Source organism: Aquirufa echingensis, assembly GCF_042714525.1.
In the GTDB taxonomy this organism is placed as follows: domain Bacteria; phylum Bacteroidota; class Bacteroidia; order Cytophagales; family Spirosomataceae; genus Aquirufa; species Aquirufa echingensis.
In genome coordinates this window covers 173014-288356 of sequence record NZ_JBBKYA010000003.1, presented here as the reverse complement: position 1 = coordinate 288356, position 115343 = coordinate 173014, and the positions used below count along the sequence as shown (strand labels likewise).

At 37.9% G+C, this 115343-nt stretch carries 103 protein-coding genes, 4 tRNA genes and 1 other RNA gene (2 of these 108 only partly in view); 62 read left to right on the top strand and 46 right to left on the bottom strand.

The window, feature by feature from the left end:
* From rhaT to SKC38_RS06540, 7 genes are all read left to right on the top strand, one after another.
* Window positions 1–841: the 3' portion of an L-rhamnose/proton symporter RhaT gene (gene rhaT / locus SKC38_RS06570; protein WP_377976202.1), read on the top strand. The gene continues 215 nt to the left of window position 1, outside the view; only the last 841 of its 1056 coding nucleotides appear in the window; its start codon lies off the left edge, out of view; it ends in the stop codon at window positions 839–841.
* 1 nt (window position 842) lies between these two features.
* Window positions 843–1850 (top strand): GntR family transcriptional regulator, encoded by a 1008-nt coding sequence (locus SKC38_RS06565; protein WP_377976200.1) that lies wholly within the window; start codon window positions 843–845, stop codon window positions 1848–1850.
* A 132-nt stretch (window positions 1851–1982) separates the two neighbouring features.
* A complete protein-coding gene (leuC, locus tag SKC38_RS06560; RefSeq protein ID WP_377976198.1) occupies window positions 1983–3386 on the top strand; it encodes a 3-isopropylmalate dehydratase large subunit in 1404 nt (467 codons plus the stop codon).
* 18 nt (window positions 3387–3404) lie between these two features.
* Window positions 3405–3995: a 3-isopropylmalate dehydratase small subunit gene (gene leuD, locus SKC38_RS06555; protein ID WP_377976196.1), complete on the top strand. Its 591-nt coding sequence runs from the start codon at window positions 3405–3407 to the stop codon at window positions 3993–3995.
* Between the two features lie 5 nt (window positions 3996–4000).
* Window positions 4001–5512 (top strand): alpha-isopropylmalate synthase regulatory domain-containing protein, encoded by a 1512-nt coding sequence (locus tag SKC38_RS06550; protein ID WP_377976194.1) that lies wholly within the window; start codon window positions 4001–4003, stop codon window positions 5510–5512.
* Between the two features lie 10 nt (window positions 5513–5522).
* On the top strand, window positions 5523–6596 hold the full coding sequence (leuB, locus tag SKC38_RS06545; RefSeq protein ID WP_377976192.1) for a 3-isopropylmalate dehydrogenase: 1074 nt from the start codon (window positions 5523–5525) through the stop codon (window positions 6594–6596).
* A 68-nt stretch (window positions 6597–6664) separates the two neighbouring features.
* Window positions 6665–8782: a S9 family peptidase gene (locus SKC38_RS06540; protein ID WP_377976190.1), complete on the top strand. Its 2118-nt coding sequence runs from the start codon at window positions 6665–6667 to the stop codon at window positions 8780–8782.
* A 196-nt stretch (window positions 8783–8978) separates the two neighbouring features.
* On the opposite strand, the gene SKC38_RS06535 is transcribed toward SKC38_RS06540, so the two are convergent.
* Window positions 8979–10049 (bottom strand): M42 family metallopeptidase, encoded by a 1071-nt coding sequence (locus tag SKC38_RS06535; RefSeq protein ID WP_377976188.1) that lies wholly within the window; start codon window positions 10047–10049, stop codon window positions 8979–8981.
* A gap of 152 nt (window positions 10050–10201) precedes the next feature.
* On the opposite strand from SKC38_RS06535, the gene pfkA reads away from it, so the two are divergent.
* Window positions 10202–11176: a 6-phosphofructokinase gene (pfkA, locus tag SKC38_RS06530; protein WP_377976186.1), complete on the top strand. Its 975-nt coding sequence runs from the start codon at window positions 10202–10204 to the stop codon at window positions 11174–11176.
* Here the strand turns inward: pfkA and SKC38_RS06525 are convergent.
* Window positions 11173–11943, bottom strand: coding sequence for a YdcF family protein (locus SKC38_RS06525; RefSeq protein WP_377976184.1), 771 nt, complete (start codon window positions 11941–11943; stop codon window positions 11173–11175). The two genes, pfkA and SKC38_RS06525, sit on opposite strands and share 4 nt — an antisense overlap.
* Window positions 11944–11985: 42 nt before the next feature.
* Between SKC38_RS06525 and SKC38_RS06520 the strand changes: the two genes are divergently transcribed.
* Window positions 11986–13371, top strand: coding sequence for a DUF4369 domain-containing protein (locus SKC38_RS06520; RefSeq protein ID WP_377976182.1), 1386 nt, complete (start codon window positions 11986–11988; stop codon window positions 13369–13371).
* Here the strand turns inward: SKC38_RS06520 and SKC38_RS06515 are convergent, their stop codons facing one another.
* Window positions 13372–13926: a septal ring lytic transglycosylase RlpA family protein gene (locus tag SKC38_RS06515; protein WP_377976180.1), complete on the bottom strand. Its 555-nt coding sequence runs from the start codon at window positions 13924–13926 to the stop codon at window positions 13372–13374.
* 171 nt (window positions 13927–14097) lie between these two features.
* Here SKC38_RS06515 and SKC38_RS06510 point away from each other — a divergent pair, with 171 nt between their 5' ends.
* Both SKC38_RS06510 and ychF read left to right on the top strand, forming a co-directional pair.
* The gene (locus tag SKC38_RS06510; protein WP_377976178.1) at window positions 14098–14415 is read left to right on the top strand and encodes a DUF3276 family protein; all 318 of its coding nucleotides are present in this window, start codon (window positions 14098–14100) and stop codon (window positions 14413–14415) included.
* Window positions 14416–14502: 87 nt separating this feature from the next.
* Window positions 14503–15606: a redox-regulated ATPase YchF gene (ychF, locus tag SKC38_RS06505; protein WP_377976176.1), complete on the top strand. Its 1104-nt coding sequence runs from the start codon at window positions 14503–14505 to the stop codon at window positions 15604–15606.
* Here ychF and SKC38_RS06500 read toward each other — a convergent pair.
* From SKC38_RS06500 to SKC38_RS06490, 3 genes are read right to left on the bottom strand one after another with little or no spacing between them, the layout of a single operon-like run.
* Window positions 15603–16835, bottom strand: coding sequence for a type IX secretion system plug protein (locus SKC38_RS06500; RefSeq protein ID WP_377976174.1), 1233 nt, complete (start codon window positions 16833–16835; stop codon window positions 15603–15605). The two genes, ychF and SKC38_RS06500, sit on opposite strands and share 4 nt — an antisense overlap.
* A gap of 1 nt (window position 16836) precedes the next feature.
* Window positions 16837–18711 (bottom strand): ribosomal protection-like ABC-F family protein, encoded by a 1875-nt coding sequence (abc-f, locus tag SKC38_RS06495; protein WP_377976172.1) that lies wholly within the window; start codon window positions 18709–18711, stop codon window positions 16837–16839.
* Between the two features lie 40 nt (window positions 18712–18751).
* Window positions 18752–20317, bottom strand: a complete 1566-nt coding sequence (locus tag SKC38_RS06490) for an FMN-binding glutamate synthase family protein (protein WP_377976170.1) — start codon at window positions 20315–20317, stop codon at window positions 18752–18754.
* 74 nt (window positions 20318–20391) lie between these two features.
* On the opposite strand from SKC38_RS06490, the gene SKC38_RS06485 reads away from it, so the two are divergent.
* From SKC38_RS06485 to SKC38_RS06465, 5 genes are read left to right on the top strand one after another with little or no spacing between them, the layout of a single operon-like run.
* Window positions 20392–21471, top strand: a complete 1080-nt coding sequence (locus SKC38_RS06485) for an Ldh family oxidoreductase (protein WP_377976168.1) — start codon at window positions 20392–20394, stop codon at window positions 21469–21471.
* Between the two features lies 1 nt (window position 21472).
* Window positions 21473–22504 (top strand): endolytic transglycosylase MltG, encoded by a 1032-nt coding sequence (gene mltG / locus SKC38_RS06480; protein ID WP_377976166.1) that lies wholly within the window; start codon window positions 21473–21475, stop codon window positions 22502–22504.
* Between the two features lies 1 nt (window position 22505).
* The gene (locus tag SKC38_RS06475; protein ID WP_377976164.1) at window positions 22506–22916 is read left to right on the top strand and encodes an acyl-CoA thioesterase; all 411 of its coding nucleotides are present in this window, start codon (window positions 22506–22508) and stop codon (window positions 22914–22916) included.
* Complete coding sequence (locus tag SKC38_RS06470; RefSeq protein ID WP_377976162.1) at window positions 22913–23839, top strand: YihY/virulence factor BrkB family protein; 927 nt, start codon at window positions 22913–22915, stop codon at window positions 23837–23839. The genes SKC38_RS06475 and SKC38_RS06470 overlap by 4 nt, the downstream gene beginning before the upstream one ends.
* Window position 23840: 1 nt before the next feature.
* The gene (locus SKC38_RS06465) at window positions 23841–24467 is read left to right on the top strand and encodes an L-threonylcarbamoyladenylate synthase (protein ID WP_377976160.1); all 627 of its coding nucleotides are present in this window, start codon (window positions 23841–23843) and stop codon (window positions 24465–24467) included.
* Here the strand turns inward: SKC38_RS06465 and SKC38_RS06460 are convergent, their stop codons facing one another.
* Window positions 24468–25337 (bottom strand): lysophospholipid acyltransferase family protein, encoded by an 870-nt coding sequence (locus SKC38_RS06460; protein WP_377976158.1) that lies wholly within the window; start codon window positions 25335–25337, stop codon window positions 24468–24470.
* Window positions 25338–25400: 63 nt separating this feature from the next.
* Between SKC38_RS06460 and SKC38_RS06455 the strand changes: the two genes are divergently transcribed.
* The 10 genes from SKC38_RS06455 to SKC38_RS06410 all read left to right on the top strand — a co-directional run bounded on the left by SKC38_RS06455 (window position 25401) and on the right by SKC38_RS06410 (window position 34857).
* On the top strand, window positions 25401–26012 hold the full coding sequence (locus SKC38_RS06455; RefSeq protein WP_377976156.1) for a WbqC family protein: 612 nt from the start codon (window positions 25401–25403) through the stop codon (window positions 26010–26012).
* Between the two features lie 39 nt (window positions 26013–26051).
* Entirely contained in the window at window positions 26052–28598 is a 2547-nt protein-coding gene (locus SKC38_RS06450; protein WP_377976154.1) for an ATP-dependent Clp protease ATP-binding subunit, read from the top strand.
* Between the two features lie 21 nt (window positions 28599–28619).
* Window positions 28620–29366, top strand: a complete 747-nt coding sequence (gene fabG / locus SKC38_RS06445; RefSeq protein WP_377976152.1) for a 3-oxoacyl-[acyl-carrier-protein] reductase — start codon at window positions 28620–28622, stop codon at window positions 29364–29366.
* A gap of 60 nt (window positions 29367–29426) precedes the next feature.
* Window positions 29427–30659 carry a DUF4403 family protein gene (locus tag SKC38_RS06440; RefSeq protein ID WP_377976150.1) on the top strand — a complete coding sequence of 411 codons (1233 nt, stop codon included), beginning with the start codon at window positions 29427–29429 and terminating at the stop codon, window positions 30657–30659.
* 18 nt (window positions 30660–30677) lie between these two features.
* Window positions 30678–31034, top strand: an RNA gene (rnpB, locus tag SKC38_RS06435) — RNase P RNA component class A.
* A gap of 90 nt (window positions 31035–31124) precedes the next feature.
* Window positions 31125–31775, top strand: coding sequence for a 30S ribosomal protein S16 (locus SKC38_RS06430; RefSeq protein ID WP_377976148.1), 651 nt, complete (start codon window positions 31125–31127; stop codon window positions 31773–31775).
* A gap of 66 nt (window positions 31776–31841) precedes the next feature.
* On the top strand, window positions 31842–32384 hold the full coding sequence (rimM, locus tag SKC38_RS06425; RefSeq protein ID WP_377976146.1) for a ribosome maturation factor RimM: 543 nt from the start codon (window positions 31842–31844) through the stop codon (window positions 32382–32384).
* On the top strand, window positions 32374–33051 hold the full coding sequence (gene trmD, locus SKC38_RS06420; RefSeq protein WP_377976601.1) for a tRNA (guanosine(37)-N1)-methyltransferase TrmD: 678 nt from the start codon (window positions 32374–32376) through the stop codon (window positions 33049–33051). Before rimM ends, trmD begins: the two co-directional genes overlap by 11 nt.
* Window positions 33044–33958 (top strand): EamA family transporter, encoded by a 915-nt coding sequence (locus SKC38_RS06415; RefSeq protein ID WP_377976144.1) that lies wholly within the window; start codon window positions 33044–33046, stop codon window positions 33956–33958. Before trmD ends, SKC38_RS06415 begins: the two co-directional genes overlap by 8 nt.
* Before the next feature lie 2 nt (window positions 33959–33960).
* A complete protein-coding gene (locus tag SKC38_RS06410; RefSeq protein WP_377976143.1) occupies window positions 33961–34857 on the top strand; it encodes an alpha/beta hydrolase in 897 nt (298 codons plus the stop codon).
* Here the strand turns inward: SKC38_RS06410 and SKC38_RS06405 are convergent.
* Window positions 34854–36251 (bottom strand): APC family permease, encoded by a 1398-nt coding sequence (locus tag SKC38_RS06405; RefSeq protein ID WP_377976141.1) that lies wholly within the window; start codon window positions 36249–36251, stop codon window positions 34854–34856. The genes SKC38_RS06410 and SKC38_RS06405 overlap by 4 nt on opposite strands.
* A 241-nt stretch (window positions 36252–36492) precedes the next feature.
* Here SKC38_RS06405 and SKC38_RS06400 point away from each other — a divergent pair, with 241 nt between their 5' ends.
* From SKC38_RS06400 to SKC38_RS06365, 8 genes are all read left to right on the top strand, one after another.
* Window positions 36493–37074 (top strand): RNA polymerase sigma factor, encoded by a 582-nt coding sequence (locus tag SKC38_RS06400; RefSeq protein WP_377976139.1) that lies wholly within the window; start codon window positions 36493–36495, stop codon window positions 37072–37074.
* Between the two features lie 326 nt (window positions 37075–37400).
* Window positions 37401–40394: a SusC/RagA family TonB-linked outer membrane protein gene (locus SKC38_RS06395; RefSeq protein WP_377976600.1), complete on the top strand. Its 2994-nt coding sequence runs from the start codon at window positions 37401–37403 to the stop codon at window positions 40392–40394.
* Window positions 40395–40405: 11 nt separating this feature from the next.
* Entirely contained in the window at window positions 40406–42073 is a 1668-nt protein-coding gene (locus tag SKC38_RS06390) for a RagB/SusD family nutrient uptake outer membrane protein (RefSeq protein WP_377976137.1), read from the top strand.
* Window positions 42074–42147: 74 nt separating this feature from the next.
* Window positions 42148–43185 carry a DUF6807 domain-containing protein gene (locus tag SKC38_RS06385; protein WP_377976135.1) on the top strand — a complete coding sequence of 346 codons (1038 nt, stop codon included), beginning with the start codon at window positions 42148–42150 and terminating at the stop codon, window positions 43183–43185.
* Window positions 43186–43258: 73 nt separating this feature from the next.
* Window positions 43259–44683 (top strand): MBL fold metallo-hydrolase RNA specificity domain-containing protein, encoded by a 1425-nt coding sequence (locus SKC38_RS06380; RefSeq protein ID WP_377976133.1) that lies wholly within the window; start codon window positions 43259–43261, stop codon window positions 44681–44683.
* A 35-nt stretch (window positions 44684–44718) separates the two neighbouring features.
* Window positions 44719–45675 carry an acetyl-CoA carboxylase carboxyltransferase subunit alpha gene (locus SKC38_RS06375; RefSeq protein ID WP_377976131.1) on the top strand — a complete coding sequence of 319 codons (957 nt, stop codon included), beginning with the start codon at window positions 44719–44721 and terminating at the stop codon, window positions 45673–45675.
* 3 nt (window positions 45676–45678) lie between these two features.
* A complete protein-coding gene (locus SKC38_RS06370; protein WP_377976129.1) occupies window positions 45679–46305 on the top strand; it encodes an HAD family hydrolase in 627 nt (208 codons plus the stop codon).
* Entirely contained in the window at window positions 46299–46862 is a 564-nt protein-coding gene (locus SKC38_RS06365; RefSeq protein WP_377976128.1) for a 1-acyl-sn-glycerol-3-phosphate acyltransferase, read from the top strand. The genes SKC38_RS06370 and SKC38_RS06365 overlap by 7 nt, the downstream gene beginning before the upstream one ends.
* On the opposite strand, the gene lpxB is transcribed toward SKC38_RS06365, so the two are convergent.
* Both lpxB and SKC38_RS06355 read right to left on the bottom strand, forming a co-directional pair.
* The gene (gene lpxB / locus SKC38_RS06360) at window positions 46847–47947 is read right to left on the bottom strand and encodes a lipid-A-disaccharide synthase (RefSeq protein ID WP_377976126.1); all 1101 of its coding nucleotides are present in this window, start codon (window positions 47945–47947) and stop codon (window positions 46847–46849) included. The two genes, SKC38_RS06365 and lpxB, sit on opposite strands and share 16 nt — an antisense overlap.
* A gap of 3 nt (window positions 47948–47950) precedes the next feature.
* On the bottom strand, window positions 47951–48373 hold the full coding sequence (locus tag SKC38_RS06355; RefSeq protein WP_377976124.1) for a 6-pyruvoyl trahydropterin synthase family protein: 423 nt from the start codon (window positions 48371–48373) through the stop codon (window positions 47951–47953).
* 117 nt (window positions 48374–48490) lie between these two features.
* Here SKC38_RS06355 and rfaD point away from each other — a divergent pair, with 117 nt between their 5' ends.
* Window positions 48491–49456, top strand: coding sequence for an ADP-glyceromanno-heptose 6-epimerase (rfaD, locus tag SKC38_RS06350; RefSeq protein ID WP_377976122.1), 966 nt, complete (start codon window positions 48491–48493; stop codon window positions 49454–49456).
* Here the strand turns inward: rfaD and SKC38_RS06345 are convergent.
* The 4 genes from SKC38_RS06345 to SKC38_RS06330 are packed head-to-tail and all read right to left on the bottom strand — an operon-like array spanning window position 49434 to window position 55169.
* A complete protein-coding gene (locus SKC38_RS06345) occupies window positions 49434–50408 on the bottom strand; it encodes a glycosyltransferase family 2 protein (RefSeq protein ID WP_377976121.1) in 975 nt (324 codons plus the stop codon). The genes rfaD and SKC38_RS06345 overlap by 23 nt on opposite strands.
* A gap of 2 nt (window positions 50409–50410) precedes the next feature.
* Window positions 50411–51700 (bottom strand): glutamate-1-semialdehyde 2,1-aminomutase, encoded by a 1290-nt coding sequence (hemL, locus tag SKC38_RS06340; protein WP_377976119.1) that lies wholly within the window; start codon window positions 51698–51700, stop codon window positions 50411–50413.
* A complete protein-coding gene (gene yidC / locus SKC38_RS06335; RefSeq protein WP_377976117.1) occupies window positions 51700–53508 on the bottom strand; it encodes a membrane protein insertase YidC in 1809 nt (602 codons plus the stop codon). The genes hemL and yidC overlap by 1 nt, the downstream gene beginning before the upstream one ends.
* Before the next feature lie 14 nt (window positions 53509–53522).
* Window positions 53523–55169: a CTP synthase gene (locus SKC38_RS06330; protein ID WP_377976599.1), complete on the bottom strand. Its 1647-nt coding sequence runs from the start codon at window positions 55167–55169 to the stop codon at window positions 53523–53525.
* A gap of 110 nt (window positions 55170–55279) precedes the next feature.
* Here SKC38_RS06330 and SKC38_RS06325 point away from each other — a divergent pair, with 110 nt between their 5' ends.
* The 4 genes from SKC38_RS06325 to nspC are packed head-to-tail and all read left to right on the top strand — an operon-like array spanning window position 55280 to window position 61511.
* On the top strand, window positions 55280–58591 hold the full coding sequence (locus SKC38_RS06325) for a UvrD-helicase domain-containing protein (RefSeq protein WP_377976115.1): 3312 nt from the start codon (window positions 55280–55282) through the stop codon (window positions 58589–58591).
* 34 nt (window positions 58592–58625) lie between these two features.
* Window positions 58626–59102, top strand: a complete 477-nt coding sequence (locus SKC38_RS06320; RefSeq protein WP_377976113.1) for a C40 family peptidase — start codon at window positions 58626–58628, stop codon at window positions 59100–59102.
* A 54-nt stretch (window positions 59103–59156) separates the two neighbouring features.
* Window positions 59157–60371, top strand: a complete 1215-nt coding sequence (locus SKC38_RS06315) for a saccharopine dehydrogenase C-terminal domain-containing protein (protein ID WP_377976111.1) — start codon at window positions 59157–59159, stop codon at window positions 60369–60371.
* A 6-nt stretch (window positions 60372–60377) separates the two neighbouring features.
* Window positions 60378–61511, top strand: a complete 1134-nt coding sequence (gene nspC, locus SKC38_RS06310; protein ID WP_377976109.1) for a carboxynorspermidine decarboxylase — start codon at window positions 60378–60380, stop codon at window positions 61509–61511.
* Window positions 61512–61543: 32 nt separating this feature from the next.
* Here nspC and SKC38_RS06305 read toward each other — a convergent pair.
* The 12 genes from SKC38_RS06305 to SKC38_RS06250 form a co-directional block, all read right to left on the bottom strand.
* Window positions 61544–61617, bottom strand: a tRNA-Ala gene (locus tag SKC38_RS06305).
* A gap of 3 nt (window positions 61618–61620) precedes the next feature.
* Window positions 61621–62166 (bottom strand): hypothetical protein, encoded by a 546-nt coding sequence (locus SKC38_RS06300; protein WP_377976107.1) that lies wholly within the window; start codon window positions 62164–62166, stop codon window positions 61621–61623.
* A complete protein-coding gene (gene hisC, locus SKC38_RS06295) occupies window positions 62163–63215 on the bottom strand; it encodes a histidinol-phosphate transaminase (RefSeq protein ID WP_377976105.1) in 1053 nt (350 codons plus the stop codon). The genes SKC38_RS06300 and hisC overlap by 4 nt, the downstream gene beginning before the upstream one ends.
* Window positions 63215–64477, bottom strand: coding sequence for a histidinol dehydrogenase (gene hisD, locus SKC38_RS06290; RefSeq protein WP_377976103.1), 1263 nt, complete (start codon window positions 64475–64477; stop codon window positions 63215–63217). Before hisD ends, hisC begins: the two co-directional genes overlap by 1 nt.
* Window position 64478: 1 nt before the next feature.
* Window positions 64479–65342 (bottom strand): ATP phosphoribosyltransferase, encoded by an 864-nt coding sequence (hisG, locus tag SKC38_RS06285; RefSeq protein WP_377976101.1) that lies wholly within the window; start codon window positions 65340–65342, stop codon window positions 64479–64481.
* A 61-nt stretch (window positions 65343–65403) separates the two neighbouring features.
* On the bottom strand, window positions 65404–67026 hold the full coding sequence (locus SKC38_RS06280; RefSeq protein WP_377976100.1) for a 2-oxo acid dehydrogenase subunit E2: 1623 nt from the start codon (window positions 67024–67026) through the stop codon (window positions 65404–65406).
* Window positions 67027–67098: 72 nt separating this feature from the next.
* Window positions 67099–68886: a translation elongation factor 4 gene (lepA, locus tag SKC38_RS06275; RefSeq protein ID WP_377976098.1), complete on the bottom strand. Its 1788-nt coding sequence runs from the start codon at window positions 68884–68886 to the stop codon at window positions 67099–67101.
* A 15-nt stretch (window positions 68887–68901) separates the two neighbouring features.
* Complete coding sequence (locus tag SKC38_RS06270) at window positions 68902–70095, bottom strand: DUF819 family protein (protein ID WP_377976096.1); 1194 nt, start codon at window positions 70093–70095, stop codon at window positions 68902–68904.
* Window positions 70092–71384 carry an aminopeptidase P family protein gene (locus SKC38_RS06265; protein ID WP_377976094.1) on the bottom strand — a complete coding sequence of 431 codons (1293 nt, stop codon included), beginning with the start codon at window positions 71382–71384 and terminating at the stop codon, window positions 70092–70094. The genes SKC38_RS06270 and SKC38_RS06265 overlap by 4 nt, the downstream gene beginning before the upstream one ends.
* Before the next feature lies 1 nt (window position 71385).
* Complete coding sequence (locus SKC38_RS06260) at window positions 71386–71928, bottom strand: class I SAM-dependent methyltransferase (protein WP_377976092.1); 543 nt, start codon at window positions 71926–71928, stop codon at window positions 71386–71388.
* A 283-nt stretch (window positions 71929–72211) separates the two neighbouring features.
* Entirely contained in the window at window positions 72212–72967 is a 756-nt protein-coding gene (locus SKC38_RS06255) for a 3-keto-disaccharide hydrolase (RefSeq protein WP_377976090.1), read from the bottom strand.
* Between the two features lie 72 nt (window positions 72968–73039).
* On the bottom strand, window positions 73040–73183 hold the full coding sequence (locus SKC38_RS06250) for a hypothetical protein (RefSeq protein WP_377976088.1): 144 nt from the start codon (window positions 73181–73183) through the stop codon (window positions 73040–73042).
* An 82-nt stretch (window positions 73184–73265) separates the two neighbouring features.
* Here SKC38_RS06250 and hisS point away from each other — a divergent pair, with 82 nt between their 5' ends.
* Window positions 73266–74639: a histidine--tRNA ligase gene (gene hisS, locus SKC38_RS06245; RefSeq protein ID WP_377976086.1), complete on the top strand. Its 1374-nt coding sequence runs from the start codon at window positions 73266–73268 to the stop codon at window positions 74637–74639.
* On the opposite strand, the gene pgi is transcribed toward hisS, so the two are convergent.
* Both pgi and SKC38_RS06235 read right to left on the bottom strand, forming a co-directional pair.
* The gene (pgi, locus tag SKC38_RS06240) at window positions 74640–76289 is read right to left on the bottom strand and encodes a glucose-6-phosphate isomerase (protein WP_377976084.1); all 1650 of its coding nucleotides are present in this window, start codon (window positions 76287–76289) and stop codon (window positions 74640–74642) included. It abuts the gene before it with no gap.
* A 102-nt stretch (window positions 76290–76391) separates the two neighbouring features.
* Window positions 76392–77027, bottom strand: coding sequence for a peroxiredoxin (locus tag SKC38_RS06235; protein ID WP_377976082.1), 636 nt, complete (start codon window positions 77025–77027; stop codon window positions 76392–76394).
* A gap of 413 nt (window positions 77028–77440) precedes the next feature.
* Between SKC38_RS06235 and SKC38_RS06230 the strand changes: the two genes are divergently transcribed.
* Together SKC38_RS06230 and sufB are read left to right on the top strand one after the other, a co-directional pair.
* Window positions 77441–77905, top strand: coding sequence for an Lrp/AsnC ligand binding domain-containing protein (locus SKC38_RS06230; RefSeq protein WP_377976080.1), 465 nt, complete (start codon window positions 77441–77443; stop codon window positions 77903–77905).
* A gap of 78 nt (window positions 77906–77983) precedes the next feature.
* The gene (gene sufB / locus SKC38_RS06225) at window positions 77984–79438 is read left to right on the top strand and encodes a Fe-S cluster assembly protein SufB (RefSeq protein ID WP_377976078.1); all 1455 of its coding nucleotides are present in this window, start codon (window positions 77984–77986) and stop codon (window positions 79436–79438) included.
* Here the strand turns inward: sufB and SKC38_RS06220 are convergent.
* Window positions 79435–80301 (bottom strand): 1-aminocyclopropane-1-carboxylate deaminase/D-cysteine desulfhydrase, encoded by an 867-nt coding sequence (locus SKC38_RS06220; RefSeq protein WP_377976076.1) that lies wholly within the window; start codon window positions 80299–80301, stop codon window positions 79435–79437. The genes sufB and SKC38_RS06220 overlap by 4 nt on opposite strands.
* Here SKC38_RS06220 and SKC38_RS06215 point away from each other — a divergent pair.
* Entirely contained in the window at window positions 80294–81322 is a 1029-nt protein-coding gene (locus tag SKC38_RS06215; RefSeq protein WP_377976074.1) for an RluA family pseudouridine synthase, read from the top strand. The genes SKC38_RS06220 and SKC38_RS06215 overlap by 8 nt on opposite strands.
* A gap of 1 nt (window position 81323) precedes the next feature.
* On the top strand, window positions 81324–81770 hold the full coding sequence (locus SKC38_RS06210) for a GNAT family N-acetyltransferase (RefSeq protein WP_377976072.1): 447 nt from the start codon (window positions 81324–81326) through the stop codon (window positions 81768–81770).
* On the opposite strand, the gene SKC38_RS06205 is transcribed toward SKC38_RS06210, so the two are convergent.
* The 13 genes from SKC38_RS06205 to SKC38_RS06145 all read right to left on the bottom strand — a co-directional run bounded on the left by SKC38_RS06205 (window position 81765) and on the right by SKC38_RS06145 (window position 93575).
* Window positions 81765–82772, bottom strand: coding sequence for a GntR family transcriptional regulator (locus tag SKC38_RS06205; protein WP_377976070.1), 1008 nt, complete (start codon window positions 82770–82772; stop codon window positions 81765–81767). The genes SKC38_RS06210 and SKC38_RS06205 overlap by 6 nt on opposite strands.
* Before the next feature lie 14 nt (window positions 82773–82786).
* Window positions 82787–84097 (bottom strand): sugar porter family MFS transporter, encoded by a 1311-nt coding sequence (locus SKC38_RS06200; RefSeq protein ID WP_377976068.1) that lies wholly within the window; start codon window positions 84095–84097, stop codon window positions 82787–82789.
* Between the two features lie 72 nt (window positions 84098–84169).
* Entirely contained in the window at window positions 84170–85027 is an 858-nt protein-coding gene (locus SKC38_RS06195) for a helix-turn-helix domain-containing protein (RefSeq protein ID WP_377976067.1), read from the bottom strand.
* Between the two features lie 7 nt (window positions 85028–85034).
* Window positions 85035–86174: an MFS transporter gene (locus SKC38_RS06190; RefSeq protein WP_377976065.1), complete on the bottom strand. Its 1140-nt coding sequence runs from the start codon at window positions 86172–86174 to the stop codon at window positions 85035–85037.
* Complete coding sequence (locus tag SKC38_RS06185; RefSeq protein WP_377976063.1) at window positions 86171–86701, bottom strand: 5' nucleotidase, NT5C type; 531 nt, start codon at window positions 86699–86701, stop codon at window positions 86171–86173. Before SKC38_RS06185 ends, SKC38_RS06190 begins: the two co-directional genes overlap by 4 nt.
* 66 nt (window positions 86702–86767) lie before the next feature.
* Complete coding sequence (gene groL, locus SKC38_RS06180; protein WP_377976061.1) at window positions 86768–88396, bottom strand: chaperonin GroEL; 1629 nt, start codon at window positions 88394–88396, stop codon at window positions 86768–86770.
* 31 nt (window positions 88397–88427) lie between these two features.
* Window positions 88428–88706 (bottom strand): co-chaperone GroES, encoded by a 279-nt coding sequence (locus SKC38_RS06175; protein ID WP_315575528.1) that lies wholly within the window; start codon window positions 88704–88706, stop codon window positions 88428–88430.
* A 112-nt stretch (window positions 88707–88818) separates the two neighbouring features.
* Window positions 88819–89148 (bottom strand): preprotein translocase subunit SecG, encoded by a 330-nt coding sequence (gene secG, locus SKC38_RS06170; protein WP_377976059.1) that lies wholly within the window; start codon window positions 89146–89148, stop codon window positions 88819–88821.
* A gap of 2 nt (window positions 89149–89150) precedes the next feature.
* Window positions 89151–89675 carry a hypothetical protein gene (locus tag SKC38_RS06165; RefSeq protein ID WP_377976057.1) on the bottom strand — a complete coding sequence of 175 codons (525 nt, stop codon included), beginning with the start codon at window positions 89673–89675 and terminating at the stop codon, window positions 89151–89153.
* Window positions 89675–90178, bottom strand: a complete 504-nt coding sequence (locus tag SKC38_RS06160; RefSeq protein ID WP_377976056.1) for an LptE family protein — start codon at window positions 90176–90178, stop codon at window positions 89675–89677. The genes SKC38_RS06165 and SKC38_RS06160 overlap by 1 nt, the downstream gene beginning before the upstream one ends.
* Entirely contained in the window at window positions 90156–91445 is a 1290-nt protein-coding gene (locus tag SKC38_RS06155) for a sigma-54 interaction domain-containing protein (protein WP_377976054.1), read from the bottom strand. The genes SKC38_RS06160 and SKC38_RS06155 overlap by 23 nt, the downstream gene beginning before the upstream one ends.
* Before the next feature lie 4 nt (window positions 91446–91449).
* Window positions 91450–92871 carry a tRNA (N6-isopentenyl adenosine(37)-C2)-methylthiotransferase MiaB gene (gene miaB, locus SKC38_RS06150; RefSeq protein WP_377976052.1) on the bottom strand — a complete coding sequence of 474 codons (1422 nt, stop codon included), beginning with the start codon at window positions 92869–92871 and terminating at the stop codon, window positions 91450–91452.
* A gap of 50 nt (window positions 92872–92921) precedes the next feature.
* A complete protein-coding gene (locus SKC38_RS06145; RefSeq protein ID WP_377976050.1) occupies window positions 92922–93575 on the bottom strand; it encodes an ABC transporter ATP-binding protein in 654 nt (217 codons plus the stop codon).
* Between the two features lie 96 nt (window positions 93576–93671).
* Between SKC38_RS06145 and sucC the strand changes: the two genes are divergently transcribed.
* The 5 genes from sucC to SKC38_RS06120 are packed head-to-tail and all read left to right on the top strand — an operon-like array spanning window position 93672 to window position 97756.
* The gene (sucC, locus tag SKC38_RS06140) at window positions 93672–94862 is read left to right on the top strand and encodes an ADP-forming succinate--CoA ligase subunit beta (protein ID WP_377976048.1); all 1191 of its coding nucleotides are present in this window, start codon (window positions 93672–93674) and stop codon (window positions 94860–94862) included.
* Window positions 94863–94868: 6 nt separating this feature from the next.
* On the top strand, window positions 94869–95480 hold the full coding sequence (locus SKC38_RS06135; RefSeq protein ID WP_377976046.1) for a fumarylacetoacetate hydrolase family protein: 612 nt from the start codon (window positions 94869–94871) through the stop codon (window positions 95478–95480).
* A gap of 1 nt (window position 95481) precedes the next feature.
* On the top strand, window positions 95482–95919 hold the full coding sequence (locus SKC38_RS06130; protein ID WP_377976042.1) for a peroxiredoxin: 438 nt from the start codon (window positions 95482–95484) through the stop codon (window positions 95917–95919).
* 10 nt (window positions 95920–95929) lie between these two features.
* A complete protein-coding gene (locus SKC38_RS06125) occupies window positions 95930–96787 on the top strand; it encodes a transketolase (protein WP_377976041.1) in 858 nt (285 codons plus the stop codon).
* Between the two features lie 9 nt (window positions 96788–96796).
* Window positions 96797–97756, top strand: coding sequence for a transketolase family protein (locus SKC38_RS06120; protein WP_377976039.1), 960 nt, complete (start codon window positions 96797–96799; stop codon window positions 97754–97756).
* Here the strand turns inward: SKC38_RS06120 and tamL are convergent, their stop codons facing one another.
* Entirely contained in the window at window positions 97757–100045 is a 2289-nt protein-coding gene (gene tamL / locus SKC38_RS06115; protein ID WP_377976037.1) for a translocation and assembly module lipoprotein TamL, read from the bottom strand. It lies immediately after the preceding gene.
* A 9-nt stretch (window positions 100046–100054) separates the two neighbouring features.
* On the opposite strand from tamL, the gene SKC38_RS06110 reads away from it, so the two are divergent.
* A complete protein-coding gene (locus tag SKC38_RS06110) occupies window positions 100055–100792 on the top strand; it encodes a TrmH family RNA methyltransferase (protein WP_377976035.1) in 738 nt (245 codons plus the stop codon).
* On the opposite strand, the gene SKC38_RS06105 is transcribed toward SKC38_RS06110, so the two are convergent.
* A complete protein-coding gene (locus SKC38_RS06105; RefSeq protein WP_377976034.1) occupies window positions 100789–101526 on the bottom strand; it encodes a queuosine precursor transporter in 738 nt (245 codons plus the stop codon). The genes SKC38_RS06110 and SKC38_RS06105 overlap by 4 nt on opposite strands.
* Window positions 101523–102734, bottom strand: a complete 1212-nt coding sequence (locus SKC38_RS06100) for a pyridoxal phosphate-dependent aminotransferase (protein WP_377976032.1) — start codon at window positions 102732–102734, stop codon at window positions 101523–101525. The genes SKC38_RS06105 and SKC38_RS06100 overlap by 4 nt, the downstream gene beginning before the upstream one ends.
* 189 nt (window positions 102735–102923) lie before the next feature.
* Here SKC38_RS06100 and SKC38_RS06095 point away from each other — a divergent pair, with 189 nt between their 5' ends.
* The 12 genes from SKC38_RS06095 to SKC38_RS06040 all read left to right on the top strand — a co-directional run bounded on the left by SKC38_RS06095 (window position 102924) and on the right by SKC38_RS06040 (window position 115035).
* Complete coding sequence (locus tag SKC38_RS06095) at window positions 102924–103472, top strand: hypothetical protein (protein WP_377976030.1); 549 nt, start codon at window positions 102924–102926, stop codon at window positions 103470–103472.
* 2 nt (window positions 103473–103474) lie between these two features.
* Window positions 103475–103996, top strand: coding sequence for a hypothetical protein (locus SKC38_RS06090; RefSeq protein ID WP_377976028.1), 522 nt, complete (start codon window positions 103475–103477; stop codon window positions 103994–103996).
* 10 nt (window positions 103997–104006) lie between these two features.
* A complete protein-coding gene (locus SKC38_RS06085) occupies window positions 104007–104933 on the top strand; it encodes a phosphoribosylaminoimidazolesuccinocarboxamide synthase (protein ID WP_377976027.1) in 927 nt (308 codons plus the stop codon).
* A gap of 1 nt (window position 104934) precedes the next feature.
* Window positions 104935–105369: an STAS domain-containing protein gene (locus SKC38_RS06080; protein ID WP_377976025.1), complete on the top strand. Its 435-nt coding sequence runs from the start codon at window positions 104935–104937 to the stop codon at window positions 105367–105369.
* A 205-nt stretch (window positions 105370–105574) separates the two neighbouring features.
* Window positions 105575–110146 (top strand): glutamate synthase large subunit, encoded by a 4572-nt coding sequence (gene gltB / locus SKC38_RS06075; protein ID WP_377976023.1) that lies wholly within the window; start codon window positions 105575–105577, stop codon window positions 110144–110146.
* 4 nt (window positions 110147–110150) lie between these two features.
* Window positions 110151–111641: a glutamate synthase subunit beta gene (locus SKC38_RS06070; protein ID WP_377976021.1), complete on the top strand. Its 1491-nt coding sequence runs from the start codon at window positions 110151–110153 to the stop codon at window positions 111639–111641.
* A 73-nt stretch (window positions 111642–111714) separates the two neighbouring features.
* Window positions 111715–111801, top strand: a tRNA-Ser gene (locus SKC38_RS06065).
* Between the two features lie 10 nt (window positions 111802–111811).
* Window positions 111812–111885: transfer RNA gene (locus tag SKC38_RS06060), tRNA-Pro, on the top strand.
* A 58-nt stretch (window positions 111886–111943) separates the two neighbouring features.
* Window positions 111944–112017, top strand: a tRNA-Arg gene (locus SKC38_RS06055).
* Between the two features lie 28 nt (window positions 112018–112045).
* Window positions 112046–113335, top strand: a complete 1290-nt coding sequence (locus tag SKC38_RS06050; protein WP_377976019.1) for a hypothetical protein — start codon at window positions 112046–112048, stop codon at window positions 113333–113335.
* A gap of 1 nt (window position 113336) precedes the next feature.
* Window positions 113337–113888: an LbetaH domain-containing protein gene (locus tag SKC38_RS06045; protein WP_377976018.1), complete on the top strand. Its 552-nt coding sequence runs from the start codon at window positions 113337–113339 to the stop codon at window positions 113886–113888.
* 1 nt (window position 113889) lies between these two features.
* Complete coding sequence (locus tag SKC38_RS06040; protein ID WP_377976016.1) at window positions 113890–115035, top strand: glycosyltransferase family 4 protein; 1146 nt, start codon at window positions 113890–113892, stop codon at window positions 115033–115035.
* Here SKC38_RS06040 and SKC38_RS06035 read toward each other — a convergent pair.
* Window positions 115032–115343, bottom strand: partial view of a glycosyltransferase gene (locus tag SKC38_RS06035; RefSeq protein WP_377976014.1) — the final stretch only. The gene runs 780 nt beyond the window's last position; the window shows 312 of its 1092 coding nt (coding positions 781–1092); its start codon lies off the right edge, out of view; it ends in the stop codon at window positions 115032–115034. The two genes, SKC38_RS06040 and SKC38_RS06035, sit on opposite strands and share 4 nt — an antisense overlap.

Here is a 115343-nt window from a genome sequence, read left to right as displayed (position 1 = left end):
CTGGACTTTCACCTTTGGCGTTTTGTGGGGCATCGGAGGCTTGACATTCGGATTAGCCATGCGCTTTTTGGGGATGTCATTAGGGATGTCGATTGCACTAAGCTTGTGCAGTATTTTTGGCGCCTTAGTTCCGCCGATTTACCGTGAATTTGCAGGAGTTTCAGGAGATACGATTTCACACATTGCGGGTAGCACGGGAGGTCAAGTGGTCTTGCTAGGGATCTTGGTCTGTGTTTTTGGTATATATCTGTGTGGCAAGGCGGGGATGATGAAGGAAAATGAATTGTCACAGGAGCAAAAACAAGAAACGATTAAGGAATTTAGTTTAACTAAAGGTTTAATCGTGGCGACCATTTCAGGCCTTTGCAGTGCTTGTTTTAATTTTGGTATTGAGGCAGGGAAAGATATGGCTGGAGCGGCGGTTGCCAAAGGCTGTGATCCTTTGTTTCAGAACAATGTTATTTTTATTGTGGTATTATGGGGTGGTTTTCTGACCAACTTCGTTTATTGCATGTATTTGAACTTCAAGAATAAGTCTTTTGGCGATTATGCGGATTCGGCGGCACCTTTGCGCATGAATTATACTTTTGCCGCTGTGGCGGGTACAACCTGGTTCTTGCAATTCTTTTTCTACGGCATGGGGGAGAGTAAATTAGGAAATGGGGCGAGTTCTTGGATCTTGCACATGGCAACCATTATTTTAACTTCCAATTTCTGGGGAATCTACTTCAAGGAATGGAAAGGTGTTTCGAAACAAACGATGCGTACTGTCATTACGGGTATAGTCGTGATTTTGGTTTCTGTATTAATCGTAGGTTTAGGTAATTCAATTAGCGAATAAGTTGATTTCATTGATTCATATTGACGAGTTTTCTTCCACGCCCAAATACCGGCAGTTGGCCAATTCCATCATTGAAGGCATCCAAGCGGGTAAAATCAAGCAGGGGGATGTCTTGCCGTCGATCAATGAATTGAGTTTCGAGCATTATATCTCGCGGATAACGGTAGAGAAAGGATATAATTATTTGAAGTCCCTGGGAATCGTGGAATCTGTGCGCGGGAAGGGATTTTTCATTAGCGTCGGCAGCGTCCCGGCTAATTTTCGCATATTCCTCTTATTCAATAAGTTATCGGTTCATAAAAAAATGATTTACGATTCATTTGTGGCCTCTATGGGGCCTATGGCGGGTATCGACTTCTATATTTACAACAACGATTTTAATCTTTTCAAGCGAATCATCACGAAACGCGAATTGGATTATTCGCATATCGTTATCATTCCGCATTTTATGGAGGGGGATTCCATCGCAGTAGATTTCATCAATTCCCTCCCGAAAGAAAAGCTCATCCTTTTAGATAAGTTATTGCCGGGTATTCAAGGGTCCTACGGAGCCGTTTATGAGAATTTCGAAAAGGATATTTATCAAACCCTGCTGCAAGCAAAAGATGCCTTAGCGAAATATCATACTATCCAGTTGGTTTTTCCAGCATCTAGCTATTACCCCAAAGCCATCGTCAAAGGTTTCGAACATTTTTGTCGGGACTATGCCTTCGATTTCAAAGTTTCCGAAGAGGCCCAACCGGAAAAAGGGACAGCCTTTATTACGGTCATGGAGGACGATCTGATTGAATTATTAGATCAAATCAAACAGCAAGGATTAAGCCTAGGAAAAGATATTGGCTTGATTTCATACAATGAGACCCCGATCAAGCGTTTGTTATTCGATGGGATTTCCACGATTTCAACGGATTTTGTCAAAATGGGGGAGTTAGCAGCAGATTTGGTCAAAACCAATGCACGCAATAAGATTGAAAACCCCTTTTCATTTATTCAACGATCTTCCTTGTAATCTGTGGTATTTACCAAATTTTATTTGGTGTATTTCCAATTTGATGCCCTGAATCCTTTGCATTATTGTAAAAAAATCGGCATTTTTGTAGCTTAATTTTATTGAAAGCGCTTAAAAATTTAAATAATACGAATGAGCAATTCTCCAACAACCTTATTTGATAAAGTATGGGATTCCCACGTGGTTCGGAAAATCGAAGATGGTCCGGATGTTTTCTTTATCGATCGCCATTTTATCCATGAAGTAACAAGTCCAGTAGCCTTTTTAGGTTTGGAGCAACGTGGAATTGGGGTGATGTATCCAGAACGTACGTTTGCTACGGCGGATCATAATACGCCTACGATCAACCAACATTTACCGGTGGAAGATCCTTTGTCGGCCAATCAATTACAACAATTAGCCACAAACTCTGCCAAATACGGTATTTCACACTGGGGATTAGGAGATCCTAAAAACGGTATCGTTCACGTGGTTGGACCTGAAAATGGAATTACGTTGCCAGGTTTTACGATTGTTTGTGGAGATTCACATACGTCGACACACGGTGCATTCGGTGCGATTGCTTTTGGTATAGGTACTTCTGAGGTGGAGATGGTTTTATCATCTCAATGCATCATGCAGCCGAAGCCTAAGAAAATGCGTATCAACGTAAATGGTCAATTAGGAAAAGGAGTTACGCCAAAAGACGTAGCTTTATATATCATTTCAAAGTTAACGACTTCAGGTGCAACGGGTTATTTCGTTGAGTATGCGGGTGACGTGTTTGAAAATATGAGCATGGAAGGCCGTATGACAGTTTGTAACTTGAGTATTGAGATGGGTGCTCGTGGAGGTATGATTGCTCCGGATCAAACGACCTTTGATTATATCCAAGGCCGACCATTGGCTCCGAAAGGCGCTGATTGGGATACGCAATTAGCGTATTGGAAAACATTGAAAACTGATGCTGGTGCTTCATTTGATGAAGAAATCAATTTCAAAGCTTCCGATATCGAGCCAATGATTACCTATGGTACGAATCCAGGTATGGGAATGGGTATCTCAAAACATATTCCAAAAGCTTCTGAAGTTGAAGGTGGTGTTGCTACCTACGAGAAGTCTTTGGAATACATGGGATTTGCAGAAAATGATTCGATGATAGGTAAGAAGGTGGACTATGTGTTTATCGGTTCTTGTACAAATGGTCGGATTGAAGATTTTAGAGCTTTTGCATCGATTGTGAAAGGACATAAAAAAGCTGATCATGTGACAGCATGGGTTGTTCCAGGTTCTCATATCGTGGAAGCACAAATTAAAGAAGAGGGCATTTTGGATATTTTGACGGAGGCGGGATTTGTGTTGCGCCAACCGGGATGTTCAGCATGTTTAGCGATGAATGATGACAAGATTCCTGCAGGTAAATATGCAGTGAGTACGTCGAATCGCAACTTTGAAGGACGTCAAGGTCCTGGATCTCGCACATTATTAGCGAGTCCTTTAGTAGCTGCAGCAGCAGCAATTACTGGGGTTGTAACAGATCCAAGAGAGTTTTTATAAGATTTAAATTAGAGCAAGATGGCTTACGATAGTTTTAGTGTATTGAAAAGTTCAGCCGTTCCGATGCCTATCGAGAACGTAGATACAGACCAAATCATCCCTGCACGTTTCTTAAAAGCGACGGAGCGTAAGGGTTTTGGTGATAATTTATTTAGAGATTGGCGTTACGATAAGAACGACCAACCCAAACAAGATTTCGTATTAAATAACCCAACTTATTCAGGTAAGATTCTCGTAGGAGGCAAGAACTTTGGTTCAGGTTCATCTCGTGAGCACGCTGCTTGGGCGATTTATGATTACGGTTTCCGTTGTGTGGTTTCATCTTTCTTCGCGGATATTTTCCGTGGGAATGCGATCAATGTAGGGATTTTACCGGTTCAGGTTTCTCCTGAATTCTTGCATGAGATTTTCACTGCGATTGAAAAAGATCCGAAAACGGAATTAGTTGTTGATTTGCCAGCGCAAACCATCACGATTTCAGCTACGGGTGCATCGGAATCTTTTGCGATCAATGGCTACAAGAAACACAATTTGTTAAACGGTTTTGATGACATCGATTACTTACAAGCGATGAAGTCGGAAATCGCTGATTTTGCCTCTAAGCGATAAGATTCATGCGCCACATTGAAATCATGGATACAACCCTCCGGGATGGTGAACAAACCAGCGGGGTATCTTTCTCGGCTTCTGAAAAGTTGACCATTGCTCAATTGCTATTGACTGAATTAAAGGTTGATCGTATTGAGATTGCGTCCGCACGTGTATCAGAGGGCGAATTTCAGGCGGTGAAAAAAATTACTTCCTGGGCTGCTCAGGCGGGCTTTTTAGACCGGGTGGAAGTCTTAACGTTTGTGGACGGTGGTACATCGGTGCAATGGATGATGGATGCAGGTGCCAAAGTCATGAATTTGTTGACCAAAGGTTCCTTGAATCATTTGCAGCACCAACTCAAGAAAACGCCGGAACAACATTTTGCTGAAATTCAAGCAACGATTGAATTGGCGAATTCCAAAGGTTTATTGGTGAATGTCTACCTAGAAGATTGGAGTAATGGAATGCGTAATTCGAAAGAATATGTCTTACGTTATTTGGATTTCATTACGCAATTACCTGTTAAACGTGTGTTATTGCCGGATACTTTGGGCGTTTTGACCTATTGGGAAACAGGTGAATATATCAAGGAATTGGTTGCGCGTTATCCTAATACACATTTCGATTTTCATGCACATAATGACTATGATTTAGGAACTGCGAATGCGCTGGAAGCGGTTCGTAACGGTATTCATGGTTTACACTTGACGGTGAATGGCATGGGCGAACGAGCTGGAAATGCTCCTTTGGCATCCGTTATTGCTGTTTTGAATGACTACCAAAAAGATGTGAAGACATCCGTTTGTGAAAAGTCACTCTATTCAGTTAGTAAATTAGTGGAAACCTTCTCGGGTTTCCGTATTCCGGCAAATAAACCGGTTGTAGGGGAGAATGTATTTACCCAAACAGCAGGAATTCATGCGGATGGGGACAAGAAAAATAATCTGTATTTCAATGAGTTGATGCCGGAGCGTTTTGGCCGTGAGCGTAAATACGCCTTGGGTAAAACATCGGGTAAAGCGAATATTGAGAATAATTTAGCTGCCCTAGGCATTCAATTGTCTGATTCAGATTTGAAGAAAGTAACGCAGCGTATCATTGAGTTAGGCGACCGCAAGGAGGTTGTTACTCAAAATGATTTGCCATACATCATTTCAGATGTCTTGGATTCAGATGCGATTGAGGAGCGTGTGCAGGTATTGAATTATGTATTAACGCATTCCAAAGACTTACGTCCTTCAGTAACCCTGAAAATTTCGGTTGATGGGGAGATCTTCGAGGAACATGCGCAAGGGGATGGTCAATACGATGCGTTCATGCATGCCTTGGCTATCATTTTTGAGAAAAACGGGCAGAAATTAGCTCAGTTGACGGATTATGCGGTGCGCATTCCGCCAGGAGGTGAGTCTGATGCATTATGTGAGACCATTATTACGTGGAATCATGGTGGCAAAGAATTGATAACAAGAGGTCTGGATTGTGACCAAACGGTGTCTGCCATCAAGGCGACCCAAAAAATGTTGAATTTGATTTAATAAACATATCATGGCAAAAAAACATATCTTAATCGTTCCAGGTGATGGAATTGGACAAGAAGTAACCGAAGTAGGTAAAAAAGTATTGGAGAAAATTGCGGCGAAATTTGGCCATGATTTCACCTATGATGAGGCTTTAATTGGCCACGTTGCGATTGAAGCTACGGGTGATGCGCTTCCAGCAGAAACTTTAGTAAAAATGAAAGCGTCTGATGCGGTACTTTTCGGTGCTGTAGGACATCCAAAATATGACAATGATCCTTCTGCAAAGGTTCGTCCTGAGCAAGGTTTGTTGAAAATGCGTAAGGAATTAGGCCTTTATGCGAATTTACGTCCGATCAAATTGTTCGATGAATTATTGTCGGCATCTAGCATCAAGCCTGAAATCTTGAAAGGAGCAGATATTTTATTCTTCCGTGAATTAACGGGGGATATTTATTTCGGCGAAAAAGGCCGCAAAAACAATGGAGATACAGCTTATGACGTTGCTGAATACAGCCGTTATGAAGTTGAGCGCATTGGTCGCAAAGCATTTGAAGCAGCTCGTACGCGTAAGAAGCATTTAGTTTCGGTAGATAAGGCCAACGTATTGGAATCATCACGTTTGTGGCGTGAAGAAATTCAAAAATTGGCATTAGAATACCCAGATGTAACTGTTGAATACCAATTCGTAGATGCAACAGCGATGTTGTTAATCAAAGATCCAAAGCGTTTTGATGTGGTGGTTACGGCCAACTTATTTGGAGATATCTTAACGGATGAGGCTTCTCAAATTGCAGGTTCGATGGGGATGTTGGCATCTGCTTCTATCGGTGATGGAACGGGTGTTTATGAGCCGATTCACGGTTCTGCGCATGACATTACGGGTAAAGGATTAGCGAATCCAATGGCATCGGTATTATCTGCAGCTTTATTGTTGGATATTTCCTTCGGTATGAAAGCTGAGTCGGAAGCTGTGATTAATGCCGTAGATCAGGTGTTGAAGAAAGGTTACCGTACAGGTGATATCGCTGATGCGTCTACCGACAAATCGTTGATTTTAGGAACAGATGCGATTGGTGAAGAAATTCTTAAATTGATTTAATCAATTCATCTTTTATTTTCTAATTTTAAGGCTTGCGACATATTTCGCAAGCCTTATTTTTTTGTCAGATGCGTTTACTCATTTTATTTCTTTTTGTTTCTTTTGGGGCATGGGCCCAACAAGCTATTCAAGTAACTGATATGCTCAAAATCAAAACGGTGGGGAAGCCGACGTTTTCACCAGATGGTCGGAGTTATTTATTTACTATGACTTCCGTTGTAGATGATCCCGATGTGAAAGGGGATTTTGTTTACCAGACACATTTATATGTGGGTGAAATGGAAACTAAAAAGAGTCGGCAATTGACATTTGGTAAATATTCTATTTCAGGAGCTACTTGGAGCCCTGATGGTAAATCCATTTTATTTACGCGTGATTTGGGAAATAAGTCGCAGGTATATCGCTTGAGTTTGTCGGGCGGAGAACCATTGGCATTGACAAATTCGCCTGTGGCGGTTCAAAATCCATCGATATCTAAACATGATGGTCGCTTATATTATCAATCCGGAATATCCTTAAAGGACTTTTATTCGGATACCTTGGTCAACCCACATCGCTTGGTTCCATCCTGGAATTTAGAGAAACCTAATGTGGCTAACGCTGCATTTGTATCCAAGGCTAATCCAAATCCGAACGGTACTTTAGAAGAAGTTCGTGCATATTTAGCACAGAATGAAAAGGATAAAAAGGCCAAAGTGATTAACCGATTGCAGTTTCAAGAAGAGATGACAACATCAGGAGAGATCCAGTTATCAGCTATTTATTCTATGCCTTTGCATGAAGGGGCAAAACCCGTAATGTTGAATAATCCTTTACATCGTTGGTTGGACTGGGAGCAAATCAATGAGTCAGAGTTCTTAGTTATTCTCCCCGCTGATTCGTTGACACATCCGGACAAGGTCTTAGAGAGTCAAATGGTTCGTTATGACTCTAAAACAAAAACCTATAAGTCGGTCTTGATCAAACCCGGCTATCGCTTTTCAAATATATCCTTAAGTACTTCAGGCGAAAAATTAGCCTATTTTGAATCCAAGGCAACGGGAGTTTCGAATCCCGTTTTAAAAATTTTAACGTTGGCAACGGGTCAGATACAGGAAGTAAAAATGGATCGTGTGATTACGCAGGTCAAATTTGCTGCGCCAGATGCATGGCTATACTTAACGGTGCAGGATCATGGTGCGGTTACGTTAATGGCTTATTCCATTCCCAGAGGTGAATTTGAAACATTGACTTCCACGTCAGATGGGGTTTTGGGTTTTGATCAAGAAGGCGAGGAGTTGATTTATGCGAAGACCTCGATTGATAATCCGTCAGAACTTTATCGCATGTTTGATAAGAAAGAGGCAGTACTTACAGATTTTAATACAAATTGGTTAAAGGATAAATTAATTACCAAAGCGGATAAGCATACATTCGTGAATAAAATTGGTCAAACGATTGATTATTGGGTAATGAAACCGGCTGGGTATGTAGCGGGTAAGAAATATCCCCTAGTTGTTGAAATACATGGAGGACCTACTGCGATGTGGGGAACAGGTGAAGCTAGTATGTGGCATGAGTTTCAGTATTACACATCCAAAGGTTGGGGTGTTGTGTATTGCAATCCCCGGGGTAGTGGAGGATATGGTACACCATTTATGGCAAGTAATGTGAAGGATTGGGGAGCAGGACCGATGTCGGATGTGATGCAGGCGACTGATTTAGCTATTAAGGAAGGTTGGGCGGATACCACACGTTTAGCAGTCACAGGAGGTTCTTATGCGGGATATTTAGTTGCTTGGATCGTGGGACATACCAACCGCTTTAAAGTTGCTGCATCACAGCGAGGTGTGTATGAATTGTCTACATTCTTTGGAGAAGGTAATGCTTGGCGATTGGTACCGAATTATTTTGGGGGTTATCCTTGGGAGAAGGCAACACGTGCTATTTTGGATCGTGAGTCGCCGATGACCTATGTTTCGCAAATTAAAACGCCATTAATCATCTTCCACGGCGAGAATGATTTACGGACGGGTGTCATTCAAAGTGAGATGTTATATAAGAGTTTAAAGCAAATGGGCAGAACCGTGGAATATGTGCGTCATCCAGGTGCCTCACATGAGATTACCCGTGCGGGTAATAACCGGCAGCGGATTGATCAGATGTTGAGGACGTGGGAGTTTTTTGCGAGATATTTAAATCAGTAGTCAGTAGTCAGTGGTCAGTAGTCAGTGGTCAGTGGTCAGTAGTCAGTGGTCAGTAGTCAGTAGTCAGTAGTCAGTGGTCAGTAGTCAGTAGTCAGTAGTCAGTAGTCAGTGGTCAGTGGTCAGTGGTCAGTAACCAGCGATTAGTTGACAGTATTCTAATTAACTTTTCTGACCACTGACTACTGACCACTGACCACTAACTAAAATACCTCCAATCCTCATTCCCCTTCACCTTCAACAACGATTGATAGATTAACTCTATAACCGCCTCCATATCGCTTTTGGCAATGGTTTCCACGGTTGTGTGCATGTATTTTAAAGGTAGTGATATCAAAGCTGACGCAACGCCTTCTGTTGCATAAGCGAAGGAATCTGTATCCGTTCCTGTAGAACGTGAAACGGCTTGGCGCTGGAAATCGATGTTGTTTTCTTTGGCCACATCGATAATGAAATCACGCACATTATTTTGTACGGCAGGGCCATAGCAAATCACTGGACCTTTGCCACATGACATATCACCTTGGGTTTTCTTGTTGTACATGGGCGATTGTGTATCATGCGTCACATCGGTAATGAATGCCAAATCCGGTTTTAATCGGCGAACAATCATTTCCGCACCGCGTAATCCAATCTCTTCTTGTACCGAGTTTACCACATAAAGCGTAAAAGGTAATTGAATGTTATTCTCTTTCAATTTACGCGCTACTTGCGCGATCATATAGCCTCCAATGCGGTTGTCTAAGGCACGGCCCACTAAATATTTGTTATTTAATTCCGTAAGACCATCTTCAAATGTTACAACCGTTCCCACGTGAATGCCCATTTCTTCTACTTCCTTCTTGTTCGCAGCACCGCAGTCGATGAATATATCGTCAATCGAAGGAGCCTTGTCTTTGGCTAGATCGCGCACATGGATGGCAGGCCAACCGAAAATTCCCTTTACGACTTTTTCTTTGGTATGAATATTCGCACGCATGGAAGGAGCGATTAAGGCGTCAGAGCCTCCGTTCCGACGAAGAAATAAATATCCGTTGTCATCAATGTAATTGACGAACCAAGAAATTTCATCGGCATGCGCTTCAATGACTACTTTATAAGGCTGTCCGGGATTGATAACACCCACGGCTGTACCATACGTATCGATAATTTTTTCGTCGATGTAAGGTTTAAGGTAGTCCAACCAAATTTGTTGGCCTGAAGATTCAAAGCCTGTAGGCGAAGCATTGTTTAAATAACTATATAAGAAATCGTTAGCTGTTTTAGACATAATCATCATTTTTTAATTCCTGCAAATTACAAAACTTTATAGATGAATTTTATAAAAAATCGATTCAAAATCTAGGTTATTTTTGTGTATTAAACGATTAAAATCGTATTTTTGGTAGATTTTCATGGTAACATGTATTTAAAAATAGATTGATGAAGAAAATAGCTGTATTTACCTCAGGTGGTGACGCTCCCGGAATGAATGCGTGTATTCGTGCAATTGTGCGTGGTGCTGCCTATCATGGAGTAGAAGTTTATGGAATTATTCGCGGATACAATGGTATGATCAAAGGGGATATTATCCCGTTAAATTCACAGTCCGTTAGCAATATTATTCAACGTGGTGGAACGATTTTAAAATCTGCTCGTTCAAAAGAATTTATGACAACAGAAGGCCGTCAAAAAGCCTATGATAAGTTACAAGAGTTAGGGATTGAAGGCCTCGTAGCGATTGGTGGAAACGGAACTTTTACGGGAGCTGAGATATTCTTTAATGAATTCAAAATTCCAACGGTAGGTGCACCTGGTACCATCGATAATGATTTATACGGAACTGATTATACAATTGGTTATGATACGGCTGTGAACACGGCTTTAGATGCCATTGATAAAATTCGTGATACGGCAGATTCGCATGATCGTGTGTTTTTTATTGAAGTAATGGGCCGTGATTCAGGTTATATTGCTGTTCAATGTGGTATTGCGGGTGGGGCGGAAGCTTTAATGATTCCGGAAAATTTAACACCGGTTGATGAAATCGTTACGATATTAAACAATGGTTTTGCTAAGCAAAAATCATCTTCCATTGTAGTAGTTGCTGAAGGTGACGAAGAAGGAAATGCTCAAATTGTTGCGAAAAAGATTCGCGAGAAAATGGGTAACAAAATCGATATTCGTGTAACGACTTTGGGACACATTCAACGTGGTGGTATCCCTACAGCACAAGATCGTATTTTGGCATCTCGTTTAGGCTTAGGTGCTTTGGAAGGCTTGTTACGTGGCGAGAAAAATGTGATGGCTGGTGTGATTAATAATCAATTGGTTTACACGCCATTTCATGATACAATTACCAAAAAGAAGCCCGTTTCAGAAGATTTAATTCGCATGGTGGAAATTTTGTCTACTTAGGCATAACCCATGATTCGATAGATAACGAATCCAAACATCTCTCTAACGAGTACAGATAATTTATAAAGTTCTCGCTCAGAAGGAATAATACATTCAAGGACACCTAATTGGGTGTCCTTTTTCTTGCTATCAACCGAATAAGGAATTACCTGAATTCCTTGTTTGCTAAAGCACGCCATCGAACGACGCATGTGGTAAGCTGAAGTAATCAATACTGCTGGTTGTTTCAATGCCAAAGAATCGATGATTGCTCTACAATTTCTTGCATTTTCGTAAGTATTTTTTGCCTGCTTTTCCATGATTATTTTATCGGCAGGTATTGCCATCGCGACTAATATCCGTTTGACTTGTTCCGTTTCATTACTTTGGTCGATCTTGAGGTTTCCAATCGATGTATTTCCACCCGTGATCAGAATTTGGTCGACCATTCCTTGTTTATACAATAGGGCAGCTTGCATAAAGCGATCCGCACTTTCTCCTACATTGATTCTACTAGGATCCTCTTGTGGCTCGCGAATCATTCCTCCGCCTAAAACAATAGCTAGGGGATAATGATTTTTTGCTTGTGTTTGAGGGATTTCGTAAGCGGAATATAGTGAATTGACAATGAGTGTATTGGAACCTAAAATCAACAGACTAATCAAGAAAATTCCAGCTATCGTTTTTATTTTCTGCCTTTTTGTAAATGCAATGAGGCATGCGGATAGAATAATCCAAGTAATTGGTAAAAGTAAAAAATCAATTATTTTAGATAGCGTGAAAAACATTGTATTTTTGAAATTAAGATTATTAAAATTAGCCTAAATTTTATGAAAGTCCTCTTATTCGTATTGCTTCTTTTTGTTGGTCTATTTAGTGCTAAGGCACAGAATATTGCTTTTGAAATCAAAGGTAAAATCAAGGGTCTGCAAAATACCGAGGTGTATTTGGCGCATTATTTTGGGGCGAGCCAACAAGTTATCAAGGATACGGCACAAGTTGATAGTAGCGGTCGATTTGTTTTTAGCGGTTCAGAAACTTTGGATGAAGGTTTATACCTTGTTTCCTTTAATAAGAATAAGTATTTTGATTTGGTGATTGGCAATGCGAATTTTTCCTTTGAAACAGATACATCGGATGTTGTAGGCCAAATGAAAATTCAGCAAAGTCCTGAAAATGAAGCTTTCTATGCATTTCAAAAAGATATGACGGCAGCATATTTAGGCTTGCAAGGGAAGCAAAAGCCTGAACAATTACGTACCGAGATGGCTAAAATTCAAAAGAAATGGATATTTGATCACTCGAAATTATTTGTGTCAAAATTGATTCAGGCTAGTTTAGAACCAGAAATTCCTGCTTATTCAAAACCAGTGAAAACTTCAAAAGATAGTAGTGATTTATACAAGTTTCAGTTCACGTATTATAAAAAGCATTATTTCGATAATGTTGATTTGAATGATGAACGATTTATCAGAACGCCTTTTTTACAGAAGAAAATTGACAAATATTTTGAAGACCTCGTGGTTCAAGAATCCGATTCGATATCGAAAGACGCCGATCGATTATTGGCTGGAATTAAGAACCAAGCCATGCGGAAGTATGTCGTTTATAAAATTGCTAGTACCTATGAAAATCACAATGTCGTTGGGACGGATGGTGCATTCGTTCATTTAGCTGAGAAATATTACATTGGGGAACCGCAAATGTGGGATACAACGACCGTTCGAAAGATGAAAGAACGAATTGCAATTATCAAACCCTTGTTAATCGGGAAGCGTATTCCTGAAATGTTTTTAACAGATCCTTCGGGGAAATTGTTAACTACGTCATCAATACAGGCGAATTATACGATTCTATTTATCTACGATCCCGATTGTAGCCATTGCAAAGAAGAAACGCCTAAATTATTGAAGCAAGATGCTTATTTTAAATCGAAAAATATTGCCGTATTAGCAGCTTGTTTGGTGCGTGATAAAGTGATGTGGAAAAAGTTTATCGAGGAGTTTAAGATTCAAAACTGGAAGAATGGTATCGATATACATATCAACGCGAAAACAGGAAAGGAAGAATACTATACCGATTTCCAAAAGACCTTTGATGCTTACGCCACGCCGGTGGTTTATATATTAGATAAATCGAAAAACATCATTGGGAAAAGAATTCCTGTCGATAAGATACAAGACTTCTTAAAGTTTTATGAAGGCAAGCGGAAATAATTAACGCTGAATGCGCATTTTGCTTTTCGGCTTTTTACCTTTTTTTAGGTAGCGCTTATGCTTGATTCGAGGCTTAATGCGATATTTCTTTTTGTATTTAAGACGCGTTTTTTGATAGAATTTTTTGCTGAACTTCGGCGTAGTTTCTAATTCCAATTGGTGGTAGGGGATAAGCATCAGCTCATTTTCAAACCCAATGATTTTAATCTTCACTTTGGCTAAACCCACTTTTCGAAGATTAATTTTCTTAGCTGCCGCTTCTGTTAAATCAATGATACGTCCTCGTTTATAGGGCCCCCGATCATTAATACGAACAACCACACTTTTTTTATTGTAGATGTTGGTTACCTCGACTAAGGTATTAAACGGAAACAAGCGGTGAGCAGCCGTGTATTCTGTTTTGCGCAATAATTCTTGATTGGCCGTTCGCTTATTATAAAAGGATTTTGAATAGAAAGATGCGATGCCATAGCTTTCATCACCAAGTTCCTGAGTAAACCCACGAAAAGGGCTCAAGGAGGCAAATAAAAGGATTATTACTAGGATTGTACGCATGCGTGTTCAACTAAATTCAATTCAAAGTTTGACTTTTATTGTGGGAATTAAAAATATTGTTAAAATAATGCAATAAATTCTTGCTGTAAGGACTGAAAAAGCATTCAATATCTTTGAGTGAATAAGAAATAATAGTAGATTTACACATTGTCAAACCAAATTACATTTACAGTGGAAGAAAGAGATAGAGAAGAATTGTTTTCAAAACGAATCCGTGCAGGTAAAAGAACTTATTTTTTCGATGTAAAATCTACCCGTTCACAAGATTATTACATAACAATCACAGAAAGCCGTCGGCACCAAAAAGAAGATGGTTTTGTTTATGAAAAACATAAAATGTTCCTATATAAAGAAGACTTTGACAAATTTGTAGAAGGCCTTAATGAAGCTGTTAATCATGTGAAAACCGAATTGATGCCCGATGTGGATTTTACTCAGTTTAATCGCGACGAAGACGAATTTGGAGGGACTGACCTGAAGTGGGAATAAGATATTCGATTATTTTTGAAAAGCCTCTGAGAAATCGGAGGCTTTTTTCATTTTTAGCCGTATTTTTGCAGCTTATTAAATTTATATATGGGATTAACTTGTGGAATTGTTGGCTTACCTAACGTAGGAAAATCAACTTTATTTAGTGCAATATCTTCGAACAAAGCTGAAGCGGCCAACTACCCGTTCTGTACGATCGAGCCTAATGTGGGTATCGTTACGGTTCCAGATGACCGATTAAATGTATTAGCTGAATTCGTTAAGCCAAATCGTATTTTACCAACCGTGATTGAATTTACAGATATCGCTGGTTTGGTGAAAGGTGCTTCTCAAGGTGCAGGACTTGGCAATAAGTTCCTTGCGAATATTCGTGAAGTGGATGCAATCATTCACGTAGTTCGTTGTTTCGAGGATGAAAACATCATTCACGTAGAAGGCCGCGTGAATCCAATTTCAGATAAGGAAATTATCGACATGGAATTGCAATTGAAAGATTTGGAATCAATCGATAAGAAAATTCAAAAAACTGAACGTGCTGCAAAAAATGGTGACGCCAAAGCAAAACAAGAGTTTGCCGCTTTGCAACAGTTTAAAGCAACACTGGAAGAAGGAAAATCGGCACGTACCGTTGTGATGGATGCAGATTTACGTGAGGTTGCAGTTGGCGATTTATGTTTGTTGACAGACAAGCCCGTAATCTACGTTGCCAATGTGGATGAGGCTTCTTTGACGAAAGGAGGTAATGAATTTGTAGATGCATTACGTGCAAATGTAGCAGCGGAGCAAGCAGAAGTTATCGTTGTATGTGCAGCATTAGAAGCCCAAATTTCTGAAATTGAAGATGTAGAGGAGCGTCAAATGTTTCTAGATGAATACGGTTTAACGGAATCAGGTTTAAGCAAATTGATTCGTAGTTCTTATGCTTTGCTTAATTTGATTACCTACTTTACGGCAGGTGTTCAAGAAGTTCGTGCTTGGACAATTCAAAAGGGTTGGAAAGCTCCGCAAGCGGCTGGTGTGATTCATACCGACTTTGAGCGTGGATTTATCCGGGCGGAGGTGATTAAATTTGCCGACTACCAAACCTATAAAAGTGAAGCGGCTTGCAAAGAAGCAGGTAAGCTAAGTGTTGAAGGAAAAGATTACATCGTTCATGATGGTGACATCATGCACTTTAGATTCAACGTTTAATTGATCGAGTTGACTCTTTGATACCCGATTAATTCATCGTATCGCTTACCTGGTTTACGTAGGTATACAAAGATTTCATAACTATTTTCGGTTTGAGCATAATTCCCTTCTAAGTAATTGGAAGGGTTTTTTGTTTCAAATCGGTAATTGTAAATTCCTTGTTTCAATTGAATGCTAGCCTCATATATCCCTGTGCTTTCATTGTAATGCATTTCATTTTCAGTTGTTTTCTGAAACTGATTAAATGCCCCGCAGACATAGATTGGTTCCAATTGTTTAGTGGCTTTTAAGCGAAAAGTACATGTGACATAATCAGCATAAAGCGGATTATTGGCATTTTCGTAGTTCTCGATAACATACGCACCATTGCTGTCATTTCGCTGTACATACGCATAGTTCCCTTGTGGGTTTTCTAATTGGGTATATAAACGCGTTTCGTTTTCCTTAACATCCCAATAATCGATGAAACTTAATTTTTGTTGCGTACTTCGAAGGTCAACTAATCGATATTCGTTTCCGCCAGCGATGGCTTGCTCGTTTTCATAGGTTGGGAAACTAATGCTCTGTTCCATCGGATTAATGATTCCTGTTGGCATTTTCGGCAGTTGATTTTGAATGATTTCATTTTGCTTTACATAGATTTTTAGATCCTCCGCCGCATTTAGCATGAGTCCGTTTGGGTATTTTAGTTTTATGTCTAGGTTTTGATGTGTACTGCGTAATGCATTGCTCCGACCAAATCGAACTTGGGTAGCAACGGTCAATTCCTGTGAATATACACAAAAGCGCTGCGTGAGGATCGTATCCCTTTTGGCTCGATTATATAACATGACTACATAATTTCCTGCCAGCTTTACACGTGGTAAGGCTATTTGATAATGCCGATAAGGTACTTTGGTACCCATGGAAGCTTGTGAATCACGGACTGGGATATCATTGAAATCCTGAAGAAACTCGATGTCTGAAAGGGGTGAAGCCGTCCAGTCCGACTGGCAATGAATCACACGCAAATAGAGCGAATTACGATTCTGCAGGGATAAGTCATCCAGCAATAAATAATTCCCTTGAGCGCTAATGTCAAAACTCGGCTGTGCCTGAATGAGCTCATGCGGAACTAACTGACTTAGATAAACACTCTTAATTTTCGGATCAACAATTCGATTTTGTAATTGCCCTATTGCAGTTAATTGGAATGAAATCAATAAAACGATGAATAGGGCGCTTCGCATATTAGCCAATTAATAACTCCCATTCGGCAGTTGTTTCTTCAAGTTTCACTTGCACCGCATGGCGTTTGCTTTCCAAAGCCTTAAGCTCATCAAATTTTGAGTCCGCAGCTACGCTGGCCATCTCGTTTTCAATCTGCTCAATTTCCTGTTCCAATTCCATGATTTGATTCTCCAACTTCTCAATAGCCTTTGCTGTATTTTGATTGACAGGTTTATGTTCAACGGGAGCTAATTCTGGCTTTGGCTTAGCAACAACCGCTTTGGCAGTCGATTGATTCGTAGGTCTGCTTGCCATCCAAGTCTCATATTCATCGAACGAACCTGGATATTCTTTAATCTCATGATCTTCGATGTACCAAATCTTATTCGCAATATTCGAGATGAAATAACGATCGTGGGAAACGACTACGTAAGTTCCTTCGTATTGTTGCAAGGCTTGGATTAAGATATTCACCGACTGCATGTCCAAGTGATTGGTCGGCTCATCGAGTAAAAGGAAGTTGGCCTCCGAAATCAATACCTTCGCCAATGCCACGCGGGATTTTTCACCCCCAGACAATACCTTGATCTTTTTGAATACTTCTTCTCCAGAGAACAAGAAACAGCCCAAGACACTACGCAATTCCATTTCGGTTTTCGTAGTACCTGTTGCCTTTAATTCATCGATTAAGGTATTTTCTACGTTCAAACTCTCTAATTGATGTTGCGCAAAAAAGGATTCAATCACATTGTGACCTGTTCTACGCTCTCCTTCAATTTGTTCAGTACCAGAAATGACACGTAATAAGGTCGATTTCCCTTTACCATTCGCGCCAATCAAAGCAATTTTATCTCCTCTGTTAATCGTAGCAGAAGTTTTTTTCAAGATAACCTTTTCGCCATAGGCTTTTGAGATATCCTCTAAAAACAAGATAAAACGGCCAGGTTCTGTCCCAAAATTGAATTTGAAATTTACCTTCGCTTTTTCATCGATGACATCATCAATAATGTCGATCTTTTCCAATGCTTTTACACGGGATTGTACTTGACGCGATTTGGAAGCCTTCGCTTTAAAGCGCTCGATAAAACGTTCCGTTTGACGAATTTGAGCTTGTTGGTTTTCAAAAGCTCCCTTTTGTATTTCGTTACGCAAGGATTTTTCCTCCGTGTAATAGGAATAATTTCCAGGGTATAAAGTGATTTTTGCACCAGATACCTCAGCAATATGATCAATCGTACGATCTAAGAAATAACGATCATGGGAAACAACCACAATGGCGCCTTCGTAATCGTGAATGTAATTTTCTACCCATTCAATCGACGGTAAGTCCAAGTGGTTGGTCGGCTCATCGAGTAATAATAGGGAAGGTTTTTGTAAAAGTAATTTGGCCAACATCACCCGCATACGCCATCCTCCAGAGAAAAGTCGCAAAGGCCGATTTAAATCATCCGTATTGAAGCCCAATCCTTCCAGAATTTCTTCGGTTTTAGACTGAATCGTATAGCCATCTAAACGTTCGAATTCCTCTTGTAATTTGGCAAGTAAATCCACATCCTTGTCCTCATAATTTGTTTCCATCTTATATAAGACTTGGTCAATCTCCTTCTGAAGTTCTAGTTGGCGGCCAAACGCCTGCATCGCCACCTCCAAAATACTATCATCCGTTTGGTAGGAGAGTAGATCTTGATTTAAAAATCCGATGGTACAATCGCCCGACTTCGAGATATTCCCTCCATCTGGTGTGTATTCACCTGAAATTAAGCGAAGCAAGGTTGATTTACCTGTACCATTCGCCCCAATGAGGCCAATTTTCGCTTTAGGTTTGATGTGAAGATTGGCTCCTTCGTATAGGGCCCGACTACCGAAATAGAAATTTAGATTGGATATTGATAACATGAATGCAAAGATAATCGTTTATCTTCAATCCACAGGTCTATCAGGCCAAACGATTTCGTGCATTTGCTCCTCCTAAATGTGGGCAGGCTAACAAGTCATTGAAATTATCATAAGCAATCGGTGTTTTGTGATATCCGTAAGCTTTGGATAAAGTCATTGTTCGGTTGTTGTCGCCCATCGAAAGTTCGATGTCATCCATCGTCATTTGGCAAGGATGCTCATAACCACAGGCATGTGTGATTTCAGCTATTTCTTTTACTAAGGTGTAATGATACCGGTAATAACGCTCACTTTTTAAGGTGATGTCAATCCCAGCTTGTAACCATTTATTGGAAGTTGCAATCCCCGTAGGGCAATGATTGGTATGGCATTTTTGAGCCTGAATACAACCGATGGACATCATGGCTTCGCGGGCGATATTGATGGAATCGGCACCCATGGCGAAGGCCAACAAGGCTTTTTCAGGGAAACCTAATTTCCCGGAAGCAATGAAATAGATCTTGTCGGTCAAATCATGGCGCTGAAATATCTGATAAACTTTAGCAAATGCAAATGTAAAAGGCATTGATACGTGATCCGCAAAAGCGTGTGGTGCGGCGCCTGTTCCTCCTTCGCCACCATCAATCGTGATGAAATCGGGTCCTTTGCCTGTTTTAGCCATATATGCGGCTAGTTCTTCCCATTGTTCTAATTTTCCAATGGCTGATTTTACACCTACAGGCAAGCCAGTTTCATTGGCCATGGATTCGATGAAATTCACCATTTCTGGGACATTGCTGAATTGCGCATGGAAAGCAGGAGAGATTGCGTCTTTGCCCATGGGAATATGGCGAATTTCCGCAATTTCTTGGTTGATTTTCGAGGCTGGCAACATGCCTCCTTTACCAGGTTTAGCGCCTTGAGACAATTTTAATTCGATGGCGCGAAGCTGTGGATTCTCCTCCACTTTTTGCTTCAATTTATCCATCGAGAAAGTTCCATCTAATTCTCTTACACCAAAATAGGCCGTTCCGATATTCAAAACAACATCTGCGCCAAACTGGTGATATGGAGATAATGAACCTTCTCCCGTATTGTGGTAGCAACCAGCTAATTGGGCTCCTTTGTTTAATGATTCAACGGCTTTTGCCGAAAGGGAACCATAACTCATTCCTGATATATTGACAACCGAGTAGGGTCGAAAAGGTCTTTTACGGTTATGGTATTGCCCGATTACCTTTGTTGCAGGCAAAACGCCAGGGTTTTTCTTGCTTGGATGATTTGCTGGAGGATTATAACCCATCATGGCATTCTTGATGAAGATATAGCCCGGTGAATTAAAGTCTTGATCGGTTCCAAATCCTTGTAAGTTATTCTCGTTTTTGGATGAGGCATAAATCCAAGAACGTTCTTGTCGGTTGAAAGGTAATTCTTCCCGGTTATTGGCAACAATATATTGTCGCAATTCAGGACCTATTTGCTCGAGCCAATAACGTATATGCCCAACGATAGGAAAATTATGTGTGATGGTGTGACTTTTTTGAACGAATACGTCACGGATGATAACGGCTACTAAAACAATTCCGACCCAGAACCAAGCTGAGTTTACCCATTGATTGATTTCCATTTGTTGATGATTTTAGAACAAATTTGATAAATTTTTCCCAATTCTTATTTTTATCTTTGTTGTTAAATTTTGTTATGCAAGTAGACTACAAACAACTCAAGCAATTTGTCAGTTCCGTTTTTGAATCCATCGGTTGCCCAGAGCAAGATGCGGATTTAGCGGCGCATGTTTTAGTATCAGCGGATGCCAGAGGAATTGATTCGCATGGCGTGGCTCGATTAGCAGGATATGTTCGCTTATATGACAATGGGCGCTTAAATCCGAAACCTCAAATTCAAATCTTACATGAGAGTCCTTCAACTGCTCTAGTAGACGGGGATCGTGGTTTAGGACTTGTTGTGGCTCCCAAGGCGATGGAAATTGCCACGGAAAAAGCAGCGATTGCAGGAACGGGTTGGGTTGCGGTACAGAATTCTAATCACTTTGGTATAGCGGGGTATCATGCCATGAAGGCTGTGGAGAAAGATATGATTGGCTGGGCCATGACACATGCTGCTCCTTTAGTGACGCCAACTTTCTCTCGGGAAAAATTATTGGGTACAAACCCAATTGCTGTGGGGATTCCTGCCAACGAAGAACCTGCTTTTTTAGCTGATTTCGCCTCTACGGCTGTGGCTTATGGAAAATTAGAGATATTGCAACGCAAAGGTTTAGATACACCTTCGGGTTGGGTACAAGATAAAGATGGTAATCCCTGCAATGATGCCTTTGCGATTAAAAATGGGGGAGCCTTATTGCCTTTGGGAGGTGACCGAGAACATGGGTCTCATAAAGGATATGCCTTAGGCGCAATTGTGGATATTTTATCCGGAGTTCTTTCTGGGGCTAATTTTGGTCCTTGGGTTCCTCCGTTTGCTACGGCTGGTTTTATGCAAGCAGGTGAAACGGTGGGAAATGGAACAGGTCATTTTTTAGGTGCAATGCGCATTGACGCATTTCGACCGGCAGAAGCGTTTAAAGACGATATGGATAAATGGATCAAACGTTTCCGTGCTGCTGATGCGGTTGAAGGACAGAAGGTTATTATTCCAGGTGATCCTGAACGTGAATTAGAAAAGATACGTCTGCATGAAGGGATTCCGTTATTGGATCCGGTAGTTGCCGACTTAAAAGGCTTAGCGAGTCGTTTTTCATTAGATTTTAATATTGCTTAAGATGGTTTCAAATAAAAAAATCAAGATTTTTATCCTTGTGTTTTCGTTGGTGACAGCGATGTTCTCGTATTACGTTTGGCAAATTTTCAAAACGCCTAATTTTAATGTGAAAGGAGATTCTTATGCCATTTTAATTCCCAAAGGAGCTGATTTTAAACAAGTCTTGGATAGCTTAGATAAACACGATGTTGTTCGGGATAAATTAAGTTTTCGTTTCTTGGCAAAGGTGTTAGGGGTTGCTGAAAAAGTGAAGCCAGGTCGCTATTTGGTAGGACCTGAAACAGGTAACTGGGAATTATTGCGAAAGATGCGCAACGGCCGACAAGATGCCTTACGAATTACCATCAATAACTTTCGTTTAAAGGAAGACATCGCGGGAAAGTTGGGCAAGCAATTACCCTATGATTCTACCTACATCATGAAAATGTTGGATTCAAGTGCAATTACCGAGCAATACGGTTACAGCCCTGAAACCATCGCATGTCTATTCATACCGGATACCTATGAGGTATTTTGGACATCATCTTTTGATAATTTCATGAAGAAAATGGAGAAGGCAAATAAACGTTTTTGGAATAAAAAGCGCGTTAACCAAGCGTCAGCTTTGGGAATGACGCCTATTCAAGCGGGTATTTTAGCTTCGATCGTTTATGGTGAAAGTAAGGAATCAGCTGAACAAGCTCGGATTGCGGGTGTTTATTGGAATCGTTTTCGTACAGGAATGCCACTTCAAGCGGATCCAACGATTGTTTTCGCATGGAAAGACTTTACGATAAAACGTGTGACAGGAAAGTATACAGCTATTAATTCTCCATACAATACGTATCGGAAAGTAGGCTTACCTCCAGGACCTATTTCAATTCCTCCGGTGGATGTTATTGATAAAGTATTGAATTTAGAGAAACACGAGTATCTTTATTTCTGCGCGAAAGAAGATTTTTCTGGCTTCCATAATTTTGCCAAAACTTATCCAGAACACATGCAAAATGCAGCCAAGTATCAAGCTGCCTTAGATGCTCGTAAAATTAAATAAGATGTATTCACACGCTGTTAAATACCGAGTTTGTTATGCGGATACCGACCAAATGGGCTATGTCTATTATGGGAATTATGCGCGTTTGTATGAAATTGCTCGCGTGGAAACGCTGCGAAGTTTAGGCGTTAGCTATAAATCATTGGAAGATAATGGCATAGGTCTTCCGGTGGCAGAACATTATACCAAATTTATTGCTCCAGGTTTATACGACGATGAGTTGACTGTTATTTGTCAGGTTGATATGTTGCCTACGGCTAAAATTGTCTTCTCTTACCGGATCAAAAATGAGGCGGGTGACTTGATTAATGAAGGGAAGACAACTTTGGTTTTTATGGATTTAAAGACGAAAAAGGTCATTAAGGCACCTGATTTTATTATGAATGCATTAATGCCCTATTATTCTATATGAGGAAAAATTTACTAGATGAGATAAAGCAGATTTGGCGTGAATACGAAGAGCATTATGTACTCGTTCGCATCATCTCTATTTTATATCAAAAGGTTTTTCAATTTGATATTGATGTGCGTGCGGCTGCCGTAGCTTATAATTTTACCTTAGCCGTTTTCCCTACGATTATCTTTCTATTTTCTTTGCTTCCTTATTTGCCCGTAGAGCATCTGGATTACAAGATTATCAGTTTCATCAAGGCAACAGTGCCTAAAAATTTACAAAGCGATTTGACTGAATTGATTACAGAAATCGTGAATAAGAAAAGGGGAGGAGTCGTTTCTTTTGGTTTCTTTTTTGCGCTTTATGCGAGTACAAGTGGAATTATGGCCTTAATGCGCTCATTTAATTTGACGTATAAGACAAGTGAGAACAGAGGATTTATTAAGGAACGACTTGTAGCGGTAGGCTTAAACTTCTTGTTGACTTTTGTTTTGATTACTTCCTTTATGGTCTTTATTTTAGGTAATTTTGTTGTTAAATATTTGGCCAAAGAGGGTATTTTAGAATACAATTTTACGTTCTATCTGACGAAGGTTTTGACCTATTTTGTCATCTTCTCGGTCTTCTTCTTTACGATTTCATTGATTTATTATTATGCGCCTGCGATACATAAACGTTGGAAGTTTTTCAATGCAGGTTGCATAACTGCCTCTATTTTAACGATTTCTATTTCGAATTTATTCTCTTATTATTTAGTCAATTTTGCCAGTTATCATAAGGTTTATGGGTCCATTGGCTCACTGATTGCCTTAATGGTTTGGTTGTATTTTGTTGCCTTGATTTTGATTGTGGGTTTTGAAATTAATGCGAGTATCGACCAAGTTAAAATTGAGGAGTTGGAGGACGAGCAACAAGGCTCCGATTTCTTTTTAAATTTTTAAGATGGCAGCTGAAATCAAAAAAATATACGACAAAAATAATTCGCAAGAATTGATAGATCAGGTTGTCAAATTGCTTGAAAAAGGCGGTGTGATTATTTACCCGACTGATACCATGTATGCGATGGGTTGTTCAATTCAGAGCCAACAAGCTGTTAATCGTATTTGCGAAATCAAGCAGATTAAACCTGCTAAAAATCGCTTTAGTTTTATTTGTGCGGATTTAAGTTCGATTGCGAATTTTGCCAAAGTAAGTGACTTTGCCTTTAAATTATTAAAACACTATTTACCCGGCCCATATACATTTGTTTTGCCTGCTAGTTCAAAGGTGCCTTCTGTTCTTGTTCAAGGTAAGAAAACAGTAGGTATTCGAATACCTGATTATCAACCCATATTAGACATCGTGAAGCAATTGGGCCATCCCTTGTTGACGACAACATTGCCACAGGACGGTTTGGAAGTAGAAGAATATACAGATCCTAGTCTCATCTTTGAACGCTACGAAAATCAAGTTGATTTAGTCTTAGATGGTGGCTATGGTGGACACTTTCCTTCATCAGTCATCGAAATTTCTGAAGATAGTGTCGAAATTATTCGAGAAGGTGCTGGTGATGTAAGTGACTTCGACTAATTACCATTTAATTAGCGTGGCATCTGGTTTTGTGTGTTTCCAGCGACGATGCGACCATAAATATTGTTCGGGATATTGAACAATGGATTTCTCCAATCTACGCGCAAAGCGTTCGATAATCTCTCCTTTAGGTAAATCGGTGTAATCGGGATTAGCGATAGGTTCAAAGCTCATGATGTATTTTCCGCGTTCTTTACGGATTAATTCCACAAAAACAACCGGGTAATTATAGTCCCTAGCAAATCGCTCCATACCGGTAAAAAAAGCGGTATCTTGATTTAAAAAAGTAGTCCAATACGCTGATTCAGGTTTTTGGGGTGCTTGATCAGCTGCTAAACATATACCTCTTGCGATGTCTTTTCTTTCACGTGTAGCCAAAATGGATTCGCGTTTTTCTAATAATGTTACACCTGGAAACCTACTTCTCACTTCCATTGTAAATTGATTAAACGCCGGATTGTTCAGTTTTTGATAAACAACATCATACAGGTTTTTGGATAAGGCGAGTCGGTGAATAGCCCATTCCCAGTTACCTTGATGTCCAGCTACAAGTACAACGGGCGTTCCTGCTTGTAAGTAATCGGAAATAAAATGTTCATTAACCATTTGAACGCGGTCCAACATCTCTTCTTGACTGATGGATACACCGTAAAAGAATTCCACTAATTGGTCAGTTAGATACCCATAAAAACGAAAGCTTAATTCCTTGATTTCCTTGGGATTAAGATTTGGGAATGCGTGGAAAATATTTTTGGTAATAACTTCTTTTCGGTATCCGATGATGTAATAAAAGACCCATTTGACACCAGTAGCAAGTGTGTACAAAATGAAAAGTGGCATGCGGCCTAAAAGCTTGTAAAAAAACATCATGGCTAGTTTGTCGAGTTAATCGCTGATATCTGCTATTTTTGCAAATATCCACTTATTTTTTGAATGCACATTGATATTCAGTATTTACCTTCTTTAGAATATTGCGCGCTAATTTTTGCGGAACCTCAAATTGAATTTGAAGTTTTTGAGAATTTTCCCAAACAAACCTATCGCAACCGAAGCTATATTTTAGGGGCCAATGGGGTGGAATTATTGAGTATTCCCATTATTCAAGGTGCCTCTGGAAAGCAACTCACGAAGGACGTTCAAATTGACTATTCACAAGATTGGATCAGAAAACATAAAGGAGCGATTCAAGCGTCTTATGGTAAGGCTCCTTTTTTTGAACATGTCGAGCCATTTATCGATCAGATATTTGCAAAAAAAAGTAAATTTTTAGTAGATTTAAATATTCAATTTTTAAATACAATTGCACGTTTTTTGCAAAAAAAACCTCAGTTTAGCTTCACAGAATCATTTAATGAAGCGCCTGAAAATTCCTTTTGGAATGTAATTGATTCAAAAAAAGAATATTCCTCGCGAAATATTTACGTTCCTGTTGCGTATAGACAATGTTTTGGCACGGAATTTGTTGCTAATCTGTCCGTTTTAGATTTAATTATGAATTACGGAATTGAATCGCGTGAAATATTACAAAAGAGTTTGAACAAATAATGGCTTAGGTGCGTTTTGAATATTATTAATTAGGGAAATATGGAGGCTAAGTTTTCAAATAAGGTAAAAGAAGTAATTGCATTAGCTCGTGAAGAGGCCTTGCGATTAGGACATGATTACATTGGTACCGAACATTTAATGTTAGGTATCATTCGTGATGGTGAAGGACCAGGTATTGAATTATTACATAAATCAGGCGTTTCTTTGGATCAATTGCGCCAGAGTATTGAACATTCTACGGCATCGACTAGTCGTTCGAATTTTGATAAGCAAAGCATGTTGAACATTCCTCTGACGAAGCAAGCAGAGAAAGTATTGCGTTTGACATATCTAGAAGCAAAATATTTCAAAACGAATTTAGTGGGTACGGAACATTTGTTGATGGCTATCTTACGCGATGAAGACAATGTGGCGACTCAGATTTTGGAGAAATACCAAGTTCATTATGATTTAATCAAAGAAATGGTGGAATTCCAATCAAGCAATTCGCAAGATAATACCCCAAAAGCAAGTTCGGATACGGATGATTCTGATGACGATAATCGTCTGTTTGGTGGTTCGGGTTCAGGTGCGCAAGGCGGTTCAAGTAGTTCTTCAACAGCAAAAGCGGGTGAAAAAAGTAAAACACCTGTGCTTGATAATTTCGGTCGTGATTTAACCAAAATTGCTGAGCAAGGGAAATTAGATGCCATTGTTGGGCGTGAAAAAGAAATTGAGCGTGTTGCGCAGATTTTATCTCGTCGGAAAAAAAATAACCCCATTTTAATTGGTGAGCCTGGTGTAGGTAAAACAGCTATCGCTGAAGGTTTAGCGCTTCGCATCATTCAAAAGAAAGTCTCACGTGTGTTATTTGGCAAACGAGTTGTTACCTTGGATATCGCTTCGTTGGTTGCAGGTACGAAATATCGTGGTCAATTTGAGGAGCGTATGAAGGCCGTGATGAATGAATTGGAGAAGTCGACTGATGTAATTCTTTTCATTGATGAATTACATACGATTGTAGGAGCGGGTGGTGCTTCAGGTTCTTTGGATGCTTCCAATATGTTTAAGCCTGCTTTAGCGCGTGGCGATATACAAGTTATTGGTGCGACGACGTTGGATGAATACCGACAATACATCGAAAAAGATGGTGCTTTGGCCCGTCGTTTTCAAACGGTGATGGTTGATGCCACAACAGTTGATGAAACCATTGAGATTTTGACCAACATTAAAGATAAATATGAAGAGCATCATCATGTGATCTATACGCCTGAATCGATTGAATCAGCTGTTAAATTATCTGATCGCTATATCTCAGATCGTTTCTTGCCGGATAAAGCAATTGATGTGATGGATGAAGTAGGTGCTCGTGTTCATATTTCCAATATTCAGGTTCCTGCTGATATTGTTGCCTTGGAGAATCAAATCGAGGTGGTTAAGAAGGAGAAGAATCAAGTGGTTAAGTCTCAGAAATATGAAGAGGCTGCGCAATTACGTGATCGCGAGAAGAAATTGATTGATCAATTGGAATTAGCGAAGACCAACTGGGAAGAGGAATCGAAAAAACAGAAGTTTACAGTTACGGAAGAGCATGTAGCGGAAGTTATTGCTCAGATGACCGGTATTCCTGTCAATCGTGTCGCTGCCAAAGAAGGAGAGAAGTTGCTTCAAATGGAGCAAGAATTGACTAAACATGTGATTGGTCAAGGTGATGCGGTGAAGAAATTAGTGAAAGCTATTCAACGTACTCGTGTAGGTTTGAAAGATCCGAATAAGCCGATTGGCTCATTCATTTTCTTAGGACCTACAGGTGTAGGAAAGACAGAAATGGCTAAGGTTTTAGCGACCTATTTGTTCGATAAAGAAGATTCGTTGGTTCGTATCGACATGAGTGAGTACATGGAGAAATTCAGTGTATCTCGTTTAGTGGGAGCGCCTCCAGGCTACGTTGGTTACGAAGAAGGTGGACAATTGACGGAAAAAGTTCGTCGGAAGCCTTATTCAGTAGTTCTTCTGGATGAGATTGAAAAAGCGCATCCAGATGTATTCAATTTATTGTTACAGGTATTGGATGATGGCATTTTGACGGATGGTCTAGGCCGACGAGTTGATTTTCGTAATACGATCATCATTATGACCTCGAACATTGGAGCCCGTGATTTGAAGGATTTTGGATCGGGTATAGGTTTTTCTACGAAGTCACGTGTTGATAATATGGAAGAGCAGGCTAAATCAACGATTCAAAATGCCTTGAAGAAAGCTTTTGCTCCAGAATTTATCAACCGTTTAGATGATATCATCGTGTTTAATTCGTTAGAGCGCGCAGATTTACACAAAATCATCGATTTGCTTTTGGTGAAATTGATGACGCGTTTGGCTAACTTAGGGTTTGCTGTGGAATTGACAGAAAAAGCGAAGGATTTTATTGCTGATAAAGGATATGATCCTCAATATGGTGCGCGACCATTAAATCGGGCAATTCAAAAGTACTTAGAAGATCCTTTAGCAGAGGAAATTTTAAAAGGTGAATTAGCTGAAGGTGAAGTAATTGAGGCTGATTTTATTGCCGAGAGTGAAACATTAACATTAGTTAGAAAGAAGAAATAATACACAATAACCATTTATTACATGCAATTAGTACAAGGAAAAGTCGTTTTAGTAACCGGAGCTTCACGCGGAATTGGTCGGGCAATCGCTAATCAATTTGCACAAGCTGGCGCAAATGTTGCGTTTACCTATTTGTCATCTGTTGAAAAAGGGGAGGCTTTAGTTAAAGAATTAGAAGCTTACGGAATTAAAGCGAAAGGTTATCGTTCTGATGCATCTTTGTTTGATGCAGCTGAAGAATTAGTTAATTCAGTCGTGGCCGATTTTGGACAAATTGATGTACTGATTAATAATGCGGGTATTACGCGTGATGGTTTATTGATGCGTATGACTGAAGAGCAATGGGATGAAGTGATTCGTGTTAATTTGAAATCTGTTTTTAACTTGACTAAGGCGGTGATTAAGCCAATGATGAAAGCTAAATCAGGTTCGATTGTTAACATGACATCTATTGTGGGAGTAAAAGGAAATGCAGGTCAAGCAAATTATGCTGCCTCTAAGGCGGGTATCATTGGCTTTACGAAATCGGTGGCTCTGGAATTAGGATCTCGTAATATTCGTTGCAATGCTATTGCACCAGGTTTTATCGAAACGGAGATGACTGGTGAATTAAATGAAGCGACAGTAGAAGAGTGGAAGAAATCAATTCCGTTGAAACGCGGTGGTGAGGCTTCAGAAGTAGCGAATGTTTGCTTATTCTTAGGTTCGGATTTGTCATCTTATGTGACAGGTCAAACCATTCAAGTTGACGGTGGCCTTTTAACTTAGTATTTAATAATTACATAGCTAGCCTCAATTTTGCTTTGGCATGATTGAGGCTTTTTATTTATGCGGAATATTCTCTTTTTATTGCTTCTTATATTTGTTGCAGCCTGTAAACGTCAAGCGCTCGTTCAGGGTACACCTGCTCAATTTCAGTTGGCAACTCCTGCTGTCCGTTCTCAAACGGTGGCAATTAATTTCTCGATGCGCTATGATAGCTTGTTTCGTTATTTTCAATTAGCACCTGGCAAGCTATTATTTGATTCACAGAAACAAGAAGGGTTAGATTTTCCGTTGCAAATGACACTATTGCAACAACCTCGATTACAAATGGGTTCGAAAGGAATAACTAATTTTGAGATTCCTGTTAAAATAGATGCCCGTCCGAATATTGCAGGAATAAATACAGGTTTAATTCAAGCCAAGAGTAATATTTCTTTGGCTTTCCATTGGAATTGGCAAGATATCAATCACCATCAGTTGGTTGTACAACGCTTGAATTATCAATGGTTAGCTAAGCCTGAAATGCACGTGCTTGGTTTTCCAGTTCAGGTTCAGGGCATTGTAGACCCATTGATTCAGCGACAATTGCCTGCTATGCAAGAAAAGGTTGCCGAGCGTTTGAATCAAGCATTAAATCCGAACTCCTTGACTAATTTGTTGAACCGCGTTGACATGAATTATTCAAGTCCGCTAGGGCAAGTGTCTTTGCGATCTTCCGATGTGGATGTACATGATTTAAATTTTAATTCATCAGGTATAACAGGTAAATTATTGGTTCGATCAGCCCTGATACTTGGAGAATCTGTCATTAATCAGCCCAACCGTTGGCTTGAGATGAAGGATCAAAATCAAGCGCTTCCTTTTCAGGTATCGTTAGATTATGATAAATTATCGGGGCTTATCAGTCAATCACTGCACGCCAAACCTGCTAATATGATGATTCGCGGTGATTCATTAGGACTTCATGTGCAAGTTAAAGGATTAGGTACATCGGAAGCAATTGCCAATATGATTATTGTTCCTGCGCTTTTAGATTCGAGTAAAATAGGGTTGAATGTAAAGGGTTTTCAGGTGGAAGGGGTTCCATTTTTCTTGCGTGGACATGTTAAGCGTAAGGTTTTAAAGGCATTAATGGCTTATTCTTGGTCTTCATCGGAAGCTTTAAATCTACTCAATCAAAATACTTGGGGCCTGGGTTTGTCAAACGGAGAGCTTCGAATTCAGCAGTTGACGTATTCGGATAAAGGTTTGGGAGTTGTGGGTGAAATACGGGGAAATTGGGAGCTAAGAAAATAGTCGTACTTTTGTGTTGAGAAAATAAACCATCTTATCGCTTTTTAAAGAGGAAAGTCCGAACAACAAAGAGCGCCGTGCTTCTTAACAGGAAGGGGAATCGCAAGGTTCTACAGCTAGTGCCACAGAAAATTACCGCCTTTCGGGGTAAGGGTGAAAAGGGGGGGTAAGAGCCCACCGCTAATTTGGTGACAAATTAGGCATAGGTAAACCTCACGGGTTGCAAGATCAAATAGGCTGACTGTCGAAAGACAAAAGGGTTGCTCGTCCGATGTCAGTGGGTAGATTGCTCGAGCGAATGCGTGAGTATTCGTCAAGATAAATGATAAGAGGGCATGCAAATGCTTACAGAATTCGGCTTATCGGTTTATTTTCTCATTTTTCTTTTTTGTATTCTAGGTTAAAATCCTTATTTTTGCAGACATTTTTATTAACCGAGGGACGAGATCCTTCACAAACCCATATATAATGGCTGTTAAAATTAGATTAGCGCGTCGTGGACGCAAGAAGTTAGCAATGTTCGATGTTGTTGTTGCAGATGCTCGTGCACCTCGTGACGGTAAATTCGTAGAGAAAATCGGAACATACAATCCTAACACCAATCCAGCAACAATCGTTTTGAATGAAAAACAAGCGATCCAATGGGTATTAAATGGTGCTCAACCAACTGATACAGCGCGTGCAGTACTTTCTTCAAAAGGTATTTTGTATGCAAAACACTTACAAGTAGGTGTGTTGAAAGGTGCGTTGACACAAGAGCAAGCTGATGCGAAATTTGAAGCTTGGAAAGTAGAAAAAGCGAAGCAAGTAGAAGCAAGCAACACGAAATTAGCTCAATCAAAAGCTAAGTCGAAAGCATCTCGTTTAGAGGCTGAAGCGAAAGTTTCATCTGCGCGTGCAGAAGTAATTGCTGCTAAAAACAAGGTAGCTGATGAGGCAATCGTTGCTAGTGTTGTTGAAGCAATCAATGCTGCTGACGAAGAAGCTACAGGTGTAGAAGTTGACGAAGTAGTAGCAGAAGCTCCTGCAGTAGAAGAAGCGCCAGCTGTTGAGGAATCTGCACCAGCTGCAGAAGAGGCTCCGGCTGCTGAAGCAAGCGAAGAGGCTGCTGCTGAATAATTTTTATTAATTTTAAAGAATCATACAGATTTGTTTATCAAGTTTGTATGATTTTTTTTTGTACCTATGGCAAAGACAGAATATTTTGAATTAGGCTATCTCGCAAAGCCACACGGATTAAAAGGCGCATTTCATGTGTTTATGGATGTGGATGATCCTTATGAATACGAAGATTTGGATGCAGTATTTGTCCAACAGGGCAATGAGATGGTTCCTTATTTTATTGAGGATTTACAGATTCGTGAGAATTTGAACTTGATGAATTTGGAAGGGATTGAATCCTTAGATGCTGCGAAAGAATTAGTAGGTTCTAAACTATTTCTTCCAGTGGCCATGTTACCCAAACTGAAAGATGACCAGTTTTATTACCATGAAATCGTCGACTATCAAGTAAATGATGAGGTATTAGGTGCTTTAGGAACTGTCAAGGAAGTTTATTCAACCGGAGCGCAAGATGTGATTATTATGATATACCAAGGGGTGGAAGTTCTCATTCCGCTAACGGATGAAATTGTACCTAAGGTAGATAAACATAATAAAGTAATTATCACCCATTTGCCTGATGGGCTATTGGATGTTTATATGAATGAGTCTTATGATGCGGATTGATATCATTTCGGTGGTTCCCAACTTAATGTCGAGTTTTTTCGAATTCTCGATATGTAAGCGTGCAGCAAATGCAGGGCTCGTGGAAGTTGTATTACATGATTTACATGATTTCTCTACCAAGAAGCATAAACAGATTGATGATTATCCGTTTGGGGGTGGAGCTGGAATGGTAATTGCGATTGAACCGTTGACGCGCTGTTTAGACCAATTGATGTCAGAGAGAAACTATGATGAAGTTATTTTCTTTTCTCCCGATGGTCTTGTGCTAAAGCAGGGTTTGGCGAATCAATTAAGCCTTTGCCAAAACATGATTTTTATCTGTGGACATTACAAAGGAATTGACGAACGGGTTCGTGAGAAATATGTAACCAAAGAGATTTCGATTGGGGATTATGTTTTATCTGGCGGTGAATTAGCGGCTGCTGTTACGGCTGATGCTATTATTCGTTTGATTCCGGGTGCAATAGGGGATGAGAGTTCTGCTTTGACTGATTCTTTCCAGGATGGATTATTGGCACCTCCCGTTTACACGCGTCCCGCTTCTTTTGAGGGCATGGATGTTCCTGAAATACTTCGTTCAGGTAATGACAAATTAATTGAGGCATGGCGCCACGAGCAAGCAGTTAAGCGCACAATGGAACGCCGACCAGATTTGTTACATGATTAAGCAAGCCTCCATAACACCACGTGTGATGATCGCCTTAGGGCTTTTGTATCTCATTTGGGGTTCCACATTTTTGAGCGTGCGTATTTTATTGGATTACTTACCCCCATTAGTCATTACCTTTTCTCGGAATTTTACAGCGGGATTTTTGCTGTTACTCTGGTCCGTGCTCGGTGGACATTGGAAGAAGATGTCGGCCAAACATTGGCGCGTACATTTGCAAGCAGGTATTTTGTTAATATCGCTTGGCAATGGTTTTATGTCCTTAGCGGGAGGAATCGTTCCCTCAGGATTTTCCTCAGTTTTTATGGCTTTGGGACCCTCACTCTTAGTATTATTTTTTTGGTTGGATGGTCGTAAACCAAGTTTTCGAAAAGCGCTAGCAACAGGCATAGGCCTATTCGGTATTGTTGCTTTGGCCTCGCAGAAGTCGCTTGCCATTCAAGGCAAAGAACAAGATTTTTTGTTGGGGATTTTCTATTTATCCGTTGCGGTACTCGCCTGGAATATAGGCGTATTTCGTACCCAAGTGACAGGTGCTAATACTTATCATTTTACGCAAGTCTGTGCGATTCAAATGCTTTTTGGAGCCTTCGTCGTATCCATCATAAGTTATGCGCATGGCGACTTTCAAGTAGTTAACGTTATGGAATTGCCTTGGAAAGCTTGGTCGGTATTTTTTTATTTAGCTTTGATTGGCAGTATGCTAGGCTTCTCCTTATTTGGCTATTTGTCAAAAGCCTGTGATGCGACATTGGTCGCAACATACACCTATGTGAACCCCGTTATTGCATTAATTTTGGGTAATTTAATTCTGGATGAGTCTTTAAGTATTGGATTGCTTTTAGCCAGTTTCCTGATTCTATCTGCAGTTGTGTTAATTACGACAGAAAAAACCAAAACGAATTAAGTATGAAATATCTTTTGACAATTGGACTTATGATGACATTGATTTCTGCGCAGGCCCAATCCCCTCAGGCATTATATCCAGGAGAAATTCCGAATTATATAGCAGGACCCAACACGGAAAGTGCTACGATTACGGGCGGAATTTTACGTATTTCCAATGTTACAGATCCTGTATATAAAGTCTACCTTGCACCTGAAAATCAACAAGCCAAGAAACCTTTAGTGATTATATTTCCTGGTGGCGGATATCGAATTCTTGCAGCATCTCACGAAGGAAGTGATATCGCACGAAAATTGAACGAAATTGGTGTGCATGCAATGGTGGTTCATTATCGATTGCCAGATAGCACGCGGCAGGTGGAAAAGCAATTTGCGCCTTTGCAAGATGCCCAACAAGCGATTCGGGTAGCACGCCAATCAGCTAAACTTTGGAATGTAGATTCAACAAAAATTGGAGTAATGGGTTTTTCTGCTGGTGGTCATTTAGCAGCTAGTGCAGCGACTCATTACCAGACGGACTATACGAAAATCAATGATGGTCAAAACTTACGGCCTGATTTCCAATTATTGATTTACCCTGTGGTAACATTCCGTTCTTACAGTCATTCAGGATCTGTGAATAGTTTATTGGGGAAAAATAAAACAGAAGAGTTTTTGCATTTGTTCTCCAACGAGGAACAAGTGAATCCTATGACACCTCGTGCATTTATTGTACATGCTGCTGATGATGGTGCCGTTCCAGTAGCGAATGCACTTAATTATGCAAGCGCTCTTGTGACCAATAAAGTCCCCGTGGATTTACACATCATGGCCAAAGGCGGTCACGGGTTTGGATTAACTAATAAGACAACAGAAGAATATTGGTTTGATCGTTTGGCTACTTGGTTTAAAACGTTCTAATTGATTTCTCTTTTTTTCATCAAGTAATAAAAAGGAATACCGGCTAATACAATTCCCAAACCAATAGAAGAGGGCACCGTTTTGGTATAAAGGAGATTTACAGAGATGAAAAGCAGTAATCCTAAATAAACCACAAACAATATTTGGTCCTTTATTGCTAATTTTTCCTGCATGATTCGTTGGTTGAATACGGCTAAAACCGTTAAAAAGTAGAACAGTAGAATAGCGAAGACTGTAAAATCTAACAAGCTATTATACGAACCAGAAAAACATAGTAAAATGGCCCAAACGCCTTGAATGATTAAGGAATAGGCTGGGGCATTATTCTTATTGACTTCTGCGGCTTTTTTGAAGAATAATTTGTCGTGTGCCATTGCTTCGAACAATCGACCTCCGGCTAGAATAATACCATTATTGCATCCGAACGTGGAAATCATAATCAAGATAGCCATAACAAGCGCCCCCACATTTCCTAAGACGGTTTGAAGAGCTGCCGAACCTAGTCGGTCCTGACTCGCGAACATGATTCCTCTTAAATAGCTCGTTGATCCATTCGGATCCCCTTGCAAGGGTAATATGGCTAGGTAGGCAATATTGGTTAATAAATACAATGCGCAAACAAGAGCTGAACCATAAACTAAGCCTTTTGCAATGGTTTTCTGTGGATGTTCAAAATCTTGGCTGGCAAAAGTAACATTGTTCCATGCGGAAGAAGAAAACAAGGGGCCAATCATTGCTGCCCCAAAGATGCTGAATAGGGTCGTAGTAGATACATATTCCACTTGATTTGTAACTGGATTCAGCGTATTCCCCTCAGCAAAGAAGTTGGCGAAATGAATCCATTCATTTTGAAGCCCAACGAAGAGTCCGATGATAATAATGAGGATGATGGCTCCAATTTTGGTAACTGTAAATACATTTTGAATAATAGCTGCGAATGAAATTCCTTTCAAATTAGCACCTGTCAAAATAACAATTAACAATGCGGCCAAAATTTGCTGCGTTGTGATAAATGAACCTAACAAAGGAATATCGTTGATATAATCTGGCCAGATGAATCCCGTGTATTTGGCGAAGGCAACAGCAACTGCGGCAATTGTGCCTGTTTGAATCACTAAAAAGGTAGTCCAACCAAATAGAAATCCGGTTAATGGATTATAAGCTTCTTTTAAATAGATGTATTGTCCGCCCGTTGCTGGGAATTTACTCGAAAGTTTGCCGTACGCATAAGCGCCCGTAACAGTAAGAAAACTTGTTAGAATCCATGTGCCAATCCACCAAATAGGAGAGGTTAACGAGCGACCTACTTCAGAACTGACCAAAAAGATTCCGGAACCTATCATCGAACCCATTACTAAAAGGGTTGCATCTGTCGTGTTTAATTTCTTGCTCATATTGGGATTGTGCTAATAATACAATTGCTTGAATTCTTTTAATTTTTCAAAGTTGCACAAATTTTAAACGGATTTTAACCCACTTTTTAAATAATTATAAAATGTAATCGTTTCCGTAATCGTTTACGGAAAAAAATTAAATAAAATCATTGAATTTTAATATCTCGCTTGTTTATATTAGAGCATGTATGATTGTGGCAAATGAGCTCACTTTCATTAATTAAAAGAAAAGTACAAATCCATGATGATGAGTAAAAAAGTGATTATTGATGAGGTAGCTATTTGGGATCAATTTCGTGCCGGTGATCAGAGAGCTTTCACAGAATTGTATCAACATTTTGTTCAGCCTTTATATTCTTATTCTATGGGGGTTACCGCCGATAAGGAATTAATTAAAGATTGTTTGCATGATCTTTTTGTTGAGTTGTGGCGGAATCATGCGACAATCGGGCCTACAACCAGTGTGAAGTATTATTTGATGGCCTCCATCAAGCGGAAATTAATTCGTCATATGGAAACTCAAATGAAGAATCAGGTACATCATAGCAATTACATGATTGATTTCACCGAAGCGGATCATTCGCAAGAAGCCATTTTAATTAAGTATGAAGAAGAGATTCGTGCAAACAAGCAACTGACTGTTTGTCTGAATATGCTTAGTAAACGCCAAAGAGAGGCTATTTCTTTGCGCTTTTTTCAAAATATGGATACTGATCAGATTTCAGATTCGATGAAAATTAATCCACAATCTGTGTACAATTTGATTTTTGGAGCATTGCGCGTAATGAAAGAAGGGTTGATGCGGGAGCGTGCAGTTGCATAAAATTGCATAATTGCAATTATTATTTGAGTAAATCGGTGTTGTGTACTGCTTTATAGGGTTAAAGCTAGAACTACATTGATGTCAAAAGATTTAAAAGACAGTTTACTGCGACGGAATGATTACCGTAAACGTTTATGGAGACTGTTTTTAAAGAAATTCTCTCAGAGGAACTGGTTACTTCAAAGGGAAATGATAATTCAACAAAACCAGCTTAGTCACGATGAATGCGAAGCGTTGTGGGCTAAGATTAACTTTACTTTGCAAACCTTAAACTAAAATTTTTCTAACCTATGAGAAAACAATTACTTTCCAAGGTTCTTTTTAGCATGTTTTTCGTGCTAATGGGAATTCAAATGCTTGCTCAGGACCGAACGGTTACTGGACGAGTGACTGCCTCTGATGATGGATCAGGTATTCCAGGGGCTAGTATTTCGATTAAAGGTACTTCTAAAGGTACATCTTCAGACGCTGATGGTAATTATAAGATTACTGTTTCCGGTTCGTCTGTTTTGACTTTTTCATCGGTGGGTTTTAATTCACAAGATGTAACTGTTGGAAATAAATCTCAAATCAATGTAGCCTTAGCTGCTGATACAAAAGCATTAACTGAGGTGGTTGTTGTAGGTTACGGTACCCAAAAGAAAAGCCAATTAACGGGAGCAATTTCTTCAGTAACCTCTAAACAAATCACTGAGATGCCTATCACTAACCTTGGTCAAGCGATGCAAGGTCGTGTTGCGGGTGTCGACGTAGCGCAATCAGGTTCAAAGCCAGGTACAGTACCAAAGGTTTTGATTCGGGGTCGTCGTTCATTCAATGCGGGTAATGATCCTTTATATGTTGTTGATGGTATCCCATTATCAAGTGGTTATGAAGATATGAACCCGAATGACGTTGCTTCGATGGAAATCTTAAAAGATGCAACGGCAACAGCTATTTATGGTGCTCGTGGTGCGAATGGTGTTGTGTTAATCACAACAAAACGTGGTTCTAAAGACGGTAAAACAGTTATTTCGTATGATACTTATGTAGGTTCTACACAAACGTTGGATAAAATTAATCTATTCACTGGTGCGGAATATGCTGAAATGAAGCGTGAGTCTCGTCGTACAATTGGTACTTATAAGGATGCAAATGGTAATCTTGTACCAACTGGAGTAATGGATGCTTATGCAGATTCAAAATTGTTTACTGCGATAGAATTAGATGGTATTTCTAAAGGTCGTACGACGGATTACCAAGATTTAATGGTTAAAAAAGGTTTCCAACAAAATCACGCGATTGGTGTTCAAGGTGGAAATGAGAAAACACAATTCTCAATCAATGCAGGTTATTTCCAAGATAAAGGTATTATTGAAGGTTTAGATTTTACTCGTTATTCCATGCGTGTCAATGTTGATCACCAAGTGAACAAAGCCTTGAAAGTAGGAATTTCTTCTTATGGCATGTATGGTGTTACGAATGGTGCAAACTTAAACCCATATGGTTATTTGTTATCTCAAAACCCATTAGCGCGCGCATTTGATGATTCAGGAAATTTAATTTTCCAACAAACAGATGATGCTTTGTTAACGAACCCATTGAATGAGATTGTTAAAGGTGCTAAAATTGATGAGACTAATAAATACCGTATTTTTAACAGTATTTATGCTGAATTACAATTAGCAAAAGGTTTAAAGTACCGTGTGAACTTTGGTCCAGATTTTACGATTTCACGTAATGGACGTTTTAACGGTGCGTTAACAAATGATATCAAAGGAGGAAATCCTACAGCAACGACGGATAATCGTTTCGGTTTTAACTATACGTTGGAAAATATCTTAACGTATAACAAGCAAATCAAAGATCACAACATTGCAATTACAGCTTTACAGTCTATGCAACGTGATAATTTTGAGCAATATACACAAAGTGTAATGGGTGTTCCAGTTGAAACGCAATCCTTCTACAACTTAGCGAATGCTTCTTCTATTCAAGGGGTAGGTTCAAACTTGATTCAGTGGACAATTGCTTCTTACATGGCTCGTGTGAACTATGACTACAAAGGTAAATACCTTTTAACAGTGACAGCTCGTCGTGATGGTTCTTCTCGTTTCGGTGAAAATACGAAGTGGGGTAACTTCCCAGGGGTTGCTTTAGGTTGGAATTTACACCAAGAGAACTTCATGAAAGGTTTAACTTGGATTGATGAATTGAAGCTTCGTGCTTCGATGGCACAAGTAGGTAACCAAGGTCTTTCTCCTTACCAAACACAAGGTTTAGAAGGCAGAACTTCATATGCTTGGAATAATACTGCTGCTTATGGTTACCGTCCAAACACTATTGGTAACGCAGATTTGAAGTGGGAAACTTCTACTTCGAAGAATATTGGTGCTGACTTTAGCTTATGGAGAGGCAAAGTTTCAGGTTCAATTGAATACTATCAAACAAATACAACGGATTTGTTATTGTCGGATCAATTGCCAACTTCAACTGGTTTTGCAGCCGTTACACGTAACGTAGGTGAGACAAAGAATACGGGTATTGAAATGTCGTTGTCGACAGTAAACATTGATGCTGAAAATGGTTTCAAATGGAATACCGACTTCACTTTCTATAAGAATACAGAAGAAATCGTTTCTCTTTACAATGGAGCAAAAGATGACGTAGGTAACCGTTGGTTTATTGGAAAGCCATTGAACTCATATTATGATTACCAATACGCAGGTATTTGGCAGACAGCTGAGGCTGCTGAAGCTAAGGCGAAAGGTTTCGCTGTAGGTCAAATTAAAGTAGCGGATTCAAATGGTGATGGTAAAATTACTGCTGATGACCGTGTTTTATTAGGTTCAGATGTTCCAGCTTGGACAGGTGGTATGACAAACCGTTTCTCTTACAAAGGATTCGATTTATCATTCTTTATCTTCACTCGTCAAGGTCAAATGATTGTTTCGAAGTTCCACCAAAACTCGAACTACTTACAAGGTCGTTACAACCAGATCAAAGTGGATTACTGGACACCAAACAATCCAAATGCATATTATCCACGTCCTAACTTTAACCAAGAGTTCCCAGCTTATAATACAGCGATTATGTATTTTGATGGTTCTTTCATTAAGGTTCGTAATATCAACGTTGGTTACACGTTCCCAGCTAAAACGGCTAACAAGTTAGGTTTATCTTCTTTACGTGTTTATGCAAGTATCCAACAACCATTTATCTTCTCGAAATATCGTAGTAAGGAAAACGGTGTTGACCCTGAAACCTCAAATGGAAACGTTGATAATAATGTTACACCAGCAACTCAGGTTACGACATTTGGTTTAAATCTTAAATTTTAATCTCCGAAATAATGAAAAGTTTATATATCAAAAATTCACTTAAAACGTTAGGTCTTGCCTCTGCGATTATGCTGGGTACTGCCTCTTGTAGTGATTTATTAAAGGAGACTGTAGTATCTTCCATTAGTAATGACTACATCGCTACGACTCCTGGCTTCATTGCTGCGACGAATGCGGCTTATACTCCATTACGTTCATTTTATGCAACGGAACGTGGGTTAACTATGTCTGAATACGGTACAGATATTTATTCTGCCGGTGCGGATGGTTCTTATAAAGGTTTTCATTTTTATGATTCACAATTAACTTCTTCGGTAGTTATATTAGCTGAGTTATGGGATGAGACTTACAAAGGAATCAATACCATTAATGCGGTTATTGATCGTGCTCCTTCGGTAACAGGTATGTCAGATGCTGTAAAAGCTCAACGTGTAGCTGAAATGAAATATTTGCGTGCGCATTACTACTTTATCTTGGTTCAACAGTTTGGTCCTTTGGATTTACGTTTGAAGGAAACGACAGGTCCAACTAAAACTGCAACACGTGCAACAGAGCAAGCTGTTTACAAGCAAATTGAGGCTGATTTATTGGCAGCGATTCCTGCATTGGAAAACAAGAAAGCGTCATCTGATTTTGGTCGTGCTACGAAAGCTGCCGCTGAAAATTTGTTAGCAAAAGTTTATTTGACTCGTGCGTCATCTAAATTTGCTGAAGCAACTGATTATGCGAATGCAGCAACGTTATGTAATAATGTAATCAATAATTATGGCTTTAAATTATTGCCAGATTTTGATCAAGTATTTGATCAAGCGAATCAAGTTAATGATGAGGTGATTTTCTCTGTTCAATACACGAATGATCCATTGACAAATGGTTTTATTGATAACCAAGGAAACAAGTTGCACTTATACTTTGGTATGCAATATGATGTTCAACCAGGTATGCAACGTGACGTAGTAAATGGTCGTCCATTTAAGCGTTTGAAGCCAACAACTTATTTGTTGAATACTGTTTTTGCTGATCGTGTGAATGATACACGTTACAAGAAAACGTTCAAAGATACTTGGTTGTCCAATAAACCAGGTACTTACAATACCACGTTTGATGGTTCTAAAGCTACGGTTACTTATAAAGCAGGGGATACTACGATTTATATCCCAGGTTATGAAATGACATTAGCTGAGCGTGCTGCGAAGAAATATCAAGTATTGGTTCCAAGTTTGTACAATTATGCATTGTTCCCAACTTTGAAGAAATTCTTTGATCCACTTCGTCCAGATATGACTTACGAAAATGGTAGCCGTGATTATTTCGTTCATCGTTTGGCTGATACTTATTTAATGTTGGCTGAAGCTTCCGTTAAGTTAGGTAAGCAAGCAGAAGCGGTAACAGCAATCAATGCAGTACGTGTTCGTGCGGCAGCAGCTGGTAAAGCAGAGAACATGAAAGTTACTTCTGTAGACATGAATTTGATTATGGAAGAGCGTGCTCGTGAACTTGCAGGTGAGCAAACACGTTGGATGGACTTAAAACGTTGGGGTAATTTAGTTGAGCGTGTTAAGTTATATAACTCAGATGCCGCAGCTAACGTTGCTGACAAACACTATGTTCGCCCAATTCCACAAAAACAAGTGGATTTGTCTGAAAACGGAGGTTTTCCTCAAAATTCAGGATACTAGTTTTAATTTGATTTCTTTATATTGTAATAATTCCGGGGAATATTTCTCCGGAATTTTACTTTAATCCAAATTGTATGTTACGTATATTATCGGTTTTTTGCCTATTTATTTCCATAAGTGCTTTTTCGCAAGATCGCGTGTCTTTTGTTAAAAAAGTGGATAAAGTTGATGTTCTTGTAGGAGGGAAGTATTTCACTTCTTATTTTTTTCCCGGGGAAAGCCAATTGAAAAAAGCGGTTCTGTTTCCTATCTTATCTGCACAAGGAACAACGATCACCCGTGGGTTTCCGATGAGTCCACGAGCTGGTGAACGCGTAGATCATCCACATCATGTAGGTATGTGGTTAAATTACGAGGATGTGAATGGCTACGATTATTGGAATAATTCCAATAGCATCGTTGAGTCTTTAAAATCGCATAAGATGGGGACTATTCGTCATGAGAGTATTTCGAAAATGACTGAAGGCAATTCAGGTTCACTTCAAGTTACTGCAGCTTGGATTGATGATGATGGTAAAGGAAAGCGTGTCTTAGATGAATCAACGACCTATGTATTTTCAGGTTCAGGTGATTTGCGCATTATTGATCGGATTACTACGCTTAAAGCGGTTAGTGATGTTGTTACCTTTAAAGATGTGAAAGATGGTATGTTCGCACTGCGTGTGGCGCGCCAATTGGAAATTCCATCCAATAAACCGGATGTTTTTACCGATGCGCATGGTATAGAAACCAAGGTGCCTGTGATGGACAATACGGGCGTTACAGGTAATTATCATAGTAGTGAAGGAGTCGAAGGTGAAGCAGTTTGGAGTACGCGTGCCAAATGGATGAATTTAACTGGTAAAATGGATAACCATTCTATTAATGTGGCGATTTTAGATCACCCATCCAATGTGACTTATCCTAGTTATTGGCATGCCCGTGGTTATGGCTTATTTGCTGTTAACCCATTGGGTTTGAGTGTATTCAGTAATGGTAAAGCTTCCTTAAATTATACCTTGACAAAAGGAGAGACGATTACCTTCCGGTATAGGACAATTATTGCCGACAGAGATTTAACAAAATCAGAGTTAGATGCTGCGCAGGCTAAATTTTCACGGGAGGTTAAATAATTCGTAATTCAAGAAAATACTTGTATTTTTGTAGTGCATTGGGGCCATTCGTGGCCCTATTTTCTTTTTAAATATGAAGTTACAATTTCTAGGAGCAGCCAAACAAGTTACAGGTTCGATGTATTTGTTGGAGCTCGAAGATGGATATAAAATTCTCATTGATTGCGGAACCGATATGGAGCGATCCATTGATTTTGAAGTTCCTTATGAACCTGCACCTTTCTTTCCATTCGATCCATCATTGATTAATTTGGTGGTGTTGACACATGCGCACATTGACCATTCTGGTAATATTCCCATGCTTTATCGGGAAGGTTATGAAGGTCAAGTGCTTTGCACCCCACCAACGGCAGAATTAGCCGCACTTTTGTTGATGGATTCAGCGAACCTTCATCTTCGCAAATTACGTGCAGCGCAAGGTGAGAGTAGAAAGAAGCATAAACAAATGGACCGATTATTACGTCGGGGCGATTTGTATTTGCAAAAGGATGTGGAGGATTCGATGAGTAATTTCGTTACGCTACAATTCAATAAGAAGTTTGTTATCAAACCCGGTCTTGAATTAACCTTTATTCCTGCAGGGCATTTATTGGGTGCCGCACATTTGTATTTCTCCGTTACGGAAGGCGATCAAACAAAAACGCTTGGATTTAGCGGTGATATAGGTCGCTATGATTATCCTTTGCACATTGATCCATTCCCAATGCCGGCTTGTGATTATTTAGTATGTGAAAGCACATATGGTAATCGTGTGCATGAGGATAAGGTTGAGCCGATTGATGCTTTGGCCAAAATCATCAAAGAAACTTGCTTAGATAAACCGGGTCGTTTAATTATTCCTGCTTTTTCGGTGGGTAGAACTCAGGCGGTACTTTATACGTTGAATCGCTTAATTGAAGAGCGAGGATTTCCCGCGATTCGTGTTTTTACGGATAGTCCCATGGGAAAAAGTTCTACGCGCATCTATTCTAAATATTTAGCTTATTTAAACCCGGAAGCACGCGCATTTCAAAAGGAGTACGATGACTTATTCGATGTTGAAAACTTAGTATTTCTACAAAGCGAGAAGGAATCTCGCGCTATTCGTAATTACCATGAACCTTGCATCATCATTTCATCTTCCGGAATGATTTCGGGTGGACGGGTCGAGCAGCATATTGCGGATAATATCTCTAATAGTTATGCTACGATTTTATTAATTGGTTACGCTGCCGAAGGTACTTTAGGACGCCAATTGATGGAAGGTACGGATTTGATTCGTGTCAAAGACCGTGAATACCGCGTGAATGCGCAGATACGTAAAATTGATGTGTTTTCTGGGCATGCAGACCAAAAAGGATTATTGAAATTTGTGGCAAATCAAAAACCTGAGCACTTAAAAACGGTATTTTTATCGCATGGTGAAGAGGAAAGTATGTTAGAATTTAGAGATGAAATTAGACGTTTAGGATTTTCAGACGTTATTTTACCAGAGAAGTCTGAGACTTTCACACTTTAATCTTTAATTTTGCATTTGTAATTTGACATATCAGCATGAGAACATTATTAGAATTTGAAAAGCCTATCGCAGAGTTAGAGGATAAATTGATCGAGATGCGCAAATTGGCATTAGAAAATAATGTAGACGTTTCCGGTGCTGTAGCATCCCTAACAGATAAAATTTTAGAATTGAAACAGGAAACTTTTGCTAATTTAACTCGTTGGCAACGTGTTCAATTATCACGTCATCCCGATCGCCCATATACATTTGATTACATCGAGAAGATGTGTACTGAGTTTATCGAAATTCACGGTGACCGAAATGTAGCTGATGACAAAGCGATGGTTGGTGGATTTGGAAATATCGATGATGAATTTTCAGTGATGTTTATAGGCCAACAAAAAGGGCGTAATACCAAACAGCGTCAATTACGTAATTTTGGTATGCCTAATCCGGAAGGGTATCGTAAGGCTTTACGTCTTATGAGGATGGCCGAGAAATTCAATAAACCTATTGTATGTTTAATTGACACTCCGGGTGCTTTCCCTGGTTTAGAGGCCGAAGAACGTGGTCAAGGGGAAGCGATTGCACGCAATATCCGTGACATGTTTATGTTAAAGGTTCCTGTGATTTGTGTCATCATTGGTGAAGGTGCTTCCGGTGGAGCTTTAGGTATTGCCGTAGGAGATAAAGTATTGATGATGGAAAATACCTGGTATTCTGTTATTTCACCTGAATCATGTTCTTCGATCTTATGGCGCAGTTGGAATTATAAAGAGCAAGCAGCCGAAGCATTGAAATTAACAGCAGAAGATATGTTATCCAACGGCTTAATTGATGGAATTATACCAGAACCCTTAGGTGGAGCTCATTTAGATCCTGAAGGTGCTTCAGCTAAATTGAAGGCTGTGATCAAAGAGGAACTTGCCAAATTAGTAAAAGTGGATCCACAAGAACGCATCATGGCTCGTATTGAGAAATTCGGCCAAATGGGTGTAGTTGTTGAATAAGTTATGAAAAAGCCTCATGCGCTCGTCTTTGATTTAGGTAACGTTTTGTTGCCCATTGATTTAGATAAGACCTATGAGGCTTTTGCTTTACTTTCCTCGCAGTATTCAGCTGCTGAAATTAAACACATTACGCAAGAGGAAGAACTTTGGTCTTCTTATGAATCAGGATTTCAAAGTGATCAGGAGTTTGAAGCGTTTTTAGTCGACCGATTACAATTAGTCTGTACCTCTGAGCAATTTCATGATGCTTTCAATGCATTATTATTGCAGTTTGATTCTTCCGTTTGTCAATATATTTCCGGTCTGAATACTTCATTTCCCATCTATTTATTAAGTAACACAAGTAGCATTCATTCTCGTTTGTTCTTAGAGCGGGATTTTCCGAATTATAATTTATTTGATTCTTTTACACGCATTCACCTTTCGTTTGAGATGGGTATGGTTAAACCCAATGTTGCTATTTACGAGCAGTTGGTTACCCACAATAATTTACAGGATCATCAAATTGTTTTTTTTGACGACAATGTGCGAAATGTAGAATCAGCCCGCAATTATGGTTGGGATGCTGTTTTGATTAATCCCAATACTTCATTACACCAAATTCAAGAACATATTAAAACCTTATGTTAGTTTCAAGTCCCATTTTTGACTTTTTGTTTAAGGCTTCCGGATGGAAACTTGTGGGAAATATTCCAAGAGATTTAAAGAAAACAGTTGTGATTGTTTGTCCGCATGCTACTTGGAAGGATTTCCCAATTGGCTTAGGTGCTAGATCATTATTGAAATTACCTATTTTATATTGGGGTAAGAAGGAGTTGTTTGAAGGGCCTTTTGGAGGAATATTCTCTTGGTTAGGTGGTTATCCGGTGGATCGATCGAAGAATACGAATTTAGTGGGATCAATTGTCGACATCTATAATAGCAAAGAAACCTTTCATGCCGTATTGGCTCCGGAGGGTACACGTAAAGATGTAGATAAATTAAAAACGGGTTTTTATCATATTGCTGTTCAAGCAAATGTTCCTATTATGATGATTGGATTCGATTATGTTAATAAAGAAATTAAGATCCGAGATCCTTTTTATCCAACGGGTGATTTCGAAGTTGATAAAAAAGTAATTGCCAACTATTACGCTACAATACCAGGTGTTCAAAAATCTTGGATAAAGAATTATTTAGCCGATTGAGCAGCTTGAACAATTAAATTTGCCGTTTTTTTTGAGGCTCCAGCGGGACCAATTAAATTGGCTAAATCTTCATAGTTGGCTAATTGTGATATTCTTTCCACAGAATCGTTTTGCATAAGTTTATGCATTTTCAATTGGATATGTTGGCTAGTGAATTGAACTTGAATCAGTTCGGGTACAGCCAACTTATCTAATATGATATTAACAAGCGAAATGAATTTGATTTTTACGAGCAATTTGGCAAGCGAGTAAAATAACCAATCGGTCTTATAAACAACGATTTGCGGAATCTTAAACAATGCCGTTTCTAATGTCGCTGTTCCTGACGTTACTATGGCAACCTGTGCATGACTTAAAATGTCATAGGTTTTGTCGTACAATACGCGGATAGGGTAGTGGGCATACAATTCTTTCCAATCTGAAATTCCAGCTACAATGAAATTAGTTTTAGGATTTTCTAATGCCAATTGAGCAAAAACGGGCAATGCACTTTTTATTTCTTGCTTTCTACTTCCGGCCAGAAGGGCTACGTAGGGTTTTGTTATTTCTTGCTCGGTAAGAAAGTTTTTAGAAGGTGTAAATTCTGCTACAGCGTCTTGTAATGGATTTCCAACATAATGGGTTCGAATTCCTTTTTCTTGAAACATGGTAAGCTCAAATGGAAAAATGACATATAATTCATCTATCCATTTTTTGATATCTTCAATTCGCCCTTTGTTCCATGCCCATACTTTAGGTGCAATGTAAAATTGCGTGTGAAATCCTTTTAGTTTAGCTATTCTAGCGGCTTTTAAATTGAATCCGCCATAATCGATGAAGATAATCGAATCCGGTTGGAATTCAGTGATTTGATTCCCGAATTTTGTAAATAAACCTTTGAGTCGTTGGATGTTTTGTATAACACCTAATAGACCCATGATGGCTAATTCCTTGTGATGAATGAGGATTTCGGCTCCTTCAGCTTGCATGCCATCGCCTCCCCAGGCCTTTATTTCTGCTTTAGGGTCTATCTGCTTGATTTCACGAATCAAATTGGATCCATGTAAATCGCCTGATTTTTCCCCTGCTAGAATAAAGTATTTCATCTATTATTGTTCTCCGAAATATTCGACTGAATTCTTATTCGTTTCGATTAAATGCAATTTGTGTAAGGTAGCCGTTTTGGAATTCGCCAAAATTTGAGGAGCTAATATCTTCCAAAATTCCATGATGAGGATTTCGCAACTCGCTAATTTTCCTTCCATAAAATCAACATCCAAATTAAGGTTTTTGTGGTCAACCTTGTCAATAATTTCTCGCTTGATTAAATCTCCTAAGGTTTTTAAATCAAATACAAATCCTGTATCTGGATCTGGAATACCTTTTACGGTGACGATTAATTCAAAATTATGCCCGTGCCAATTGTTATTAGCGCATAAGCCAAATACTTCTTGATTTTTTTCTTCTGACCAAGCTGGATTGAAGAGCCGGTGAGCGGCATTAAAATGTTCCTTGCGGATTACGTAGACCATTGTTTTCAGTTTGTGTGAAGGATGCCTGGGAAAACAGTAGCAGACTATCCAAATATTTGACAAAGGTACAAAAGCTATTCAGAATATGCGTAAATTTGTTGCTTAAATAGCTTTATTATGATTATTGTTACTGGTGCAGCCGGCTTTATTGGCAGTTGTTTAATTGCCCGATTAAATGAATTGAATTTCAATTACATTGTCGCCGTAGATGATTTTTCCTTTCCGGAAAAGAATAAAAATTTGGAAGGTAAAAATATCATGGAACGTGTCGAGCGTACAGAACTCGCAGCTTGGTTAGATACTAATTACCAAGAGGTTGAATTTTGTTTCCATATTGGCGCCCGGACGGATACGACAGAATTCAATAAAGCAATTTTTGACGAATTGAATGTGGACTATTCCAAAATGCTTTGGAATAAGTGTATTGATTATCAAATCCCTTTGGTTTATGCTTCATCGGCTGCTACTTATGGCTTAGGTGAATTGGGTTATGATGACAATGAGGCTTTGATTCCTCAATTAAAACCGTTGAACCCTTATGGGGACTCAAAAAATGATTTTGACATTTGGGCACTTAATCAAGAAAAGAAGCCGTTCTTTTGGGCGGGTTTAAAGTTCTTTAATGTCTATGGGCCAAATGAATACCATAAAAGTCGGATGGCATCTGTGATTTGGCATGCTTTCAGACAAATCAACGAAACAGGTAGTTTGCGATTGTTTAAATCGCACCGACCTGATTATACTGATGGCCAACAAATGCGCGATTTTATTTATGTAAAAGACCTTGTGTCCGTTTGTGTATTCCTAATGGAGCATCGTAAAAATTCGGGTATTTATAACCTAGGTACGGGTATTGCTCGTTCGTTTAATGATTTAGGGAAATCTACATTCGTAGCGATGGGTAAAGAAGTAAACATTAATTACATCGATACGCCTGCCGATATTCGCGATAAGTACCAATATTTTACGGAAGCGAATATGAATAAATTGAAATCCATCGGCTATGATAAGCCGTTTTATACCTTAGAGGAAGGCGTGAAGGATTACGTCCAAAATTACCTTATTCCTGCGAATTATTGGTAATTTTCTTAAGGCCTTCTTCAATGAATCCTTGCCCATAAGCTAATAGTTGAATATTAGCAGCAATTAGGCCTAAAAGACTCACTTTTAGGCTTTTAGTTTTTAATAGGGCATCCAAGAAAATGGCCATCCAATACATGAAAAGTCCCGCAAATAAAATATTCCCAATTGGGGGTATAAGAATGTTCAAAAGAACGGTATTCCAAAAATAGATGAAATAGCAGGCTGGGAAGAAATGTACCCACTTTAGTTCAGCAGGGAAGAATCGCGATATGTTGATGCGTGCTCGACCGAAAAAATGAATTTGTTTATAAAATTGGCTAAAGCTTGTTCTACGCTTATGATAAATAAAGGCTTCCGGAATTAAGCCGGATTTAAATCCAAAAGAGATACACCGAATGCTGAATTCGATATCTTCCCCCATGCGGGTAATCTTAAAACCTTGTGTAGCTTCCCATACTTTACGTGAGATCCCCATGTTAAAGCTACGTGGGTGAAATTGGCCCCCTACATTCTTTGCCTTTCCGCGTATACCTCCTGTAGTAAATAAGCTGGTCATGGCAAAACTTATCGCCTTTTGCACCGGGCTAAAACTCGGATGATCTTGGTCAGGTCCGCCAAATAAATCGAGTTGGTCCCGATGAATACCCTCATAAACAGCCTGTAAATAATTGGGCTCAATCAGTGCATCGGAATCTAATATCACGAAAAAGTCTCCCTTAGCACGCTCAAATGCATAGTTGCGCGCAAATCCTTGACCTCCATTTTCTTTGACGAAATAGGAAATGTTCAACGATGAATGATATTTTTTTACGATGGTTTTTGAATCTTCGACAGAGCCATCTTCAATGATAATTACTTCGAAATTCGAATAATTTTGTTGAATCAAACATGCCAATAACTCATCCAATTCTTGCGGACGATTGTAGACTGGAATGATGACGCTGAAAAACATATTTAGGAAAACATTTCAGTTAAAGTTGCATCACTCGCAGCTAAAATTTTGTCAATTTCTTCATCACGGATGGCGTCAGAAATAAACCAAGATTCGAATTGAGAAGGAGGTAGGTATATTCCCCTACGGAGCATCCCTTGAAAATATTGACCAAATAAATTCAAATCCGCTGTTTTGGCGTCATTGAAATTGTTAACTGCATTTTCCGTAAAGAATAGCGTAAACATAGAACCTAATTGGTTGATCGTAAAACGCTTTCCTACTTTTTCCAATTGCGATTTAATTCCAGATGCCAATGCATTTCCCTTCTCAGCAAGTCGAATATAGACATCTGGGTCTTCTGTAATTAAATTTAACATCGCTAAGCCAGCTGTTGTAGCTAACGGATTACCACTTAATGTTCCAGCTTGATACACCGGTCCGGCTGGAGCAATCATATCCATGATTTCAGCCTTGCCTCCATAAGCACCTACAGGTAATCCTCCACCAATGATTTTACCTAATGTGGTTAAATCGGGCTGAACTCCACAAACACCTTGATAGCCACTTGCCGACTGGCGGAATCCCGTCATAACTTCATCAAAGATTAACAAAGCGCCATGTTGGTCGCATAAGCTACGTAAACCCGCTAAGTATCCTTCAGCAGGAATAACTAAACCCATATTGCCAACAACCGGCTCTACGATGACTGCAGCGATTGCACCTGGATTCGAATCAAATAGATTACGTAAGGAATCTAAATCGTTATAAACAGCCGTTAAGGTATCTCGAGCAGTTGACACCGTGACACCTGGACTATCTGGAGTTCCTAAGGTTGCAACGCCTGAACCTGCAGCAATTAAAAAGGAATCACCATGTCCATGGTAACAGCCTTCAAACTTGATTATTTTATCTCTTTGGGTATAAGCACGTGCTAAGCGAATCGCTGCCATCGTTGCCTCTGTTCCTGAATTAACTAATCGTACTTTCTCGATGGAAGGAATCATCGAAACGATCTTCTCCGCAATCAATACTTCTTTTAAACTAGGTGCTCCAAATGAAAAACCATCTGATAAAGCCTCGCGAACAGCCGATTCAATTGCTGGATGAGCTTGTCCAAATAACATGGGTCCCCAAGAACCAATTAAATCAATGTATTCGTTACCGTCAACATCTTTTAAATAGGCTCCATTGGCGGATTGAATAAATACAGGGTTTCCACCAACAGATTTGAATGCCCGAACAGGGGAATTAACTCCCCCCGGGATTAAAGTTTTAGCCTTCTCAAAATAAGTGTTACTTAATTTACCCATTATTTTTTCTTACCTTTTTTTTGATCTTCAGCTGCTTTTTGTTGTTCTTCCATGGTCTTCAATTGTGTTTGAAGATAGGTTGAGAAACGAGATTTCTTAGCTCCACCACCTGCTTTGATTTTCGCACGATTAGCTTCTAGTAATGCTTTGATTTTATCTTCATTCACAAATTTGCGAATCGCTAATTGTTGGCCAATAGTCACCAAATTGGAAATAAAATAATAGAAACTCAAACCAGCAGGGAAGGAGTTCATGACGAACATAAAAATGACTGGCGTTACATAAGCCATCATCTTCATGTTGATCGGTTGGCCTGGTTGATCCGGTGTAATTTGATTATTGTAATAACCGTATGCTAATTGCGATACAGTCATTAACAAACAGAATAAACTGATGTGTGAACCATAAAATGGAATATTGAATGGTAGATTCAAAATAGAATCATAAGTCGATAAATCTTCTGCCCAAAGGAATGATTCTTGACGTAGATTAATCAAGTTGGGGAACAACATAAATACCGCCATAAGAACTGGCATCGTTGCTAATACGGGAATACAGCCGCTTAATGGATTAACGCCAACTTCCCCATACAACTTCATTGTTTCTTGTTGAACGCGTGCAGGATCATCGCCGATCTTCTCTTTGATGGCCGCGATTTCAGGTGCCAAAATACGTGTTTTGGCCATTGAAACATACGATTTATATGTCAGGGGCAAAAGGGCAGTTTTGATAATTAATACCAATACGATAATTAAAAGTCCATAATTGAAGATGATACTTTCTAAAAATCCGAATAAGGGTACGAAGATGTATTTTGTAATCGGCAACAAGAAATCGTAGCTCAATTTAACGTTCTTACTGAAAGACGGCGCTACGTTCTTGACAATGGAATAATCATTTGGCCCAAAGTAGAATTTGAAACTTGATTTACCTGAACTTAAATCTCCCATGGGTGCTATTAATTGAGCATCCAATGTTTTAATCGCGACAGTATCCATTGGGTTGGGTGTCGCAGTTAAATTGGCTTTGGTAAATAAGGTACCCTGTGGAACTAATCCCGCTAAGAAGTATTTCTTTTTAAACGATACCCATTGCAAAGACTGACTAAGGTTTTCATTTGTAACGGATGTAGGATTTTCACTTAAATAGTCAAATTCTTCATCTTCCGTTAATAAATAATTTATCGTGGCCTTACGCTCTTCTTGTGCATCTTTCTCGGTTTGTGTAACGTTTTCCTTCCAATGAATGAAGTATTCATTTCCTGTTAACTCGGGAGCAATTGCTTTAGCGTCAATTGAATAAGCTAATTCATAACCTGATTCCGGCAATTGATATGATTGCACAATGTTTTTCCCATTTGGCAATGTACTAGTGAAGCTTACTTGGTTTTTAGATTGAACAACTTGATAAACTAATTTACCTAGTGATAATTTCTTCCCATTTGTTGGGATTTCTACATCGAATAAGTCCTTTTGCGCATCAAATAGTACGATACCATCTTTTTTACCAAGCGTATAATTCTTATAACTCTTGTAATTTTTCAATTGTACGGATACTAATTTTCCACCAAAGTTGGAAAGCGTAACTCGCAAGTTTTCATTTTCCAATGTATACAACTGCTCTTTCACTTGTACACTTGAATCTGCAACAACAGCTAAAGCTGAATCGGTTTTGGTCGTAGCTTTTGTTGGTTTCGTTGCTACAACTTCTTTTTTCGGTTGTGCAGTTTCTTTGGGTGCAAAGAAATATTGATAGCCAAGTAACATGGCCATAATAAGCACTATCCCTGAGATTGAATTCTTATCCATAATGAATTATAAGACTACTTTGAGTTTTTGATGAATGGTACAGCATGTTGGTATGCTGCTTTAATAAACTGAACAAATAGGGGCGAAGGTGCCTCTACGGTTGATTTGTATTCCGGGTGAAATTGAACACCCACAAAGAATGGGTGATTCGGTAATTCAACGATTTCAACCAAATTCGTATCAGGATTGATACCTGAAGTAATCATTCCTGCCTGGTGAAATTGATCTAAATAATCGTTGTTGAATTCATAACGATGTCTGTGTCGCTCTTGAATCAAGGATTTTCCATAAATTTTAAAGGCGTTTGTGCCTTTTTCAATCTTGCAAGGATATGCACCTAAACGCATCGTTCCTCCTTTTTCGGAAACATCCTTTTGCGAATGCATTAGGTCAATTACTGGGAATGGCGTTTCTGGATTCATTTCAAATGAATGTGCGTCTTCTAAGCCAACAACATTACGAGCAAATTCAATAACCGCGCATTGCATACCCAGGCAAATTCCCAAGAATGGAATATTGTTTTCACGTGCATATTTAACTGCATTGATTTTTCCTTGAATTCCACGTTCTCCAAATCCCGGAGCCACAAGAATACCATCTAATCCAGCTAATGATTCCTCAATATTTTCCTCTGCAGTTTCGGAAGAAATCCATTTAACATTGACTTTAATTTCATTGGCAACACCAGCATGAATAAATGCCTCTGCGATTGATTTATATGAATCTTTTAATTCAACGTATTTACCAACAAGCCCAACGGTAATTTCAAATTTTGGATTTTTTAACTTGTCCAAAAACTTTGACCAGGCAGCTAGGTTAGAATCCTTATCGTTGTATATATCTAATTTGTAAAGTACGCGGCTATCTAAACGTTCCTCTTTCATCAACATAGGAACATCATAAATGGTCTCTGCGTCGCGCGCTTCGATAACATCTTGCTCAGATACGTTACAGAATAAACCAATCTTGCGTTTCATTTCCTGAGGAATTGGATGTTCCGTCCGACAAACCAAGATATCTGGTTGAATACCTGATTCCGATAACTGTTTTACGGAGTGCTGAGTCGGTTTAGTTTTTAACTCTCCCGCTGATGCCAGATATGGAATAAGTGTTAAATGAATAAATAAGGTGTTTTTCTCACCCAAATCCCATTTCAATTGACGCGCAGCTTCGATAAATGGCAATGACTCGATGTCACCCACGCAACCACCAATTTCAGTGATAACGATATCAAATTTCCCGGTTTCACCTAAGATTAAGATATTACGTTTGATTTCATCGGTAATATGAGGAACGACTTGAACTGTCTTTCCTAAATAATCACCTTTTCGTTCTTTAGTAATGACATTATGGTAAACACGACCCGTAGTAATGTTATTAGCTTGACTTGTAGGGGTATTCAAGAAACGCTCATAATGGCCTAAGTCCAAATCTGTTTCAGCACCATCATTTGTCACATAACATTCTCCGTGCTCATATGGATTCAATGTGCCTGGGTCAATGTTAATGTAAGGATCAAACTTTTGAATGGTGCAAGTTAGCCCTCTTGCTTGTAATAATTTGGCTAATGAAGAGGCTATGATGCCTTTTCCTAATGAACTTGTTACTCCGCCCGTAACAAAAATGTACTTCGCTTTTTTATTATTCCCCTTGCCAGACATTCTTTTGTTTTGTTTATTGGTTACGGGAAACAAAGATACGAATAATAACCACATCGAATTAATCCTATTTTTATTTTATCTTGCATTGTAGATAGTTTTTTTAAGATTTTATGTCCCTCCAACTTTATTCTGCCTCTGCTGGTTCAGGCAAAACCTATACGCTGACTGTTGAGTATATCAAGTTGGCCTTACATGCTTACGAAAGTAGGGGCTATTTCCGTCGGATTTTGGCAGTTACATTTACCACCAAAGCCGCCGAAGAAATGCGTTCGCGGATTATCGAATTTTTATCGGGAATTGCTGTTGTTGATTCATTGCCTTTGAGCGATCAATCTACTTACAGGGAGATAATTGCTAGTATTCAAGAAGATTTCACAAAAGAAAATATTCATGTTTCAGATGCTGAATTAATCAAAAGAGCACAGCATACACAGCAACAAATCTTACAGGACTATGGTTTATTTTCTGTCATGACCATAGATGCTTTTGTGCAACGCTTAAGTTCTACCTTTATTGAGGAGCTAAATCTTCCAAGTCAATTTGAAGTTCTATTGGATTCTAATCAATTGATTGATCAGTTATTAGACCAATTATTAGATAAAGTCAATCAATACGGTGACCCGATTATCACGAATTTGATTGTTGATTTTGCCAAATCTGAGGTAGGGGATGGTCGGAGCTGGAATTTATTGCGACAAAATCTCCATGATTTTCTGAAAATTTGCCTGAACGAAGATTATTATAAAATTAAAAAGGACATGGATCCGCTGCGAATCGCAGATTTTCTTCAGATTGAACAACAAATTTCCTCCAATATGCAAGAAACGAATGCAACGCTCATTCGTTTGGCTAATCAATTCCTTGAGGTGCTTTCAAATGCGCAGATTGCTGGGGATATGTTAGCCTATGGCAAAAATTCTTGTGCGGGCTACTTTTCGAAAATAGTTTCCAATGGGGAATTTGAGGAGCACAAACTTTCTTATTTGCGGACAGGTGTATCTACGGGAGTTTGGACTTCCAAAAGTCAAGCTGATGAGATTAAACGACAAGTTGAGGCTGTTGCTGGTCATTTAACGACTATTGGCCAAGAGTTTGTTGATTTATATGATGCTGAATCCCCGCGCTATTTCTTGTTTAGGCTTATTAAAAAAGATTTAAAGAAAATTGCTTTATTGGCTTCCATTACGGAAGAACTTCATCAGTTTCAAGATGAAAATGCGGCCGTTTCAATTTCAGAGTTTTCTAAACGTTTATATGATGTTATTGCAAATGACCCAGTTCCATTTATCTATGAAAAATTAGGGGATCGTTACAATCATATTTTGATTGATGAGTTTCAAGATACTTCTATGCTGCAATGGCAAAACTTTATGCCTCTATTGGAACATGCCGTTTCACAGGGCAAAAAGAATTTAATTGTTGGCGACGCCAAACAATCCATTTACAAATTCCGCGGTGGTGAAGTAGGTTTGATTTCTTCACTTAAGTCGGAAGACAATTCCTTCATCGAACAGAAATTACAAGATAACGCCTTCGATCTAGAACGCTTTTATTACCTAAAAGAAAATCGGATTTTAAATAATCTGGAATCCAACTATCGGAGTGCCCATGAAATAGTACAATTCAATAATGATTTTTTTGGTTGGATATCTGCAAATCCAGCGTTACAGAGTTTGTCTGGTTTGGTTTCCCCAACGTATGGAGTTGACCTAGCACAAATACCACGTGTGAGTCCTCAAAAGTTTTCGGGAAAAGTAGATGTTCAAGTTTACAAAAAGCCTTTGGCAGATAATCACGTTGAATTGGAGGCCGAATGGATGTTGAGTCGGATTTTGGAATTAATTGATCATGAAATTCAGGCCGGTTTTCAATACAAGGATATAGCTATTTTAACTCGGAAGAATAAGCAATCGAAATTCTTAGCTATCCAATTGAAGGAACGAAATATACCTGTTATTTCATCGGATTCCTTATTGGTTCATTATGCCAAAGTCGTAGGATTTTTGATTTCCTTCATGCGCTTGAAGACGCAAGCGCAAGATGAGTTTCGTTATAAGGAGTTATTGTTTCAATATGCCGACTTGTGTCAGGAACCGCTCGATACAGCTATTTTAGCGGTTGAGCACGCTAAACATATTGATTTCTATGCATTAGCGATTACTTATTTTACTGATTTAGGATTTGTATTTCAAAAAGATGAATCACATGTGGTCGCTTGGGTGTACGGCTTAGTTTCAACCTTTAACCTAACGAGTTATTCTGTTGAAATCGAATATTTATTCAAGTTGCTAGATGTAATCAATGATTTTGTTTTGCAGAAGTCAGATAATTTTGTTGCCTTTTTAACTTATTACGATTCCAATAAGGCTACATTTAGTATTGCAAGTCCAGAAAGTGATAATGCGATTACGATTACAAGTATTCATAGATCTAAAGGCTTGGAATACCCGGTTGTGATTAGTCCGTTTGTTAGTTGGACGCATCAACCTAAATCTGAGCAAATTTGGTTTGATCTTAAACCCTTTCATTTTGAACCCTTGCGTTTAAATGAAAATGTAGCGCTGAATTATTATTATGGAAAAGTTACACCAAGTGAACTTGTGCCATTTGATTCATTAGCTATCCAACAACGATCGGAATACGACTCGGTGTTTTTAGATTCGTTGAACATGCTTTATGTGGCATTTACGCGACCAAAACAGCATTTACATATTCTATTGGCCGTTCCTAATCTGGAAGCGCATCCCATGACGAAAGGTGCTTTTCAAAAATCCTTAGGTCAGGTTGTGCTGGATTATTGTCAATCTAATCCTGATTTCATTTCCGTTATTCCTGATTTTGTTCAAGACAAAGTTCTTATTGACTATTATATTCTCCAAAATGCTGATCAGTTTCTGAAGTATTCGCATACGGAAAAGGCTTCAAATTCAAAATCTTTTGTGTTGTCAACCCAAATTCAAGACGAAGTTGATTTCAGGATTCAATCGAATAAGGAAGATTTGTATACCAGCTCACAATCCAAACGAGAGCGAGGCGAGCGGGTACATGCGATATTATCTAAAATTCCAGATTACGAATATTATTCGCTGCACAAAAAGCGTGTGTTACATCAGATTGACGATGAGACGGTTGGATTACTAGATTCCCTTATGTCAAATAAGGCCATTAAGTCATATTTTGAGCCCAAAGAATTGCTTTTTTCTGAACGTGATATCTTGTGCCCAGATGGCTCCATTATTCGTCCGGATCGCGTTATCAAGCAAGGAGAGGATGTTATAATTATTGATTTCAAGACAGGTAAGGTCGAAGAGAAACATAAGTCGCAATTAGAGAATTACAAAAAGTATTTATTCGAACTTGGCCATAAATCAGTCAAAGCCGTACTTATTTACATTGAAACCCAAATCATTGAAAGTGTTTAAAAGACTTTTCTTATTTGTAAGTCTGTCGGTTCTTATGGCTTCATGTCAATTGACTCGTCGGGTGGGTCATCTTTTTTCGAATAATTCAGCAAGTATCTCGAATTATTCAAATAAAGAAATAGATAATCTTATCGAAACCGCATTTGATTACCAAGGCGTTCCTTATCGAAATGGAGGAACGGATGAAAAGGGGATGGATTGTTCCGGTTTTTTGTTTCGGGTTTATGCTGATAATAATTTGTTGATTCCGAGGCCTACGGTCCAACAAGTTTTGTTTGGAATGCCTGTTTCTCTAAATGATACACAGGTTGGCGATTGGGTATTTTTCAAAACCAATGGTGCCGCCATGATTAATCATGTTGGATTAGTTACAAAAATCAAATCGGCAGACGCCATCTATTTTATTCATGCAAGTACGAGTAAAGGAGTCAGAGAAGACTTATTGCAATCAAAGTATTGGTTGAAGGCCTATGATAAATCATTGCGCCCCTATAAAAATAATTCAAATTGAACGATTGTTTCTCCGTAGACTTAGCGTATTTTTGCATGCATTTTTAAATAAATCATGGGAAAAAAAGTTATCATTATTGGAGCAGGTGGAGTAGGTAATGTAGTTGCGAAAAAGTGCGCAATGAATCCTGCCTTCTTTTCAGAAGTTATTTTAGCATCTAGAACATTGAAAAAATGTGATGCCATTGCAGAGGAAGCTAAGAAAATTGGCTTACCTACACAGATTCAAACACGTCAAGTAGACGCGGATGATGTTCCTGCTTTAGTGGCATTATTCAATGCTGAAAAGCCTTTCATGGTAATTAATGTGGCTTTACCTTATCAAGATTTAACCATTATGGATGCTTGTTTAGCGACAGGTGTTCATTACATGGATACGGCGAATTATGAGCCTAAAGATGAAGCAAAATTTGAATATTCTTGGCAGTGGGCTTATCAAGAGCGCTTTAAAGAAGCAGGTTTGATGGCTTTGTTGGGCTGTGGTTTTGATCCAGGGGTGACGGGTGTTTATACGGCGTATGCCAACAAACACTATTTTGATGAAATGCACTATTTGGATATCATTGATTGCAATGCAGGAGATCATGGCAAGGCATTTGCGACCAACTTTAATCCAGAAATTAACATTCGTGAGATTACGCAGAAAGGAAAGTATTGGGAAAATGGTCAATGGGTTGAAATCGCGGCAATGTCGATTCATAAGCCGATTAGCTATCCAAATATTGGACCGAAAGAATCATATCTTTTATACCATGAGGAATTAGAGTCCTTGACTAAAAACTTCCCTACCATCAAGCGTGCGCGTTTTTGGATGACGTTTGGTCAAGCTTATTTGACTCATTTAGAAGTATTGCAAAATGTAGGAATGACCTCCATTCAGCCTATTAAATTTTATGGAATGGATATTGTTCCATTGGAATTCTTAAAAGCTGTATTGCCAGAGCCTGGAACATTAGGAGAGAATTATTCTGGCCAAACATCCATTGGTTGTCAAATTAAAGGTGTTAAAGACGGTAAAGAGGCCACGTATTATGTATACAACAACTGTCATCACGCAGATTGTTATAAAGAAGTTCAAGCACAGGGAGTTTCGTATACAACAGGTGTTCCTGCGATGATCGGTGCTGCGTTGATGTGTGAGGGAACTTGGTTCCAAGCTGGTGTTTATAATGTGGAGGAATTCAATCCTGATCCGTTTATGGAATTATTGAATGTGCATGGCTTACCTTGGAACGAGGAGGTTAATGGCGAATTACCTCACGAATACTAGGATAGGATGCAACTATACCCTGAAATTTCATCGCCAGCTTATGTGTTGGAAGAAAACTTATTGATCAATAATCTAAAGCTTTTGCAGCGCGTACAGCAAGAAGCAGGAGTAGAGATTATTTGTGCATTGAAAGGCTTTTCGTTCTATCATGTTTTCCCAGTAGTTAAACAGTATTTAGGTGGTGCAACAGCAAGTTCGCTACATGAGGCTCGTTTAGCTTTCGATGAAATGGGTAAAAAGTGTCACGCGTATACTCCTGCTTATTTGCCTGCTGAATTTGATGAATTTATGTCGTATGCAAGCCACATGACATTCAATTCCTTGAATCAGGTGAATCAATTTGCTTCTCAAGCCAATCAAAAGGATATTTCTTGTGGTATTCGTATCAATCCGGAGTATGCCGAGGTAGAAACGGATATGTATAATCCTTGTATTGCGGGTTCTCGGTTAGGAATTAGAAGAAGTGATTTAGGCGATCAATTGCCAGCAGGTATTGAAGGATTGCATTCCCATACACTTTGTGAAAATGATTCGTTTGTACTAGAACGTACACTAGCTGTTATTGATGCCAAATTCGGGGATTTATTACAACAAGCCAAATGGCTGAATCTAGGTGGTGGACATTTAATTACGCGTGCGGATTACAAGGTGGATCATTTGATTCAGGTATTAAAAACCTTTAAAGCGAAATATCCGCATCTGCATATTATTTTAGAACCAGGTTCTGCAGTAGGTTGGCAAACAGGTTTCTTGAAGTCTACCGTATTAGATATTGTGCACTCAGCAGGAATAGATGTAGCCATCTTAGATGTTTCGTTTGCAGCACACATGCCGGATACCTTGGAAATGCCTTATAAACCACGGATTCGCAATGCATCATCGGAGCCGGTAGCAGGGAAACCAACATACCGCTTTGGTGGTATGACATGCTTAGCCGGTGATTACTATGGGGATTATTCGTTTGATCAGCCTTTAGCAATAGGGGATAGCATCATTTTTGAAGATATGATTCATTATACCATGGTTAAAACGACAACATTTAATGGGGTCAATTTGCCTGATATTGGTATGTTAAAATCGGATGGTGAATACCAACGATTTAAACATTTTGGCTACGAATCATTTAAAGATCGCTTATAAAAAAAGGACTTCGTAATGAAGTCCTTTTTTTGTGGAGAAGATCGGGCTCGAACCGACGACCTCTTGCATGCCATGCAAGCGCTCTAGCCAACTGAGCTACATCCCCTCATTAGAAATTTACGCGAACTCCTATTCCACCTTGTAAATTCATGAAAAAGGGATTGGGGAATATTTCAGCATAAAATCCGATTTCTGAAAAGAAACTTAAATTAGGCGCATCAATAGGGAAATACTCAAGTCCACCGATAGCTGTTGCTCCCATGCCTGATACCCGATTTCGACCATCGGCTTGATTATTGCTTGTTTTGTTAGGATACCAATCGCGGGAATTTATTTGTGGCCCAAAACCATAATAGGTGTGTAAGTCCGCATTTACTAACGTGGGATGATGCCACAAATACAAGACATTAACTGAATATCCGATATTACGAAATGTGCCATCTTGATAGGTACGATCAGTGCCCCAAAGTCCACCATAAGTACCTATATTTACTTCAATGGCGTTGACCCCATTTTCAGAATACTTTCTAGCCATAAAACCACCAGGTTCGCCAATTCTAAATCCTGCCGCCCAGTCCTTTAATTGACCATATGTCAATTGACTCGAAAGCAATAAAACGAAACTCAGTGTAATTCGTATTATAAGGCTTTTCATAGGTAAAACGATTTAATCTTTTCCAAAAGGATCGAGTTTTCAGCTGGTAAACCAACCGTTATTCGAATGGTATCTTCACACAAAGGAACACTTGAACGATTACGCGTGATTACTTTTTCAGTGATAAGATAGTCAAATAATGCTTGTGCCGACTGCAATTTAACTAATAAAAAGTTGGCATGACTCGGGTATACCTGTTGAACTTGTGGTATTTTTTCAAATTCAATAATCAGCCTTTCCTTCTCCGCTAAGATTAACTCAATGCCTTTTTTGACAAATTCTCTGTCTGCTAATGCCTGGGAAACAATTTGTTGGGTCGCACCTCCAATATTATATGGAGGTTTGATTTTATTCAACAAGGAAATAATCGTTGGGTTAGCATAAGCCATTCCCAAGCGTAACGACGCTAAGCCATACGCCTTGGATAAGGTTTGCATCACGATTAAATGCGGATATTTTGCCAATTCGCTGATAAAACTAGGTTCATCGGAAAAGTCGATATAGGCTTCATCAATAACCACAAAACCTGTTTTAAAGCTGTTTAGTAATTGATAAATATCAGCTCGATTCAGTTTATTACCTGTAGGATTATTTGGAGAACAGATAAATAATAGGCGAGTTTCTGAATTAATTGCAGCCAAAATCGCTGGAACATCTAATTGATATTCGGCCGTTAAATTGATTCGCTGAATCACAATATTATTAATCGAAGCACTTACCTCATACATGCCATAGGTAGGAGGGCAAATGATGATGTTATGTTTATCTGTTGCGCAGGTCATGCGCATTAATAAATCAATGGCTTCATCGGATCCATTACCTAAGAATATTTGATTCTCTTCGCAACCTTTGATCTTAGCTAATTGCGCTTTGATTTGATGTTGCATAGGATCAGGATAACGATTCCATGCCGCAATTGCAGTGCCCGAACCAATCGGATTTTCGTTCGCATCTAAGAATACGCCTTCATTTCCCTTAAACTCATCACGAGCCGAGGAATAAGGTTTTAAGTTCCAAATATGGGGTAATATATACGCTTGATAATCCATTAACTTAATCGAATTTTAACTGCATTCGCATGTGCTTGTAAAGACTCCGCTTCTGCCATTTGAATAATACTTGGTCCAATATTAGCTAAGCCTGCTTGACTGATTGCTTGCAAGGTAATCTTCTTAACAAAACTATCTAGATTAACACCTGAATAGGCTTTTGCAAAACCATTGGTAGGTAAGGTGTGATTTGTACCTGAGGCATAATCACCTGCTGATTCAGGTGTGAAATGCCCTAAAAAGATAGAGCCAGCATTGCTTATTGAATCTGCAAAATTCTCTGGATTTTCACATGCCAAGATCAAGTGCTCTGCACCATATTCATTTAACAAGTCAATTGCCTCTTCATTCGATTTTAACAAAATGAACTGTGAATTATTTAATGCACTGGCTGCAAATTCTTTTCTTGGCAATTCCGCCAATTGCTTTTTGATTTCATGAATCGATTCATTTAATATTTGTTCTGATGTACTGATGAGTACAACTTGAGAATCATGGCCATGCTCCGCTTGTGAGAGTAAATCAGAAGCGATAAAGGCAGGATAGGCGGTTTCATCCGCAAATACCGCTACTTCAGAAGGACCCGCAGGCATATCGATGGCTAATCCCATTCGATTGGCATACATTTTGGCCGCAGTCACATATTGATTACCTGGCCCAAAAATCTTATAAACAGCCGGGACACTTTCTGTTCCTTGTGCCATCGCAGCTATCGCTTGAGAACCACCAATCTTAAACATTTGGGTAACCCCACATAATTGAGCTGCGTAAAATAAGGCTGGATGGTCTCCAGGTGTACAAAGGACAATTTCTTCACATCCGGCAATCTTTGCTGGGATGGCCAACATCAATATCGTGGAAAATAAAGGAGCCGTACCACCTGGAATATAGATTCCTACGCGTTCGATGGGAGAGGATTTCTGCCAACAAACCACACCGGGACTTGTTTCGATTCTTTTCTCAACAAGCTTTTGCGATTCATGAAAGGCATAAATGTTTTTATAAGCTACCTGAATGGCATTTTGAAGTTCCTGAGGAACCAAAGCTGCTTTTTCGGAAATTTCTTCTGATGTATAGGCAAGATCTGTAATGCTCTTCTTTTCAAATTTCAATGTAAAATCACGAAGGGCTTGATCACCACCGGATTTCACCTGTTCAAACACATCTTTAATTAAAGCATCTAAGGATTGACTATCTAACGATGGTCGGGTCCCAATTTGCTTAAACGAAGATTGAGCAGGAAATTTTAAAATAGAAAACATCTTATAAAATCATTTTTTCGATTGGCAATACTAAAATACCTTGAGCACCCGCTTCACGCAATGCTTCAATGATATCCCAAAAATCATTTTCTGAAATGACCGAATGAATTGAAACCCAACCCGTTTCTGCCAATGGCATAACAGATGGAGCTTTCATGCCCGGTAATAAAGATTTGATTTTTTCTAAATCAGATTCTTTCGCATTCAAAACAACATATTTCGCATTTTGTCCACGTTGAACCGAATCAATTCTAAATAGTAGTTTAGCGAGTATAGCTTGTTTCTCTGTACTTAATTGTTGGTTGGCAATTAACACTGCCTGACTTTGAAATACCGTAGCAACTTCTTTTAATCCATTGCTTAACAAGGTTCCGCCCGTAGAAACGATATCACAAATAGCTTCAGCTAATCCAATACTTGGAGCAATTTCTACAGAACCCGAAATCTCATGCGTTGTAACCTTAATTCCTTGTTTCGCTAAAAATGCATTTGTTAGATTAGGGTAGGAGGTAGCAATGTTTTTTCCTTGGAAATATTCAATGCCTGAATATTCTTCATTGCGCGGTATTGCTAACGATAAACGGCATTTCGAAAAGCCTAATTCCTTAACGACGTCTACTTGACGAATATGTTCCATCAAAACATTTTCGCCGATTACACCTAAGTCGGCAACACCGTCTTCCACATATCCCGGAATATCATCGTCACGTAGGAAGAGGAATTCAATGGGGAAATTGCTTGAAACCGTTTTTAATTTGGAGCCACCAGACTCAAATTTAATTCCACAGGCTTTAAATAACTTAAGTGACTCTTCACTTAAGCGACCTGACTTTTGTACTGCGATTCTAATATTTTGTGACTCCATCTGAATTATATGCTTAAAATAATCAAGCCCCGAACGAATTCGAGGCTTGACAAAATAAATGTTACAAGAACATTTTAAGTGGATCCTCGAGGTATTGCTTTAAGGTTAACAAGAATGCTGCTCCTGCTGCCCCATCAGCCACGCGATGGTCACATGTTAATGTTAATTTCATGATGTTGGTTGCATAAAACTGACCATTTTTCACGCCAACCGTTTCTTTAATACCACCTACAGCCAAAATACATGACTCTGGTGAATTAATGATCGAAGTGAATTGGTCAATACCAAACATACCTAAATTACTTACGGTAAATGTATTTCCTTCCCAATCCTTCGGCTGTAATTGTTTGCTTTTCGCTTTTCCACCTAATTCTTTCGCCTCAGATGAAATTTGTGCAATTGATTTTTCATTTGCAAAACGAATAACAGGGACTAATAATCCATCTTCAACAGCTACTGCCATACCAATGTGTACATGCTTGTTGACACGAATCCGATCTTCCATCCAATATGAATTGATCTTTGGGTGTTTTGTTAAAGCCAATGCAGTTGCTTTAATAACCATGTCGTTGAATGAAATTTTAACAGGTAATACTTCATTCATGCTAACACGAGCCTCGATCGCTTTGTCCATGTTGATTTCCATCGTTAGATAGAATTCAGGAGCACTGAATTTAGATTCAGATAAACGACGCGCAATTGTTTTACGCATTTGGCTGTTTGGAATATCTTCAAAGCTTTCAACACCCGATACAAATGTCGACATCGCGCCACCTGCACTTGGGTTGTAATCTTCAATATCATTCTTTGTAATACGACCACCTTCGCCTGTTCCTTGAATCCAGTTCAAATTGTAACCTTTTTCTTTTGCTAACGCACGAGCTAAAGGTGATGCTTTAATTGAATCTTCAGAAATACGAGCTTTCGTAGGGGCAGGAGCTGCCGCTGCTTTCGGTTCTGAAGCCTTAGGTGCTTCTGCAACTTGGACCGGTGCAGGTGCTGCAACAGCGACTACTGGCGCCGCAGCGGGTGCAGCTGACTCTGCTGCTAATATAGGTTGGAAGTCTGTACCAGGCTCACCAACAATAGCAATAATGCCATCAACAATAACACCTTCACCTTCTTTCGCTCCAATGTATAATAAGGTACCATCCTCGTAGTTTTCCAATTCCATGGTAGCCTTGTCAGTCTCAACTTCAGCAATGATATCACCACTCTTAACAACATCACCTGTTTTCTTCAACCATTTTGCAATGACGCCTTCCACCATCGTATCGCTCATTTTAGGCATACGAACAGCTTTAGCTTTAATTCCACTTAAATCAATGACTGGAGCTGCTGCAACAGGTGCTGGAGCGGCCGCTTGAGGGGCTACTTCAACAGCTGCAGGCGCTGTAGCTGTGGCTGCAGCTACAGGAGCTTGCAATAAAGCTGAATAATCTTCACCAGGGGTTCCTACTACCGCAATAATGCCATCAACCGGTACAGCCTCACCGGCTTTAATGCCAATGTATAACAATGTACCATCTTCGTAATTTTCTAATTCCATCGTCGCCTTGTCAGTTTCCACTTCTGCGATGATATCTCCAGACTTAATTACGTCTCCTTCTTTTTTAAGCCAATTTGCAATAACACCTTCTACCATAGTGTCACTCATCTTGGGCATTCTTATTACTTCAGCCATGCTTTTATATTTGAATTTCAAAAATACGCTTAATACGCTTATTTTAAAAGATTTTATTAAAAATTATTTGATTTAATCTAGTTTTAAAACGGCCATAAACGCTTCTTGTGGGATTTCTACATTACCCACTTGACGCATACGTTTCTTACCTTTCTTTTGTTTCTCCAATAATTTACGCTTTCTCGAAATATCACCACCATAACACTTTGCCAAAACGTCTTTACGCAATGCCTTCACTGTTTCTCTAGCTATGATTTTTTGACCAATCGCCGCCTGAATCGCAATTTCAAACTGTTGGCGTGGCAACAACTCACGTAATTTCTCACATAAACGTTTACCCCAATCGTAAGCTTTGTCTCGGTGTACAATGGCCGACAAAGCATCTACTTTTTCGCTATTTAACATGATATCTAATTTAACCATGTAACCCGGCTCATAGCCTTTATATTCATAATCCAATGAAGCATACCCACGCGAAATGGTCTTCAATCGGTCAAAGAAATCAAATACAACTTCAGATAAGGGCATATCAAATGTCAGCTCAACACGATCTGTAGTTAAATAGATTTGATTAACTAAAATACCACGCTTATCCATGCACAAACTCATAATCACACCCGTGTATTCGGATTTAGTAATAATCTGCGCTTTGATATAAGGCTCTTCAATGATATTAATTAAGTTAGGTTCAGGTAACTCACTGGGTGCTGAAACCCATTGCGTTTCTCCTGCCGTCGTTAAAACTTTGAATTTTACGGATGGAACTGTTGTAATAACAGTCATGTCAAATTCACGCTCTAATCGCTCTTGCACAATTTCCATGTGCAACATCCCCAAGAAGCCACAGCGGAATCCAAAACCTAAGGCAGCCGATGTTTCCGGTTCCCAAACTAAGGATGCATCATTCAATTGCAATTTCTCCATGGCATCACGCAAGTCCTCAAACTCTGATGTTTCTACCGGATAAATACCAGCAAATACCATCGGTTTAACTTCCTCAAATCCTTGAATAGCTGATTTACATGGATTAGCCACATGCGAAATTGTATCCCCAACCTTAACTTCTTTGGCTTCTTTGATACCCGAAATTAAATAACCTACATCACCTGTTTTGATGATAGATTTTGGTTCTTGCTCTAATCCTAGGGTTCCAATTTCATCGGCATAATATTCTTTGCCTGTGTTCATGAACTTGACACGATCTCCTTTTTTGATTTCCCCATTATATACACGGAAAATAACTTCGATTCCACGATATGAATTAAATGTAGAGTCAAAAATTAAAGCTTGTAAGGGTTCTGAAGGCTCTCCTTTAGGAGCAGGTACACGTGTTACCACGGCATCTAGAATATCTTGAATACCAATTCCCTCTTTTCCTGAAGCATGAATGATATCTTCTTTTTTACATCCGATTAGGTCAATGATTTGATCAGAAACCTCATCAGGCATTGCACCAGGTAAATCAATCTTATTCAATACAGGAATGATTTCCAAATCGTGGTTGATCGCTAAATATAGATTGGAAATCGTTTGCGCTTCAATTCCTTGAGAGGCATCCACGATTAATAAGGCTCCTTCACATGCCGCAATGGAACGGGAAACTTCGTAACTAAAATCGACGTGACCCGGGGTATCAATCAAATTGAAAGTATATACCTCGCCATCTTTCGGATATTGCATTTGAATCGCATGCGATTTGATCGTGATACCACGCTCACGTTCTAAGTCCATGTCGTCCAACAATTGATTCATCATATCGCGCTTCTGCACGGTATTAGTGAATTCAATTAATCGATCGGCCAAAGTACTCTTACCATGATCAATGTGTGCGATAATGCAAAAATTACGAATGTTTTTCATGTATGTTTTTTACTACTAATATGTTTGGCTGACCCATTGCATGAGTATTGCCGATAAATATCCTCCATAAGTACCAATGGCATATCCTAATAATGCCAAAATGACGCCTAATGGAGCTAAAATGGGACTAATTGCCGTTGCTATCACAGATGTAGAAGCAATACCGCCCACATTAGCCTGCGATGCAATGGCCATGTAGTGGTATGGGGCTTTAATCCATTTCCCAACTACAAATATAACTAAGCCATGAATGCTTATCCATATAAATCCTGTAAATAGTAGGAGTGGAGTTGAAAATAAATGACTTAATGATATTTTTAATCCGATGGATGCAATGATAAAATACAGGAATAGTGTTGCAATAACATCTCCGCCTGCTGTGTACAAGCGCTTCAAAGGACTTAGCCCTAATCCAATTCCCATAAAGGTACAAATGAAGAATGTCCAAAAACTTTGATTTAGGAATGTTATGGCGATCAATTCGGTCAGATAACTACCAGAATAAGTACTCAAAAGAGTTATTAGGAATCCTAAACCTAAAATATAGATGAGATTATTGAACGTAAATTTCTTGACAGTCAAATCTTCCTCCCAATCAACAGAAATGTCTTGGTGGTTATACGACGCCTTTAGGTATTGATTAATCTTGAGTTGGAATGGAATCAAAAATAATAAGATAGCCAACCACGTTTCACCAAAAAATACGTCAACCGTTACAGCTTTGGCCAACTCATCGGCATTCGGTAAAAATATTGCATTTAATGCCATTTGATTTGCAGTTCCACCTATCCACGATCCAGCAATCGTCGATAAGCCTCTAAATGATTCTGCATTAAATTCAGTTGGGAAAAAATAATGACTAATCATTAAGGAAATAGGTCCACCAATGATGACACCCAATGCTCCAACGAGGAATAAGATAATCGGTTTCCGACCGATAGCTTTTAGTTTAGCTAAAGGAAGACCTAAGGTGAAATAAAAGATACAAAAGGGCAATAGCGTTTTAGCTAAAGTTCCATTAAGATCCGTGTTTCCAATTACAATGATACCCTGCTCGACCAATAAGGATGGCAGAAAATAACAAAATAATAAGGGAGGTATGACACTAAATACGAGTTTGACGATTTTAGATTTCAATTTCGACAGGTAGAAAATACCCGCGAGCATGATAATCAAACTGATAAAGATGTATAGCTCTCCTTGAATCATGCCTGTGACATTAGCGACTCAATCTCCTCGATATCGATTGGAATATTTGCCATTAAATTAATGGCGGGTCCATCGGTTATCAATAAATTATTTTCTAAACGAATACCTATGCCTTCTTCCCGGATGTATATTCCTGGCTCACAGGTTAATACCATGCCTGCTTCGAAAGGTTTATATTTATCCCATACATCATGAACATCTAAACCCAAATGATGTGCAACCCCATGCATAAAGTATTTTTTAAACAAAGGTTGGTTAGGGTCTTGATTATCAACATCTTGTCTTGTGAACAAACCTAAGCCTATCAATTGCTCTTCCATGAACTTTTCAACTGATTTTTGATAATCTACCCAGTAAATACCTGGACGCATTAAATCAATTGCATAATCTAATACAGCTTGTACAGCCTTGTAAACTTCTTTTTGACGTGGACTAAATTTTCCATTAACTGGAATAGTTCGTGTCATATCAGCATTATAATTGCCATAACAAGCCCCAACGTCTAATAAAATTAAATCGCCGTCTTTACATTCACGCTCGTTTTCAATATAGTGTAAAACACAGGCATTAGCACCAGAAGCTATGATAGGAGAGTAAGCAAATCCTCCACTACGAGATTTGATGAATTCATGAATGAACTCTGCTTCGATCTCGTTTTCCCAAACACCGGGTTTAGTAAATCCTAAAACACGTCTAAATCCATTTTCTGTTATATCAATTGCCTTTTGCATAGCTGCTAATTCTGCAGGCTCTTTCTTCATACGTAAGGTATTCAGAATAGGGGCTAGTCGGCCAATACGATGAAGCGGATATTTGTCTTTAATTTCTTGAACAAGTCGCGCGTTTTGTGTTTCAACTAATGAACTATTGCGCATATGTTCATTGTCGATCATATAAACAGTATCAACTGAATAGATCAAGGTTTTTAAAATTGCCTCAAAATTGCTCGTCCACTGAATGTTTTTAATTCCACTAATAGCAGTCGCTTCTTCTTTGGAATATTTATGGCCTTCCCAAATTGCGATTAATTCAGAGGTTTCTCGCACAAAAGCAATTTCTCTTAAATGCGCCTCGGGTGCATCAGGATAGATTAATAGAAGTGTTTCTTCTTGGTCTAGTCCCGACAAATAGAATAAATCTGTTTGTTGCTTAAATCCCATGCTACCATCTGCATTCGTTGGCATAATGTCATTTGAACTAATTAACACCATGGATTTAGGTGGTAATTCCGCAATTAATTTGTTGCGGTTCTTGATAAATAGCTCTGAAGGAAAAGGTTGATAGCGCATCTTATTTTTTACACTGATAAATGATTTCTTCTAACGGCAAAGCCATTCGATTACTCTCGTTGGTTCCTAATTTTTCAATCATATTGACGGGAATTACCGTAAAACCTGAATTTTCTAGTTGCTTACCAAAATCCCGACCATAAATTCGAAGATGATCATCCTGTAAAAAATGAATCTCTCGTTCTTTCGGATCTGTAATGCTTGCATCCTCATAGGTTGTTTCGCGATCATATCGTTGCGGACTTTGACACAAAGCAAATCCTTCAGGCTTTAATACCCGACGAATTTCTTGCATGCAACGTACATCATCTTTTACGTGCTCTAATACGTGGTTACAAAATACCACATCGAAAGAATTATCTGGAAATGGAATATCATGTAAATCCATCTTCACTTTGGCCAAAGGTGATTCTATATCTGCAGTTATATAATTGTCTCCCAAATAGTTTTCAAACCTTTCAATGAAGCAATATTCTGGTGCTACATGCAGAACGCGAGGTTTTGATGTGTAGAAATTGGTTTCATTTTTCAGAAACAAATGCATTAACCTGTGTCTTTCTAAACTTAAACAGGAAGGACAAAGTGCATTTTCCCTCGGCTGTAAGCGACCGTAAGGTAAAAACTTCGAAAAAGAATGATCGCATACAGGGCAATAAACCTTTGAACCTGTTAAAAATAGGCTATAAAATTTCAGTAATCGATGCGCAAATAATTGGATAATTTTTCTTGGAATGTGACGAAGTACCCAGCTGATAATATGTTTCATATAACAAAAAAAAGGAAGGTTTTTCAGATAAAAAACCTTCCTAATGAAAATTTTAATTGGATTACATTTCGCGCAACCAAATGTTGCGGAAACTTACAGCGTTACCATGGTCTTGTAAACTGATTGGACCAGCGCCATGTACCGGATTTAGCGGTTGGCCAATGTATTCCGTTGTTCCCTGAATCTTAGTGTGATTCTGAACAACAACTCCATTATGAATAACAGTAACGTAAGCAGGTGTTTCAATTCCACCATTTACCGTAAATACAGGTGCTGTGTAAATAATGTCATATACATTCCATTCGCCCATTGGGGAAGTTGCGTTAACTAAAGGTGCAGTTTGCTTGTAAATACTTCCTGCTTGACCGTTACGATAACTACGGTTTTTGTATGAGTTTAATACCTGTACCTCATACATTCCCTGCATGAAAATACCACTATTCCCTTTTCCCTGACTTTTTAAGGTTTCTGGCTCGATAGGGGACTGCCATTCAATATGCAATTGATAATTTGTGAATTTCTGCTTGGTAGAAATATGTCCTGCTCCACGAACTACAGTCATTTTGCCGCCTTCAACTTTCCATTGTGCTGGGCCGCCATCTTTGATGGATTCCCAATTATCTAAATTCTTACCATCAAACAAAACGATTGCATCAGAAGGTATAGCGCCAGGTGTTACAACGCGTACTTCTGGATCCCAAAATTCGGTAGCATCAGGTTTCGTTGGGTTAACAACAACATGTCGGTGATCTTGCGCTTGAGAAGCGAAGCTAATGCTCAAACCGAAAAGCATAGCGGCTAATATGGATTGTTTCATAGTGTTTTGTATTGAATTTTGAACAAAAAAAAACCGGTATCAAATACCGGTTCTAATTTCAAGAAATATTTATTATTTAGCAAATGAAGCTTTGATAGCCTCAATATCTACTAATTTAATAATAGGTCTTTGCTTTAAGATTTTGATAGCTTCAACTTTATTGTTAGCTACTGCTTTATTTCTTCTGTCTTTTCTTTTTAGTCTAGTTACGGCCATGTCGATAATAATTTTGGTCTGCAAAAATAGGAATTATTGGTTATATATCAAATAATATCCCTCGAATAATTAAATTTGTTTTATGAAAGTAATACAAAAGCCTACAAACGCTAGAGGCACGCGTGATTTTGGACCTAAAGAAATGGCTATACGTAGCAATGTGTTTGCAACCATTAAAAGACATTTTGAGGCATTTGGTTTTCAATCGATTGAAACTCCAGCGATGGAGAATTTATCTGTTTTGACGGGAAAATATGGTGATGAAGGGGATCAATTACTTTTTAAAATTATCAATTCAGGGGATTATTTAAGCAAGGTTAATGGTGATCCTTTGGCTTTAGGTTCTAAGTCATTACTTCCTCAAATTTCAGAAAAGGGCTTACGTTATGATTTAACGGTTCCTTTTGCACGATTTGTAGCGATGAATCGAAATGATATAGCCTTTCCATTTAGACGTTCTCAAATCCAACCCGTATGGCGAGCAGACAGACCGCAAAAGGGTAGATACCGGGAATTCTATCAATGTGATGCCGATATCATTGGATCAGATTCCTTGGTCAACGAAGTCGAATTAATTGCGTTGTTCCAAGCGATTTTCAATTCCTTGAATTTAAGAACGAATCTAATTATCAATTCGCGTAAAATTTTAGCGGGGATTGTTGATAAACTTGGTGCTACTGATCTTTTTGTTGCCTTTGCTGTTTCGATCGATAAGTTAGATAAAATTGGCTGGGACGCTGTGGCAGTGGAATTAGGATCTAATGGTTTTCAACCGAATCAAATTGAGGCGCTACAGAAACTCTTCAATTTTGAAGGCTCTAATGCTAATAAGATTGAATTGTTGACGGAATTCTTTGCCGACAATGCTTTAGGAAATGAAGGCCTTTCTGAGATCAAATCGGTCTTACGTTTATCCGATTTAAATGGTTACGATAATGCTAATTTAATCTTTGATTTTAAATTAGCTCGGGGCTTAAGTTATTACACAGGTCTAATCTATGAAGGTAAATCTGTCGATGTGCCCTTTGGTTCTATCGCAGGAGGTGGACGTTATGATAATTTGACTGCAGCTTTTGGATTGCCTAACATGAGTGGTGTAGGGATTTCATTTGGTATTGAGCGCATTATTGATGTCATGCGTGAGTTAAATTTGTTTCCAGAAATACAAATCAGTGCAAGTCAAATTTTATTCACTTATTTTGATGAAGCCGGGCAAGCATTAGCAATTAATATATCGAACCAATTGCGTAAAGCTAATATTCCAAGTGAAGTATACCCTGATATTGTCAAAATTAAAAAGCCATTTGAATTTGCAGACAAAAAAGGAATTCCGTTTGTGGGTGTTATCGGTGAACAGGAGATTAAAGACCAAACTGTGTCAGTAAAAGACATGAAAAATGGAGAACAACGTGTGCTCTCCATTTCTGAATTAATTGAATATATGGTTGCTATATAATTAGCGCCATGCTTTAAATTGGTTAATTAATCCATTCGTAGAACTATCATGCGAGTGGATTTTTTCGTTATGCTCTAATTCTGGCAGAATAGAGTTTGCTAGTTGTTTGCCCAACTCAACTCCCCACTGGTCATACGAAAATACATTCCAAATAACACCTTGTACAAATATTTTATGCTCGTACATGGCAATTAAGGCACCTAATGTCTTGGGATTAATTTCCTTAACGAGGATCGAGTTTGTAGGCTTGTTGCCTTCAAATACTTTGAATGGGCTTAATCGAGCAATCTCTGCTGCAGGCAGTCCCGCTTTTACTAATTCTGCTTCAACTACCTCTTTGGTTTTACCATTCATCAAAGCTTCTGTTTGTGCAAAGAAATTTGACATTAACAAAGTATGATGATTTCCGATTTTATTATGTGTAATTGCAGGAGCAATAAAATCGGCAGGAATCAATTGAGTTCCTTGATGGATTAATTGATAAAATGCATGTTGGCCATTCGTTCCAGGCTCTCCCCAAATTACAGGTCCGGTAGCATAAGTAACACGATTGCCATTACGATCTACAGATTTACCATTCGATTCCATATCTCCCTGTTGGAAATACGCAGCAAATCGATGCATATATTGATCATAAGGTAAAATAGCATGTGTAGCGGCATCAAAGAAATTTACATACCATACACCTAATAATGCTAAAATAACGGGCATGTTTTTGTCAAAAGATGCTGTGGCAAAATGCTCATCCATCTCATTTGCACCCGCTAGCAGTAATTCGAAATTATCAAAGCCTATTGAAAGTGAGATAGACAATCCAATTGCCGACCATAATGAGTAACGACCTCCAACCCAATCCCAAAATTCAAACATGTTAGCGACATCAATCCCAAATTCACCAACGGCTTTTGCATTTGTTGATAAGGCGACAAAGTGTTTTGATACGGCTACTTCATCTTTGGCACTAGCTAAAAACCAATTACGTGCCGAGAACGCATTAGCCATAGTCTCCTGCGTCGTGAATGTTTTAGATGCAATTAAGAATAAGGTTGTTTCCGGATTAACCTTTTTTAATGTTTCAGCGATATGTGTTCCATCTACATTGCTTACAAAGTGGATGTTTAAATGATTCTTATAAGGCTTTAATGCTTCTGTAACCATGACAGGACCCAAATCAGATCCGCCTATACCGATGTTTACCACATCTGTAATTGCTTTCCCAGTATATCCCTTCCAAGCGCCCGAAATGACCTGGTTTGAAAAATCTTTCATGTGATCTTTAACTGCCTGAATGCCAGGAATAATATCATCACCGTCTACGATGATTGATTTAGACGCTTTTGCACGCAATGCAGTATGCAAAACCGCACGATTCTCATTTTGATTGATTTTCTGACCCGAAAACTGAGCTTTGATGGCTTCCGTTAATCCACATTCTTCTGCAAGCTTTAATAGATTTGCAAACGAAGCTTCGTCGATAATATTTTTCGAATAATCTAGTAGGATATCTTGGTCTATTAGACTGAATTTTTCCTGCCGACTAGCATCTTTTTCGAATAAACTCTTTAAGTGTATGGAGGCTAAACGCTTGCGATCTTCAACTAATAATTGGAAGGCCTTTGTTTTAGAAAAATCAATGTTGGATAAGGTCATGTGTTATACTTTTGGCTTATTAATTTTCAAAAATACTATTTTATCAGGTATTAAAAAAGGGGTATAAGTTAGACCTATACCCCTTAAAGTGAAATTTAAACCCTATAGATTCGGCTGTGGAGTTTTTCTTAAATATGGCTTAATGGTTGTAAAGCCTTTGGGAAATTTTGTTACTGCGTCCTCGTTGGATACAGCAGGCGTAATAATTACGTCCTCGCCATTTGTCCAATCTGCTGGTGTGGCCACTTGATAATTAGCCGTTAATTGCAACGAATCAATGACACGTAATAACTCAGTGAAATTACGACCAGTCGATGCAGGATAAGTCAATGTTAGTTTAATTTTCTTATCAGGCCCAATAATGAAAACGGAACGTACGGTTGCTTTTTCTGAAGCATTTGGGTGGATCATGTCATATAATAATGCCACCTTTTTTTCGGGATCCGCAATGATGGGAAAGTTTACTTTTACATTATTAACTTCTTCAATATCGGGTACCCATTTATTGTGTGAATCTAAATCGTCTACAGAAATAGCTATTGCCTTTACACCACGTTTCGCAAAATCTCCTGCTAACAATGCTGTTTTACCTAGTTCTGTTGTACAAACAGGAGTAAAATCTGCTGGGTGACTAAAAAGCATGACCCATGAATTATTGATCCATTCATGAAAATTGATTGGACCTTGTGTTGTTTCAGCACTAAAATTCGGTGCGATATCGCCTAAATGTAATGACATAACAAAAGGGGTTTAGGTTAATATTAATTCTACTAAATTTATAGACTATTTTTAAATAAAAAAAGCAATCCTAAAATAAGATTGCTTTTAACATTACACTTCATCAACAAACTAAAAACCAATTAATTAAAATGCTGTAGGAGAAGGATTCGAACCTCCAAGGTGCAGTTAGCCGCGACACAGAACTGATTTAGTGGTCAACCCATTATGCCGTGTTTATCCTGAACTCACCACCCCCGAGACAGGAGGGCACGTCTGCCAATTTCATCACCCTACAGTGAAAAAATAACTACCTTTGTAATTATCTTGACACAAATATAAAAGATGTTTTTATTTATTTCAAAATATTTAAAGAAAAATATCAATTTGTTGGATATTTTTTAAAAATTTAACCTAATTATTGAAAATTTCGAATGGACAAGAAAGCGGATTTAGATCCTTTAGATTATAAGATTTTAGAAATACTCGTAGAAGATGCGAATTTGCCTTATACTGAAATAGGCCAACGATTAGATGTATCCGGGGGAACCGTTCATGTTCGAATGAAAAAAATGGAATCTTTAGGAATCGTTAAAGGGGCACAGTTATTAATTGATTATTCCAAAATTGGCTGGGATATTACAGCTTTCCTAGGTATCTATTTAGACAAAAGCTCCTTGTATGAGGATGTGGCTAAACAATTGGAAGCTATTCCAGAAGTAGTTAATATCCATTATACGACCGGTATTTACAGTATTTTTGCTAAAATTATTTGTCGGGATACCCAACACCTTCGTGAAGTACTTCATGATAAAATTCAACGCGTAACAGGTATTCAGCGAACGGAGACTTTTATCTCATTGGAAGAAAGTTTAATACGAAATACGCCTTTATTTTAATTTATTTAGATTCGTTCTTAATAATTGCTTCTATTTTATAATTTGATTCGTAATTTTGTATTCTAATTATTTAAAGAGATGGCAGAGCACCCAGATGATATTTTATTGGAGGTAACAAATTCAGATTATAAATATGGATTTGAATCCAATTTTGAAACTGAAGAAGCCCCGATGGGTTTAGACGAATCAATTATTCGTTTCATTTCTGATAAAAAGAATGAACCAGAATGGATGTTTGAGTGGCGATTAGCCGCATTTAATCACTGGAAAACGTTGAAAGAACCGGATTGGGCTAATTTGACGTATACACCAGCAGATTATCAAGCTTTAAAATATTATTCAGCTCCTAAGCCTAAGAAAACGATTAATTCTTTGGATGAAATAGATCCAGAATTGCGTCGTACTTTCGAAAAGTTGGGGATTTCGCTCGACGAACAAAAACGTATTTCGGGTGTTGCTGTTGCGGTTGATGCCGTTATCGATTCCGTTTCAGTAGCTACAACCTACAAAGAAACTTTAGCTGAGAAAGGGATTATTTTTTGTTCCATTTCTGAGGCTGTTAAAGAGCATCCTGAATTAGTTAAGAAATATTTAGGAAGTGTTGTTCCAGTGAAAGATAATTTCTTTTCTGCATTGAATGCAGCTGTTTTCTCTGACGGTTCTTTCTGTTACATCCCTAAAGGCGTACGTTGCCCAATGGAACTTTCTACTTATTTCCGTATAAACGCAGCAGGTACTGGCCAATTCGAGCGTACTTTAATTATTGCCGATGAAGATTCGTACGTGAGTTATTTAGAAGGTTGTACAGCGCCTCAGCGGGATGAAAACCAATTACATGCTGCGGTAGTAGAGATATTTGTGCACAAAGGAGCAGAGGTTAAATATAGCACGGTTCAAAACTGGTATCCTGGGGATAAAGAAGGAAAAGGAGGAATCTTTAATTTCGTAACGAAGCGCGGAATTTGTGATGGTGCTCATTCTAAATTATCTTGGACGCAGGTAGAAACTGGTTCTGCTGTAACTTGGAAATACCCATCTGTTGTATTAAAAGGAGATTATTCGATTGGAGAATTTTACTCTGTGGCTGTTACGAATAATTACCAACAAGCCGATACGGGAACCAAAATGATTCACTTAGGTAAGCATTCGAAATCTCGAATTGTTTCGAAAGGTATTTCAGCAGGTTTTTCACAAAACTCTTACCGTGGCTTAGTTCAAGTTGCTCGTAAAGCAGATAAATCAAAGAATTTTTCGCAATGCGACTCTTTGTTGTTAGGTGATAAGTGTGGTGCACATACGTTCCCATATTTGGAAGTAAAGAATAGTTCTTCTTCTGTTGAACACGAGGCAACTACTTCAAAAATAGGGGAGGATCAAATTTTCTATTGTAACCAACGCGGTTTGTCTTCTGAAACTGCCGTAGCATTAATTGTTAATGGGTACGCAAAAGAGGTACTAAATCAACTACCAATGGAATTTGCCGTTGAAGCCCAAAAATTATTAGCTATATCCCTAGAAGGATCTGTGGGTTAAGATTTAATCCCACCTGTATGCAGCGCTAATATGTTACTTCCAGGTTTGAATTTATCCTTTTGTATTAAATCATAGAGTCCATAAAACATCTTTCCTGTGTAAATGGGCTCTATTTTTATTTGATGTTTTTGTTCAAACAATTGACAAAAATTGACCAATTCTTCGGGTTGCCTCGCATATTTAACAAAAATATAGGCATCATATATCTGCTGGGTTGGAATTCCTAATTCGACAGCGTTTGATTCTATTTCTTGGAAATTGTTCAGTGTTAATATGCCATGTATAGCTGCTTTTTCTAACGATTCACAAAGGCCAAGATAGGTTGTCCCTGTACCGATTGGACATATGATATGCTCAAAATTCTGTCCACTTATTTCTAAAGCTATGTTGAAGATACCTTTTATAGCCATTTTCCCATAACCACCTTCGGCAATAATGATGGCGTTACTTGTATTAATCTCTTGCGGTATCTCTTTCTTTTGATAACTCGACCGAGAAACAAATTGCAAATCCATCCCCCATGCTTCCATTTGGCTTAAATACAAATTGCTCCGACTAGTTAATTCATCACCTCTTATGATGCCTGTGGCTGCAAAGCCTAATTCTTTGGCTGCAAAAGCAAGCGCATACAAATGATTTGAATAAGCTCCTCCAAAACTAATTAGATGCTTATGTTCATTAAATTGCGCTATTTGAATATATTCCCGTAATTTGCGCCACTTATTCCCACTGATGATGGGATGAATCAAATCATCTCGTTTGACAAAAACACGTATTCCTTTTTGATCAAAGAGTTCATCATGGATTTCATCGATTGCCGATGGTAAACGTAAGAATTGTTTTTCAAATTGTAAGATGTCCATAGATCCAGAAATAGACCCAATTGAATCAGAAGATGATTTATTTGAGCATTATAACTTTGTTGTTGACAAAGGTCAACAATTGTTAAGAATAGATAAATATTTATTACTTAAAATTGCGAATTCCAGTCGGTCAAAAATCCAAACCGGTATAGAAGCTGGTGCAGTAAAAGTTAATGACCAACTCATTAAGTCAAATTATAAGGTAAAGCCATTTGATGAAATTTCTGTTTCATTTTCAACGCCTCCTCGTGACAATGAGGTTATTCCTGAAGACCTTCCAATTAACATCGTCTATGAGGATGATGATTTAATGATTATCAACAAAGAGCCTGGGATGGTTGTTCACCCTGCACATGGTAATTGGACAGGTACTTTGGTTAATGGATTATTATATTATTGCCAAAATTTACCTGGTAATAATAATATCAGGCCAGGTTTAGTGCATCGAATCGATAAAGATACCTCGGGTTTATTGGTCATTGCCAAATCTGAATTTGCCATGACGTATTTGGCTAAGCAATTTTTCGATCATACAATTGAAAGAACGTATTATGCGATACTTTGGGGAGTTCCTAAAGAATCAAAAGGTACGTTGCGAGGTAAAATTATGCGTCATCCCAAAGACCGTAAGATCATGTATATGCTTCCTGAAGAGAGTGAAGAGGGTAAATTAGCCATTACACACTACGAAGTTATCGAGTCTTTTGGTTTTTGTTCATTTGTTAAATTTAACTTGGAAACGGGTCGGACGCACCAAATACGGGCTCATGCACAATCAATGGGTCATCCATTGGTTTCAGATTCATCCTATGGCGGTGACAAGATTCGTTTCATGAGTACACGCACGAACTTTAAACAATTTGTTGATAATATGTTTAAGGTGTGTCCCCGTCAAGCTTTGCACGCCTATTCGCTTGGATTTGAACACCCTACGACGCATGAATGGATGCAATTTGAGAGCCAATTTCCAGAAGATTTTGATAACTTATTAACGAAACTTAGAAAATTCACCAACGATTAAAATGATTGAATTACGTCGAGCCAAACAAGAGGATATTCCGAGCATATTAGAGCTTGTGAATTCCTTAGCTCTTTTTGAAAAAGCACCCAATGAAGTTACCGCAACGGTACAAGATTATATCGAGAACGGTTTTGGTGATAATCCGATTTTCTTCTCTTATTTAGCTTATTATGAAGGTCAATTGGCGGGATTTGCATTATGGTATTTTCGTTTCTCAACTTGGAAAGGGAAGCGCTTTTATTTAGAAGATCTATATGTGAAAGATGAATTTCGGGGTAAAGGTATTGGTCAAAAATTAATTGAGGCGTGTATAGAAGAGGCCAAGCAGACAAAATGTACAGGAATGATGTGGCAAGTATTGGATTGGAATACACCCGCCATTGAATTTTACAAAAAGTATAATGCACAATTCGACGGCGAGTGGATTAATGTTAATCTACATTTATAAAGAATTTCGGTCGATAAAGTAATAGTCATTGGGGTAACGTCCCTTTGACTTTTCTAAGATCATTTGCGCAGCGCGTTTTCCCATCAATGCAAAGTCATTTGAAATAACAGAAATTCCTTCTGAGATAATTTCTTTTAAAGGAGTATCATCATAGGAAATGACTCCGATATCTGTACCAAATTTCCAGTTCCTTTTCGTACACCAGTTGATCATTTTAATTAAATCAAATTCCCGAAAAACGATATATGCTTGTTTTTCAACAATATCGACATCTTCCTCTAAATCGGGAATTATGTCATGACTTATGGAATGATCCGTGCAAAAACGAGTAAATCCATTAATTATGCCATTGGGGGTATATTGAAAGCTTTTGCTACTTAAAACTAGATTCAGAGAATCATATTTATTTAGCTTCGGTAAGCATTCTGATAAGCCTTGGTAAATATTGGATTCAAAATCTTGAAACAAGATGGCAGCGTCAGGACCGAATTCCTTCACATCAATATCCAAGATCAATAATTTGTCTTTCGGAATTTTTGAAAGAATTCCTGATACACTTTTATTAAAATGGGGGAGGATAATGTAATGATTGTATTTACCTACATTATCTTGAATCAGGTTTTCAAACAATTGGATGTCGTGATAATGGAAAAATAGCGTATGGCTGACTCCCTCACCTAAATTCTCTAATATATTCTCTAAAAGAATTTCTTTATAAGGTGTCAACGCATCCATTAAAATAAATACGTTTAACGCACTGCGCGTATCCGTAGAGGCTACATAAAAACCTTTACCATGGTGAGAATTGATTAAGCCACGTTCGCGTAATTCATCATAGGCCTTCGTAACTGTCATCCGAGCCATTCCAAATTCATTTGCCACAACATTAATCGACGGAAGTTGCTTGCCTCTATCAAATTGACCAGAATCGATCGCGTCAACGATGCTATCAATGAGCTGTTGATACTTGGGTTTATTATTGTTCGGGTCAAATGTTATCATGATTGTTGATGAATTTAGTGCATTACGATATTGCTTTCAATATCTTCCAAAGTTGCCCCTTTTGTTTCTGGCATTAAGAATTTCACATAAGCCAATTGAGCAAACATCATGATTGCAAAGAATGTAAAAATGGTAGATTCGCCCAATATATTCGTAAAGATGGGGAAAAAGTTCGTTATAAGGGCCGCTAAAATCCAATGGGTTAAGGAACCCCAGGCCATGCCACTTGCACGAACTGAATTAGGGAATATTTCTGAAATAAACACCCAAATTACAGAACCTTGACCTATTGCATGTGCGGCAATAAAAGCAAAGATGTACATGGGTACGAACTCGAATGAATCCGAATAAAAGGAATAAGCTATCAACGAAAGCGAAGCAATATAGCCAATGCTTCCGATGTACATTAAAACTTTTCTTCCTACACGATCAATTAAATACCAACCCAATAACGTGAATATTAGATTGGCCACACCAATACCCGCGGATTGAAGCAATGCGCTTGATTTATCTAAGTGTGCTTTTTCAAATATTCGAGGTGCGTAATACAATACCGCATTGATACCTGATAGCTGATTGAAAAATGAGAACAAGAAAGCCAATAACAAAGGTTTAAAATACTTACTCGTAAAGATTCGTTCTGTCGTTGTAATCTTTGCTTGGTTTGACAAAATGCGATTGATTGTACCCATTGGATCAGGATCTACGAGGTCTAAAACCTTTTTAGCTCCTTCTTTGTCATTGCGATGAAGTAATAAAAAAGTAGGGCTTTCTGGCGTAAATAGAATGAGTATTGAAAACAGTAAACTAGGTAAGCCAACAATCCCTAACATCCAACGCCAATCATTTTCACCTAAACCACTAATGAAATAATTCGAAACATAGGCAATCAAAATACCTAATACAATGTTTAATTGGAAGGATATAACAAGTTTTCCGCGGTGTTTTGCTGGAGCTATTTCAGATATGTAGATAGGAGCCACCACTGATGATGCTCCAATTCCTAAACCACCTAAAAAGCGAAATATCATAAAGCTATTCACGTCATTCGCTAATGCAGCTCCAATTGAAGAAATTAAGAAACTCAAACCAATCCAAAATAAGGTTTTTTTCCGGCCAAATTTGTCGGCAGGAATTCCTCCAAATGCTGCTCCGAGCACGGTACCATAAAGTGCAGTGGCCATGGCAAATCCATGAGTCCAATCATCTAAATGCCATAACTCTTTGATTGTTTTTTCAACGCCTGAGATCACCGTCATATCCATCCCGAACAGCATTCCACCAAGCCCAACAGTAATGGACCAAAATATTACATGTTTATTCATATTAACCGAATTTGATGAACAAATTAGTAAATATTTAAATAAATCGAATTGTAATTTTTGGACTAATCGAAATTATTGATGCTTTTTTGAAGAATAATAAAGTAAATGCTCAGGGGAGATATATTGTTTGAATTCTTCGATAAATTCATTGGATTGCATTTGTTCAATTTCATTCACAAAACTTTGAGGAGTTTTACCTGTAAATTTTTTGAACGTATGGTTAAAATGAGCTGTATCGTAGAAGCCTAACAACTCAGCCAATTCTTGATTTTTTGACGATTTGTTTTGGGCAAAATAAGCCAAAGATTGATTAATGCGCTTGATTTGTAAATACTCTTTGGGTGTAATACCAGTTAATTCGATAAATGAACGCGTTATCGTTTTATACAAGGCGGCATTAATTTCTTGTTGGGATTCAAGTACACTAACGAATTCTTGCAACCTTAACCATTTCTTTCCTCGAGCAGGAATAAATAATGGCTCTAAAAATTGGACAAACAAATCGATTCTTTCTTCGAAAGTAGATAAACTTTGCAATGCAGGTAATAAATAATTTGATGCTAAACCAAAGTACTTTTCAATTGGTGAGTTTATATTATTGAAGTTTTTAAAGCTTTCTGAACTAAAGCAAGCTAAGCCACCTAGTTTAAATTTGATGCCAAAAATATGATTCCCTACTTGATGTTTATAATAGGTCGTTTGTGTATGTAATGCCTCAATGATTGCACCTTGTATAGGTGAGAAGTCTTCGGGCTTCTGGACGGCACGGTGATAGGGATTCCCTAGCGAAAATGTAATGACTAATTGATCTTCAGGGAATATTGTTTCCACCTCATAAGGGATATCATCTTGATCTTCCATCTTTTTTTCCCAAAAATGGTCAACATACTCCGATAATAAGCCCTCAGGTTTCTTGTAATGAATTAACATTCCTTACCTATTTAATAAATTTATTTGCAACAAAACTTGCCATTATACCAAGTATGACCAATAAAAATAATGCGTTCTGCAAGTTTAAAAAATCTGCGAGATATCCAATTAATACGGGACCAATTAAAAAACCGATGTATGCAATTGTTGAGACACCTGCAATCGCGATTGCAGGTTCTATATTTTTCTGATTCCCTGCCTGTGAATAGATTAGGGGTACTATCGTAGAAATACCTAATCCGGTTAAAAAACACCCTAGTATTTTCACTTCGACTGTAGGAACAAATAAGGTAAGTAACATTCCTGCAGAAATCAATAATCCATTGAGCGTTAGAATATTACGAACCCCAAAGTTTTGAGAAATATAATCTCCCGTGAATCGGCCCACAACCATAGCTAATGCGAATGAAGAAAATCCTATGGTGGTAGCATAGGTAGACAAATCAACATCCTCTTTGAAATATAGTGTAATCCAATCTGCCATAGCTCCTTCACACAGCATACCGCAAAATGCGACTAATGCTAAAATTGTTAAATAGGGTCCTAGATTTAAAATGGATGATTTTGGCTTTTGATCATCTTCTTTCTTAGCCTCATCTTTTAATAAATTGGGATAAAATACAGGAATTGAAAGTAAGTTTATAATAGCAATCAGATAGAAATGGGTTTGAAAATCAAATCCCATTCTAGATAAATATCCGCCCAATAATGCTCCTAACATGAGCCCAATGGAAAATATGGCATGAAAGGAAGACATGATGATTTTATTCATTTTAGCTTCCAAGGCCACGACTTGGGTATTCATCGCTATATTTAAAATATCACCTGCCATCCCAAAGAAGAATAAGCAAACAAAAAGCATGTATGAATTGGCGCTAAATCCTATAATGGGTATAATCAGCATGTAAAGGAAAACAGCTACGATGCAAATCATTTTGGAGTTAAACTTGGATATTAACCAACCTGCAAGAGGTAAGGAAACTAAAGAACCCAAAGGCAAGCCCATTAAAACGGTGCCTAATGCTGCGTCAGATAAATGCAACAAATACTTGAAATCTGGAATGCGAGTAGCCCAGGTAGCAAAGTTTAATCCACATAGTAAAAATAATACACCAATGCTCAGGCGGTTTTTAATCAGTTGGCTCATCCTAATAATCTAGCTTTAACGTCTAACCATGTATTCATTCTTTCATAATCATGTATATGTAAATTATGGGGTGCCGTAAATAGGAGTGGTGTTCCTGTGAATGTCTTTAAATTCTTTTCGTGATCGTCGATTAGGTAATCAGCTAATATCATGTGCTTATGACCACAAAATACCGTATGTTGCCATCCAATAAAAGGAAAATGTTTAGCCATCCAATTTAATTTTTCCTTCATGGAATTTGGAAATTCCGTAGCTGCGGAAACAATAAAAACTTCATACTTTTCCTGTAGGGAAAGGATCACTTCAACCGCATTGGGTTTTACCTGAATATCCTCAAAAAAGCCTGGTTCCCACAGAAAATCGTTGTTGGAGATATAGCTCTCATAAAACGCCTTTTTCTCGTGGTCTTGAGCGTTCATTAAACCTTCGTAAGTATAATCACTTTCGATTCGTTCGTTGATGTACTGTATAATTTTTAACGTGGTGTCTGCCATCACGTCATCCATATCTATGGCAATTCTTTTCATAAGGCTATATAAATAAAAAAAAACTCCCCAAAGATGGGGAGTTTTTAGAAGATAATCTAATTTGGATTACATCATGCCACCCATGCCACCACCTGGTGCATGTGCATGAGGAGCTTCATTAGCTGGTTTGTCTGCAATAACACATTCTGTTGTCAACAACAAGCCTGCAATCGATGCAGCATTTTCCAATGCTAAACGAGTAACCTTAGTAGGGTCAATAATACCCGCTGCGATCATATTTTCATATTTATCTTCACGTGCATTGTAACCGAAGTCATCTTTTCCGCCTTTAACTGCGTTGATTACGACAGAGCCTTCGCCTCCTGCATTCGCAACGATTGTACGTAATGGTGACTCAACTGCTTGGCGAATGATGTTAATTCCTGTCGTTTGATCTTCGTTTTCACCTTTAAGGCCATCTAAAGAACTAATAGCACGAATTAATGCAACACCACCACCAGCGATGATTCCTTCTTCTACAGCAGCACGAGTTGCGTGTAATGCATCGTCAACACGATCTTTCTTTTCTTTCATTTCAACTTCCGTTGCAGCACCAATGTAAAGAATTGCAACACCACCTGATAATTTAGCCAAACGCTCTTGCAATTTCTCGCGATCGTAATCAGACGTTGTATTCTCGATTTGAGCTTTAATTTGATTCACACGGTTTGTGATATCATCAGCTGAACCTGCACCGTTAACAACAGTTGTATTGTCTTTATCGATGATGATTTTTTCTGCTTGACCTAAATACTCAATTGTAGCGTTTTCTAATTTGAAACCACGCTCTTCTGAAATAACGGTTCCTCCAGTTAAAATTGCGATGTCTTCCAACATAGCCTTACGACGATCTCCAAAACCTGGAGCTTTTACAGCAGCAACTTTCAGGGCACCACGAATCTTGTTAACTACTAATGTAGCTAAAGCTTCACCGTCAACATCTTCTGAAATAATCAAAAGTGGACGGCCAGTTTGTGCAACACCTTCTAATACCGGCAATAATTCTTTCATAGAAGATACTTTCTTCTCTGAAATTAAAATGAATGGTTTTTCTAATTCAACCTCCATCTTTTCTGTGTTTGTCACAAAGTAAGGAGATAAATATCCACGGTCAAATTGCATACCCTCAACTGTTTTTACTTCAGTTTCAGTTCCGCGAGCCTCTTCAACTGTGATTACACCTTCGCGGCCAACTTTATCCATTGCCGATGAAATCATCGTACCAATTTCAAAATCATTATTCGCAGAGATTGTTGCTACCTGAGCAATTTCATTTGATGTTGTAATAGGACGAGATTGACCTTTTAAGTTAGCAACAATAGCTTCAACAGCCTTTTCGATACCTTTCTTAAGGTCCATTGGATTAGCACCTGCTGCAACGTTCTTTGAACCGATCGTGTAGATTGCTTGGGTTAAAACTGTAGCTGTTGTTGTACCATCACCAGCTTGATCAGCCGTTTTTGAAGCAACTTCTTTTACTAATTGAGCTCCCATGTTTTCAACGGGATCTTCTAATTCAATTTCTTTTGCTACTGACACACCATCTTTTGTAATAGAAGGTGAACCGAATTTCTTATCAATAATTACGTTACGACCTTTAGGTCCTAAAGTTACTTTAACAGCATTTGCAAGGGTATCGACCCCTCTTTTCATCTTTTCGCGCGCTTCGCTATCGAAATATAATTCCTTTGCCATGATATATTAATTGATTTTAGATTTAAATAAATTACAATACTGCAAAAATGTCAGACTCACGCATGATTAAATAATCCTTTCCTTCAATCGTGATTTCAGTTCCAGAATATTTACCATACAAAACTTCATCTCCCACCTTTACGGTAATAGGCTCATCTTTCTTGCCATTTCCTACAGCTACAATGATGCCTTTTTGTGGTTTTTCTTTTGCTGTGTCTGGAATAATGATTCCAAAAGCTGTTTTCTCTTCCGCAGCAGCAGGCTCTACGATAACGCGATCTGCTAAGGGTTTGATCGTTAATTTTGACATGTTATAATAAATTTAAGATTTGTAAATTTTTAATTTCCATTTAAAATAGAAATGCGTGACTACATACTCAATATGTATGCCACGCATTCAAGACTGAAAAAATGTCAGTTAATTATTTTGTTGCTGGTGCAGGAGCTAAAGGAGCAGGAGCCGCAGGAACTGTTTTTGTAGCCGCTTTTTCTACATTAACGGACTGAGTTGCATCCGTAGTACCATTTGAAATAGCAAAATTTGTAACTAGTACCAAAACCAAAATGGCAATAGAAAAGCCCCAAGTTAATTGCTCAACTAAATCACCAGTTTTTTGTACACCAAACATTTGAGTTGCACCTGCTGATCCAAATTCTCCACTAATTCCACCACCTTTTGGATTCTGCACCAAAATAAGGATAATTAATAATACTGAGAATAGAACAATAAGAGAGATTAATAGCGTAAACATATTTATTCGTTTATATTTTGTTTTAATTCTGAAATTCGAGTTGCAAAGTAAAGCCTTTTTTCAGGTTTTGCCAAGATTAATTGTTCATATATATCAATTGCTTGTTGATATTTCTCTTGTTTTACTAAAATAATAGCAAATGTTTCCGAGATAGGCGGTGACCAGGTTGTGGCCGACAAATCTACATCTGCTTCATTTTCTTCTGCTGAACCTTGTCTTTTTGCCTTCGCTAAACTTGGCATTTTTTGCAAAAACTCATCAATGATATCATTTTGATTATTGTTTTCATCTAACGACTGCGCTGAAATTGTTGGCGCATCTATATGAGTTTGATAGAATTGAGATCGAATGGGGGATTGTAAAGCCGCTTTCCGTAATACCTGTTTTCCTTGATCGAAATTCCAATTCAATAAATAAAAGAATGGATATTGCTCCTGGTCTTTCAATAGGATAATAGTCGCTTCTGACTCTTCCCGGTCAAAACGATTTAGCAAATACCATAATTGTTGAGATTTATTGATTTTCATTACCAATCTCCAGCTATTTTATTGAATAAATCAAGAATAATTTGGTCCGTTAATTTAGGGATTAATGATTTCTCTACTTGAGTTAATGTCTGATTTTGCGGAAAATCTTGGTAAAAAGAAAATTCTTGTTCAAAGTTTTTTTCTTCATCTAGGCGATTGGTAACAATAAAGTTAACGCGCAAAGTCAATCGATTTAATCCGGCTTTATCATCCGTTGTAGGTGCTTGTGGAGTAAGTTCATAACCTACGATCGTTCCTTCGACTAATAAGTCTGGATTTTGATTCGTTAATTTCAAAACCGTGTTTCGTTGAAAATACTCTTTTAATTTCTCATTAACAGTTAATCCCAAATTCGTAGGTCCACCAGCTGTTTCCATACGAATATTGTTGATTTGAATCGTTTTCAAATCTGCCGATAAACTTGCGCCCTTAAAGCTGTAGCAACCTTGTAGGCCTAAAATGGCCACAACAAAGACCAACTTATGCCAAATCTTCCAAATCATATTGCTTGATTTTACGATATAAAGTACGTTCAGAAATACCTAAGTCTTTCGCCGCGTGTTTCCGTTTATTTTTGTTTTTCTTCAACGCCCGAATGATGATTTCCTTTTCCTGTTTCTCAAGTGAAAGTGTGACATCTTGACTTGGACTTATTACCTCTTCATAATTTAAATCAATCGGTTCCTCATTTACATATTCCATTTGTTCATGCGTTTCTTCTGCACGTTGAACGGGTAATGCTAAACCTTTGTGTAAATCTTCAGTAGGTCTTAAGTCGGCAAATAGGTTAGGATTTTCGTGTAATATATCATATCCTGCGCTATTGCCAGATTCGATGACCTTGAGTAATATCTTTTTTAATTCAGTTACGTCTCTTTTTAAATCAAATAAAATTTTATACAAGATTTCCCGTTCATTCATCCCATCTGAACTTTGGAAAAAATCCGTTTTAACCACACTGGATTTCAACTTAGGTTCATTGAATGTCAAGTACTCTTGCAATTTTTCATCGTCAACAATACGGTCACCCATTTCCAACACCGAAATCTGTTCCGCGAGGTTTTTTAACTGACGAATGTTACCTGGGAAATGCTGCTTTTGAAGCAATAATTTTGCCTCATTTGTTAGGGTAATTGGTTTTACGCGATGAAGCTCCGAAAAGTCCGTTGTGAATTTTCGAAATAATAGTTCAATATCTTGTCCACGTTCACGAAGAGGTGGTACATAAATTGGTACCGTACATAAACGATAATACAAATCTTCTCTAAACCGACCTTTGCTAATCGCATCCTGTAAATTAAGGTTTGTAGCCGCGACTACGCGTGTATTCGTTTTTTGTACTTTAGAAGAACCTACACGATAAAATTCTCCATTTTCTAATACACGCAACAGACGCGCTTGCGTTCCTAATGGCATCTCAGCAATTTCATCCAAGAAGATGGTTCCGCCATCAGTTACTTCAAAATATCCTTTCCGGGCTTCAATAGCTCCAGTAAATGATCCTTTTTCGTGACCAAATAATTCAGAATCAATGGTTCCCTCTGGAATTGCGCCACAGTTGACAGCAATAAATTGGCCGTGCTTTCGCTTGGATAAACTATGGATGATTTTAGAAAAGGATTCCTTTCCTGAACCACTCTCGCCAGTAATCAAGACTGTCATGTCTGTTGGCGCTACCTGTTCAGCTATAGAAATTGCGTGCAATAGAGAAGGTGCGTTCCCAATGATTCCAAATCTTGCTTTTAGCGCTGTCAAATGACTTGTTTCCATGTTATTATACATTAGCAAGTTCTCCAATTAATGTACCTGTGGTGCAAGAAAGAATTTTGACGTGCACATATTCACCTATTTTCTCAGATCCTTTAGGAAATACGACAACTTTATTCGAATCTGTTTTTCCAAAGTGATGTTTATCCGATTTCTTTGAGTTACCCTCTACAAGTATCTTTTCAATTCGGCCAATTAATCGTTCATTTCGGTAACCAGAATGCTTCCGTTGTAAATCGATGATTTCACTTAAGCGTCTTGATTTTATATCATCAGGAATATCGTCGGCATATTTTTTCGCCGCAGGAGTACCAGGTCGTTCTGAATATGTAAACATATAGCCAAAATCATACTGCACCGCTTCTAATAAGGATAGCGTATCTTGATGTTCTTCTTCTGTCTCTGAGCAAAATCCAGCAATAATGTCGTGTGAAATACCACAATCTTCACCTAATATATTTCTAATCGATTTAATTCTATCCAAATACCATTCCCGCGTATAAGTCCGGTTCATAATCTCTAAGATTCGATTATTTCCACTTTGAGCTGGTAAATGAATGTTTTTACAGATGTTGTCATATTTAGCCATCGTGTAAAGCACTTCATCCGTTATATCTTTAGGATGAGAAGTAGAAAAGCGAATTCTTAAATCTGGATGGATTTGAGCTGTATGTTCAAGTAGCTTAGCAAAATTCACTAATTCATTTGTTTCTGGATTCTTCCAATGATAGGAATCCACATTTTGGCCTAATAAATTGATTTCACGATATCCTTGATTGAACAGATTTGTGCACTCCTGCAAGATCGAAGTTAAATCCCTTGAGCGTTCTCTGCCACGCGTAAAAGGTACAACACAAAATGAACACATATTATCGCAACCACGCATGATACTGACAAAAGCGCCTACGCCGTTTGTATGTAAGCGAACTGGTTCAATATCTCCATAGGTTTCTTCTTTTGAAAGGAAGACATTGATTGCTTTTTGGCCATTTTCAATTTGATCTAATAAATTAGGCAAATCTCGGTAAGAGTCGGGGCCTGCTACTAAATCAACCAATTTTTCTTCTTCGATTAATTTTGTTTTCAAGCGCTCAGCCATGCAGCCTAAAATACCAATTGTTACATCAGGTTTTTTAGCCTTAATGGCTTTGAATGCTTGTAATCGATGTCTTATTTTATTTTCAGCATTGTCCCGAATGGCACAAGTATTAAGTAAAATTGTATCCGCTTCCAATATATTGGAAGTTGTTCCGTATCCTTTGTCAATTAAAATAGATGTTACGACTTCTGAATCAGCAAAATTCATTTGACATCCATAACTCTCTATGTATACTTTTCCCAAAAAATCTGATTGGATAAAATCAGATGAAATGCGGGGAGAATCCAATGCTTCTTTTTCCTCTGTTGATAAAACCTTTAACGCTTGCATAGACGATATACTAAATGAACCTGCAATTTATGACATTATGTCAGAGAAAACTATTGAATGACCCCGGAATTTAAATAGATTACTTGATCGGATTGCTTTGTCAAAGACTCATTGTGTGTCACCATGATAATTTGTTGGCCGTATGTCTGCTTTAATTGCAAAAACATTTCATAAAGCGATTCAGCATTTTTATTATCTAGATTGCCCGTAGGTTCATCGGCTAATAAAACAGCAGGCTTGTTGATTAAGGCACGCGCAACTGCCACCCGTTGTTGTTCTCCGCCTGATAGTTGACTCGGAAGCTTATTCATCAAGTGATTAATTCCTAAATGCTTGACAATTTCTTCATAATAGTATTCTTGTTCATCGGTCAATTTAGTTTCTCGAATAAACAAAGGCATTTTAACATTTTCAGCACAGGTGAATTCCCCCATGAGGTTATGAAATTGAAATACGAAGCCCAATTGATTATTTCTAAAATGGGCTAATTCTTTCTCTTTAAGGCTACTATATTGTTTGCCATTTAATTCGATGCTACCTGAATCAGGTTTTAGAAGAAGACCTATTATTTGAAGTAAGGTACTTTTCCCTGAACCGGAGGGGCCTAGGATAGATACTAATTGATTGTCTTGAACTTGTAGGTTGATGTTGTTTAGAATCAATTGTGCTCCGTAGGATTTGGAAATATTTTTTAATTCTAACATTTTATTGGCTTTTTCTGAGAATTTTAAAGAGATACTCGAAGTATTTAAAAGTTTGGCAAATAAATAGTAATTTCACGAAATTAAAATTTTTACTAAATGAATATTCACGAATACCAAGCAAAAGAAATTCTAAAAGGCTACGGGGTAAGAATTCAAGAAGGAATTGTTATTGATAAAATCGAGGATTCGATTTCGGCAGCTGAAGCATTAAAAGCACAAACAGGTACTGGTTGGTTTGTAGTAAAAGCACAAATTCACGCTGGTGGTCGCGGAAAAGGAGGAGGAGTGAAGTTGGCAAAGAATTTAGATGAAGTAAAAGAACGGGTATCCCAAATTCTTGGCATGCAGTTAATTACGCACCAAACGGGTCCTGAAGGAAAGAAGGTTAATAAGGTGTTGATCAGTGAGGATGTATATTATCCTGGTGATTCAGAGCCTAAAGAATATTATATCTCTATTTTGTTGGATCGCGGTCGCGCTTGCAATGTTATCATGGCTTCTACGGAAGGTGGTATGGACATTGAGGAAGTTGCAGAACATTCTCCAGAGAAAATTATCAAAGAATGGATTGATCCACGTGTAGGATTACAAGATTTCCAAGCACGTAAAGTAGCGTTTTTACTAGGTTTGAGCGGTCAAGCGTTCAAAGAGATGGTTAAATTTATTCAATCACTTTACCGTGCATATGTGGAAACAGATTCTTCAATGTTTGAAATCAATCCTGTGTTGAAAACATCTGATGATAAAATTTTAGCTGTTGATGCAAAGGTTAATTTAGATGATAATGCATTATACCGTCACAAGGATTTAGCCGTGTTACGTGATATTGAAGAAGAAGATCCATTAGAAGTTGAAGCTTCTCAAAATGACCTTAACTATGTAAAACTTGACGGAAACGTTGGGTGCATGGTTAACGGAGCAGGTTTGGCGATGGCAACGATGGATATTATTAAGTTGTCTGGTGGAGATCCCGCTAACTTTTTAGATGTTGGGGGTGGAGCAAATGCAAAAACTGTTGAAGCTGGATTCCGTATCATTCTTCAAGATCCGAATGTAAAAGCTATTTTAATTAACATTTTTGGTGGTATCGTTCGTTGTGATCGTGTTGCTAATGGTGTTGTTGAGGCCTACAAGAATATCGGCGAGATTAAAATCCCAATTATCGTTCGTTTACAAGGAACAAACGCTGAAGAAGGAGCTGCCATTATCAATAACTCTGGTTTGAAAGTATTTTCAGCTGTGTTGTTAAAGGATGCTGCGAAATTAGTTTCTGAAGTATTAAAATAATTCCGGATGAAAATCATTTGTGTTGGTAGAAATTACGTGGATCATATTAAAGAGCTGTCTAATGACAGGCCTACGGATCCCGTAATTTTTATCAAACCGGATACCGCCTTGCTCGATTCGTCTCAAGCATTCTACTATCCTTCGTTTTCGAAAGATGTTCACTATGAGTTAGAGCTTGTCTATCGAATTGGTAAAGTAGGTAAGAATATCGAAGCTAAATTTGCGCATAAATACATTGATGCGATTGGTTTGGGTATCGACTTTACCGCTCGAGATGTACAAAGTCGCTTAAAGGAGAAGGGATTGCCCTGGGAAAAAGCCAAAGCTTTTAATGGTTCTGCATTTGTTTCAAGTATGCGTCCGATTACTGAAGCTGATTTTGTTTCACCAATTGATTTTGAACTTCAAAAGAACGGAGAATCAGTACAAAAAGGGAATTCTGAATTGATGATTTGGAATATAGAGGCATTAATAGCCGATATATCTCAATATTTTACGCTTAAAACAGGTGATTACATTTTTACAGGTACACCTGCTGGTGTGGGGCCTGTAGCAATGGGGGATGTGTTAAGCGGCTTTTTACAAGGTGAAAAACTTTTCGATTTAGCTATCAAATAATATGGAATTAAAGATCGGTCAAGAAGCACCCATTAAAAATTTTATAGATTCAACTGGTAACGCGTTCAATCTTATTGGTAAAAAAACAGTTTTGTATTTCTATCCAAAAGACAACACGCCAGGTTGTACTGCGCAAGCTTGTAATTTGAATGAAAATTTAGATTATTTGACTGGGAAGGGTTTTCAAGTAGCCGGAGTTAGTACTGACTCTGCTAAATCACATGATAAGTTTATTGCGAAGTATCAATTGAAATTTCCACTTATTGCCGATGAATCACATGAAATTGTAGAAGCATTTGGCGTATGGGTAGAAAAATCCATGTATGGAAAATCCTATATGGGTATAGCTCGAACAACTTTTGTGTTTGACGAAAAAGGAATTATTACAGATATTATCACGAAGGTGGATACCAAAAATCATACAGAGCAAATCCACTGATCGAATTATTATGCAAACAATAGAATTACAAAAAGTCGCTTCCCAGGTTCGCCGGGATATTTTACGTCAAGTTCACGGATGTCAGTCGGGTCACCCGGGTGGATCATTAGGTTGTACAGATTTATTAGTTGAGTTATATTTTAACTCAATGAATCTCAAATCGGATGTTTCAGGTCAGGTTGAATTCCACATGGACGGATTGAATGAAGATGTATTCTTTTTATCCAATGGACATATCTCTCCGTTATTGTATAGCGTGTTAGCTCGTCGGGGATACTTTCCTGTGGCTGAATTAGCTTCCTTCCGTAAGTTAAATACGCGTTTACAAGGTCACCCTACGCCACATGAACACCTAGAAGGTATTCGTATTGCTTCTGGTTCTTTAGGACAAGGATTGAGTGTTGCTATCGGAGTTGCGCAAGCAAAGAAATTGAATGGCGACTCGTCAACTGTTTATTGCCTAATGGGTGATGGTGAACAAAATGAAGGTCAAGTTTGGGAGGCAGCAATGTATGCACCACACCATAACGTGAATAATTTAATTGCGTTCATCGATGAGAATGGCCAACAAATTGATGGTCCTACTGAAAAGGTAATGAATAACCTTGATCTAGAAGCTAAATATAAGGCTTTCGGTTGGCAAGTACTTCGTGTTGATGGAAACGATATGGCTGCCATTACAGCAGTTATTCAACAAGCAAAAAGTCTTTTTGTTAATAATAAACCTGTCATGGTTATTATGAAGACGGAGATGGGAGCTGGAGTGGATTTCATGATGCATAGTCACAAATGGCATGGTGTCGCACCTAATGATGAGCAATTAACTTTAGCATTAGGTCAATTAGAAGAAACATTGGGAGATTATTAATACATAGAAATGGCATTATTTACCTACGAAACAAAAAAAGATACTCGTTCAGGCTTTGGAGCTGGAATGGAATATTTGAGTGTTAACAACCCCAAAGTTGTTGCGTTATGTGCAGATCTAATTGGTTCATTAAAATTAGAAGCATTTATTAAGAATTCTCCTGAGCGTTTTTTCCAAACTGGTATTGCTGAGGCAAACATGATTGGTTTAGCCGCCGGTTTATCTATTGGAGGATATGTTCCCTTTGCAACGACATTTGCCAATTTTGGTACAGGTCGTGTATATGATCAAATTCGTCAATCGGTTGCATATTCAGGAAAGAATGTGAAAATCGCATGTTCACATGCTGGTTTAACGCTAGGAGAGGATGGAGCGACGCATCAGATATTAGAAGATATTGGTTTGATGAAGATGCTACCAGGGATGGTTGTTATCAATCCATGTGATTATAATCAAACTAAAGCTGCTACCATTGCAGCTGCGGAATATGATGGTCCGGTTTATTTGCGTTTTGGACGTCCAGTTGTTCCAGTTTTTACACCTGAAAATCAGAAGTTTGAAATTGGAAAGGCGTTACATTTAATCGAAGGATCTGACGTAAGTATTTTTGCGACGGGTCATTTAGTATGGGAAGCTATTATCGCTGCTGAAATCTTATTAGAAAAAGGAATTCACGCTGAAGTAATTAACATTCACACGATTAAACCATTAGATACACAAGCGATTCATGCTTCCGTAGCAAAAACGGGTTGTGTAGTTTCGGCGGAAGAACATCAAATCAATGGTGGTTTAGGAGATTCCATCGCACAATATTTGGCTTTAAACTTACCAACTCCACAAGAGTTTGTAGGGGTTAATGATTCCTTCGGAGAGTCAGGAAAGCCGGCAGATTTAATGGAAAAATACGGCTTGAATGCGCAAGCAATTGTTGATAAAGCGATTAAAGCTATTGCTCGTAAGAAAGCTTAGTTAAAATGGATAACCAATTCCGATGTTGAACTCAATTGGGTTCTCTCCACTACTCCACGTTGTTTTGGAGAGGACCCATTTTTCATTGGCTTTATATGCGGGATTAACCGCTTTTGTAGCTAAGTCTAGTCTTAATAAGAAATAGTCAAAGTCCCAACGAACACCAAATCCAGTTCCCACTGCAATTTCATTTAAAAAGGTATCTGTACTGAAATTTCCCACAATATTGGATTGTCCATGATCGATATTCCAAATATTTCCTGCGTCAATAAATACAGCACCGTTGATTTTTCCTAAAAACTGAACAATTGGAAAACGATATTCGAATGAAGACTCTAATATCATACTTCCTGGTTGTTCAATAAGATTATTGGTCGTATTATAGCCACCAGGCCCTAATCTACGTGGTTTCCATGCACGAATGCTACTGGGTCCACCGATAAAGAAGTTTTTCTCATAAGGAAGTTGAAATCCATTTTCTGCCCCATACGCATAAGCTAAACCAGCATTAAGTTTAAATGCTATTTGGCTTTTGTTACGCTTACCCACTAAGATGTATTTTCGGTAATCCACATTCATTCGTAAATACCGGTAAAATTGTATTTCCTGATTACTTTTTAAGATATCCTCAATAAAAGTAAGCTTTTTACTTCCTAGTAAGTTTAAACTTGTACCTCCTGATTCTAGGTTAATTAGTAATGATTTGCCACTAATAAGAGTGTTTGAAGGCAAGAATGATCGATAATTGTATTGGAAATTAATGCTTGATACAAAGCTAGGATTAAAGCTTCGATACAAATTATTCCCTTTTAGTCTAAGTTCTTCTAAATAAGATAGAAAAGCATCTGAGGTAGGTGTTTGGGGATAATTGGTATTTAATAAATTGAGATCGACTAAGGATAATTGGAAATATTGATTCGTTGATTTTTTCCAATTATAGCGTTGGAACAATTTAATATTGGTTCGCACATATTCCGGCCGATCAATATAGTCATAGCCTATTCCAATTTGAGTTTGCGAAGCAGTTAGTGATTGCTTCCAAGCATCAAATCTTTTTGGAATAAATAGTGAAGGCAAATTCAAAGTGGTACTCAGATTTAATTCTAAGTTTTTACGAGTTGTTTCAGTATTTATGAATCCGGTTTGCGCTTCAAAACCAATTCTTCCTGTAAAATCTAAATAATCTAAGTAGGAAAAGACTTGCCTTACTTTAAATGAATTAGTTAAAAATGGACCAGGAATACCACGGAATATACTTCCTCCTAATTCCGAGGAAAAAGTGTATTTATTGTTTTTTACTAATTCTATTTTGGGATAGACTTTATTGGCAGTGGTATCAAAGGTTAAATTTACTGTCTTAAATTGGTCTGTTGCATAGATATTCAATAAACTCTGATTGACCTTTTCTAATGAATAAATATCCCCTTCTTTAAAGTTTATTATTCGTTTCAATTGCGTGGAATTAATGGACCGTTTAACCCAAGTTTGAGACTCATCAACTTGATTCAATGATGTTTCGTCAATTTTTAAAGATCCAAATCGGAAAATCCGATCGTAACTTCGAGCTGAATTATTGATATAATTACTTGCCGGAATTTTATAAATCAAGCCGACACTTCGCAATGTTGAATCCTTTAAATCATTTAAATAGATACCGACAGCTTCTGTTGTAAAATAGAAATAACCACGATTTTTTAAATAAGCAGTTAATGCTAATTTCTGTTGGTTAATCGCTTCAATGGAAAGTGCTTTGTCTATTGTGATGATACTTTGTTTCGAAAAGAAATTGCTTATCGTTTGACCTAATTGTGGATTATCGACTAACAATGAATCCTTTAATGAAAATAAACTTTGAGGCCCTTCTTGTATGGAATAGGTAACATTATAGGCTATTCCATTATTAGATGTTGTTAGATCAACATTGTTTTTTAGAAATCCATTTTTTCTATAATATGCTTCTAAAGAGACTTTATTTGAATTAAGAACTACGGTATCTAATAAGGCTGGTTTTCGTTTGAAAAACTGGATACTCGCTTGCTTGATACCTAAGGAATCTTTTTTGAATCTTTTATTAGCCAAGAAAGAATTTAAACGAATAAAAGCGAAAGATTTATTACTTTCTTTTAATCCAACTATATTTGCCTTGATTTCTTCGTTTGAGATAACTCTATTTCCTTTTACAACAATGTTTTTAATGGTATTGGGAGGTAATTTGTAAGTTGTCAATGTTTGACAAGATAGGCAAATGAACCAAAGAAGAACAATAAAAACAGCAGATACCTTTTTCACAATTTCTTGATGCTAACGAATAGACAAATAAAGTTAATTAATTCCCTACATTCTAAAAAAGGAAGGATAGATAATCAATTATTTTTAGTGGAAGGAGAGAAGGCTGTATTAGAATTAATTCATTCCAATATTCAAATTGAATTTGTCGTTACATCAGATGAATTTGCGACACAGTACTTATCTGAATTTAAGCATACGGAACTTTATATAGAGGATGAATCTTTGCTCCATAAATTATCTACTCTTGTGAGTAATTCATTTGGTTTTGCTGTTGTATCGATGCAACAGTTTAACTTCCAATTAACATATAAAAACGACATCACTGTTGTATTGGATGGAATTAGGGATCCAGGAAATTTGGGAACTATCATACGTATATGCGATTGGTACGGGATTAAACAAATTGCTCTGTCGAAAGATTGTACCGATTTTTTCAATCCGAAAGTAATTGCAGCGTCTATGGGTTCATTTAGTCGGATACAGTTTGAATATATAAACTTAGAAGAACTCTTTAAAGCCAATAATAATGTTCCCGTATATGGTGCTTTATTAAATGGGGAAGATATTCATGCAATTCAATTCCCTGAATCTTGTTTCTTACTTTTCGGAAATGAATCCAATGGAATAAGACAAGAAAATATAGAATTCATTAACCAAAAAGTTACAATACCTCGATATGGTTCAGCTGAATCGCTAAATGTGGGTATTTCTACTGCGATATTTTTAGACAATCTAAGACGGAATTAGTTTTCTTCCTTTAAATATTGCTCAATGTAATGGTGTGCAATATATAATACGGGTGTGAATAAAATGGCTACAAAGAACTTATATAGGTAATTATTCAAGGATACATTAAACCATTGACCTATTGTCCAGTTTCCGAATAAGTAGAAAGCTACACCAATAACTAAAAAACTGTCTATCAATTGGGAAATTAAAGTAGAACCAGTTGCACGTAGCCAAATCATCTTAGACCCAGTTTTTGCTTTAATTCGTTCAAATATTAATGCATCTGCAATTTGGCTAACTAAAAATGCAAGTAAGGAACCGGTAATGATTCCTAAGCCTTGTCTAAATATTCGACTAAATGCTTCATTGATATTAAAATTCGTAGCGCCTCGGTTAGTATCTAACCAAAAATCCGCGGGTACTAATAAAGTTGCTAAGTAAATAATTATAAAGGAATAGGCTATAAAACCGGCCGTTGTAAAGGAAATAAATCGTACACCTTTTTTGCCGAAATAATCGTTGATTATATCAGAAACGATAAAAACAATTGGCCAATTTAATGCTCCTGCCGTTTGATTTAGATCCCAGAATGTTCCCCAAGATGTAAGTAGATGCAAAGGATCAAATCCTAAGCTTTTCTCTATACTGACTATTTTAACACCAATAATTTCAGCAATGATCGCATTTGTGAGAAATATCCCAAAAAGGAATATAAATAACTTTTGCCTCTTTGAAAATTGTTGGAATATCATAAACGATGATTATCAAAATGCAAAGCAATTTTATCTAAGGCTACGGTAAGTTGTTCTACGTGTGGTAAGAACACAATTCTAAAATGATCTTTTTCTTTATAGTTAAATCCTTGTCCTCCTACAACGAGTATTTTTTGTTCTTCCAATAATGACATAACAAAGTGGTTGTCATCTTCAAAGTCGAACTGGCTAAGATCAAATTTAGGAAAAAGGTATAGTGCACCTTTGGGTTTAACGCAACTCACACCTTTGATGGCATTCAATTTGTCCGTTGCAAGATTCATTTGTCGGGCCAATCTGCCAGACGGTAAAACTAGGTCATTTATGGATTGATAACCGCCTAGAGCAGTTTGAATGCCGACTTGCGTAATAACATTGGCGCATAAGCGAGTACTGAAGAGAAAATTTAATCCTTCAATATAACTTTTGGCTTTATGCTTAGCACCAGTAAGAATCATCCATCCGCCACGAAATCCTGCTGCACGGTAGTTTTTAGATAAACCACCCATTGTGCAAATTAGAATCTCTTCACTCAAACCTGCCGCGGAATGGTGACTTACTCCATCATATAAAATCTTATCATAGATTTCATCAGCAAAAAGGAGCAATTTGTGCTTCTCTGCTAATTTGACAATATTATCAATCGTTTGTTTCGTGTAAACTGCGCCTGTCGGATTATTTGGATTGATGATAACTAAAGCTTTTGTTTTGCTCGTTATTTTTGATTCAATATCTTCTATTGACGGATTCCAATCTGATTCCTCATCGCATAAATAGTGTACTGCTTTTCCTCCAGCTAAGCCTACAACCGTAGTCCACAAAGGATAGTCGGGAGAGGGGATAAGTACTTCGTCATCCGTGTTTAATAAGGCGGTTAACACTAATGAAATTAGTTCACTGACACCATTTCCAATGTAAATATCTTCAATCATGATATTCTTAACACCTTGGTTTTGGTAGTAATGCATCACGGCTTTTCTAGCCGCAAATAAACCGCGAGAATCTACATAACCTTGCGCTTGGCGAATATTAACAATGATATCATGCACAATTTCATCCGGAGTCTCAAATCCAAATGCAGCAGGGTTTCCAATATTTAAAGAAGTTATTTTATAACCCTGGTTTTGAAGCGCAATTGCTTTTTCATAAACCGGACCTCTAATCTCATATTTGAGATTATCCAAACGAGAACTTTTGTATATATCCATCTAAATGTAATAGAAATGTAAAAATAGTAATTTACTTTTGATAGTTACTTGGCGATACGAATGATTTTTACCAATTCTCCCTACCTTTTATTGGCTATTTTTTTAATTAGTGTCATTATTCAATATGTTCGTTATAAACGTATTTCCAAAAAACAATTTGGTATTTCTGCAATTCTGATTATTAAAATATTGATTAGAGCGCTAATTATTGTCTTATTTATTATTTCTGCCAAGGCTTTCCTGCGAATTAATTCAAACAATAATCCGCAAAAATTACATGCCGTTTTTGTTATCAGAACGAATAATATACGGAATTTCAAACTGACGGAAGATGATCAGACCAACATAAGTACCAAGTTGGCCACGAATCTATTTACTAAATTTGAATTACGACTTTACAATGATTTGGACAAGCAATACTACCAATATGTTCCACCTACTTCTGAAAATACATTCGTTCATTTGCTTAATATAGAACGACCTTTTCAACAGTCTTTGCTTCCTGTTCAGGGGCCACCTATGCTCGGTTTCCAACAATCAAAGCGAATTGAACTTTATGAGATTAGCAATAATCGATGGCGCTTAAGTGATAAAAACCAAGAAGACTTCAGCATTTTCGAATTTTTAAATGATGAAAGTACCTTTGTATCTCCATTTTTGCTTCAATATTTATTAATTTTGATATTGTGTTTGCTTAGCCTAGATATTGGAATCAAGTATCGAATTCTTAAAATATAGTTGTGTTTTCATCCTTATTTTACATACTCATTCTAATTTTTCAGTCATTTTATGCTGAAAGCAATTTCAGCTACAATCAACAAATTCGACAAATAAATGATTTGGTGTCTCATAGAGACTTTCGTAATGCATACCAACAAATCACCAAGCTCGAAGAAAAAAGTATCTTTACGAAAAATGATTTAACAAGAATGCGTCGAAATTTAGCATTAAAAGTTCGAGTGAGAAGTGCCGATAATTATGATAATCCAAGAACGTTGAATGACTTTGTAATAAATTCATTGAGCTTATATGAGAACAAAAATTATAATGCCTCCATGGCTTTTTGTAAATCAATTATTGTAGACCAACCTGTTGTGTCGGATTCACTAATTAAATTGTTTGAAATTTTAGCTTTTCATGCTCCTTTGAAGAATAAAACGAAACCGCAAATAAAGCAACAGACGTCATTTAAAAATATGCGATTAAATGAGGCCATGAACCTACTTGATTTAATGAAGCGCAAAGAAAAAACATTATTTTAATTAATTTATCATGTCAAATACACCATTGGAATTTCCTGGCCAACAATCATTTTATCAAGGAAAAGTAAGGGATGTTTATTCATTTGGAAAGTATCTATTAATGATCACTTCTAATCGAATTTCTGCTTTTGATGTTGTTTTACCTCGCGAAATACCTTATAAAGGCCAGGTATTAAATCAAATTGCAGCACACTTTCTGAAGGCTACTTCCGATATCGTTCCCAATTGGCTTTTAAGCTCGCCAGCTCCTAATGCTGCGTTTGGATTAGCGTGCCAACCTATTCCGATCGAAATGGTTGTTCGTGGATATTTGGTAGGGCATTTATGGCGAGAATACAAATCAGGAAAACGCGAAGTATGTGGCGTGACGTTACCGGATGGCTTAAAAGAAAATCAAAAATTGCCGAATCCAATTATTACCCCAACTACCAAAGCTAGCGAGGGACACGATGAGGATATTTCCATTAAGGAAATTTTAAATCAAGGGATTGTTAGTGCAACTGTCATGGCTGAGCTTGAAGAAAAAACCTATTCATTGTTTGCGCGTGGCCAACAAATGGCGGATGATAAGAATTTAATACTTGTAGATACAAAATACGAATTCGGTTTTTATGATGGAAAAATTATGTTGATGGATGAAATTCATACGCCTGATTCCTCTCGGTATTTTTACAAGGAACCTTATAAAGCCTTATTTGAGGCAGGAGAGGCTCAAAAGCAATTATCAAAGGAATTCGTTAGAGAATGGCTAATCGCTAATAATTTTCAGGGAAAAGAAGGTCAAGTGATGCCAGAAATTAGCGATGAATTTGTTACTCAAATTTCGGAACGCTATATTTTGCTTTACGAAGAAATTACTGGCAATAAATTCGTTAAGGAAACTTTATCGCCTAATTACGTACAAGATATTTATTCTCAAATTTCATCTTTTATTTAATATGTCAACAAAGATTTACCAACTAGAACAGAATGAAAGTTATGCACTAATTGACTGGTTAGGAACGGATTTAGTGCAAGAAAATTATGAGGAATTAGAATTAGCTGTTCGCTTATTGTTTAAAAAGGATTACACCAATATGATCCTTAATATTGCTAAGGTTCAAAACTTAGATGGATTTGGGGTATCAGCCATTAGAAAGGCAACTAAAATTTGCACTAATGAATTAGGTTTGTTTGTCGTAGTTTGCAAAGTGGACGATGTAGTAGATCGATTAGATCAAGCGAAAATTGACAATTTGACTATCATGAATTCTATCCAAGAAGGAGTGGATGCTATCTATTTGAATGATTTAGAAAACGATTTTGAGGATGAATCGGATGCTAATACGGACGAATATGGGATTGATGGTAGTGATTTAGGTGAAGATTATTAAAATAAAATAGGATTATTTTTAGAATAACTATATCGCAATAGTGATATTTGGCAAATCGATAGATTATTTTGTCATAATAGATTTTAGCCAAATATATTTTTAGTTAAATTTGAAATATGTGCTTATTCTATTGAATATTCACTTAGATTAAGATAATTCTCATTTACATTTATTTTATTTTTTGTTAGAATAATTATATAATATTATGAATAACATTGCCGGCGAGGGTCTTTACATAAAAGAATTTGAACACGATGCATGTGGTATTGGTTTTGTAGCGAGTTTGAAGGGTATTAAATCCCATCGAATAGTTCAAGATTCGATTACGATGTTAATTCGTATGGACCACCGCGGTGCATGTGGCTGTGACCCCAATTCTGGTGATGGAGCAGGAATTTTGCTTCAAATCCCACATGAGTTTCTTTTGGAGGAATCTCGTAAGTTAGGTTTTTCACTTCCAGCACCTGGACAATATGGTGTTGGTATGATATTCTTTCCTAACAACGAAGGTTTAATCAAAGAGTGTAAAGAGGTTATTGAGCGTAAAGCTAAAAAATTAGGTCTACGTTTAATCGGTTACCGAATTGTGCCTGTTGACAATGGAGATATTCAAGGTGCAGATTCAGGAAAAGCGGAGCCATCTATTCAGCAATTGTTTATTGAACGCCCTGAGACATGCGCATCTGAAATTGATTTTGAACGTAAATTATATGTATTCAGACAATATGTTACTCGCCTATTGAATGAAACAATACCTGCTTTAGAAAACAAATTCTACTTTACTTCGCTTTCATGTAGAACGATCATTTATAAAGGGATGTTGACCACAATGCAGGTTCCTGGTTATTTTAAGGATTTGCATGAGGAAAATTTTACATCCGCATTAGCCATTGTTCACTCGCGTTTCTCTACGAATACTTTCCCTGAATGGAAATTGGCTCAACCATTCCGCTTTATTGCACATAATGGTGAAATTAATACTGTGAAAGGTAATTCATCTTGGATGCAAGCGCAATCAGCATTGTTTTCAAGTAAGTTCTTCACACAAGAAGAGCTCGATATGATTTTGCCAGTTTGTAGTTTAGGGCAATCAGATTCAGCGATTTTAGATAATGCCATTGAATTATTGTACTTAAGTGGCCGTTCGCTTCCACATGTTATGATGATGCTTATTCCTGAAGCTTGGGATGGTAATGATAGCATGGCAGATTATAAGCGTGATTTCTACGAATATCATGCAGCGATGATGGAACCTTGGGATGGTCCAGCTAGTATTTCATTTACTGATGGCAAAATGATTGGGGCAACGCTTGATCGTAATGGTTTGCGTCCATCTCGTTATTGGGTTACAGAAGATGATCATGTTATTATGGCATCGGAAGCAGGTGTTTTGGATTTAGATCCAGCTACTATTGTTTCCAAAGGTCGTTTACAACCAGGCAAGATGTTCGTTGTAGACATGGAGCAAGGTCGTATTATTCCAGATGAGGAATTAAAAGAAAAGATATGCCAACAGCAGCCTTATGGGCAATGGTTGCGTGAAAATAAGATTCGTGTTGAAGATTTACCTGAAGCTGGAAGTGAATACCGTCAGCCTAAGGCAACGGAATTAATTTCGCGCCAACAAATATTTGGCTTCTCTACGGAGGATATTCGTATTGTTTTAACTCAAATGGCGGAAACTGGCAAAGAAGCATTAGGCTCTATGGGTATTGATACTCCATTAGCAGTGCTTTCTGATAAAGCCCAACATTTATCTTCTTATTTCAAGCAATTATTTGCTCAAGTAACTAACCCGCCAATCGATCCAATTCGTGAGCGCATGGTTATGTCTTTGTTGACAGATATTGGAGGCTTATCCAATTTATTAGAGGAAAGTCCAAATCATTGCAAGCAAATTGAAATTCAACAACCAGTTCTTCGTAATAAGGAAGTTGAAAAGATTCGTTGGATTGACCACGAAAACTTCCAAACGAAATCAATTCACATGACTTTCCGTGCTTCGGAAGATGCTGGTGTATTGAAAAAAGCATTGGAACGTATTTGTCAATATGCGGAAGATGCTGTGGATGATGGATATTCAATTATCTTATTGACCGATCGAGGTGTGGATTCTTCGCATGCCCCAATTCCTTCTTTATTAGCATTGGGAGCAGTTCATAACCACTTAATTCGTACAAAAAAGCGTGCGAAAGTTGGTATTATCGTAGAAGCAGGCGATGTTTGGGAAACTCACCATTTTGCAACATTAATTGGATATGGTGCATCTGCAGTAAATCCATACATGGCGTTTGAAACGATTCGTGCCATGAAAGAGACGAATTTGGTAGACCAATCGCTTTCTTATGAAAAATTAGAATACAATTATATTAAGGCTGTTAATGGTGAGTTATTGAAGATATTCTCTAAAATGGGTATCTCAACATTGCAATCTTACCAAGGTGCACAAATTTTCGAAATTCTAGGTATTGGTAAAGAAGTTGTTGATTTATACTTCAGTGGTTCAATTAGTCGGATTAACGGAATTGATTTAGATACAATTGCCAAAGAGGCTTTAGTTAAGCATCATGCAGGTTATGAGTTGTTAAAATCAGAATATCCTAAATTAGAAGTTGGTGGTATTTATCAATGGAAACAAAGAGGAGAGGAGCACTTATTTAATCCAGCTACGATTCACTTATTGCAACAAGCGACCAAGTCGAATGATTATTCAGTATATAAAAAATATGCTCAGATCATTGACGATCAAACGAAGAAAGCGATTACCCTTCGTGGCTTATTGAGATTTAAATCGGCACAATCTATTTCAATTGATGAAGTAGAGCCGATTGAAAATATCTTAAAGCGCTTCGCTACAGGAGCGATGTCTTTCGGATCAATTTCTTACGAAGCTCACACAACATTAGCGATTGCTATGAATCGTATTGGTGGTAAATCCAATACGGGTGAGGGAGGAGAAGATCCTATCCGTTTTGAAGCAATGGCAAATGGCGATTCTATGAATTCTGCTATTAAGCAAGTGGCTTCGGGTCGTTTTGGTGTAACTGCCAATTACCTGACAAATGCCAAAGAGTTGCAAATTAAGATGGCTCAAGGTGCAAAACCAGGAGAAGGTGGTCAATTGCCGGGTCATAAGGTGGATGATTGGATTGGAAAGACGCGTCATTCTACACCTGGAGTAGGTTTAATTTCGCCACCTCCACATCACGATATTTATTCGATTGAGGATTTGGCTCAGTTGATATTTGATTTAAAGAATGCAAACCGTGCTGCGCGTATTTCTGTTAAATTAGTATCTGAGGCAGGAGTTGGTACGATTGCTGCCGGTGTTGCTAAAGCACATGCGGATCATATTCTAATTGCTGGATACGATGGAGGTACTGGAGCATCACCTTTATCATCAATTCGTCATGCAGGTTTGCCTTGGGAACTTGGTTTAGCTGAGACACATCAAACTTTGGTTAGAAATAAATTACGTGGACGTGTAACGGTTCAAACCGATGGACAAATTAAAACAGGACGTGATATTGCGATCGCTGCCTTATTGGGTGCAGAGGAATTCGGTGTAGCTACTGCTGCGCTAGTTACTGCAGGTTGTATTATGATGCGTAAGTGTCATTTAAATACTTGCCCTGTTGGTGTTGCTACGCAAAATCCGGAATTACGTGCCTTGTATACAGGTAAACCAGAAGATGTCGTGAATCTATTCCATTTCTTAGCGCAAGATATGCGTGAGATTATGGCAGAATTAGGTTTCCGTACGTTGGAAGAAATGGTAGGCCGTGTTGATTTATTAGAAATGGCCGATTTATCAAACCACTGGAAGTTTAAGCATGTGGATTTATCACCGATCTTAACTCCTGCAGTACGTGAAGAAGGTGTAGCTGTTGTGAAATCGGAGGAACAAGATCATGGTTTAGAAGAACAATTAGATTGGCAAATCATTAAACTTGCACAATCAGCCATAGATACAAAGAAACCTGTATATGGTGAGCTTCCGATAATCAACGTAAATCGTTCGGTAGGTACAATTATTTCCAATGAAATCACCAAGAAATATGGTGAAAAAGCATTACCTGCTGGAACAATTCACATGAAGTTTAATGGAACCGCTGGTCAATCTTTCGGAGCATTTTCGGTTAAAGGTTTGACACTTGAAATTGAAGGTGATGCAAACGATTATATTGGAAAGGGAATGTGTGGTTCGACCATTATAGCTTATCCAGCTAAAGTTGCGCAGTTCAATGCTGCAGAAAATAGTATCGTGGGTAATGTTAGTTTTTATGGTGCAACTTCAGGTGAAGCTTATTTAGCAGGTATGGCTGGCGAGCGTTTCTGTGTTCGTAATTCTGGAGCTAAAGTTGTCGTAGAAGGTATAGGTGATCATGGTTGCGAATATATGACAGGTGGTCTTGTACTTATTCTAGGAGCAACAGGACGTAATTTCGGTGCAGGTATGTCGGGCGGTGTTGCATATGTCTTAGATGAGAAGAATGATTTCGAAGGAAAGGTCAATAGGGAAATGGTTGAGATTACGGATTTAACCCCAGAAGACATTTCGATCGTAAGAATGTACCTAGAAAAGCATATTGAATTGACAAATTCAATGAAAGGTAAATCGATTCTGGATAATTTTGATGCTTCTGTAAGTTTATTCAAAAAAGTGTTACCAGTAGATTACCGAAATGCATTATCATCAAGACATTTAAGCATCACTGATGTATTAAATGACAAGGATCGTGTTTATCAAGATATTCAAATCGAATTAAAAAAATAGTATAATGGGGAAGCCAACTGGATTTTTAGAAGTTGATCGGAGAACAGCATTAAAACGTCCTGTATCAGAACGTGTTACGGATTATAAGGAAATTGAATTATTAGCAAGTCCACAAGACACAGAGTCACAGGCTAGTCGGTGCATGGATTGTGGTACACCATTTTGTCATAATGGTTGCCCACTTGGTAATATCATTCCTGAGTTTAATGATGCTGTTTATGAGCAAAACTGGAAATATGCGTTTGAAATATTAGTTTCAACAAACAACTTTCCTGAGTTTACTGGTCGTATTTGTCCAGCGCCATGTGAATCAGCATGTGTATTAGGAATTAATAAGCCAGCCGTTGCGATTGAAATGATTGAAAAATCAATTATTGAAAAGGCTTATGCAGAAGGCTGGGTTGTTCCTCAAACACCAGCAAAGCGCACAGGTAAAAAAGTAGCAGTAGTTGGATCAGGACCTGCAGGTTTAGCAGCGGCAAGCCAATTAAACAAAGCTGGCCACTTAGTGACTGTTTTTGAGCGTGCAGATCGTATTGGTGGTTTATTACGATTTGGTATTCCTGATTTTAAATTAGATAAATCGACCATTGATCGCCGAGTGGCTGTCATGGTGCAAGAAGGAATTGAGTTTAAAACAAATACAACTATTGGTCAGGACATTAAGTTATCTAAATTACAACAAGAATTTGATGCAATTGTATTGACGACTGGATCAACAACACCACGATTGATACAAGCAAAAGGAAATGACGCCATAGGTATATTTCCAGCTATGGAATTTTTATCACAACAAAATAAGCGTGTTTCAGGTATAGAAGTGGTTAAAAATCATAAAGGTGAAAGTTATTCGCATGGAGAGATTTTAGCAACTGGTAAACATGTTGTTGTAATTGGTGGGGGAGATACAGGTTCTGATTGCGTGGGTACATCTAATCGTCATAAAGCAAAGTCAATCACGCAGATTGAAGTTATGCCGAAGCCACCAGTTGACCGTGCTGAAAATACACCTTGGCCTAATTGGCCTAACATGTTGCGTACTTCAACTTCTCATGAAGAAGGAGCGGAGCGTTTGTGGTCGATTTCCTTGCAAGAATTTGTAAAAAATGAAAAAGGTGAATTGAAGGCATTGCTTATTGGAGATATTTCGATGAAAAATGTAAACGGTAAGCTTGAACAAGAAATTATTAATATTCGAGAAATACCATGTGATTTGGCCTTAATTGCTGCTGGTTTTTTGCATACGGATCATGCTAATTTGATTGATGAATTGAAAAATCAAGGAGGTAATTTGGATGAGCGTGGAAACATTGCTGCGAATCCAAATTATAAAACCCTGGTAGACAAGGTCTTTACCGCTGGTGATGCTAGAAGAGGACAATCGTTGGTCGTTTGGGCAATATCAGAAGGTAGAGAGGCAGCCCGACAAGTAGATCTAAGTTTGATGGGTAAAACGAATTTGCCAGGTAAAACAATTTCATCTTTTGACTTATAATTATTTGTTTTTTTTAGCCAGATATTTGGCATCTTAAATAAATAATCTTATTTTTGTACTCTCTTAAATGCTAGGAGAGATGCCTGAGAGGCCGAAAGGACATGTTTGCTAAACATGCGAACTGGGAACGGTTCCGAGGGTTCGAATCCCTCTCTCTCCGCAGTGTTTTTCGGGGTGTAGCGTAGCCCGGTATCGCGCTTGGTTTGGGACCAAGAGGTCGTAGGTTCGAATCCTGCCACCCCGACACAGTCAATTTAGTTAAGAGTGCTTGCACATTTAGCTAAATTGACTTTTTAATTTTGGGTTCCGTAGCTCAGCTGGATAGAGCAACTGCCTTCTAAGCAGTAGGTCTTTGGTTCGAATCCAAACGGAATCACATTTTGTGTAGTTTATGCATGTATTTTATGATGACCGCAAATAAATTTACACTCAATCGTCAAGCTATCGGATTAACTCTCATTTGGATTGGTCCACCACTCATTTTTTTCATTCGTGATTTATTAGGCTTTGGCAATTCTACCATATTTACAGGATTATCCTATATTTTAGGTTGCTTCTTAATGTTGAATTCGAAGCCATTAAGCTTCTACAAATCTCAAAATATTGTTTTGGCCTTTCTGGGCTATTTTTTTTTAGGTTTAGCTTTCATCTACTTTTTGATATTTAATTTGGAGAAAAATGCTTTTTCTTCTGATGTAATTAATTTTGGAATATTGTTTGTTTTAATTTTATTACTCCTTAGAACAGACGATGAAATACAAAATTACCTTCCCTTCTATATACTTATTTGTACATTACTCGTTAATGTTGCCCTTATCTATTCAATAAGTACTAATCCTAATTATGTTTTGGGTGCTAGAGCTACAGTCCAATATAATTCACAAAGTTCGGGTGATTTTTCAGGTAATCCTCAAATTTATGGTCGAAATGGTGTAATTGGGATGGTAATATCCTTATTATTAATGCTTAAAAAACAACTGAATTTAGTTGGAGGTAAAAGCAAATTAGTAACTCTACTAGCCCATTTTAATTTTGTTTTTAGTTTCGTTGTTCTCGTATTAACGCAAACAAGAGGAAACTTAATCTCCTTAGTTGTAATTCTATTTCTCTTTCTATTTCTTAAAAGGAATAAGATAGATCATTTAGAATATTCACACAAAAATGTGGTTAAAGGGTACTATTTAGTGGTTATTTCATTGTTAATTTACTTTAATGATAAATATCAAATCATAGATAAGATTACCATGTATTACGATCAAATTCTATACGTTGTTAATCGAGCGATTAACACGGGTGTTACAATGGGTAAAGCTGGAGACAATGATCCTAGTGCTATGGGGCGTGTAAACAGTATTGAATTTGTACAAAAAGAATTCTTTTATAAACCGTATAATTTTATCCTTGGTAATGGATTTAAATATCGATATTTAGATATTCCTGTATTGGAAGCTTGGGTAAATTTTGGGCTTTTTGGTTTGTTTCTTTTTATCTTATTTAATCTTTACATACTTTACAGTGTTACTATTAGCATCAGATCATCAAGTATATTTCAGAATTTTCTTGGCCTTATATACTTGAACGTATTTATTACGCTTTTCACGTCAGGAAGACCAGTTGATACAATTTATTGGATTTTTTATTTAATACTCATTAGGTTTATGAATGTTAAATCAAATCAATATATATTAAAATAATATGTCGCAAAAAGTAGAATTGAATTCTTTCAGGCATGTTCTATTTCAAAATTATAAATTGAAGGTTAAATATTTGATTTGGCTTTTGATTTCAAATATCTTTTTTTTAACAAATATTCCGTATTCAAACATTTTAAAAGTATCATTATTGAAATTATTTGGTGCTAAAATCGGGGTTAAATGTATCATTAAACCTTGGGTAAAAATTAAATTTCCTTGGGAATTAGAAATTGGAAATTTTGTATGGTTAGGGGAGGAAGTTTGGTTAGACAATATTTCCAAAATTACGATTGGTAGTAATGTTTGTATTTCACAAGGTGCATTATTAATCACAGGAAATCATAGATATGATTTAACTGATTTTCCCTTAATTTCGAAGCCTATTAAAATTGAAGATGGTGTTTGGATTTGTGCAAAGGCTATTGTAACGGGTGGAGTAAATGTGGGAACACATGCTGTTTTAGGTATGAATTCAATTGCTTCAAAAGATTTACTGGCTTATACGATATACAATTCAGACGGCAGCATTAAAGACAGAAATATAACCAAGTAATATGATAAATGTTAATTCCATATTTAACGACGTAAATATTCAAATTTATCTATCCATTATTATCTCCTTATTAATTACCCTTACAGCAATCCCTGTAATCATTAATATTAGCAGATTGAAGGACTTAATGGCTACTATTGAGCAAAGGAGCTCACATGAAGAATTAACCCCTACACTTGGAGGTATCGCAATATTCGCCGCAACGTTAATTACCTATTTCATTTGGGAAACTCCGAATGAAAGTCATGAGTTGCATTTAACCGTTTCTGCCTTAATAATTCTCTTTTTTCTGGGTATTAAGGATGATATCTTGATATTATCCCCAAGAAAAAAATTGTTTGTCCAAATTGCAGCATCTGTCCTCGTCATTGGATTATCCAATTTGCGAATCATAAACTTATACGGAATTCTAAATATTACTTTTGTACCATTTACCTATGGACTAATATTCACGATATTTATATTTATTACTTTAATTAACGCAATTAATCTAATAGACGGAATCGATGGATTAGCAGGAATGGTGGGCTTACTTATAAGTTCAATATTTGTTTTTTTATTTTATAGGCTTAATGAATATTCTTATGCTGTTTTAGCCGCAGCATTATCTGGTTCATTAATTGGTTTTTTACGGTACAATTGGTCGATAAAAAATAAGATTTTTATGGGAGATACAGGATCATTAATTGTCGGATTCTTAATTTCTATATTTTCTATTAAATATATACATATTAATTCTTCATATGTTGTAAACCCCCAACTAGATAAAAATGCGCCCTTATTAGTAATTAGTATATTATTACTACCTCTTTTTGATACATTAAGAATGTTTGTAATTCGATTACTGGAAGGTAAGTCACCATTTATAGGTGATCGAAAACACTTTCATCACATCCTAATTGATAATGGCTTTTCTCATGTAAAAGCAACTATTAGTTTAGTAACAAGTAATTTAATTTTTATTGTTATTTACGTAGCGTTTCTTGAAAAATACTCAATAAATCGTTTACTGCTGATTTTCCTTTTAACGTTTTTAACCTATTGCCTTATTGCCTATTTATTATCTAAGCGAATTGATTCAGGTAAAGTAGATCGGCTAACTTTCAAAAAGATAGATAAACTTAAAAGAATTAAAAGTATTAATTAATACTTCTCAAAGAGTTGAACAAACTTAGCAAATTCAACCTGGTAGTTATTTTCTGATACCGAATTCTTCGTTTTTTCACTTTTTGTATTTATTGTATCGAGGACAATGTTTTGAATGTTAACTATATCGTTGGTTCCGATAAGTTTGCCTTTACCATTATCTAAGATCAATTTAGACCCATTCTCCTCTAAACTAATTATAGGTAATCCCGCGTGCATTGCATCGAATAATACCATTCCCATGGATTCCTCCCTCGAAGTAAATAGGAACAAATCACATTTAGAAAGTGCATGTAAATATGCTACTTG

Excerpts from the sequence above, each read along its gene's own strand:
- leuC (WP_377976198.1), top strand. The coding sequence starts at position 1,983 with ATGAGCAATTCTCCAACAACCTTATTTGATAAAGTATGGGATTCCCAC.
- leuD (WP_377976196.1), top strand. The coding sequence starts at position 3,405 with ATGGCTTACGATAGTTTTAGTGTATTGAAAAGTTCAGCCGTTCCGATG.
- SKC38_RS06550 (WP_377976194.1), top strand. The coding sequence starts at position 4,001 with ATGCGCCACATTGAAATCATGGATACAACCCTCCGGGATGGTGAACAA.
- leuB (WP_377976192.1), top strand. The coding sequence starts at position 5,523 with ATGGCAAAAAAACATATCTTAATCGTTCCAGGTGATGGAATTGGACAA.
- SKC38_RS06540 (WP_377976190.1), top strand. The coding sequence starts at position 6,665 with ATGCGTTTACTCATTTTATTTCTTTTTGTTTCTTTTGGGGCATGGGCC.
- SKC38_RS06535 (WP_377976188.1), bottom strand. The coding sequence starts at position 10,049 with ATGTCTAAAACAGCTAACGATTTCTTATATAGTTATTTAAACAATGCT.
- pfkA (WP_377976186.1), top strand. The coding sequence starts at position 10,202 with ATGAAGAAAATAGCTGTATTTACCTCAGGTGGTGACGCTCCCGGAATG.
- SKC38_RS06525 (WP_377976184.1), bottom strand. The coding sequence starts at position 11,943 with ATGTTTTTCACGCTATCTAAAATAATTGATTTTTTACTTTTACCAATT.
- SKC38_RS06520 (WP_377976182.1), top strand. The coding sequence starts at position 11,986 with ATGAAAGTCCTCTTATTCGTATTGCTTCTTTTTGTTGGTCTATTTAGT.
- SKC38_RS06515 (WP_377976180.1), bottom strand. The coding sequence starts at position 13,926 with ATGCGTACAATCCTAGTAATAATCCTTTTATTTGCCTCCTTGAGCCCT.
- ychF (WP_377976176.1), top strand. The coding sequence starts at position 14,503 with ATGGGATTAACTTGTGGAATTGTTGGCTTACCTAACGTAGGAAAATCA.
- SKC38_RS06500 (WP_377976174.1), bottom strand. The coding sequence starts at position 16,835 with ATGCGAAGCGCCCTATTCATCGTTTTATTGATTTCATTCCAATTAACT.
- abc-f (WP_377976172.1), bottom strand. The coding sequence starts at position 18,711 with ATGTTATCAATATCCAATCTAAATTTCTATTTCGGTAGTCGGGCCCTA.
- SKC38_RS06490 (WP_377976170.1), bottom strand. The coding sequence starts at position 20,317 with ATGGAAATCAATCAATGGGTAAACTCAGCTTGGTTCTGGGTCGGAATT.
- SKC38_RS06485 (WP_377976168.1), top strand. The coding sequence starts at position 20,392 with ATGCAAGTAGACTACAAACAACTCAAGCAATTTGTCAGTTCCGTTTTT.
- mltG (WP_377976166.1), top strand. The coding sequence starts at position 21,473 with ATGGTTTCAAATAAAAAAATCAAGATTTTTATCCTTGTGTTTTCGTTG.
- SKC38_RS06475 (WP_377976164.1), top strand. The coding sequence starts at position 22,506 with ATGTATTCACACGCTGTTAAATACCGAGTTTGTTATGCGGATACCGAC.
- SKC38_RS06470 (WP_377976162.1), top strand. The coding sequence starts at position 22,913 with ATGAGGAAAAATTTACTAGATGAGATAAAGCAGATTTGGCGTGAATAC.
- SKC38_RS06465 (WP_377976160.1), top strand. The coding sequence starts at position 23,841 with ATGGCAGCTGAAATCAAAAAAATATACGACAAAAATAATTCGCAAGAA.
- SKC38_RS06460 (WP_377976158.1), bottom strand. The coding sequence starts at position 25,337 with ATGATGTTTTTTTACAAGCTTTTAGGCCGCATGCCACTTTTCATTTTG.
- SKC38_RS06455 (WP_377976156.1), top strand. The coding sequence starts at position 25,401 with ATGCACATTGATATTCAGTATTTACCTTCTTTAGAATATTGCGCGCTA.
- SKC38_RS06450 (WP_377976154.1), top strand. The coding sequence starts at position 26,052 with ATGGAGGCTAAGTTTTCAAATAAGGTAAAAGAAGTAATTGCATTAGCT.
- fabG (WP_377976152.1), top strand. The coding sequence starts at position 28,620 with ATGCAATTAGTACAAGGAAAAGTCGTTTTAGTAACCGGAGCTTCACGC.
- SKC38_RS06440 (WP_377976150.1), top strand. The coding sequence starts at position 29,427 with ATGCGGAATATTCTCTTTTTATTGCTTCTTATATTTGTTGCAGCCTGT.
- SKC38_RS06430 (WP_377976148.1), top strand. The coding sequence starts at position 31,125 with ATGGCTGTTAAAATTAGATTAGCGCGTCGTGGACGCAAGAAGTTAGCA.
- rimM (WP_377976146.1), top strand. The coding sequence starts at position 31,842 with ATGGCAAAGACAGAATATTTTGAATTAGGCTATCTCGCAAAGCCACAC.
- trmD (WP_377976601.1), top strand. The coding sequence starts at position 32,374 with ATGCGGATTGATATCATTTCGGTGGTTCCCAACTTAATGTCGAGTTTT.
- SKC38_RS06415 (WP_377976144.1), top strand. The coding sequence starts at position 33,044 with ATGATTAAGCAAGCCTCCATAACACCACGTGTGATGATCGCCTTAGGG.
- SKC38_RS06410 (WP_377976143.1), top strand. The coding sequence starts at position 33,961 with ATGAAATATCTTTTGACAATTGGACTTATGATGACATTGATTTCTGCG.
- SKC38_RS06405 (WP_377976141.1), bottom strand. The coding sequence starts at position 36,251 with ATGAGCAAGAAATTAAACACGACAGATGCAACCCTTTTAGTAATGGGT.
- SKC38_RS06400 (WP_377976139.1), top strand. The coding sequence starts at position 36,493 with ATGATGATGAGTAAAAAAGTGATTATTGATGAGGTAGCTATTTGGGAT.
- SKC38_RS06395 (WP_377976600.1), top strand. The coding sequence starts at position 37,401 with ATGTTTTTCGTGCTAATGGGAATTCAAATGCTTGCTCAGGACCGAACG.
- SKC38_RS06390 (WP_377976137.1), top strand. The coding sequence starts at position 40,406 with ATGAAAAGTTTATATATCAAAAATTCACTTAAAACGTTAGGTCTTGCC.
- SKC38_RS06385 (WP_377976135.1), top strand. The coding sequence starts at position 42,148 with ATGTTACGTATATTATCGGTTTTTTGCCTATTTATTTCCATAAGTGCT.
- SKC38_RS06380 (WP_377976133.1), top strand. The coding sequence starts at position 43,259 with ATGAAGTTACAATTTCTAGGAGCAGCCAAACAAGTTACAGGTTCGATG.
- SKC38_RS06375 (WP_377976131.1), top strand. The coding sequence starts at position 44,719 with ATGAGAACATTATTAGAATTTGAAAAGCCTATCGCAGAGTTAGAGGAT.
- SKC38_RS06370 (WP_377976129.1), top strand. The coding sequence starts at position 45,679 with ATGAAAAAGCCTCATGCGCTCGTCTTTGATTTAGGTAACGTTTTGTTG.
- SKC38_RS06365 (WP_377976128.1), top strand. The coding sequence starts at position 46,299 with ATGTTAGTTTCAAGTCCCATTTTTGACTTTTTGTTTAAGGCTTCCGGA.
- lpxB (WP_377976126.1), bottom strand. The coding sequence starts at position 47,947 with ATGAAATACTTTATTCTAGCAGGGGAAAAATCAGGCGATTTACATGGA.
- SKC38_RS06355 (WP_377976124.1), bottom strand. The coding sequence starts at position 48,373 with ATGGTCTACGTAATCCGCAAGGAACATTTTAATGCCGCTCACCGGCTC.
- rfaD (WP_377976122.1), top strand. The coding sequence starts at position 48,491 with ATGATTATTGTTACTGGTGCAGCCGGCTTTATTGGCAGTTGTTTAATT.
- SKC38_RS06345 (WP_377976121.1), bottom strand. The coding sequence starts at position 50,408 with ATGTTTTTCAGCGTCATCATTCCAGTCTACAATCGTCCGCAAGAATTG.
- hemL (WP_377976119.1), bottom strand. The coding sequence starts at position 51,700 with ATGGGTAAATTAAGTAACACTTATTTTGAGAAGGCTAAAACTTTAATC.
- yidC (WP_377976117.1), bottom strand. The coding sequence starts at position 53,508 with ATGGATAAGAATTCAATCTCAGGGATAGTGCTTATTATGGCCATGTTA.
- SKC38_RS06330 (WP_377976599.1), bottom strand. The coding sequence starts at position 55,169 with ATGTCTGGCAAGGGGAATAATAAAAAAGCGAAGTACATTTTTGTTACG.
- SKC38_RS06325 (WP_377976115.1), top strand. The coding sequence starts at position 55,280 with ATGTCCCTCCAACTTTATTCTGCCTCTGCTGGTTCAGGCAAAACCTAT.
- SKC38_RS06320 (WP_377976113.1), top strand. The coding sequence starts at position 58,626 with ATGGCTTCATGTCAATTGACTCGTCGGGTGGGTCATCTTTTTTCGAAT.
- SKC38_RS06315 (WP_377976111.1), top strand. The coding sequence starts at position 59,157 with ATGGGAAAAAAAGTTATCATTATTGGAGCAGGTGGAGTAGGTAATGTA.
- nspC (WP_377976109.1), top strand. The coding sequence starts at position 60,378 with ATGCAACTATACCCTGAAATTTCATCGCCAGCTTATGTGTTGGAAGAA.
- SKC38_RS06300 (WP_377976107.1), bottom strand. The coding sequence starts at position 62,166 with ATGAAAAGCCTTATAATACGAATTACACTGAGTTTCGTTTTATTGCTT.
- hisC (WP_377976105.1), bottom strand. The coding sequence starts at position 63,215 with ATGGATTATCAAGCGTATATATTACCCCATATTTGGAACTTAAAACCT.
- hisD (WP_377976103.1), bottom strand. The coding sequence starts at position 64,477 with ATGTTTTCTATTTTAAAATTTCCTGCTCAATCTTCGTTTAAGCAAATT.
- hisG (WP_377976101.1), bottom strand. The coding sequence starts at position 65,342 with ATGGAGTCACAAAATATTAGAATCGCAGTACAAAAGTCAGGTCGCTTA.
- SKC38_RS06280 (WP_377976100.1), bottom strand. The coding sequence starts at position 67,026 with ATGGCTGAAGTAATAAGAATGCCCAAGATGAGTGACACTATGGTAGAA.
- lepA (WP_377976098.1), bottom strand. The coding sequence starts at position 68,886 with ATGAAAAACATTCGTAATTTTTGCATTATCGCACACATTGATCATGGT.
- SKC38_RS06270 (WP_377976096.1), bottom strand. The coding sequence starts at position 70,095 with ATGATTCAAGGAGAGCTATACATCTTTATCAGTTTGATTATCATGCTC.
- SKC38_RS06265 (WP_377976094.1), bottom strand. The coding sequence starts at position 71,384 with ATGCGCTATCAACCTTTTCCTTCAGAGCTATTTATCAAGAACCGCAAC.
- SKC38_RS06260 (WP_377976092.1), bottom strand. The coding sequence starts at position 71,928 with ATGCATTTGTTTCTGAAAAATGAAACCAATTTCTACACATCAAAACCT.
- SKC38_RS06255 (WP_377976090.1), bottom strand. The coding sequence starts at position 72,967 with ATGAAACAATCCATATTAGCCGCTATGCTTTTCGGTTTGAGCATTAGC.
- SKC38_RS06250 (WP_377976088.1), bottom strand. The coding sequence starts at position 73,183 with ATGGCCGTAACTAGACTAAAAAGAAAAGACAGAAGAAATAAAGCAGTA.
- hisS (WP_377976086.1), top strand. The coding sequence starts at position 73,266 with ATGAAAGTAATACAAAAGCCTACAAACGCTAGAGGCACGCGTGATTTT.
- pgi (WP_377976084.1), bottom strand. The coding sequence starts at position 76,289 with ATGACCTTATCCAACATTGATTTTTCTAAAACAAAGGCCTTCCAATTA.
- SKC38_RS06235 (WP_377976082.1), bottom strand. The coding sequence starts at position 77,027 with ATGTCATTACATTTAGGCGATATCGCACCGAATTTTAGTGCTGAAACA.
- SKC38_RS06230 (WP_377976080.1), top strand. The coding sequence starts at position 77,441 with ATGGACAAGAAAGCGGATTTAGATCCTTTAGATTATAAGATTTTAGAA.
- sufB (WP_377976078.1), top strand. The coding sequence starts at position 77,984 with ATGGCAGAGCACCCAGATGATATTTTATTGGAGGTAACAAATTCAGAT.
- SKC38_RS06215 (WP_377976074.1), top strand. The coding sequence starts at position 80,294 with ATGTCCATAGATCCAGAAATAGACCCAATTGAATCAGAAGATGATTTA.
- SKC38_RS06220 (WP_377976076.1), bottom strand. The coding sequence starts at position 80,301 with ATGGACATCTTACAATTTGAAAAACAATTCTTACGTTTACCATCGGCA.
- SKC38_RS06210 (WP_377976072.1), top strand. The coding sequence starts at position 81,324 with ATGATTGAATTACGTCGAGCCAAACAAGAGGATATTCCGAGCATATTA.
- SKC38_RS06205 (WP_377976070.1), bottom strand. The coding sequence starts at position 82,772 with ATGATAACATTTGACCCGAACAATAATAAACCCAAGTATCAACAGCTC.
- SKC38_RS06200 (WP_377976068.1), bottom strand. The coding sequence starts at position 84,097 with ATGAATAAACATGTAATATTTTGGTCCATTACTGTTGGGCTTGGTGGA.
- SKC38_RS06195 (WP_377976067.1), bottom strand. The coding sequence starts at position 85,027 with ATGTTAATTCATTACAAGAAACCTGAGGGCTTATTATCGGAGTATGTT.
- SKC38_RS06190 (WP_377976065.1), bottom strand. The coding sequence starts at position 86,174 with ATGAGCCAACTGATTAAAAACCGCCTGAGCATTGGTGTATTATTTTTA.
- SKC38_RS06185 (WP_377976063.1), bottom strand. The coding sequence starts at position 86,701 with ATGAAAAGAATTGCCATAGATATGGATGACGTGATGGCAGACACCACG.
- groL (WP_377976061.1), bottom strand. The coding sequence starts at position 88,396 with ATGGCAAAGGAATTATATTTCGATAGCGAAGCGCGCGAAAAGATGAAA.
- SKC38_RS06175 (WP_315575528.1), bottom strand. The coding sequence starts at position 88,706 with ATGTCAAAATTAACGATCAAACCCTTAGCAGATCGCGTTATCGTAGAG.
- secG (WP_377976059.1), bottom strand. The coding sequence starts at position 89,148 with ATGTTTACGCTATTAATCTCTCTTATTGTTCTATTCTCAGTATTATTA.
- SKC38_RS06165 (WP_377976057.1), bottom strand. The coding sequence starts at position 89,675 with ATGAAAATCAATAAATCTCAACAATTATGGTATTTGCTAAATCGTTTT.
- SKC38_RS06160 (WP_377976056.1), bottom strand. The coding sequence starts at position 90,178 with ATGATTTGGAAGATTTGGCATAAGTTGGTCTTTGTTGTGGCCATTTTA.
- SKC38_RS06155 (WP_377976054.1), bottom strand. The coding sequence starts at position 91,445 with ATGGAAACAAGTCATTTGACAGCGCTAAAAGCAAGATTTGGAATCATT.
- miaB (WP_377976052.1), bottom strand. The coding sequence starts at position 92,871 with ATGCAAGCGTTAAAGGTTTTATCAACAGAGGAAAAAGAAGCATTGGAT.
- SKC38_RS06145 (WP_377976050.1), bottom strand. The coding sequence starts at position 93,575 with ATGTTAGAATTAAAAAATATTTCCAAATCCTACGGAGCACAATTGATT.
- sucC (WP_377976048.1), top strand. The coding sequence starts at position 93,672 with ATGAATATTCACGAATACCAAGCAAAAGAAATTCTAAAAGGCTACGGG.
- SKC38_RS06135 (WP_377976046.1), top strand. The coding sequence starts at position 94,869 with ATGAAAATCATTTGTGTTGGTAGAAATTACGTGGATCATATTAAAGAG.
- SKC38_RS06130 (WP_377976042.1), top strand. The coding sequence starts at position 95,482 with ATGGAATTAAAGATCGGTCAAGAAGCACCCATTAAAAATTTTATAGAT.
- SKC38_RS06125 (WP_377976041.1), top strand. The coding sequence starts at position 95,930 with ATGCAAACAATAGAATTACAAAAAGTCGCTTCCCAGGTTCGCCGGGAT.
- SKC38_RS06120 (WP_377976039.1), top strand. The coding sequence starts at position 96,797 with ATGGCATTATTTACCTACGAAACAAAAAAAGATACTCGTTCAGGCTTT.
- SKC38_RS06110 (WP_377976035.1), top strand. The coding sequence starts at position 100,055 with ATGCTAACGAATAGACAAATAAAGTTAATTAATTCCCTACATTCTAAA.
- SKC38_RS06105 (WP_377976034.1), bottom strand. The coding sequence starts at position 101,526 with ATGATATTCCAACAATTTTCAAAGAGGCAAAAGTTATTTATATTCCTT.
- SKC38_RS06100 (WP_377976032.1), bottom strand. The coding sequence starts at position 102,734 with ATGGATATATACAAAAGTTCTCGTTTGGATAATCTCAAATATGAGATT.
- SKC38_RS06085 (WP_377976027.1), top strand. The coding sequence starts at position 104,007 with ATGTCAAATACACCATTGGAATTTCCTGGCCAACAATCATTTTATCAA.
- SKC38_RS06080 (WP_377976025.1), top strand. The coding sequence starts at position 104,935 with ATGTCAACAAAGATTTACCAACTAGAACAGAATGAAAGTTATGCACTA.
- gltB (WP_377976023.1), top strand. The coding sequence starts at position 105,575 with ATGAATAACATTGCCGGCGAGGGTCTTTACATAAAAGAATTTGAACAC.
- SKC38_RS06070 (WP_377976021.1), top strand. The coding sequence starts at position 110,151 with ATGGGGAAGCCAACTGGATTTTTAGAAGTTGATCGGAGAACAGCATTA.
- SKC38_RS06050 (WP_377976019.1), top strand. The coding sequence starts at position 112,046 with ATGATGACCGCAAATAAATTTACACTCAATCGTCAAGCTATCGGATTA.
- SKC38_RS06045 (WP_377976018.1), top strand. The coding sequence starts at position 113,337 with ATGTCGCAAAAAGTAGAATTGAATTCTTTCAGGCATGTTCTATTTCAA.
- SKC38_RS06040 (WP_377976016.1), top strand. The coding sequence starts at position 113,890 with ATGATAAATGTTAATTCCATATTTAACGACGTAAATATTCAAATTTAT.